Annotated in this window: 97 protein-coding genes, 1 tRNA gene and 7 pseudogenes; 58 read left to right on the top strand and 47 right to left on the bottom strand. The window is 70.1% G+C overall.

The features are described from left to right. The first annotated feature begins 58 nt into the window (after nt 1–58). The 4 genes from CGL27_RS23305 (at nt 59) to CGL27_RS23290 (ending at nt 2,777) form a co-directional block, all read left to right on the top strand. Nucleotides 59–214 carry a DUF4177 domain-containing protein gene (locus CGL27_RS23305; protein WP_014061753.1) on the top strand — a complete coding sequence of 52 codons (156 nt, stop codon included), beginning with the start codon at nt 59–61 and terminating at the stop codon, nt 212–214. After that, nucleotides 214–684, top strand: a complete 471-nt coding sequence (locus tag CGL27_RS23300) for a RidA family protein (RefSeq protein WP_119989763.1) — start codon at nt 214–216, stop codon at nt 682–684. Before CGL27_RS23305 ends, CGL27_RS23300 begins: the two co-directional genes overlap by 1 nt. Nucleotides 685–882: 198 nt before the next feature. After that, nucleotides 883–1,950, top strand: a complete 1,068-nt coding sequence (locus CGL27_RS23295; RefSeq protein WP_119989761.1) for an NUDIX hydrolase — start codon at nt 883–885, stop codon at nt 1,948–1,950. Beyond that, nucleotides 1,947–2,777 carry an MBL fold metallo-hydrolase gene (locus CGL27_RS23290; RefSeq protein ID WP_119989759.1) on the top strand — a complete coding sequence of 277 codons (831 nt, stop codon included), beginning with the start codon at nt 1,947–1,949 and terminating at the stop codon, nt 2,775–2,777. Before CGL27_RS23295 ends, CGL27_RS23290 begins: the two co-directional genes overlap by 4 nt. Before the next feature lie 170 nt (nt 2,778–2,947). Here CGL27_RS23290 and CGL27_RS23285 read toward each other — a convergent pair whose 3' ends face one another. Further along, nucleotides 2,948–3,622, bottom strand: a complete 675-nt coding sequence (locus CGL27_RS23285; protein WP_014061749.1) for a Crp/Fnr family transcriptional regulator — start codon at nt 3,620–3,622, stop codon at nt 2,948–2,950. A 224-nt stretch (nt 3,623–3,846) separates the two neighbouring features. Here CGL27_RS23285 and nth point away from each other — a divergent pair, with 224 nt between their 5' ends. The 3 genes from nth to CGL27_RS23270 are packed head-to-tail and all read left to right on the top strand — an operon-like array spanning nt 3,847 to nt 6,611. Then, on the top strand, nt 3,847–4,716 hold the full coding sequence (nth, locus tag CGL27_RS23280; protein ID WP_078642268.1) for an endonuclease III: 870 nt from the start codon (nt 3,847–3,849) through the stop codon (nt 4,714–4,716). Next, nucleotides 4,713–5,399 (top strand): CoA pyrophosphatase, encoded by a 687-nt coding sequence (locus CGL27_RS23275; protein WP_014061747.1) that lies wholly within the window; start codon nt 4,713–4,715, stop codon nt 5,397–5,399. Before nth ends, CGL27_RS23275 begins: the two co-directional genes overlap by 4 nt. Nucleotides 5,400–5,411: 12 nt before the next feature. Beyond that, nucleotides 5,412–6,611 (top strand): MarP family serine protease, encoded by a 1,200-nt coding sequence (locus CGL27_RS23270; protein ID WP_078642267.1) that lies wholly within the window; start codon nt 5,412–5,414, stop codon nt 6,609–6,611. Between the two features lie 161 nt (nt 6,612–6,772). On the opposite strand, the gene CGL27_RS52185 is transcribed toward CGL27_RS23270, so the two are convergent. From CGL27_RS52185 to CGL27_RS23240, 6 genes and pseudogenes are all read right to left on the bottom strand, one after another. Beyond that, nucleotides 6,773–6,976 (bottom strand): hypothetical protein, encoded by a 204-nt coding sequence (locus tag CGL27_RS52185; RefSeq protein ID WP_078642266.1) that lies wholly within the window; start codon nt 6,974–6,976, stop codon nt 6,773–6,775. A 143-nt stretch (nt 6,977–7,119) separates the two neighbouring features. Further along, complete coding sequence (locus tag CGL27_RS23260) at nt 7,120–8,046, bottom strand: alpha/beta hydrolase (protein ID WP_119989757.1); 927 nt, start codon at nt 8,044–8,046, stop codon at nt 7,120–7,122. Continuing rightward, nucleotides 8,043–8,504 carry a phage holin family protein gene (locus tag CGL27_RS23255; RefSeq protein WP_119989756.1) on the bottom strand — a complete coding sequence of 154 codons (462 nt, stop codon included), beginning with the start codon at nt 8,502–8,504 and terminating at the stop codon, nt 8,043–8,045. Before CGL27_RS23255 ends, CGL27_RS23260 begins: the two co-directional genes overlap by 4 nt. Nucleotides 8,505–8,619: 115 nt before the next feature. Continuing rightward, nucleotides 8,620–10,011 (bottom strand): Na+/H+ antiporter NhaA, encoded by a 1,392-nt coding sequence (gene nhaA, locus CGL27_RS23250; RefSeq protein ID WP_119989754.1) that lies wholly within the window; start codon nt 10,009–10,011, stop codon nt 8,620–8,622. A 253-nt stretch (nt 10,012–10,264) separates the two neighbouring features. After that, complete coding sequence (gene acs / locus CGL27_RS23245; RefSeq protein ID WP_078647516.1) at nt 10,265–12,226, bottom strand: acetate--CoA ligase; 1,962 nt, start codon at nt 12,224–12,226, stop codon at nt 10,265–10,267. A gap of 114 nt (nt 12,227–12,340) precedes the next feature. Beyond that, nucleotides 12,341–13,261 (bottom strand): annotated as a pseudogene (locus CGL27_RS23240) (carbonic anhydrase); the annotation flags it as partial. Between the two features lie 575 nt (nt 13,262–13,836). Here CGL27_RS23240 and CGL27_RS23235 point away from each other — a divergent pair. Beyond that, a complete protein-coding gene (locus CGL27_RS23235; protein ID WP_240450608.1) occupies nt 13,837–15,105 on the top strand; it encodes a hypothetical protein in 1,269 nt (422 codons plus the stop codon). 128 nt (nt 15,106–15,233) lie between these two features. On the opposite strand, the gene CGL27_RS23230 is transcribed toward CGL27_RS23235, so the two are convergent. Then, nucleotides 15,234–16,238 (bottom strand): ATP-binding protein, encoded by a 1,005-nt coding sequence (locus tag CGL27_RS23230; protein WP_119989751.1) that lies wholly within the window; start codon nt 16,236–16,238, stop codon nt 15,234–15,236. 102 nt (nt 16,239–16,340) lie between these two features. Here CGL27_RS23230 and CGL27_RS23225 point away from each other — a divergent pair, with 102 nt between their 5' ends. Then, the gene (locus tag CGL27_RS23225; protein WP_078642259.1) at nt 16,341–17,168 is read left to right on the top strand and encodes an oxidoreductase; all 828 of its coding nucleotides are present in this window, start codon (nt 16,341–16,343) and stop codon (nt 17,166–17,168) included. 393 nt (nt 17,169–17,561) lie between these two features. Here the strand turns inward: CGL27_RS23225 and CGL27_RS23220 are convergent, their stop codons facing one another. Then, the gene (locus tag CGL27_RS23220) at nt 17,562–18,398 is read right to left on the bottom strand and encodes an HAD family hydrolase (protein WP_119989749.1); all 837 of its coding nucleotides are present in this window, start codon (nt 18,396–18,398) and stop codon (nt 17,562–17,564) included. 452 nt (nt 18,399–18,850) lie between these two features. Here CGL27_RS23220 and ssd point away from each other — a divergent pair, with 452 nt between their 5' ends. Beyond that, nucleotides 18,851–19,960, top strand: a complete 1,110-nt coding sequence (gene ssd, locus CGL27_RS23215; protein ID WP_119989746.1) for a septum site-determining protein Ssd — start codon at nt 18,851–18,853, stop codon at nt 19,958–19,960. Next, nucleotides 19,957–20,820, top strand: a pseudogene (locus CGL27_RS23210) (TadA family conjugal transfer-associated ATPase); the annotation flags it as partial. The gene ssd and the pseudogene CGL27_RS23210, both read left to right, overlap by 4 nt. Nucleotides 20,821–20,930: 110 nt before the next feature. Here the strand turns inward: CGL27_RS23210 and CGL27_RS23205 are convergent. Together CGL27_RS23205 and CGL27_RS23190 are read right to left on the bottom strand one after the other, a co-directional pair. Next, nucleotides 20,931–21,434, bottom strand: a complete 504-nt coding sequence (locus CGL27_RS23205; RefSeq protein WP_119989744.1) for a hypothetical protein — start codon at nt 21,432–21,434, stop codon at nt 20,931–20,933. Nucleotides 21,435–22,538: 1,104 nt separating this feature from the next. Further along, nucleotides 22,539–23,780: a helix-turn-helix transcriptional regulator gene (locus CGL27_RS23190; protein WP_119989741.1), complete on the bottom strand. Its 1,242-nt coding sequence runs from the start codon at nt 23,778–23,780 to the stop codon at nt 22,539–22,541. 451 nt (nt 23,781–24,231) lie between these two features. Here CGL27_RS23190 and CGL27_RS50140 point away from each other — a divergent pair, with 451 nt between their 5' ends. Further along, nucleotides 24,232–24,558 carry a hypothetical protein gene (locus tag CGL27_RS50140; RefSeq protein ID WP_162953050.1) on the top strand — a complete coding sequence of 109 codons (327 nt, stop codon included), beginning with the start codon at nt 24,232–24,234 and terminating at the stop codon, nt 24,556–24,558. Between the two features lie 564 nt (nt 24,559–25,122). Here CGL27_RS50140 and CGL27_RS23180 read toward each other — a convergent pair. From CGL27_RS23180 to CGL27_RS23150, 5 genes are all read right to left on the bottom strand, one after another. Continuing rightward, nucleotides 25,123–25,416, bottom strand: coding sequence for a hypothetical protein (locus tag CGL27_RS23180; protein WP_119989737.1), 294 nt, complete (start codon nt 25,414–25,416; stop codon nt 25,123–25,125). A 642-nt stretch (nt 25,417–26,058) separates the two neighbouring features. After that, nucleotides 26,059–26,547: a hypothetical protein gene (locus CGL27_RS23175; RefSeq protein WP_119989735.1), complete on the bottom strand. Its 489-nt coding sequence runs from the start codon at nt 26,545–26,547 to the stop codon at nt 26,059–26,061. Between the two features lie 20 nt (nt 26,548–26,567). Then, a complete protein-coding gene (locus tag CGL27_RS23170; protein ID WP_119989733.1) occupies nt 26,568–26,819 on the bottom strand; it encodes a hypothetical protein in 252 nt (83 codons plus the stop codon). A 1,659-nt stretch (nt 26,820–28,478) separates the two neighbouring features. After that, on the bottom strand, nt 28,479–28,667 hold the full coding sequence (locus CGL27_RS23160) for a hypothetical protein (protein WP_119989729.1): 189 nt from the start codon (nt 28,665–28,667) through the stop codon (nt 28,479–28,481). 477 nt (nt 28,668–29,144) lie between these two features. Beyond that, entirely contained in the window at nt 29,145–30,707 is a 1,563-nt protein-coding gene (locus tag CGL27_RS23150) for a recombinase family protein (protein ID WP_162953049.1), read from the bottom strand. Between the two features lie 51 nt (nt 30,708–30,758). Here CGL27_RS23150 and CGL27_RS23145 point away from each other — a divergent pair. The 6 genes and pseudogenes from CGL27_RS23145 to CGL27_RS51040 all read left to right on the top strand — a co-directional run. Further along, nucleotides 30,759–31,070 (top strand): annotated as a pseudogene (locus CGL27_RS23145) (ATPase, T2SS/T4P/T4SS family); the annotation flags it as partial. Continuing rightward, the gene (locus tag CGL27_RS23140) at nt 31,067–31,993 is read left to right on the top strand and encodes a type II secretion system F family protein (RefSeq protein WP_119989725.1); all 927 of its coding nucleotides are present in this window, start codon (nt 31,067–31,069) and stop codon (nt 31,991–31,993) included. The pseudogene CGL27_RS23145 and the gene CGL27_RS23140, both read left to right, overlap by 4 nt. Next, nucleotides 31,983–32,801: a type II secretion system F family protein gene (locus CGL27_RS23135; protein WP_119994515.1), complete on the top strand. Its 819-nt coding sequence runs from the start codon at nt 31,983–31,985 to the stop codon at nt 32,799–32,801. Before CGL27_RS23140 ends, CGL27_RS23135 begins: the two co-directional genes overlap by 11 nt. A gap of 123 nt (nt 32,802–32,924) precedes the next feature. Beyond that, nucleotides 32,925–33,122: a DUF4244 domain-containing protein gene (locus CGL27_RS23130; RefSeq protein ID WP_078642255.1), complete on the top strand. Its 198-nt coding sequence runs from the start codon at nt 32,925–32,927 to the stop codon at nt 33,120–33,122. 205 nt (nt 33,123–33,327) lie between these two features. Beyond that, nucleotides 33,328–33,702 (top strand): annotated as a pseudogene (locus tag CGL27_RS23125) (TadE family type IV pilus minor pilin); the annotation flags it as partial. After that, nucleotides 33,699–34,031 (top strand): annotated as a pseudogene (locus CGL27_RS51040) (Rv3654c family TadE-like protein); the annotation flags it as partial. The pseudogenes CGL27_RS23125 and CGL27_RS51040, both read left to right, overlap by 4 nt. 45 nt (nt 34,032–34,076) lie before the next feature. Here CGL27_RS51040 and CGL27_RS51035 read toward each other — a convergent pair. Then, nucleotides 34,077–36,533, bottom strand: a complete 2,457-nt coding sequence (locus CGL27_RS51035; protein ID WP_205587738.1) for a DEAD/DEAH box helicase — start codon at nt 36,531–36,533, stop codon at nt 34,077–34,079. Between the two features lie 54 nt (nt 36,534–36,587). Here CGL27_RS51035 and bldG point away from each other — a divergent pair, with 54 nt between their 5' ends. From bldG to CGL27_RS23045, 14 genes are all read left to right on the top strand, one after another. Next, entirely contained in the window at nt 36,588–36,929 is a 342-nt protein-coding gene (bldG, locus tag CGL27_RS23115) for an anti-sigma factor antagonist BldG (protein ID WP_014061729.1), read from the top strand. Nucleotides 36,930–37,021: 92 nt separating this feature from the next. Then, on the top strand, nt 37,022–37,450 hold the full coding sequence (locus CGL27_RS23110) for an ATP-binding protein (RefSeq protein ID WP_078642254.1): 429 nt from the start codon (nt 37,022–37,024) through the stop codon (nt 37,448–37,450). 798 nt (nt 37,451–38,248) lie between these two features. Further along, nucleotides 38,249–40,687, top strand: coding sequence for a sodium-translocating pyrophosphatase (locus CGL27_RS23100; protein ID WP_078642253.1), 2,439 nt, complete (start codon nt 38,249–38,251; stop codon nt 40,685–40,687). 238 nt (nt 40,688–40,925) lie between these two features. Then, on the top strand, nt 40,926–41,498 hold the full coding sequence (locus CGL27_RS23095; RefSeq protein WP_237299025.1) for a small secreted protein: 573 nt from the start codon (nt 40,926–40,928) through the stop codon (nt 41,496–41,498). Between the two features lie 166 nt (nt 41,499–41,664). Next, entirely contained in the window at nt 41,665–43,239 is a 1,575-nt protein-coding gene (locus tag CGL27_RS23090; RefSeq protein ID WP_119989721.1) for a class I SAM-dependent methyltransferase, read from the top strand. Nucleotides 43,240–43,510: 271 nt separating this feature from the next. Next, a complete protein-coding gene (locus CGL27_RS23085; RefSeq protein ID WP_078642250.1) occupies nt 43,511–43,708 on the top strand; it encodes a hypothetical protein in 198 nt (65 codons plus the stop codon). 211 nt (nt 43,709–43,919) lie between these two features. Further along, nucleotides 43,920–46,757, top strand: coding sequence for a type I DNA topoisomerase (gene topA / locus CGL27_RS23080; protein ID WP_119989719.1), 2,838 nt, complete (start codon nt 43,920–43,922; stop codon nt 46,755–46,757). 103 nt (nt 46,758–46,860) lie between these two features. After that, nucleotides 46,861–50,193 (top strand): dTMP kinase, encoded by a 3,333-nt coding sequence (tmk, locus tag CGL27_RS23075; protein ID WP_119989717.1) that lies wholly within the window; start codon nt 46,861–46,863, stop codon nt 50,191–50,193. 219 nt (nt 50,194–50,412) lie between these two features. After that, on the top strand, nt 50,413–51,633 hold the full coding sequence (locus tag CGL27_RS23070) for a DNA polymerase III subunit delta' (RefSeq protein ID WP_119989715.1): 1,221 nt from the start codon (nt 50,413–50,415) through the stop codon (nt 51,631–51,633). A 253-nt stretch (nt 51,634–51,886) separates the two neighbouring features. Further along, the gene (locus tag CGL27_RS23065; RefSeq protein WP_119989713.1) at nt 51,887–53,431 is read left to right on the top strand and encodes an alpha/beta hydrolase; all 1,545 of its coding nucleotides are present in this window, start codon (nt 51,887–51,889) and stop codon (nt 53,429–53,431) included. A gap of 103 nt (nt 53,432–53,534) precedes the next feature. Beyond that, nucleotides 53,535–53,608 (top strand) — tRNA-Thr (locus CGL27_RS23060). Nucleotides 53,609–53,875: 267 nt separating this feature from the next. Continuing rightward, nucleotides 53,876–54,799 carry an alpha/beta hydrolase family protein gene (locus CGL27_RS23055; protein ID WP_119989711.1) on the top strand — a complete coding sequence of 308 codons (924 nt, stop codon included), beginning with the start codon at nt 53,876–53,878 and terminating at the stop codon, nt 54,797–54,799. Nucleotides 54,800–54,892: 93 nt separating this feature from the next. Beyond that, nucleotides 54,893–56,062 carry a histidine kinase gene (locus tag CGL27_RS23050; protein WP_119994512.1) on the top strand — a complete coding sequence of 390 codons (1,170 nt, stop codon included), beginning with the start codon at nt 54,893–54,895 and terminating at the stop codon, nt 56,060–56,062. Further along, entirely contained in the window at nt 56,059–56,718 is a 660-nt protein-coding gene (locus tag CGL27_RS23045; RefSeq protein WP_119989709.1) for a response regulator transcription factor, read from the top strand. The genes CGL27_RS23050 and CGL27_RS23045 overlap by 4 nt, the downstream gene beginning before the upstream one ends. A gap of 82 nt (nt 56,719–56,800) precedes the next feature. On the opposite strand, the gene CGL27_RS23040 is transcribed toward CGL27_RS23045, so the two are convergent. Next, on the bottom strand, nt 56,801–57,478 hold the full coding sequence (locus CGL27_RS23040) for a DUF4232 domain-containing protein (protein WP_205587737.1): 678 nt from the start codon (nt 57,476–57,478) through the stop codon (nt 56,801–56,803). A 123-nt stretch (nt 57,479–57,601) separates the two neighbouring features. Next, nucleotides 57,602–58,021, bottom strand: coding sequence for an ArsR family transcriptional regulator (locus CGL27_RS23035; RefSeq protein WP_205587736.1), 420 nt, complete (start codon nt 58,019–58,021; stop codon nt 57,602–57,604). 121 nt (nt 58,022–58,142) lie between these two features. On the opposite strand from CGL27_RS23035, the gene CGL27_RS23030 reads away from it, so the two are divergent. Then, nucleotides 58,143–59,375: an MFS transporter gene (locus tag CGL27_RS23030; RefSeq protein ID WP_119994509.1), complete on the top strand. Its 1,233-nt coding sequence runs from the start codon at nt 58,143–58,145 to the stop codon at nt 59,373–59,375. A gap of 170 nt (nt 59,376–59,545) precedes the next feature. Further along, entirely contained in the window at nt 59,546–60,370 is an 825-nt protein-coding gene (locus CGL27_RS23025; protein ID WP_205587735.1) for an RNA polymerase sigma factor SigF, read from the top strand. A gap of 162 nt (nt 60,371–60,532) precedes the next feature. On the opposite strand, the gene CGL27_RS23020 is transcribed toward CGL27_RS23025, so the two are convergent. Then, entirely contained in the window at nt 60,533–60,700 is a 168-nt protein-coding gene (locus CGL27_RS23020) for a hydrophobic protein (RefSeq protein ID WP_078642219.1), read from the bottom strand. A gap of 165 nt (nt 60,701–60,865) precedes the next feature. Here CGL27_RS23020 and CGL27_RS23015 point away from each other — a divergent pair, with 165 nt between their 5' ends. From CGL27_RS23015 to CGL27_RS23005, 3 genes are read left to right on the top strand one after another with little or no spacing between them, the layout of a single operon-like run. After that, nucleotides 60,866–61,222: a PRC-barrel domain-containing protein gene (locus tag CGL27_RS23015; RefSeq protein ID WP_119989707.1), complete on the top strand. Its 357-nt coding sequence runs from the start codon at nt 60,866–60,868 to the stop codon at nt 61,220–61,222. A gap of 39 nt (nt 61,223–61,261) precedes the next feature. Next, a complete protein-coding gene (locus CGL27_RS23010) occupies nt 61,262–61,432 on the top strand; it encodes a hypothetical protein (protein ID WP_162953048.1) in 171 nt (56 codons plus the stop codon). After that, nucleotides 61,429–62,634 (top strand): glycosyl hydrolase family 8, encoded by a 1,206-nt coding sequence (locus CGL27_RS23005; RefSeq protein ID WP_119989705.1) that lies wholly within the window; start codon nt 61,429–61,431, stop codon nt 62,632–62,634. Before CGL27_RS23010 ends, CGL27_RS23005 begins: the two co-directional genes overlap by 4 nt. Here the strand turns inward: CGL27_RS23005 and CGL27_RS23000 are convergent. From CGL27_RS23000 to CGL27_RS22950, 11 genes and pseudogenes are all read right to left on the bottom strand, one after another. Beyond that, entirely contained in the window at nt 62,609–63,682 is a 1,074-nt protein-coding gene (locus CGL27_RS23000) for a polyprenyl synthetase family protein (protein WP_119989703.1), read from the bottom strand. The genes CGL27_RS23005 and CGL27_RS23000 overlap by 26 nt on opposite strands. 49 nt (nt 63,683–63,731) lie before the next feature. Beyond that, nucleotides 63,732–65,609 carry a GAF domain-containing sensor histidine kinase gene (locus CGL27_RS22995; RefSeq protein WP_162953047.1) on the bottom strand — a complete coding sequence of 626 codons (1,878 nt, stop codon included), beginning with the start codon at nt 65,607–65,609 and terminating at the stop codon, nt 63,732–63,734. Continuing rightward, a complete protein-coding gene (locus CGL27_RS22990) occupies nt 65,606–66,295 on the bottom strand; it encodes a response regulator transcription factor (protein ID WP_107439095.1) in 690 nt (229 codons plus the stop codon). Before CGL27_RS22990 ends, CGL27_RS22995 begins: the two co-directional genes overlap by 4 nt. A gap of 59 nt (nt 66,296–66,354) precedes the next feature. Further along, nucleotides 66,355–66,975, bottom strand: a pseudogene (locus tag CGL27_RS22985) (phosphatase PAP2 family protein); the annotation flags it as partial. Between the two features lie 251 nt (nt 66,976–67,226). Continuing rightward, nucleotides 67,227–67,916: a response regulator transcription factor gene (locus tag CGL27_RS22980; protein ID WP_078642212.1), complete on the bottom strand. Its 690-nt coding sequence runs from the start codon at nt 67,914–67,916 to the stop codon at nt 67,227–67,229. Further along, entirely contained in the window at nt 67,913–69,817 is a 1,905-nt protein-coding gene (locus tag CGL27_RS22975) for a PAS domain S-box protein (protein WP_119989696.1), read from the bottom strand. Before CGL27_RS22975 ends, CGL27_RS22980 begins: the two co-directional genes overlap by 4 nt. A 2-nt stretch (nt 69,818–69,819) precedes the next feature. Next, nucleotides 69,820–70,164: a hypothetical protein gene (locus tag CGL27_RS22970; RefSeq protein WP_240450607.1), complete on the bottom strand. Its 345-nt coding sequence runs from the start codon at nt 70,162–70,164 to the stop codon at nt 69,820–69,822. A gap of 244 nt (nt 70,165–70,408) precedes the next feature. Next, a complete protein-coding gene (locus CGL27_RS22965; RefSeq protein ID WP_078642209.1) occupies nt 70,409–71,941 on the bottom strand; it encodes a hypothetical protein in 1,533 nt (510 codons plus the stop codon). 24 nt (nt 71,942–71,965) lie between these two features. Continuing rightward, nucleotides 71,966–73,831, bottom strand: coding sequence for a glycosyltransferase family 39 protein (locus CGL27_RS22960; RefSeq protein WP_240450606.1), 1,866 nt, complete (start codon nt 73,829–73,831; stop codon nt 71,966–71,968). After that, entirely contained in the window at nt 73,821–75,116 is a 1,296-nt protein-coding gene (locus CGL27_RS22955; RefSeq protein ID WP_119989694.1) for a glycosyltransferase, read from the bottom strand. Before CGL27_RS22955 ends, CGL27_RS22960 begins: the two co-directional genes overlap by 11 nt. Next, the gene (locus tag CGL27_RS22950; protein WP_119989692.1) at nt 75,113–75,622 is read right to left on the bottom strand and encodes a GtrA family protein; all 510 of its coding nucleotides are present in this window, start codon (nt 75,620–75,622) and stop codon (nt 75,113–75,115) included. Before CGL27_RS22950 ends, CGL27_RS22955 begins: the two co-directional genes overlap by 4 nt. A gap of 467 nt (nt 75,623–76,089) precedes the next feature. Here CGL27_RS22950 and CGL27_RS22945 point away from each other — a divergent pair, with 467 nt between their 5' ends. The 5 genes from CGL27_RS22945 to CGL27_RS52180 all read left to right on the top strand — a co-directional run bounded on the left by CGL27_RS22945 (nt 76,090) and on the right by CGL27_RS52180 (nt 81,043). Continuing rightward, nucleotides 76,090–77,079 (top strand): S8 family serine peptidase, encoded by a 990-nt coding sequence (locus CGL27_RS22945; protein WP_240450605.1) that lies wholly within the window; start codon nt 76,090–76,092, stop codon nt 77,077–77,079. 18 nt (nt 77,080–77,097) lie between these two features. Next, nucleotides 77,098–78,171 carry a glycoside hydrolase family 6 protein gene (locus tag CGL27_RS22940; protein ID WP_119989688.1) on the top strand — a complete coding sequence of 358 codons (1,074 nt, stop codon included), beginning with the start codon at nt 77,098–77,100 and terminating at the stop codon, nt 78,169–78,171. A gap of 314 nt (nt 78,172–78,485) precedes the next feature. Continuing rightward, the gene (locus CGL27_RS22935; protein ID WP_119989686.1) at nt 78,486–78,833 is read left to right on the top strand and encodes a response regulator; all 348 of its coding nucleotides are present in this window, start codon (nt 78,486–78,488) and stop codon (nt 78,831–78,833) included. Beyond that, entirely contained in the window at nt 78,830–80,104 is a 1,275-nt protein-coding gene (locus tag CGL27_RS22930; RefSeq protein WP_119989684.1) for a glycoside hydrolase family 5 protein, read from the top strand. The genes CGL27_RS22935 and CGL27_RS22930 overlap by 4 nt, the downstream gene beginning before the upstream one ends. Nucleotides 80,105–80,308: 204 nt before the next feature. After that, a complete protein-coding gene (locus tag CGL27_RS52180; RefSeq protein ID WP_162953046.1) occupies nt 80,309–81,043 on the top strand; it encodes a signal peptidase II in 735 nt (244 codons plus the stop codon). Between the two features lie 91 nt (nt 81,044–81,134). Here the strand turns inward: CGL27_RS52180 and CGL27_RS53200 are convergent. From CGL27_RS53200 to CGL27_RS22895, 6 genes and pseudogenes are all read right to left on the bottom strand, one after another. Beyond that, nucleotides 81,135–81,209, bottom strand: a pseudogene (locus tag CGL27_RS53200) (zf-HC2 domain-containing protein); the annotation flags it as partial. Nucleotides 81,210–81,301: 92 nt separating this feature from the next. Continuing rightward, a complete protein-coding gene (locus CGL27_RS22915) occupies nt 81,302–81,847 on the bottom strand; it encodes an RNA polymerase sigma factor (RefSeq protein ID WP_014061682.1) in 546 nt (181 codons plus the stop codon). Between the two features lie 164 nt (nt 81,848–82,011). Beyond that, on the bottom strand, nt 82,012–82,824 hold the full coding sequence (locus CGL27_RS22910) for a zf-HC2 domain-containing protein (RefSeq protein ID WP_119989680.1): 813 nt from the start codon (nt 82,822–82,824) through the stop codon (nt 82,012–82,014). Further along, nucleotides 82,821–83,414, bottom strand: a complete 594-nt coding sequence (locus tag CGL27_RS22905) for a sigma-70 family RNA polymerase sigma factor (protein WP_078642199.1) — start codon at nt 83,412–83,414, stop codon at nt 82,821–82,823. The genes CGL27_RS22910 and CGL27_RS22905 overlap by 4 nt, the downstream gene beginning before the upstream one ends. Before the next feature lie 188 nt (nt 83,415–83,602). After that, nucleotides 83,603–84,640, bottom strand: a complete 1,038-nt coding sequence (locus tag CGL27_RS22900; protein WP_119989678.1) for a rod shape-determining protein — start codon at nt 84,638–84,640, stop codon at nt 83,603–83,605. 288 nt (nt 84,641–84,928) lie between these two features. After that, on the bottom strand, nt 84,929–86,617 hold the full coding sequence (locus CGL27_RS22895) for a bifunctional 3'-5' exonuclease/DNA polymerase (RefSeq protein ID WP_119989677.1): 1,689 nt from the start codon (nt 86,615–86,617) through the stop codon (nt 84,929–84,931). A 303-nt stretch (nt 86,618–86,920) separates the two neighbouring features. On the opposite strand from CGL27_RS22895, the gene CGL27_RS22890 reads away from it, so the two are divergent. Both CGL27_RS22890 and CGL27_RS22885 read left to right on the top strand, forming a co-directional pair. After that, nucleotides 86,921–87,154 carry a DUF397 domain-containing protein gene (locus tag CGL27_RS22890; protein WP_228054110.1) on the top strand — a complete coding sequence of 78 codons (234 nt, stop codon included), beginning with the start codon at nt 86,921–86,923 and terminating at the stop codon, nt 87,152–87,154. A gap of 62 nt (nt 87,155–87,216) precedes the next feature. Next, nucleotides 87,217–88,368, top strand: a complete 1,152-nt coding sequence (locus tag CGL27_RS22885; RefSeq protein WP_119989675.1) for a site-2 protease family protein — start codon at nt 87,217–87,219, stop codon at nt 88,366–88,368. Nucleotides 88,369–88,415: 47 nt separating this feature from the next. Here the strand turns inward: CGL27_RS22885 and CGL27_RS22880 are convergent, their stop codons facing one another. After that, on the bottom strand, nt 88,416–88,907 hold the full coding sequence (locus CGL27_RS22880; protein ID WP_203348474.1) for an ATP-binding protein: 492 nt from the start codon (nt 88,905–88,907) through the stop codon (nt 88,416–88,418). Between the two features lie 305 nt (nt 88,908–89,212). Here CGL27_RS22880 and CGL27_RS22875 point away from each other — a divergent pair, with 305 nt between their 5' ends. The 5 genes from CGL27_RS22875 to CGL27_RS22855 all read left to right on the top strand — a co-directional run bounded on the left by CGL27_RS22875 (nt 89,213) and on the right by CGL27_RS22855 (nt 94,516). Then, a complete protein-coding gene (locus CGL27_RS22875) occupies nt 89,213–90,076 on the top strand; it encodes a helix-turn-helix transcriptional regulator (protein WP_119989674.1) in 864 nt (287 codons plus the stop codon). A gap of 90 nt (nt 90,077–90,166) precedes the next feature. Further along, entirely contained in the window at nt 90,167–91,624 is a 1,458-nt protein-coding gene (locus tag CGL27_RS22870) for an aldehyde dehydrogenase family protein (protein ID WP_078642193.1), read from the top strand. 116 nt (nt 91,625–91,740) lie between these two features. Beyond that, nucleotides 91,741–92,307: a DinB family protein gene (locus CGL27_RS22865; protein WP_078642192.1), complete on the top strand. Its 567-nt coding sequence runs from the start codon at nt 91,741–91,743 to the stop codon at nt 92,305–92,307. Nucleotides 92,308–92,435: 128 nt separating this feature from the next. Next, nucleotides 92,436–93,065: a PadR family transcriptional regulator gene (locus CGL27_RS22860; RefSeq protein ID WP_078642191.1), complete on the top strand. Its 630-nt coding sequence runs from the start codon at nt 92,436–92,438 to the stop codon at nt 93,063–93,065. Nucleotides 93,066–93,142: 77 nt separating this feature from the next. Continuing rightward, nucleotides 93,143–94,516: a hypothetical protein gene (locus CGL27_RS22855; RefSeq protein ID WP_119989672.1), complete on the top strand. Its 1,374-nt coding sequence runs from the start codon at nt 93,143–93,145 to the stop codon at nt 94,514–94,516. A 33-nt stretch (nt 94,517–94,549) separates the two neighbouring features. Here CGL27_RS22855 and CGL27_RS22850 read toward each other — a convergent pair whose 3' ends face one another. Together CGL27_RS22850 and leuE are read right to left on the bottom strand one after the other, a co-directional pair. After that, a complete protein-coding gene (locus tag CGL27_RS22850; RefSeq protein WP_119989670.1) occupies nt 94,550–95,962 on the bottom strand; it encodes a glutamate decarboxylase in 1,413 nt (470 codons plus the stop codon). 69 nt (nt 95,963–96,031) lie between these two features. Further along, complete coding sequence (gene leuE / locus CGL27_RS22845) at nt 96,032–96,733, bottom strand: leucine efflux protein LeuE (protein ID WP_119989668.1); 702 nt, start codon at nt 96,731–96,733, stop codon at nt 96,032–96,034. 124 nt (nt 96,734–96,857) lie between these two features. Between leuE and CGL27_RS22840 the strand changes: the two genes are divergently transcribed. From CGL27_RS22840 to CGL27_RS22830, 3 genes are all read left to right on the top strand, one after another. Continuing rightward, nucleotides 96,858–97,616, top strand: a complete 759-nt coding sequence (locus CGL27_RS22840) for a MerR family transcriptional regulator (protein WP_078642187.1) — start codon at nt 96,858–96,860, stop codon at nt 97,614–97,616. A 182-nt stretch (nt 97,617–97,798) separates the two neighbouring features. Then, nucleotides 97,799–98,506: a VTT domain-containing protein gene (locus CGL27_RS22835; protein WP_078642186.1), complete on the top strand. Its 708-nt coding sequence runs from the start codon at nt 97,799–97,801 to the stop codon at nt 98,504–98,506. A 231-nt stretch (nt 98,507–98,737) separates the two neighbouring features. Then, on the top strand, nt 98,738–100,444 hold the full coding sequence (locus CGL27_RS22830) for a threonine/serine exporter family protein (RefSeq protein WP_078642185.1): 1,707 nt from the start codon (nt 98,738–98,740) through the stop codon (nt 100,442–100,444). A 127-nt stretch (nt 100,445–100,571) separates the two neighbouring features. Here the strand turns inward: CGL27_RS22830 and CGL27_RS22825 are convergent, their stop codons facing one another. Next, on the bottom strand, nt 100,572–101,063 hold the full coding sequence (locus tag CGL27_RS22825) for an inorganic diphosphatase (protein ID WP_014061662.1): 492 nt from the start codon (nt 101,061–101,063) through the stop codon (nt 100,572–100,574). Nucleotides 101,064–101,149: 86 nt separating this feature from the next. Between CGL27_RS22825 and dacB the strand changes: the two genes are divergently transcribed. From dacB to folE, 6 genes are all read left to right on the top strand, one after another. After that, nucleotides 101,150–102,748 (top strand): D-alanyl-D-alanine carboxypeptidase/D-alanyl-D-alanine-endopeptidase, encoded by a 1,599-nt coding sequence (dacB, locus tag CGL27_RS22820; protein ID WP_119989667.1) that lies wholly within the window; start codon nt 101,150–101,152, stop codon nt 102,746–102,748. Nucleotides 102,749–102,894: 146 nt separating this feature from the next. After that, on the top strand, nt 102,895–104,037 hold the full coding sequence (locus CGL27_RS22815; protein WP_119994506.1) for a zinc-dependent metalloprotease: 1,143 nt from the start codon (nt 102,895–102,897) through the stop codon (nt 104,035–104,037). 203 nt (nt 104,038–104,240) lie between these two features. Further along, entirely contained in the window at nt 104,241–105,344 is a 1,104-nt protein-coding gene (gene tilS, locus CGL27_RS22810; protein ID WP_119989665.1) for a tRNA lysidine(34) synthetase TilS, read from the top strand. 61 nt (nt 105,345–105,405) lie between these two features. Then, nucleotides 105,406–105,945 (top strand): hypoxanthine phosphoribosyltransferase, encoded by a 540-nt coding sequence (gene hpt / locus CGL27_RS22805; protein ID WP_043241584.1) that lies wholly within the window; start codon nt 105,406–105,408, stop codon nt 105,943–105,945. A 246-nt stretch (nt 105,946–106,191) separates the two neighbouring features. Beyond that, the gene (gene ftsH / locus CGL27_RS22800; protein WP_078642182.1) at nt 106,192–108,234 is read left to right on the top strand and encodes an ATP-dependent zinc metalloprotease FtsH; all 2,043 of its coding nucleotides are present in this window, start codon (nt 106,192–106,194) and stop codon (nt 108,232–108,234) included. A gap of 127 nt (nt 108,235–108,361) precedes the next feature. After that, nucleotides 108,362–108,967 (top strand): GTP cyclohydrolase I FolE, encoded by a 606-nt coding sequence (gene folE / locus CGL27_RS22795; RefSeq protein WP_078642181.1) that lies wholly within the window; start codon nt 108,362–108,364, stop codon nt 108,965–108,967. A 95-nt stretch (nt 108,968–109,062) separates the two neighbouring features. On the opposite strand, the gene CGL27_RS22790 is transcribed toward folE, so the two are convergent. The 6 genes from CGL27_RS22790 to CGL27_RS22765 form a co-directional block, all read right to left on the bottom strand. Continuing rightward, entirely contained in the window at nt 109,063–109,560 is a 498-nt protein-coding gene (locus CGL27_RS22790) for a DUF3180 domain-containing protein (protein WP_119989663.1), read from the bottom strand. Between the two features lie 61 nt (nt 109,561–109,621). Further along, nucleotides 109,622–110,215, bottom strand: a complete 594-nt coding sequence (gene folK / locus CGL27_RS22785; protein ID WP_078642179.1) for a 2-amino-4-hydroxy-6-hydroxymethyldihydropteridine diphosphokinase — start codon at nt 110,213–110,215, stop codon at nt 109,622–109,624. Further along, the gene (gene folB, locus CGL27_RS22780; RefSeq protein ID WP_078647503.1) at nt 110,212–110,571 is read right to left on the bottom strand and encodes a dihydroneopterin aldolase; all 360 of its coding nucleotides are present in this window, start codon (nt 110,569–110,571) and stop codon (nt 110,212–110,214) included. The genes folK and folB overlap by 4 nt, the downstream gene beginning before the upstream one ends. A 208-nt stretch (nt 110,572–110,779) precedes the next feature. Further along, nucleotides 110,780–111,265, bottom strand: a complete 486-nt coding sequence (locus CGL27_RS22775) for a nuclear transport factor 2 family protein (protein ID WP_119989660.1) — start codon at nt 111,263–111,265, stop codon at nt 110,780–110,782. Then, nucleotides 111,262–112,140, bottom strand: a complete 879-nt coding sequence (folP, locus tag CGL27_RS22770; RefSeq protein ID WP_162953045.1) for a dihydropteroate synthase — start codon at nt 112,138–112,140, stop codon at nt 111,262–111,264. Before folP ends, CGL27_RS22775 begins: the two co-directional genes overlap by 4 nt. A gap of 34 nt (nt 112,141–112,174) precedes the next feature. Next, nucleotides 112,175–114,007: a phosphatidylglycerol lysyltransferase domain-containing protein gene (locus CGL27_RS22765; protein WP_119994505.1), complete on the bottom strand. Its 1,833-nt coding sequence runs from the start codon at nt 114,005–114,007 to the stop codon at nt 112,175–112,177. Between the last annotated feature and the right edge of the window lie 84 nt (nt 114,008–114,091).

The raw sequence follows: 114,091 nt of genomic DNA, 5'->3' as shown, positions 1-114,091 counted from the left end.
CCAGTCGCCCATCGCCCTACGCACCAGGGCCCGGCGGAGAGGCATTACAGTCGGCCCCATGACCAAGTGGGAATATGCGACCGTACCGCTGCTCGTACACGCCACGAAGCAGATTCTGGACACCTGGGGCGAGGACGGCTGGGAGCTGGTCCAGGTCGTCCCCGGGCCGAACTCCGAGCAGCTGGTGGCCTACCTGAAGCGGGAGAAGGGCTGATGGCCGGCGGCACGGTCGAGGGCAGGCTCGCCGGGCTCGGCCTGACGCTGCCCGAGGTCGCGGCGCCCCTGGCCTCCTATGTGCCCGCGCTGCGCACCGGTCCGTACGTCTACACCTCGGGCCAGCTGCCGCTGGTCGAGGGGAAGCTGGGCGTGACCGGCAAGGTCGGCGCGGAGGTGACCCCGGAGGAGGCCAAGGAGCTGGCGCGCACCTGTGCGCTGAACGCCCTGGCCGCCGTGAAGTCGGTCGTCGGTGACCTCGACCGCGTCGTGCGTGTCGTGAAGGTCGTCGGTTTCGTCGCCTCGGCATCGGACTTCACCGGCCAGCCGGGTGTCGTCAACGGTGCGAGCGAGCTGCTGGGCGAGGTCCTGGGCGACGCGGGCGTGCACGCGCGCAGCGCGGTGGGCGTGGCGGTGCTGCCGCTGGACGCGCCGGTCGAGGTCGAGATCCAGGTCGAGGTCGCCGACTAGCGAGCGTCGAGGTCGCGGACTGACGGGCCTCGAACTGACGGGCCTCGAAGTCGCGGACTGGGGAGCCGGACCCGTGGGTGGGCCGTGCCGGTGGGCCGGTGGGCGCGTACCGGTGTGACCGCCGGTACGCGGGCCGGCCCCGGCGTGGCGCCGCCGGTGCCACTCGAACATCAGCCCGTAAGCGCATAGCATCCGGCCATGTCCACTACGAATGGCCAGTGGTATCCACCCGAGTGGCCAGAGCGGATCCGCCTCTTGTCGGCGGGTGAGCTCACACCGGTGACACCGCGCCGGGCCGCCACCGTGCTGCTGCTGCGGGACGGACCGGACGGAACGGACGGGCAGGACACACCACAGGACGCACGGGACGCCCGAAACGGGGACGGGGAGCACTCACCGGACGAGCTCGGCGCACCGGAGAGGCTCGACACGGTGCCGGAGCCCGCGGAGGCCCCGGAAGGCCCTGAAACGCCCCCAGAGGGCCTGCGGAACGCGGCGGGAGCGGCCGACGGGCTCGCCGTCTACATGCTGCGCAGACGCGCCTCCATGGCCTTCGCCGGAGGCGCGTACGCCTATCCGGGCGGTTCCGTGGACCCGCGCGACGAGCGGATGGTCACCTGGGCCGGCCCCTCGCGGGCGCAGTGGGCGCGGCGGCTGGGCCTGGACCCGAGCGAGGCGACGCAGGCTCAGGCCATCGTGTGCGCGGCGGTCCGCGAGACCTTCGAGGAGGCGGGGGTCCTGCTCGCGGGCCCGACGCCGCACACCGTGGTCGCGGACACGACGGGGGACGACTGGGAGGCGGACCGCGCGGCGCTGGTCGCCCGGGATCTGTCGTTCGCGGAGTTCCTGGACCGCCGGGGGCTGGTGCTCCGCTCGGATCTGCTGGGCTGCTGGGCGCGCTGGATCACCCCGGAGTTCGAACCGCGCCGCTACGACACCTGGTTCTTCGTGGCTGCGCTGCCGCGGGGGCAGCGCACCCGTAATGCCTCCACGGAGGCGGACCGGACCGTGTGGATCCGCCCGGGCGACGCGGCCGACGGCTACGACCGGGGCGAGCTGCTGATGATGCCGCCCACGATCGCGACGCTGCGCCAGCTCGCGGCCCACGGCTCGGTCGCCGACGCACTGGCCGCGGCGGCGGACCGGGATCTGACGCCGGTCCTGGCCCAGGCGCGGGTGGAAAACGGGGAACTGGTGTTGAGCTGGCCGGGTCATGATGAGTTCACCAAGCACATCCCGGGAGCCACGGGGGGACCCTCCGCATGACGTACGCATCCGCTCTGCCCGGCCAGCCGCGTGGGGGCACCATCGGCGGCCCGGCCACCGACCGGGGCTTCTGCGTCCTGGCGCCGAACGCCTCGCCCATGACGCTGGACGGCACCAACACCTGGATCGTCGCCGAGCCGGATTCCGACCTCGCCGTCGTCATCGACCCCGGGCCGCTCGACGACGCGCACCTCAAGGACGTCATCGCGACCGCCGAGCGGGCGGGCAGACGGGTCGCGCTGACCCTGCTCACCCATGGCCACCCGGACCACGCGGAGGGCGCGGCGCGCTTCGCCGAGCTGACGCGGACGTCCGTACGGGCCCTGGATCCGGCGCTGCGGCTGGGGGACGAGGGGCTGGGGCTGGGGGACGTCATAACCACCGGCGGTCTGGAGCTACGGGTGGTGCCCACGCCCGGCCACACCGCCGACTCGCTGTCCTTCCACCTTCCGGCCGATGGCGCGGTCCTTACGGGCGACACGGTGCTCGGGCGGGGCACGACCGTCGTCGCGCATCCGGACGGGCGGCTCGGCGACTATCTGGACTCGCTGCGGCGGCTGCGCTCGCTGACGGTGGACGACGGGGTGGACACCGTCCTGCCGGGCCACGGGCCGGTGCTGAACGACGCCCGGGGCGTCGTGGAGTACTACCTCGCGCATCGCGCCAACCGGCTCGCGCAGGTGGAGACGGCCGTCGAGGACGGCCACCGGACGCCCTCGGAGGTCGTGGCGCATGTGTACGCGGACGTGGACCGGTCCCTGTGGCCGGCGGCGGAGCTGTCGGTACGGGCCCAGCTGGACTATCTGCGCGAGCACGGGCTGATCTGAGGCCGGTCTTCCTGGAGCTCGCGGGTCCGCGGCCGGTGGGTCCGCGGCCTCTGGCTCCACAGCCTGTGGTCCGCCCGCTCAGGAGCGTCGTAAGGGCCCCGCCGGAATCCCGGCGGGGCCCTTACGTTCCGTTTTCGCGTATCCGTTCCGTCCGGCGGTTCCGTCCGGCGTCAGCGGGAGCGCTTGGCCAGCCGCTCGACGTCCAGCAGGATCACCGCGCGCGCCTCCAGCCGCAGCCAGCCGCGGCCCGCGAAGTCGGCGAGCGCCTTGTTGACGGTCTCGCGGGAGGCGCCGACCAGCTGGGCCAGCTCCTCCTGGGTCAGGTCGTGGACGACGTGGATGCCCTCCTCCGACTGCACGCCGAAGCGGCGCGACAGGTCCAGCAGGGCCCTGGCGACCCGACCGGGGACGTCGGAGAAGACCAGGTCGGACATCTGGTCGTTGGTCTTGCGCAGGCGCCGGGCGACCGCGCGCAGCAGCGCGGAGGCGACCTCGGGCCGGGCGTTCAGCCACGGCTGCAGATCGCCGTGGCCGAGGCCGAGCAGCTTGACCTCGGTGAGGGCGGTGGCGGTGGCGGTACGCGGGCCGGGGTCGAAAAGCGACAGTTCGCCGATCAGCTCGCCGGGACCGAGCACGGCGAGCATGTTCTCGCGGCCGTCGGGAGAGGTGCGGTGGAGCTTCACCTTGCCCTCGGTGACCACGTACAGGCGATCGCCGGGGTCCCCTTCGTGGAAGAGCGCGTCACCCCGCGCGAGGGTGACCTCTCCCATGGAGGCGCGCAGCTCAGCGGCCTGCTCGTCATCGAGCGCCGCGAAGAGCGGGGCGCGCCGCAGAACGTCGTCCACGAGTCTCTCCTTGTCGACATGCACAGGGGACCGACGTCCCCATGATGCCGGACGGTAAAACAGTGCGATCAGTCACAAGTTTGACGCACTGGCCTCCCGAGCTGTGCGGCAGGGGTCCGATTGGGAACCTCTTCGCGGTGGCCGGGGCGGATGTCAGTGGGTGGGCTTAGGCTGGCCGGGTGTCCAATACGCCGGTGAGAGCACAGGTCAAGGGGGCCGGACGGGTGACCGCACCTCGTAATTCCGCTGTGGGCGAACAAGAGTCCGCTGAGTCGGCAGAAGCCGCGAAGCCGAATAAATCGGTCAAGGGCTCGAAGGGCGCCCGCCCCGAGTCCCGGCTCGCCCTCGTCCGCCGTGCCCGGCGCATCAATCGCGAGCTCGCCGAGGTGTATCCGTACGCCCATCCCGAGCTGGACTTCGAGAGCCCCTTCCAGCTGCTGGTGGCCACGGTCCTGTCCGCCCAGACCACCGATCTGCGGGTCAACCAGACCACCCCCGCGCTCTTCGCCGCCTATCCGGCGCCCGAGGACATGGCGGCGGCCGACCCGGAGGCCCTGGAGCAGCTGATCCGGCCGACCGGCTTCTTCCGCGCCAAGGCCAAATCGCTGCTGGGCCTGTCCGCCGCCCTCCGCGACCGCTTCGGCGGCGAGGTCCCGGGGCGGCTCGAGGATCTGGTCACCCTGCCCGGTGTCGGCCGTAAGACGGCCAATGTGGTGCTCGGCAATGCCTTCGGGGTGCCGGGCCTGACCGTGGACACCCACTTCGGGCGGCTGGTGCGGCGCTGGAAGTGGACCGCCCAGGAGGACCCCGAGAAGGTCGAGGCGGAGATCGCCGCGCTCTTCCCCAAGAGCGAGTGGACGATGCTCTCGCACCGCATCATCTTCCACGGCCGCCGCGTCTGCCACGCCCGCAAGCCCGCGTGCGGCGCCTGCCCGATCGCCCCGCTCTGCCCGGCGTACGGGGAGGGCGAGACCGACCCGGACAAGGCGAAGAAGCTGCTGAAGTACGAGATGGGCGGCCAGCCGGGCCAGCGTCTGCGCCCGCCGTCCGACTACCCTGGCCGTCCCGCCGCCCCCCTGGGAGCCGCCGAGTGACGAGCACGTACGGCGGGGACGTGGAGGTCAGCGCCCATGGGCTGCCCGAATGGCTGCTGCCGGTGGCGCGGCTGGCCGAGACGATCGAGCCGCGTCAGCTGAGCCGCTTCCTGCCGCCCCCGCAGGGCGGCGGTCGCCCCTCCGCCGTGCTGGTGCTCTTCGGCGAGGGTGCCGACGGCCCGGAGCTGCTCCTCATGGAGCGCTCCGGCTCGCTGCGCTCGCACGCCGGCCAGCCCTCCTTCCCCGGCGGCGCCCTCGACCCGGAGGACGGGGATCCGGACGAGGAGGGCCCGCTGCGCGCGGCGCTGCGCGAGGCCGAGGAGGAGACGGGGCTCGACCCCTCGGGGGTGCAGGTCTTCGCGGTGCTGCCGCGGCTCTATATCCCGGTGAGCGGTTTCGTCGTCACGCCGGTGCTCGGCTGGTGGCGCCGGCCCAGCCCGGTCGGGGCCGTGGACCCGGCCGAGACCGCCCGGGTGTTCACGGTTCCCGTGGCGGATCTCACGGACCCGGCGAACCGGGCCACGACCGTCCACCCCAGCGGCCACCGGGGGCCCGCCTTCCTGGTGGGATCCGCTCTGGTCTGGGGCTTCACCGCCGGAGTGATCGATCGCATCCTGCATTTCGCGGGGTGGGAGCGACCGTGGGACCGCGCCAAGCACGTCTCACTCGACTGGCGCGCGTGAGACGGTGTTCCGGTGAATGTGCTGGACATCCTGCTGCTGCTCGCCGCCGTATGGTTCGCGGTCGTCGGCTATCGCCAGGGCTTCGTCGTCGGCGTGCTGTCGGTGACGGGGTTCATCGGGGGTGGGCTGATCGCGGTCTATCTGCTGCCGCTCATATGGGACGGCACGACCGACAAGACATCCCCCGGCACCGTCGGTGCCGTGGTGGCGATCGTCCTGGTGATCGTGTGTGCCTCGGTCGGCCAGGCCGCCACCACTCACCTGGGGAACAAGCTGCGGCGGTACATCACCTGGTCACCGGCGCGCGCCCTGGACGCGACCGGCGGCGCGCTGGTGAACGTCCTGGCCATGCTGCTGGTGGCCTGGCTGATCGGCTCCCTGGTGGCCCAGACCTCGCTCCCCACCCTGGGCCGGGAGGTCCGTGACTCCAAGGTGCTGCTCGGGGTCTCCCGCGTCGTTCCGGACGAGGCGAACACGTGGTTCACCGACTTCTCGTCCGTGCTCGCGCAGAACGGCTTCCCGCAGGTCTTCTCGCCCTTCGCCAACGAGCCGATCACCTCGGTGCCGCAGCCCGACCCGGCGCTCGCCCAGTCCCCGGTGGCCACGCGGGCGCAGGAGAGCATCGTCAAGGTCGTCGGCACCGCCCCCAGCTGCGGCAAGGTCCTCGAGGGCAGCGGCTTCGTCTTCGCACCGAACCGGGTCATGACCAACGCCCATGTCGTCGGCGGCGTCAGCGACCCGACCGTACAGATAGGCGGCGAGGGCCGGCTGTACGACGCCAAGGTCGTGCTCTACGACTGGAAGCGCGATATCGCGGTCCTCGATGTGCCCTCGCTGCAGGCCCCGGCGCTCCAGTTCGCCCAGGACGACGCGCGCTCCGGTGATGGCGCGATCGTCGCCGGCTTCCCGGAGAACGGCGCCTTCGATGTGCGCGCCGCCCGGGTCCGCGGCCGTATCGAGGCCAACGGCCCCGACATCTACCGCCGCTCCACCGTGCAGCGCGATGTGTACTCGCTGTACGCGACGGTGCGGCAGGGCAACTCCGGCGGTCCGCTGCTCACCCCGCAGGGGCGGGTGTACGGCGTGGTCTTCGCCAAGTCCCTCGACGATGCGAACACCGGGTACGCGCTGACGGCGGACGAGGTGAGCCAGGACATCGAGAAGGGGCGTACGGCCGACCAGCCGGTGGACAGCCAGGGGTGTGCCCTCTAGCGCGGTGGCCGAGGGATATGCCCTCCGGAGCGGACGCGCCCGGCGGAGTGTGGCCCTCCAGAGCGGAGAGGCCCTCCAAAGCGGGGTGATGCCGGTGATGCCGAGCGTGCTACCAGGGGTTTCCGGTGTCGCCGGGGTCCCGGGCCGCGCCGGAGGTACTGCTAGCGGCTGCGTGGATGGCGCAACCGCGCCGAGACCCACCGGGCCCGGCGGCGGATGATGCGGGGAATCCCGAGGTTCGGGTCATGGCCTTGGGTAGGCCCGGAGCCGCCCCGCTCGGAAACACTCAGCGCGGCATTGGCAGTAGCGGCGGCCTGGGGGCCGCGGCTGTTTGGTGCGTCACGGTAGTCGTGAGTCCAGCCCATACCTCGGTGTCTGCCCCTGACCCAAGGTCCGTAATCGCCGGTGGCTGCGGCAATTGGCCTATGCTCCAGGCAATTGGCCGTTCGAAAAACAGATGTTCGCCCGCCCGTCGTGACGCGGTCGGAATGCGCACGGCCGACGCCGCTCAGCGGTCGGGTTCGGGGTCCTTCAGCCAGTCGATCAGCTCGGAGGTGAAGGCCCGTGGGTCCTCCTCGTGCGGGAAGTGGCCGAGCCCGTCGAAGAGCCGCCAGCGGTAGGGGGCCTCGACATACTCCCCGGAGCCCGCCGCGCTGCGGGTCCGCATCACCGGGTCGAGTGACCCGTGCAGATGCAGGGTCGGGACCTGTACCGGCCGCTTCATTCGCCGGTTGAACTGGAAACCGTCCGGCCGTGCCAGCGACCGCACCATCCAGCGGTACGGCTCGATCGAGCAGTGCGCGGTCGAGGGGATGCGCATCGCCCGCCGGTAGACCTCCACGGCCTCGTCCTCGGGCAGTCGCGGCCCGGACCACTCCCGGATCAGCCGCCCCACGGCCGCCGCGTCGTCCGCGACCAGCTGGCGCTCGGGCAGCCAGGGCCGCTGGAAGCCCCACACATGGGAGCTGGCCGCGCTCTGCTTGACGTCCGCCAGCATCGCCGAGCGCCAGCGGCGGGGATGCGGCATCGAGGCCACCACGAGCCGCCGCACCAGCTTCGGCCGCATCACCGCGGCCGTCCACGCCAGGTATCCGCCCAGGTCATGGCCGACGAGCGCGGCGTCCGGCTCACCCAGCGAGCGGATCACACCGGTGATGTCGAGGGCGAGGTTGGCCGGGTCATAGCCCCGGGGCGTACGGTCGCTGCCGCCCACCCCGCGCAGATCCATCGCGACCGCGCGGTAGCCGGCGTCGGCGAGCGCGGGCAGCTGGTGCCGCCAGGTCCACCAGAACTGCGGAAAGCCGTGCAGCAGCAGCACCAGCGGGCCGTCACCCAGCTCGGCGATGTGGAAGCGCGCGCCGTTGGCCGCGACATCCCGGTGGGTCCAGGGGCCGTCGAGCCGTACGACCGACGCGGAGGTATCAGGGACGGTCATGCCGACGAGCGTGTCACATCCCGCACGGAGCGACCGCCATTGCTCTCGGCACGCGGATGCGGCTTGACGCTCCCCAGTACGGCGGCGCTCTCCTTGGACGAGGCGATCGACCGCTTCGGCGCCTTGACCTTCTTGAACTTCAACAGCGCCAGCAGCCCCAGGATCCCGGCGAACAGCCAGTAGATACCGCCCACGATCAGAAAGCACCAGGCGAGGCCGAGACCGGTCCAGGCGCGCATGCCATAGGCGAGGGCGAAGCTCAGCACCGGCAGCGAGAACAGCAGCAGCACCCCGGCCGCCATCCCCGCGCCGCTGCCGACCGCGGCTTTCTTGGCTCCCACCCGGAGCTCGGCCTTGGCCAGCGCGATCTCGTCGTGCATCAGCGCCGACAGCTCGGTGGTCGCCGTCGCCACCAGCTGGCCGAGGCTGCGGTTGCCGCCGTCGTCGGCTGCACTCATCGCCATCTCCCTCTGCTCTTGTGCGTCTTCGCTCGTGCTGCGCCGTCCGCGCTTGGTACGTCGTCTGTGCTTGCTACGTCTTCTGCGCATTTCTGCGGGCGTCAAGCCTCTCAGATCATGCCGGACCATCGTCGCCGGAGTCGTTCGCGGCGGCCACTTCGGCAAGCCGCCGGTGCTCGGCGGCCTTTGCCTCGTGAATGGCGGCCATCCGCAGGTGGTAGTCGGGGCTGTCCAGCTCATAGACGTCCGGGATGCCGTCCATGTCCTCGTCCCGCTCCTCCTCCTGACACAGCCGCTGGTACCTGGTGTTGCGCAGCTTGAGGAGGACGCCGGCGAACAGGGCGGCGCTCAGCGAGCCGATGAGGACCGCCGCCTTGACCTCCCCGGCGAGCGTGGGATCGGTGGGGAAGGCGAGTTCGCCGATGAGGAGGGAGACGGTGAAGCCGATTCCGGCGAGGGCGGCCACGGCGAAGACATCGGCCCAGGCCAGATCCTCGTTCAGCTCGGCCCTGGTGAAGCGGGCGGCGCACCAGGAGCCGCCGAAGACGCCGACGGCCTTGCCCACGACGAGGCCGAGGACCACGCCGAGGGTCTCCGGGCGGGTGAAGACATCCGCCACGGCGCCGCCGGAGAGCGGCACCCCGGCCGCGAACAGGGCGAACAGCGGCACCGCCACGCCCGCCGACACAGGGCGCAGCCGGTGCTCGACGCGCTCGGCGGGGGAGCGCTCCTCGCCCTCCCGTACGGTGCAGCGCAGCATCAGGCCCATCGCGACGCCCGCGATGGTGGCATGCACACCGCTGGCATGCATCAGCGCCCAGACCACCACGGCGAGCGGGAGATGGATCCAGGCCGTCCGGACGCCCTTGCGGTGCAGCAGCCAGACGAGGACGAGCGCGGCGACGGACAGGCCCAGGGCGATGAAGTTGATGTGCTGGGTGAAGAAGATCGCGATGATCAGAATGGCGCCGAGGTCGTCGACGACCGCGAGGGTGAGCAGGAAGGCGCGCAGCGCGGCGGGCAGGGCGGTGCCGAGCACGGCGAGGACGGCGAGCGCGAAGGCGATATCGGTGGCCGTCGGCACGGCCCAGCCCCTGAGGCCGCCGTCGCCGCTCGCGCTGACGGCGACATAGACGAGCGCGGGTACGGCCATGCCGCAGACGGCGGCGATCACGGGCAGCGCGGCCGCCTTGGGGTCGCGCAGCTCGCCTGCGACCAGCTCGCGCTTGAGCTCGATACCGGCGACGAAGAAGAAGATCGTGAGCAGGCCGTCGGTGGCCCAGGAGGCGACCGAGAGGTGCAGATGCAGCCCCCGGGGGCCGAAGGAGAAGTCCTTGATGTCGCCGTAGATGCCGCTGAGCGGGGTGTTGGCGAGGATCAGCGCCACGATGGCGGCCACGAGGAGGATCACACCGCCGACGGTCTCGGTGCGCAGCGCGTCGGTGACGAACGTCCGCTCGGGCAGCGACAGGCGTCCGAGGAACTTGCGGCTGGTGGGCGCGGCCACAGGCGGGCCTCCTGGGTAGGTCGGTGGTGCGGATACACGTGTGGCGTATGCCGACCAGACTTCCCGGCGCTCCTGCCCCTCATCTTGTCGTAATTTTTATGCGACAGCCACCTGCGGCAATCACGGCGAGGGGCGCCCCCGCCCGGCGGGAGCGCCCCTCGCTCATGTGGTGCTCATGCTGCGCTTGTGGTGCCGATGTGGTGCCTGTAGTGCTTGTGGCGCTTTTGGTGTGCCGACCTTGGGGTGGGTCGGATCAGTCCTCGCTGGGTGCCGAGGGCAGCTTGCTCTGGATCAGATCCATGACGGAGGAGTCGGTGAGCGTGGTGACATCGCCCAGCGCGCGGTTCTCGGCGACATCGCGCAGCAGACGGCGCATGATCTTGCCGGAGCGGGTCTTGGGCAGCTCGGCCACCGGCAGGATCCGCTTGGGCTTGGCGATCGGGCCGAGCTGCTTGGCGACATGCGCCCGCAACTCCTCGACCAGACCATCGTCCTCGGCCGCGCCGCCGCGCAGGATGACGAACGCGCAGATGGCCTGGGTGGTCTGCGGGTCGGTGGCGCCGACGACCGCTGCCTCGGCGACCTTGGGGTGCGAGACGAGCGCCGATTCGACCTCGGTCGTCGAGATGTTGTGGCCGGACACCAGCATCACATCGTCGACCCGGCCGAGCAGCCAGATGTCGCCATCGTCGTCCTTCTTGGCGCCGTCGCCCGCGAAGTAGCGCTTGTCGAAGCGGGACCAGTAGGTGTCCAGGTAGCGCTGGTCATCGCCCCAGATGGTGCGGAGCATGGACGGCCACGGCTCGGTGAGCACCAGATAGCCGCCATGGCCGTTCGACACCTCATTGGCCTCGTCGTCCACGACGGTGGCGGCGATGCCCGGCAGCGGGACCTGGGCCGAACCGGGCTTGGTCGCGGTGACGCCCGGCAGCGGGCTGATCATGATGCCGCCGGTCTCGGTCTGCCACCAGGTGTCGACGACGGGCGTGGTGTCCGCGCCGATGTGCTTGCGGTACCAGATCCACGCCTCGGGGTTGATGGGCTCGCCGACGGAGCCGAGGATGCGCAGCGAGGAGAGGTCGAACTTGGCCGGGATGTCGTCGCCCCACTTCATGCAGGCGCGGATCGCGGTCGGGGCGGTGTACAGGAGGGTGACCCCGTACTTCTGGACGATCTCCCACCAGCGGCCCTGGTGCGGGGTGTCCGGGGTGCCCTCGTAGAGCACCTCGGTGGCGCCGTTGGAGAGCGGGCCGTAGACGATGTACGAGTGGCCGGTGACCCAGCCGACGTCCGCGGTGCACCAGAAGACGTCGGTCTCCGGCTTGAGGTCGAAGACGGCGTGGTGGGTGTACGAGACCTGGGTGAGGTAGCCGCCGGAGGTGTGCAGGATGCCCTTGGGCTTTCCGGTCGTGCCCGAGGTGTAGAGGATGAACAGCGGGTGCTCGGCGTCGAACGCCTCGGGGGTGTGCTGCTCCGGCTGGCGCGCCACGATCTCGTGCCACCAGACGTCGCGGCCCTCGTGCCAGTCCACTTCCTGGCCGGTGCGGCGGACGACCAGCACACTGCGCACGTTCTCGGTGCCGGGTCGGGTGAGCGCCTCGTCGACGGCGGGCTTGAGCGCGGAAGCCTTGCCGCGTCGGTAGCCGCCGTCCGAGGTGATGATGACGCGGGCGTCGGCGTCCTGGATACGGGTGGCGAGAGCGTCGGCCGAGAAACCGCCGAAGACCACCGAATGCGGAGCGCCGATACGGGCGCAGGCCAGCATCGCGACCACGGTCTCCGGGATCATCGGCAGGTAGATGGCGACCCGGTCGCCCGTCTGGACCCCCAACTCGGTCAGTGCGTGGGCCGCTTGGGAGACCTCCCGCTGCAGCTCGGCATAGGTGAGGGAGCGGGTGTCGCCGGGCTCGCCCTCGAAGTGGAGCGCCACCCGGTCGCCCAGACCGTTCTCGACATGCCGGTCGACGCAGTTGTACGCCACATTGAGCTTGCCGTCGGCGAACCACTTCGCGAACGGCGGGTTCGACCAGTCGAGTGTCTCGGTCGGCGCGGTCGCCCATGACAGCCGACGGGCCTGCTCGGCCCAGAAGCCCAGGCGGTCCGCCTTCGCCCGCTCGTACGCCTCGGCCGTGACATTGGCGTTCGCGGTCAGCTTGGCGGGCGGCGCGAAGCGACGCTCCTCCCGAAGAAGGTTGGCCAGGCTCTCGTTACTCACGACATCTCCCATTCCCAGGGTGTCCGTTGTGTCCCAGGCCATAGCTCATCAGCCAACGGCACACCCTGACAAGGGCTGTCGCCGAAAATTGGTTTAGACCTGTCATGGTTTATGTCACCGCCCCAGCTCCAGGGCCCCCTGGACGGGGTCCCCTCCCCGCTCCGCGACGCCGGAACGGCCGCTTCCGGCCTGGGTGGGGGCCGCCGTTGCGAGACAGGCGGGCATCGGTACGCCATGGTCCGGACGGACGGGTAGGAATCTCCCCGAGCCTGTGTCCAGGACATACGCCTGCGCCTCCGCCACGTGGAAATACATTCCATGCAGCGCCAGCCCGCCCTCCGCCACCCGCCGTGCCACACAGGCGTGCTCCATCAGATGGTCGAGTTGCTGTCTCACGTTGACCAGCGCCAGCCGCTCCACATCGTCGGCGATCGGCCGGCTCGACAGGGCGACCTCGCCGCGCCCCAGTCGACCGATCCGCTCCATCCGTGCCAGCGCCGGTCTGCCGTGGCGCAGCCAGCGCTCAAGCGGCGAGCGCTCCAGCGGCGTCGTGCCCCCGCCTGCGGACGCCCCGGCCCCGGGCTGGGACGGCGTTCGGGTCGGCGCCGATGAGCCGAGCAGCGCATGCATCGCGCCGCATCCGGAGTGCCCGCACACCGTGATGCTGCTGACCTTCAGCACCTCCACCGCATAATCGATCGCCGCGCCCACCGAGTCACAGGAGCCATCGGCGCCCAATGGTGGCACCAGATTGCCGACATTGCGCACGGTGAACAGGTCGCCGGGGCCACTGGAGGTGATCATGCTGGTGACCAGGCGGGAGTCGGCGCAGGTGAGGAACAGCTGGCTGGGTCGCTGCCCCTCCCGCGCCAGCCGGGCCAACTCGTCGCGGACCAGCGGTGCCGTATGGCGCTGGAACGCGCTCACCCCGCCGAGCAACTGACCGCCTGCGTGCCCGTCGACGCCCGCGGTCGCCGAGGCGGGACGGGTGCAGTGGTGATCACGCCAAGGCGTCCACGGCCGACAGGCCCGGGCGCCGCCCGCCTCCGCGATCCGCCGAGCCGGCCGTCCATCGGCCGCCGCCCGCCCGGAGCCCGAGGGTCGGCGGAGCGCCGTGAGCAGAGCGACCGTGAGGAGGGTGACCGCGAGGACCGCGGCGGCGACCGTGAGCCCGGTTCCGAGCGAGGCGTCGCAAGCCCATGCGATGCCCAGTGAGGCCAGGGCGACGACCAGGGGGAGAGGGGCGGCGAACGGGAAGAGGGTGGCCGAGGTGGAGAGATCTCCGCGTCTGTGGCGGGAGATCCGGTGGATCCGGTCCAAGAGCTTCAACATTCCCGTCTCCTCCGGGGCTTCGGTCGCGGATAGGGGCGCGGCCGTGGGTCACGGTGTACTGCGGTACTGAATCCCAAGCGTTGGTAAATGAATCGTAATGCCGAGTAAAGTCACTGGGAAGTCTTTTTGGGGGGAAGTGGGCTGTTATTCCATCTATGGGGTGAATAGTCATTTAAAATGCCTTGTCATCCTCTGCCTTTTCCTCAGTCCGTGCGAGGTTGGCTCCCATCCGGCCGGATCTCCTGGACACAGCACGACACGAGGGACGAGGTGGCGGTATGAAGGCCAGAAGAAACGTCACTGCACTGCTGGCCACGGTGGTGGCGCTCTCCATGCCGGTCGGCTGCTCAGGAGACTCCGCCCAGACCCATGGACCGGGCGGCACCGCGGGTCCGCGGCATGACAGGGACGGCCTGCAGAAGGGCCCTGGGGTGCCGAACCACCCTGACAAGGCCCCGAAGGCGGTACGGCTCATCGGCGACGGGTCGACCTCCGACACCGGGCCGCAGCCCCATCAGCCGAAGGCCGAGCGGCTTGAACCGGGTGAGAGACCACCGCAGTTCGTCGTCTTCTCCTGGGACGGCGCCGGGCAGGACAAACAGAAGCTGTTCTCCCACTTCCGTGCGGTCGGCAGGAAGTACGGCGCGACGATGACGTACTTCCTCAGCGGTGTGTACCTGCTGCCCGCGGAGAAGCGGTACCTCTACGATCCGCCCGGGCATCGGCGCGGCGCCTCGTCCATCGGCTTCAACGACGTCAAGGGCATTAAGGCCACGGTGGAGCAGCTCCGCGGCGCCTGGCTGGACGGCAATGAGATCGGCACCCACTTCAACGGTCACTTCTGCGGACGCAACCGCGGAGTCGGCGCCTGGTCGGCGCGGCAGTGGACCAGCGAGATCCAGCAGGCCGAGTCGTTCGTCGAGAACTGGAAGACCAACTCCGGTCTGGAGCAAGAGAAACCGCTCCCCTTCGACTACGGCAAGGAACTCATCGGCGGCCGTGCGCCCTGTCTGGAAGGGCAGAAGAACCTGATCCAGGCGGCCGCGAAGCTGGGATGGCGCTACGACGCGAGCTCGCCCGGCGGGCTGCAGATCTGGCCCAGCAAGATCCACGGGATCTGGGACTTCCCGCTGCAGCAGATCCCCGTACCGGGCCGTTCGTTCGAGACGCTCTCCATGGACTACAACTTCCTGGCCAACAAGCCGCGTAAGAAGGAGGGCAAGCGACCCAAGCGCTCCACCTGGGGCCGTCCGATGCGCGACGGCCTGCTCGCCGCCTTCGACCGGGCGTACGAGGGCAACCGGGCGCCACTGTTCATCGGCAACCACTTCGAGTCCTGGAACGGCGGAACGTATATGCGCGCCGTGGAGGACGTCATCAAGGAAGTCTGCCCGCGCAAGGGAGTGCGCTGCGTCTCCTTCAAGCAGCTGGCCGACTGGCTGGACGCGCAGAACCCCCGCGTCCTCGAGAAGATGCGAGTGCTGGACGTCGGGAGGCGGCCGCCGGGCGGCTGGAAGAGCTACCTGGCCGCGGCCGGGCGTGCCTGAGAAATACGCCTCGGAGGGGAAGCACGCCTCGGAAGGGAAGCACATGGATCAGCACGCGGGCGAGCGCAGGCGGACGTCCGACCGCGAACCTGCGCATGAACGGACGTCCGAGCGACACACGCATACGGCTAAGCGGGAGCGGGAGTAGTCGCCGAACCCTCCTCCAGCGCGAACTCCCGCAGCGCGAAGGCGGGGTCGACCTGGGCGGCCAGATCGGCACCCGTCTTCGCGTTCCCCCAGCTCTGCGCGTTCTTCAGGTGGAAGTGCACCATCTGACGGGTGTACCGCTGCCAGTCGCGCCGCTCGTACGTGGCGTCCACCGCGTCCCGCAGAGACCGCAGCGCGTCGCGGTTCGTCTCCTCAAGCTCCTCGAACCGGGGCGCATGACCCTTCTCCATCGCCCTGACCCAGTCGGAGTGGCCGAACGTGACCAGGAGGTCATCGCCCACCTCCGCGCGGAGGAAGTCCAGGTCGTCCGGGCCCTGCGCCTTGTTGCCGACCACCCGGAGCGCCACATCGAAGTCGCGGGCGTACTCCTTGTACTGGCGGTAGACGGAGACGCCCTTACGCGTGGGCTCGGCCACCAGGAACGTCATGTCGAAGCGGGTGAAGAGGCCGGAGGCGAAGGAGTCGCTGCCCGCCGTCATGTCGACGACGATGAACTCGCCGGGCCCGTCGACGAGATGGTTCAGGCACAGCTCGATCGCGCCGACCTTGGAGTGGTAGCAGGCGACGCCGAGATCGGATTCGGTGAAGGGGCCGGTCGCCATCAGCCGCACCGCCCCGTCGTCGAGCCGCACGGTGCGGGCGCATGCCTGATAGACGGGGTTGTCCTCGCCGATCCGCAGCAGCCGCGACCCCTCGCCCGGCGGAGTGGTCTTGATCATGGTCTCGGTGGAGGCGATGCGGGGGTTCGTGCCGCGCAAGTAGTCCTTGATCAGCGGGAGGTGGGCGCCCATGGCGGGCAGTGCGGCGGCCTCCGCCTCGTCGAGTCCGAGCGCCACGCCCAGATGCTGGTTGATATCGGCGTCGACGGCGACGACAGGGGCGTGGGCTGCGGCGAGATGGCGGATGAACAGCGACGACAGCGTGGTCTTGCCGCTTCCACCCTTGCCTACGAAAGCGATCTTCATGTTCACCTAGCGTAGGTGAGTGATCGTGGACCATGCGGGATTTACGTGAAGAACACCACTCCAACGAGGGGTGCCCGGTGTGGGGTGCGTAGTGTCGTACTCATGAGTACGTCAGCTGATCCGCTCGCCGCCCTGGCCGGGCTGCCCGGTGTGGCCGAGTCCGTGAACGCCGTACGGAAGGCGGTGGACCGGGTCTACGGACACCGGGTGATGCGCCGCCGCAGCAATGAGGTCACCTCCGAGGCGGCGTTGCGCGGGGCGCGGGGCTCCGCCGCGCTGGCCGGTGCGGACTGGGCGCTGGAAGAGGTGCGTCGGCGCACCGACTTCGGGACCGAGGGCGAGCCACGCACGGTGGGGGCGGCGCTGCGGCTGACCGCCGAGGCGGGGCAGTTGTTGAATATCTGGCGTCAGTCGCCGCTGCGCGTTCTGGCCCGGCTGCATCTGGTCGCGGCGGGCGGGGCGGAGGGCGACGAGGGGGTCGGACGCCCGCGGCAGTCGGGTGAGCCGGTGGACGAGCCGCTGATCGGGTCCGATCTGCCGCTGCCGGGCGCGGACGAGGTGGCGGGGCGCCTCGATGGGTTGGCTCGGCTGCTGCTCATGGGCAGCGAGGCTCCGGCGCTGGTGACGGCGGCGGTGGTGCATGGCGAACTGCTCGCCCTGCGGCCCTTTGTCTCCCGCAATGGTCTGGTGGCGCGCGCGGCCGAACGGATCGTGCTGGTCGGCAGCGGCCTCGATCCGAAGTCGATCTGCCCGGCCGAGGTGGGGTACGCGGAGCTGGGCGTCGCGCCGTACATGGCGGCGCTGGAGGGCTATGCGTCCGGAACGCCGGAGGGCATGGCGGTGTGGATCGCACACTGCGGACGGGCGGTTGAGCTCGGGGTGCGGGAGTCCACGGCGGTCTGCGAGGCCCTGCAGCGCGGGGCGGCCTGACGCCGGAAGAGCGGGCCGATGCCGGAAGGGCGGTCTGAGGTCGGAACGGCGGTCTGGGGCTGGGCAAGAGCGGAGGCTGGGCGGGAGCGGCCTGATGCCCGACAAGAGTTGCGGCGGTACCCGTGGGCACCGCCGCTGGCACAGCTACCGGGTTACCATGCGTGCAATCTCATTCGCCCATCAGGTCGGGAACTTATGCCCGTCACCTGGTGCGGCTGGCCCGTAATCGACGGGTCGACGTCGCGTGGGTGCTCAGCATCTGTGCTCGGTCCGTGGGGCCTTGGCGTCTGAGGGTTTCCTCCCGGATACCCCTGGTCTCGCGGGCCGTCGACTCCTTTGTACTCCTGCGAGAGGCCAAGCGGAACCCCTCACCGCAGATCTTTGCTATTACCCCTAAACGCGGGCATAAAGGGCGCGGCGCCGATTGGTGTACCACACCAGCCCGGCGGTGGCTGCGGCCGCGCCTACGGCCGCAGCCACAGCGAGCACCGGGCGGGGCGGCATGGAGAGCGAGGGCCTGCGCTGCTTCAGCCGGACCGGGCGGTTGAAGGAGAGCACCGGCCAGCCGCGGGCCGCCGCCTCGCGCCGCAGCGCCCGGTCCGGGTTGACCGCATGAGGGTGGCCGACCGACTCCAGCATCGGGAGATCGGTCGCCGAATCGCTGTAGGCGTAACAGCGTGACAAGTCGTAGCCCTCCGACTCCGCCAACTCGGCGATCGCCTCCGCCTTCGTCGGGCCATAGGCGTAGTACTCCACCTCTCCGGTGAAGACTCCGTCTTCGACGACCATGCGGGTGGCCACCACGCGGTCCGCGCCCAGAAGCTCGCCGATCGGCTCGACCACCTCCGCCCCGGAGGTGCTCACGATCACCACATCGCGGCCGGCGATGTGGTGCTCCTCGATGAGCGAGGCGGCCTCGTCGTAGATGATGGGGTCGATCAGATCGTGCAAGGTCTCGGCGACGATCTCCTTCACCTGCTGGACATTCCATCCGCGGCACAGCGCCGATAGGTACGCGCGCATCCGCTCCATCTGGTCGTGATCGGCGCCGCCGGCGAGGAAGACGAACTGCGCATAGGCAGTACGCAGTACAGCGCGGCGGTTGATCAGACCACCCTGGTAGAAGGACTTGCTGAAGGTGAACGCGCTTGACTTCGCAATGACCGTCTTGTCCAGGTCAAAGAAGGCGGCTGTCCGGGGCAAGGAGTGGTTTTCCACGACGCCGAGCATAGGGCCCACCATTCGGCGTAAGCTCAGGCGCGTGGGTTTGCCTGAGAAGGCTCTCGGGTACACCATGGAAGTCACGGATCGTTCGCGACCGTGCTAACCCGGCCCGACTCCTCCCCCCCGAGTCGGCCGTGGGGACGACCCCCGCTCTCCCCCCCGGCGGGGGTCGTCGCATGTCCGGACGCGTTTTCGGCGTTCTCACGAGATCTTGATCCCCTCCCTCGGGCCCGTGTGGCCCCGCCTCTCCACAGCTTGAGCGGTAACCGTACGTAATCGCTAGGCTGCTCTCCGGAAGTCACTGCTTTAGGTGACTGGGATATTCACAAGTGATGAGTTGTCCACAGTTTTGGACCAAGATCCCCAAGATTTTCTGGATCGCAGCACGGTGATTCTCCGCGGTGCTCGCACTCGCTGTTCGCGGGAGTGAGAGCGCGTAACGGATATGGGAGGGGATCGTGACTGCATCCATCACACCGGAACGCCCTTCGGCGGCCGAAGGACAACGGGGCAGACCGCTCATCGTCACCGAGGACGAGGAGCTTCTCGACGATCTGCTGCGGCTGTGCGCGGCGGCCGGAGCCGAACCGGAAGTGGCACATGGCGCGCTCACCCGCCGGGGCAGTTGGGAGGCCGCACCGCTGATTCTGGTCGGCGACGATTCGGCCGCCCGGCTGTGCGACCGGGCCCGCAGAGAAGGGGTGTTGCTCATCGGGCGCGATCTGGACGACCACGGCATCTGGCGGCGGGCGGTGGCGCTCGGCGCGGACAACGTGGCGTTCCTGCCCGATGCCGAGACCTGGCTGGTGGACCGGATCGCCGATGTCGCCGAGGGCGTGGGCCGGCAGGCCCTGACCATCGGAGTCATCGGCGGCCGCGGCGGCGCGGGCGCCTCCACCCTCGCGTGCGCCCTGGCGATCACCGCGGCCCGCTCCGGTCGGCGCACCATGCTGATCGACGGCGATCCGCTGGGCGGCGGGCTCGATGTGCTGCTCGGCGGCGAGGGCGCGCAGGGACTGAGATGGCCCGCCTTCGCCGAGTCGCGGGGGCGGGTCGCCGGAAGCGCTCTGGAGGAGTCGCTGCCCGAGCTGCACTCGCTGCGGGTGCTCAGCTGGGACCGTGGCGATTCGGTCGTCATCTCGCCCTCCGCGATGCGGGCGGTGCTGGCCGCGGCCAGGCGGCGCGGCGGGGTCGTGGTGGTGGATCTGCCGCGCCGCGTCGACGACGCGGCGGCCGAGGCCCTGGCCCAGATCGACCTCGGGCTGCTGGTCGTCCCGGCGGAGCTGCGAGCGGTCGCCGCCGCCCACCGGGTGGCGTCCACGGTGGGCATGGTGCTGCGGGACCTGCGCGCGGTGGTGCGGGGCCCGTGCGGGCCGGAGCTCGGCGACGAGGAGATCGCGGGGCTGCTCGGGCTGCCCCTGGCCGGTCAGCTGCCACCGGAGCCCGGTCTGGCCGACGCGTTCGAGGGCGGGGAGCCCCCGGGCGGCAGCCCCCGCGGACCGCTCGGCCGGTTCTGTGCCGAGTTCTGGGCGCGTGCCCTCGCCGACGAGGGAGGTGTCACCGCATGAGCGTCGTATCGCCGGATCTGCTGGACGCGGTGCGGCTGCGGCTCGCCGGAAGCGGCGCGGAGCCCACGCCCGCCCGGGTGGCGGCGGCCCTGCGTGAGGAGGGGCGGCTGCTCGGCGACACCGAGGTACTGGGTGTGGTGGAGGCGCTGCGCTCGGAACTGGTCGGCACCGGGCCCCTGGAGCCGCTGCTGGCCGCCCCCGATGTCACGGACGTCCTGGTCACCGCCCCCGATGAGGTGTGGGTGGACCGGGGTTCGGGGCTGGAGCGCACGGCCGTCACCTTCGTGGACGCGGCCGCCGTGCGCAGGCTCGCGCAGCGGCTCGCCGCGGTGGCCGGGCGGCGGCTGGATGACGCCCGGCCGTGGGTGGACGCCCGGCTGCCGGATGGGACCCGGCTGCATGCGGTGCTCCCTCCGGTCGCGGTCGGCTCGACCTGTCTGTCGCTGCGAGTCGTGCGCCCCCGGGCGTTCTCCCTCGCGGAGCTGGAGGCGGCCGGGACGGTGCCGCCGGGCGGCGCGCATCTGCTGCGGGCCATGCTGGACGCCCGGCTGTCCTACCTGATCAGCGGCGGCACCGGCTCGGGCAAGACAACGCTGCTGAGCACCCTGCTGGGGCTGGTCGGCCCGCAGGACCGAATCGTCCTCGCCGAGGACTCGGCCGAGCTCCGGCCGGACCACCCGCATGTGGTCCGGCTGGAGACCCGCCCTGCCAACCAGGAGGGCCGAGGCCAGGTCACCCTGCGGGATCTGGTGCGGCAGGCGCTGCGGATGCGCCCCGACCGGCTGGTGGTCGGGGAGGTGAGAGGCGCCGAGGTCACCGATCTGCTGGGGGCCTTGAACACCGGCCATGAGGGCGGGTGCCTGGTCTGAGCGTACATGCACGAGTAGGGCCTAGCTCAGGTGCGCGGAACACGACCTAGTCACGTGCCGGTAGGTGCACCAGTGGGCCGGAACCTGGGCGCCAACCGTGCTCAGCGTGGCTCGGGGGCGCTGTCTAGGGCTCTTGCTGCGGCAGCTAGAAACTGATCCTGGATTCGCAGCGTCTCTAGGCGCGTGTTCAGCAGTTCCCCGAAGGTCAGGTCCCCTTCCCCCATGCGCCTGGTGAGTTCGGAGTAGCTGTCTGTGAGCCTCTGTGCAGCCTGAGCGACCGGTGCCGGGCCTTCCATGCGCACGATCTTCAGACTCTGATGGAGCATGCCGGAAGCCGTGGACAGGGCTTCCCGTAGTGCGTCCACTGAGGCACTGTCGGCGGACAGATATTGGTGCTGTAGGTCATCTACCTCCTCTGCCTTGCTCAGCAGATCAAGGTAGGCGTCTCGTCGGATCTCGCGGTGACGCGCAAGCCGCTGCTCTAGTCGGTCCCGCTCCTTGTCAGCGTTCTCCTGCCGCCCCTTCAACAGCGTGAAGCCACCCGTGAGCGCCGTGCCCGCTATCACAGCACCCGCACCGATCAGAGTGCCCCAGACGTCTGCCATAGCGGCCAGCCTACGGACACAAAGAGCCCCGCCCAGCGCAACGGGGGATGCGCATGGACGGGGCAGTCAGGTGTGTTACCGGGGCTGGTGACCCTTGGCTTGGATCTTCGCTCGCATCCTGGCCACAAGGTCAGTGTGTGCCCAGTCTTGCAACGCCTTGCCGCGTCCAGTCTTCTCTATGAGCTGCGCCCCCTTCACCCGTCCCGGGCGCTTGCTCAGTCGGATCTCCTTCGCCACTGCCTTCCCCCTCTCAGATTTTCCCCGTGGCAGTGAGCGTGATGAGCGCGGAGCACGCCACGTAAACGGCCAGATGGAACGACGCGCCAGCCAGCCAGCGCGCTGCCCGCCTCATCGCTGCGTCAACCGGTCACGTACGGCTTGAGCACGGGGCACCCCTTCGGCGGTAAGCCATTCGATTTCCCGGCGCAACCGCTGTTCTACGGCCAGATCACACCGGGCGCATTCACAAGGTGGCCACGCGTCCGACAAGAGGGGGTCCAGCTCATCAGTGGCAGTGTCGTAGATCTTCGTCGGCTCAAAGGTCTGCCCGCTGTCCCGTGACACGCGAATGGTCATGCGACCACTTCTGGCGCTACTCATGCGGACGTCTCAGCGGCCGGTGTGGGGCTTACGGCACTCTCTTCGCTGTCCGGTACCGGAAGCCGCATTCCGCGCGACTCAGCGACCCTCAGAGCGTCGCTGAGGCATTCGGCCAGTCGGGTGCCGACATACCTCAGCTCTCCGTGCGATGCCTTCGTGTCCTTGAGCACTTTGAGAGCGTGCTCAAGGACGTCCGTCCCCATGCCAAGTTGTGCCGCTTCCATTTCATCGGCGAGCTTGGTCACGTACCCGCCCTCATCGGCCCCACTCAGCAAGCATGGCCTGCCGTCGTCCGTCGTCCAGGGGAGTAATCGGGGAACGTGCCCCGTCGAAATATCGGCAAGGTTCTGCCGTCGCTGTCGGTCGCCTTCCGTCCCCTGCATGGTGCGGCCCCCTTTGCCGTCAATGGGTAAAGGGACCGTACGAGCGGACAGGCAACCAATCCACGTGCGCAAAACGGTAGTTCAAAAATGTGGCCCGCTGAACTACCACGCTCCGCAGTAGCTAGCCAGCAATGCCAAGATGAGCTGCCATGCTCCGCATCTCTTCCGTCAGCGTTCGCTTACGGGCCTTGAGAATGTTTTCCATCACGCGCCGTGCCATGGGCTGATGAGTGATCCACACGTCACCGGTTTCACGAAGGTTGACAAGCTCATCCATGGCGTCTTGGTGGGACCCCAGTAGGACGTGAGCGTGGGCAACGTCGAGCCGATGACGACCCCAGTTGTTCGTGTTCAAGCGGCCGAAGTTCTTCACGGCCTTAGGGCTGAGTGGACCTTCGCCAGCCCGCCGCAGAACGCCACGCGCATCACCGACAAGGGCTAGGTCCTCAACCGCCTTCGCCTCAGCGGTCACAGGGCCGAAGGCACTCCAATGCGACGGGAATTCGGTGTGTTCCCGTTCCAGTGCGCCCCCAGCGGTAGCCGCCATTCGTCGGCCATGCTTCGCCTCATCCTGCCGGTTGTTCCTCCGGGCAGCAGCGGCAACCCTGAGCCACAGCTCACCCCACACAGCAAGCTGCGCGGGTGTCGCCTGAGACATGCGCGGTTCGATTTCGGCTGCCGTCTGCGCTGCAAGGTGCTCGCTCTCGTCAAAGCGGTCTTGCCGGAGCAACAACCAGCACAGCCCTACGACTCCCGTTGCCGCCACCTGAGTTTGCCCTGTCTCACGGGCAAGCCGGATTGCCTCAGCGAGTGCGTAATAGGCCATGTCGTATTGACGAACCTGCGTCAGGTACTTCCCCGTGAGCAACAACGCATGAGAACGCGCGATCGTCGCGTGTTGCTGATCTTCACCCTCAAGGGTGGACACAGCAGCCTCAGAGGAACGCAGCAAGTCGGGAAGCTTCTGCGCAACGGACGTGTACCGGTCAGCCTGGTAGAGCGCGTGGCCGTCCTGTACGCGCTGCCGGATGCTCGACGGCTCCTCAGCCTCACCAGGCTCTGACAAGGGCGCAGCGAGCCCAATAGGGGGCATGAGGGCGCGCCTCAGCTCAGCCAGGTAGCGCCGGTTCGCCTCATCCTGCGGACCGACAACAGGTTCAGGCGCCTCGCTGGCGAACAAGGCTGATGTGGAGACTTCCAGCGCAGCAGCAAGGGCGGCAAGCGTGTCCATGCTGACGTGCCCGCCCTGCTCAGCCTTGCGGACCGTGCTGAGTGAAAGATCAGCCTCTTCGGCCAACCCCTCTTGCGTCAGTCCGGCGGTGCGCCGGTACTTCTTGATGTTGTCTGCCAAACCTGTGGACATTGGCGTTCACCTCACGGCCAAGGGTACGCACTGGCCATAGCTGAGCAACACCGATAGGTCAAGCAAGAGTTCGCAAGATCATATGACGGACCGTCAGGTAAGGAAGGAGCCGTGTCGTGCTCCGCCGGTTGCAGGGGTACGCAGAAGTTGCCCGAAGTCGCCGCCATACTCGCTGAGTACCAGGCAGCCTAGGAAGATAAGCCCCAGGGTACCTAAGTGAAGGTCGGTGTAACGGAAGATGGTGCAACCAGGTGACTCTCCCCAGGATGCAAAAAAGCGCTCAGACATTGAGAATGACCTGTCTGGAGATGTAGGCGGAAGCGTTGTTCAAGCTGGATCGATACACGGTAGCGTCAGTACAGTTCACAATTGGAATCACGCCGTTTCTCCGAAATGGCATGCGGAGCGTCTCCAAGCATCTCAGAGACTTATCGAAAACATACAGCCTTGGATGGAACATCTGCGCAGTTGGGGGGCGCCGCCTCCCTTTGCAACTCCTGAACAGATCTACCGTGAGCGACTTGAGCTGGAGCAATTCGACTGGAAGTCTTGCTTGGATTCTATATGGAATGCGTGGACTCCGCTTTCCCTGATTGGATCAAAGGCCACGGAAGACGCCTACAAGGATTTTATAGCCCAGTCAATGGGGGCGAAGGCTACCGTGATCGGACCAATCGATCAGAAGAGCGTCGATTTCATGATCAACGCGACGAATGAACGTTACGATGCGCTGCTCCAGGCTCTCAGGAATGATCTTGGTGTAGATGATGCTAGCTAATCAGAATATGACTGCATCGAACTGCATATTACCGAATCACCGCGCAAACGCTTCCAGTTGCGGCGCTAGCTTTTTGCCTCCCTGCCGGTCAATCTCTGGAGTGGGAGGGGGTCACCCCCGAGGGGGCAGGGCTGAGCGGAGATCAGAACGGCGGAACGTCATCAGGCTTAGGCCGCTGAGACTTCGCATTCTCGGCTGCCCAACCACCAGGCTGGTTCTTCGCGGTCTCGCTGTCATGGCATGGCTTGCACAGTGGCCTCAAGTGCTTTGGTGCATCAGGATTCAGCTCTTGCCTTGCCTTCAATTGCTTCCGACTCAACGGCCAATGGTCAGCGACGGTTGCCGGTCGACTGCACAGCACACACCATGGGTTGGCATACAGGTAAGCCTTGCGCTTGCGCTGCCAGCCAACGTCATAACCGCGCTTACTCGCGTTGCCTCTCTGCTCTTCGCGCTGCGCCTTGTGCTCAGGGCATGGACCACCATTGGTCAGCTCACTACACCCCGGTTGACTGCATGGCGTTCTAGGCTTCCTTGGCATACCCGTACTCCGGGGGTAGGCACCTACGGATTTCCGGAGGTGGGGGTGTCAGTCATCGCGCGGAATAGGTCAGCATCGCTGAGCCCTTGAATGGCAGCCACGGCATCAATGACCTGTTGCGTATCGTCCAGTGCGTCTAGCTCATCTTCCGCAGTACACAGCATGTTCCGAATGCCTTGCACCAGGTCTGCCGCCTTGTCCGGATCAGCATTGCCGTCAGCGAGCATGGCTCTCAATTCATCGGCATAGGTGAGCGCATATCTCAGGGATTGGGCCAGCGACTCAGCGTGTGAAGGGGCGCAGTCATCAGCGAGCATGGGCATTCTCCTTCACGCCAGCACACACGCCAGCGAACGGATGGTCAGGGAAAAGTGCAGGTCACGAAACCTGGGGGTTTTTGCCGGCTCGGGGTGCCTGGTTGCAGTCGGGACCAGTGCGAGCGGGCAGCAAAAAAGGGCCGTGCCGCTGGTGGGTAGATTCCAACAACACGGCCCTTGATGTGTTCAGGCGTTGCGCTTCCACGCTCGGTAGCACCGTAGGCAAAGCGACTTCCTGTAGCCCGGATAATCCGGCCGAATACCACGGGCGACTAGCTGAGCACGCGTCAGCGGATGAAAGACAGATACTTCCGCTGCCACGCCTAGGCCATCTTCCGTGCACAGCTCGCAGTACGGACTGTCAGCCATAGTGATTGGCCCACATCTGCCGCAGTACGTCTAGAGGAATGGTCGGGGGAATCAGCGGGTTTCCCTCAGCGTCATAGTGCGTCAGATCAACCAGCGTATTCCGCATACGGACGATGCCCCGGGTTACCGGCGCTGCACCAGGCTGAGGAAATACCACGTCCGCCGGACTGTGTGTGTCCGTGAAGCACGGGACTCCATTCGCGTCCCGGGGCCAAACCAGGTAAGCAGGCTGGCTGTTGTAGTCCGGCCCCGGGTCGAGTAGGTCATGGGCCATTACTCAGCCTCACCGCTGATGAACCGCTCACGCTTGGCCTCAAAGGCTTCCGAGAACTCGGCAACCCGGCGGCTGGCCTCTCCCTCAACAATCCTGGTCAGCTCAGCGGCAACGTCCACCGAATAGAAACGGTCCCCCACAGGAACCGTACGCTGCGGAACCGGAATCTCTAGAGTGGACTCAGCATTCTGAGCCGCCTGCACCACGATACGGCGCTTCTCACGAGCCGCAGCGAATCGAATCAGCCCCTCAAGGAATCCCATCGTATTGGGGTCATATTCGAAAGACCCGGCACTCTCAGAGTCACGCGCGTCAGCGGCAATCTGAGTCCATCGGGAAAGAAGGTCCCGGTCATACTCACGGGCACGCTCAGCGCGCTCAGCGGCAATCTGAGCCAGTCGCGCATCCTCAGCGGCCTCAGCATCAGCCAACCTCTGGGCAGCCGCCTCAGCAGCCTTACGGGCCTTCTCAACGTCAATTGCAGACATGTGCGTTGCTCCTCTGGGAATTAGTTGGCGTCTAGCTGAGTGGCAGCCTTGCGGGCATTCGCGGAATACCCCATGGACATCCGCAGCTCAGGGGAAATCGTCACGCCCTGAGCCTCAGCGCTCCGCAGATGGGCAGCCATGGCGTCAGCCTCTTCACTGGCCCCGGCTGCAATCGATTCGATGTGCTGCCGGTTGCGCTCCGGGCTTCCCTTGTCCTCTGAAGTGGTGTCGGTAGCGTCCGCAACCATGTACCACGGGGTGTTGTCAGTCACTGATCGTTTCCTCTTTCTGGTTGATCACTTCCGAAATTTCGGAGGTGGCTACGGGCGTAGCTGGATGTTTCGGAAATGGTGCCCATGGCGGGGATAGCCTGCCTGCCGCATGATGCGGTTAAGAGCACCTTTCGGCACCACTGGCCGGTTTCGCTGAATGAGCCAGCGGCAAACGGCTTCGCCTAGCTTGTCTCGGTGCAGGTGTGCGCCCGGAGAATCCACAGTCAGCGCGCGAATTGCGTCATAGACATGCGGGATGTGCTGGCGCTCATGCTCGGGTATGCCGTTAACGTCAGTCAGATTCGGCATGGTCACCACCTAGCGCGAGGATGCGAAGCACGGCCAGCGCCGCGAACAGCTCAGCGCGTGAACGCTCATCCCCGGGCACAATCGCATGGTCTTCCAGAATGCGAAGCGCCTGCCTAGTGTCTATCGACTCCATTGGACTCCCTCCGGGCACGAAAAAGCCCCCGGCTAGCGCTGTCTCTCACTGTGTAGGCGGCAATTCCCGCAGTGAAGAGAACCGGCGCTAGCCGGGGGCTGGTCTATGTGGTGGTGCCCGGGGAAAGGATGCCGCCTACCCGAACAGTGGAGCGCGCTTAACGCTGCCCTCAGAATGTATCTAGTGAGTCGAAGGCGCGAGAAAGCGGAAATCCGTGAGATTCGAGCCGGCTCGGGGCATTCGTTATTCGACCGTTACGCTTTCTTAGCTGCCCGATAAAAAGCGGTCTTACAGCGGGAAGAGCAGAACCGGCGTGGTCGACCAGCACCTTCCCAACCCGTGTTTTCCCCGCAGTGCTCGCAAGCCTTCTCCCAGCGCTCTTCGTCCAGCGCAAGCCTGACTGCCGCTCGCTGCCTTTCCCGCTCAGCCTGCATGTCCCGACACGTGGCGCTGGTCTGCTCAGGCATCGCACAGACCCGCTGTTTGCCCCTCAGCGGCCGGAACGGGGCTCCGCACAGGTCACACGTCCTCTCGGCAGTCTTCGGCGCTCTGGCAGCCCTGTACGCGTTCATGCGGCATCGGGCAGAGCAGTACAGCCGGTCAGCGCGGGCACCTTCGGGGAGGTCAGCGCCACAGCCCAAACAGTCGTAGCGTCGCTCAGCCATGGGGGTGTTCCTTATCTCGAATGCAGGGTTACGGGTCTCCCATTTGTTGCTAGGTATATGGGAGTTGTTTAGAGGAGTGAGAACATTACATATCGGATTAGGAACAACTAACAGAGAGTAGTTAGCTGTCGAACCCTTCGCGCTGTCTAGCCCTGTCGGCTGGCCCTATGTGCTGCCTTCCGGCAACGGTCAGAGCAGAAGCGCGGGTGACGCCCTATCCCGCTGTACTCAATGGAGTTGTCACAGGCAGGCGCTTCACAGTGGGGACCAGCCGCCTGAGTCTCAGCAAGGCGGAGCGCTGCCGCAATGGCCTGGTGTACGACCGTGGCCTTATCGCTGTCAGGCTTCGCTATGGCATCCCACGCGAGCGATTCGGCGTTACGCAGTGCAGTCATAAGGTCGGTAGTCATGTGTACTTCCGTGGGACGTAATGAGACGGAACCCCAATCCGGCGGGAGGGAAGGGGGACGGAATGAATGTGGGGTGCGACGAAACGAGACGAAATGAGGCCAAGGAAAAGCCGCCCGGTCACGTAACCGGACGGCTCAACCCTCAGACGAGCGCGAGACCTTTACGGCTCTGCGCTTCCCGCTCCATGTAGACGGACAGAAGGCCAATGCGCTGAGCCTGTAGCTCCGCGCTGTTTCCAAGGTTGTCCCGGAAGGCGCGCACCAGGCGGCCCCTGTGGGATTCCTCTTCGGCCCAAGACATGATCTGTGCCCAAAACTTGTCAGCGCTCATGTGGTCTCTCCTCCGCGTTGCGCTCTCGGAATGGGTCTAGGGGGTCGAATGCCTGGCCATATTTGACGGGCCGTCAGGTTTGACCTACACGGCTCCGTGAGGGCATAGAAGAGCCCCGCCGGACCACGGGGACCAGACGGGGCTAGGAGGCGCTTAGACGGGCGCTCAGGGCTTCCGTGGGGACTACGCGCTCAGTTGCTCGGGGGAGCCGCACAGGGCTTGTTGAAGCCGCTCCAACCGGTCAACGCGCTGCCGGAGTAGGACGGAGTCCCCTTCGAGCCGCTGACGGACGTACAGGACGCTGAGCGTTCGCTCTATGCGCTTCCACTCACACTCGCGGTAGAACGCTGCCTCTTCGGCTTCCTGCGCCGCTTCCCAGTCTTCACGTGACATGCTGGTGCCTTCCCTTGAGAGGGAAGCCGGTCAGGTCTCTTCCGCCAAGTCGTGGCCTGACCGGCCCCGTTCGTTTCCGTCAGATCAGACGGCAAATTGGTCGGACAACTCCTCTTCCCTGGCAATATCGACTAGCGCCGCTTCTGCCGGGTTCATGTCTTGCCACCAGGCCGGACCTGAATAGGTCAGATTCACTCGCTCCGGGTCGAACCTCTTCGGTGCTCCGGGTGTGGCCGGGCGAATTACCAGACGTGCCCCAAGATCGGCGAGCAAACCGCGCCGCCCCTCTTCGTCCCGCTCTTCCCATTCCGTTGTAATCGTTCTGTCGGTGGTCACCCAGCGTCCTTCGGCGTGCTCGGCTTCCGCCATTAGTTCAGCCTGTCGCTTTTCCAGTGCTGTGAGCTGACCGATTACCACCCTTGCCGCACTTCCGTTCGGGTCCAGTTGGGCAAGGTTCCCGGCAAGTCGCTCAATCTGGCCGGTTACTTCGGAGAGTTGCAGCACTGCGCTTCCGTCAGGCTCAGCCCAGCGCATAAGCGCGAAGCTGCCAAAGCGCTTGAGGTAATCGGCAGTCACCAGCTCCTCAAGGTGCCGGGCAATGATGACGTTGGGCTTGTGGATTCCTCGCTTGCCCACGCCGTTGCGGCACACGTAAGTGCTGTAGTCCTTACCGTTCACGGCACGGCGCTGCCGGTACATTGGTCCGTTGCATTCCGAGCAGAGCGCTACGTGAAGGAGTAGTGCCTTACCAGTTCGTTCACTGCCACGCCCCTTCGACTTGCCGTCAATGATCGCGCGGACTGCTGACCAGGTTTCGGCGCTCAGGATCTCCGGTCCGGCCGATACAGGTTTCCCCTCAGCGTCAAGCACAGGCTGATTTGTGAGAGCGCCGCGCTTCTCCCCGGGTACGGCCTGAACCTGCCAGCCACGAAGAGCGGGGGTATAGAGCACATCCCGCAGTGTTGTGGAGTGCCAGCGCTGGTTACGCAACTTCCGCCCGTCCCGCTGGCGTGCATGGTCCGCCGGGGGCAGAATTCCGCGCTCATTCAGTTCCCGGGCAAGCCCAGTCAGAGAGCCACCGTGATTGATGAGCTTGTCAGCGCAGTCACGCAAGATGCTGGCTGCTGACTCGTCAATTACCCATCGCTTGTTGTTGATCGGTCCGCTGACTGCGTAGCCGTACGGGGCCAGTCCGCCAAGGTGGTTTCCCTTTGAGCGAAAGTGCTTCTTGCTGTCCGTGATGCGGGCCTTGATCATGTCCCGCTCGTATTCAGCGAATGCGGCAAGGACGTTGATGATGATGCTTGCGTTCTCCGGGCTGACAACTCCGTCAGCCGTGATGATCGTTGTGCTAGTCGATTTGGCAGCGTCAAGAAGCCGCTGAAATTCCAGCACGCTCCGCGCGTACCGGTCGAGCTTCGCGGCAACGACGTAGTCAACACGCGGAAGCCAGGAAAGGACTTCCCGCATTCCGGGGCGGTCTTCGAGCTTGCTTGCTCCGCTGACGTTCGTGTCAGTGGCGACGTGCACGACCTTCCACCCGCGCTGTTCGGCGTATGCCTTACAGGCGGCAATCCGGTGGTCGGGGGCTTCCTCAGCGAAGAGGCGCGACAGGCGGTCATAGATGACACAGGTGGGCTGGCTCACAGGTTCCCCTGAGTGAGTCGAACGCCTATGTAGTGCTAGGCGAGACACCCGGGCGGCTGTGGCACCGTCCACGCCAATACGGCGGCCGACGTTCCCGCGCGGCTGGAGGCGCTCGGCTCGACCGCGGGTCTGGACCGGGCCGCGCTGCACAGCCAGTTGGCGGCGGCGCTGTCGGTCCTGGTCCATCTGGTGCGGGACCGCGGCGGGCGGCGCAGGATCGCCGAGCTGCATGTGCTGGACCGGGACCGGGCGGGCTTCGTCACGACCGTCCCCGCGGCCGTCTGGGGCCCGGAGGGCTTCGGACGGGCGGCGGGCTGGCAGCGGCTCCAGCGGCTGTGCGCACGGGGCGGAGGAGCGGCATGACGGGCGCGGGAGCGGACCAGGGTGCGCTGACGCTGTGCGCCGCGATGCTGTGCGCGGGGGCGGCCGTATGGCTGCTCGCCGGGCGGGACCGGGAGCTGCGCCGGGTGAGGCTGCTGTTCGCGGGCGGCGGACCCGCCGAGCCGGTGGGGCCCGACCTGGTGCGGCGGCTGTCCGAGACGGCCGCCTGGCTGCGGGAGCGCTGGCGGGTCGGGTACGGCGGGCGGATGGGGCGTGAGTTGCTGTGTCTGCCGGTCGGATGTGTGATCGCGCTGCTGGGCGCGTCGGTTCTGCCGCTGCTCGGGGCGGTGGTGGCCACGCCGGTCGTCGGCCGGTGGCTGCGGTCCCGGCGGCGCGAGCGGGACCGTGTGCGGCGCGCCGCCGGGGTGATCGACCTCTGTGTCACCGTGGCGGGCGAGCTGCGGGCCGGGCGGCATCCCGGCGAGGCGCTGCTGGCGGTGGACCCGGGGCACCTGAGGGAGCGTTGGGGGCTGGTGACGGCCGCGGCGCGGTTCGGCGGTGAAGTGCCGGACGCGCTGCGGAGGGTGGCCCGGCTGCCGGGCGCCGAGGGGTTGAGCGGGGTCGCGGCCTGCTGGCAGGTGGCGGTCGACGAGGGAGCGGGGCTGGCGGCGGGGCTCGACCGGGTGGCGGCGGCGCTGCGCGCCGAGCGGGACCAGCGGGACAGCCTGGACGCCAAGCTGGCGGGGGCCAAGGCCACCGCCGTCGCACTGGCGGTGCTGCCCGTCGTCGGGCTGGTGCTGGGCGGGCTGCTGGGCTCCAACCCATTGCATGAGCTGCTGCACACCCCGGCCGGGCTGAGCTGCCTGCTGGTGGGCGGCCTGCTGGAGTGGGCAGGCCTGGTGTGGACCGGCCGGATGGTGCGGGCGGCGCGTGAGCCGGGGCGGCCGGTGGCCGATGAGCGCTGAGGTTGTCCACAGCCTGGGGATTTCGCTGTCCGTCTTGGCGGCGGTCCTGTGCACGGTGATGGCGATGGTCGAGGCCCATCGGGAGCGGGGCGCCCGACGACGGTCGGCGGCGCTGCTTCGGGGCACGAAAGCCCCGCGGCGGAGGCGGGCCTGGCCGTGGCGGCGCCGGCGCGCCGGGGCCACTGAGGGCGCGCTGCCCCTCTGGGCCGCGCCGTGCGGCGTTGTGACGATCGCCGTTCTCCTCGTCGGAGGGCCGCCGGGGTGGGTGCTGGGGCTCACCGCGGCCTGCGGCCTCTGGTGGTGGCAGCGGTACCGCCGGGCCACCGCTGGGCGCTCCGGTCGTGACCGGCACATCGAGGCCCTCGCCGCGCGCCAAATTCCGCTGGCCGCCGATCTGCTGACCGCCTGCCTGGCGGCCGGAGCGGGCCCGCGGAAGGCGGCGGAGGCGGTGGGAGGTTCGCTGGGTGGCCCCGTCGGTGAGCGGCTTGCCCAGACGGCGGCGGAGCTGCGGCTGGGAGGTGAACCGGCCCACGCCTGGGGGCGCATCGGGGCTCTGCCCGGAGCGCAGAGTCTGGCACGCGCCTTGGAACGCGCCGGGACAACGGGCGCTCCGGCGGTGGAGCCGGTGTCCCGGCTGGCGGCGGAATGCCGGGCCGAGCAGGGGCGGGCGGCGATGAAACGGGCCGACCGCACCGGTGTGCTGGTCAACGCACCGCTCGCGGGCTGCTTCCTTCCCGCGTTCCTGCTGGTCGGCCTGGCCCCGGTGATGATCGGGCTGGCCCGCGGCCTGATGGGCGACGGCCCCTGAACACCGACGAGACCACCAATCACACCAGCACCAATCACACCAGCGAACGACAGCGGCACGACAACAGCACGACGAACGACGAACCGCGGTCAGTGACACCGCGGACAGGGCAAGGGGGCCGACATGGTGAAGCAGTGGTGGGCACGGCGGTACGCGGCGGCACGTGCGAAGTCCGAGGCAGGCATGGCCACCGCCGAGTACGCGATGGGAACGATCGCGGCATGCGGTTTCGCCGCGGTGCTCTACAAGGTGGTGACCAGCGGGACCGTCAGCGGTGCGCTGCAGTCGGTCATCGGACGGGCGCTCGATGCGCAGTTCTGAGGCGCCGGGGATGGTCGAGCGGACGCGCCCGCGCGCCAGGAGCGGCGTGCGGGGAGTCCCGAGGGCCCGGGGCTTCGCAAGGCTCCGGGGCGTCCCGAGGGCCCAGGGCGTCCCAAGGACCCCGAGACTCCCAAGGACCCACGGCGTCCCGAGTGCCCGAGACGTTCTAGGACCCCGGAGTGTCCTAAGGACCCAGCGCACTGGGCGGGACAGCGGCTTCGTCACGGCGGAGACGGCCGTCGCGCTGCCGGTGCTGGCGCTGTTCGCCCTGATGTTGATCTGGGGGCTGATGGCCGCGGCCGCGCAGCTTCAGTGCGTGGACGCGGCGAGGGCCGGGGCGAGGGCGGCGGCGCGTTCGGAGCCGAGGGCGGACGCGATGGCCGCCGCCCGCTCGGCCGCACCCGATGGAGCGCGGGTCGAGCTGTGGCAGGAGGGAGACCTGGTGCGGGTGCGGGTCCGGACCCATGCCGTCGGTCCCGGTCCGCTGGCGGTGAATCTGCGCGGAGAGGCGGCCGCGCTCGCCGAGGACGCGGTGGGCGGGGTGGACGCGGGTGGTGCGGCCCGGGAGGCGGTCCCGTGAGCAGGGCGGACGACCGGGGGTCGGCCACCGTCTGGACCGCGCTGGCCGCGACGGCCCTGTGCGCGGTGTTCGCGGCCGTACTGGCGGCCGGGCAGGCCATGGTGGCGCGCCATCGGGCGGGCGGAGCCGCCGATCTGGCGGCGCTCGCGGCGGCGGACCACGGCCTGGAGGGGGCTCGTACGGCTTGCGGTCTCGCCCGGCGGGTGGCCTCCGCCCAGGGGGCGCGCGTGGTGCGATGCGCCCTGAGCGGTGAGATCGCGGATCTCACGGCGGAGGTGCGCACCGGCCCGTTCACCCTCCGGGCCAGGGCACGGGCGGGGCCCGCGGGCACCCCTGTCACCGCACTGCAGTCGACACCCGGTGGCAGGGAGCGCTCACTCGGCGGCCGGCGGCTGCTCCGGGGCCCCGGCGAGCAGAGTCGTCAGGAGGCGGATGGCGGCCTTCTTGTCCAGCGGGTCGTTGCCGTTGCCGCACTTGGGCGACTGGATGCAGGACGGGCATCCCGCCTCGCACTCGCAGGCGGCGATCGCCTCGCGGGTGGCCGCCAGCCAGCGGGCGGCCGTGTGGAAGGCGCGCTCGGCGAAGCCCGCGCCACCCGGATGCCCGTCGTACACGAAGACGGTCGGCAGCAGCGTGTCGGGGTGCAGCGGGACGGACACCCCGCCGATGTCCCAGCGGTCACAGGTGGCGAAGAGCGGCAGGATGCCGATCGAGGCGTGCTCGGCGGCGTGCAGGGCGCCGCCGAGGGCCTGGGGGTGCACCCGGGCCTCCTCGAGCTGGTCGTCGGTGACCGTCCACCACACGGCCCGGGTGCGCAGGGTGCGCGGCGGAAGGTCGAGCTTGGACTCGCCGAGGACCTCACCGGTGATCAGCTTGCGGCGCAGAAAGGAGACGACCTGGTTGGTGACCTCGACCGAGCCGAAGCACAGCCGCGCGTCCCCCCAGGGGATCTCGGTGGTGGTCTCCAGGATGGAGATCGCCGTGGTGTCGCGGGCCGTGGTCGAGTAGGGCGGAGCGGCCTCCTCCACCAGGGCGACCGAGTCGTCGAGGTCGAGCTGCCTGACGAGATAGCTCCGGCCCTGATGCAGGTGGACGGCGCCCTCGTGGACGGTGGTGTGGGCCGCCGCGGCGTCCACGGTGCCCAGCAGCCGCCCGGTCGCCGCCTCCACGACCTGGACCGGGCTGCCGCCCGCCCCGCGGATGTCGGTGAGGTCGGCGGCGCGCTCACGGCGGGTCCAGTGCCAGGCGGTCGCCCGGCGCCGCAGCAGCTTGCGCTGCTCCAACTGCGGCATCAGCTCCTCGGTGGCGGGGCCGAAGAGCTCCAGGTCCGGCTCGGTGAGCGGAAGCTCCGCCGCGGCCGCGCACAGGTGCGGCGCGAGGACGTAGGGGTTGTCCGGGTCCAGGACGGTGGACTCCACAGGCTGCCGGAAGAGAGCGTCCGGATGGTGGACGAGATAGGTGTCCAGCGGGTCGTCCCTGGCGACCAGGATCGCCAGGGCTCCTTCGCCGGTGCGCCCGGCCCGCCCCGCCTGCTGCCACAGGGAGGCGCGGGTGCCGGGGTAGCCCGCCACGACCACGGCGTCCAGCCCGGCGATGTCCATCCCCAGCTCCAGGGCGGTGGTGGCGGCGAGCCCCAGCAGCTCACCGGAGTGCAGGGCTCTCTCCAGGGCGCGGCGCTCCTCGGGGAGATAGCCGCCGCGATAGGCGGCGATCCGGTCCGGCAGCGAGCGGTCCACCTCGGCGAGCCGCTCCTGGGCGATGAGCGCGATGAGCTCCGCGCCCCGCCGGGAGCGCACGAAGGTGACCGTACGGACGCCCTGGACGGCCAGGTCGGTGAGCAGGTCCGCGGACTCGGCCGTGGCCGTGCGGCGCACCGGTGCGCCCTGTTCGCCGTGGAGCTCGGTCAGTGGCGGCTCCCAGAGGGCGAAGACGACCTCGCCGCGCGGCGAGCCGTCCTCGGTGATCTCCACGACGGGAACGCCGGTCAGCCGGCTGGCAGCGACCGCCGGATCGGAGGCGGTGGCCGACGCGAGCAGGAACACGGGAGAGGAGCCGTAGCGGGCGCAGACGCGTCGCAGCCTGCGCAGCACCTGGGCCACATGGGAGCCGAAGACACCCCGGTAGGTGTGGCATTCGTCGATCACCACATAGCGCAGCGCGCGCAGGAAGGAGGACCATCTGGGGTGGCCGGGCAGGATGCCGCGGTGGAGCATGTCGGGGTTGGTGAGCACGTAGTTCGCGTACTGACGCACCCATTCGCGCTCCTCCACGGGCGTGTCGCCGTCGTAGACCGCCGCCCGGACGCCGGTGCCCAGCGGGGCGGTGAAGCTGGCCACCGCGCGGCGCTGGTCGGCGGCCAGCGCCTTGGTGGGGGAGAGGTAAAGGGCGGTCGTCCCCCGGCCGCTGGGCTCCTCCGAGCCATCCAGCAGGGTGCTGAGGACGGGGGCCAGATAGGCGAGGGACTTGCCGGAGGCGGTTCCGGTGGCCACGACCACGGATTCCCCGCGCAGCGCGTGTTCGGCCGTACGCGCCTGGTGGGCCCACGGGCGCTCGATGCCGGCCGCGCGAATGGCGTTGATCACCTCCGGCCGGATCGCCGAGGGCCAGTCGGCATGGGTTCCCGGGCGCGGGGGCAAGTGCTCCGTATGAGTGATGCGCGCGCCCCGGCCCGCCCCGGTGCTCAGCCGACCGAGGACGGCCCGGGGTGAGGGGTGTATGCCCGCCTGCCGCGGGATTTGGTCGTGGGCCATCGACACCGAGTGTGTCACTGGTCTGACGGACAATGGTCTCAAGGCGTCGTGCACGCCTGCTGGTAAGTGATTGAATGCCATCGCGGCTGCCGATCCATGGGGGGCGACCGCTCGATGCAAGGTGCTGGAGGATCCGTGGACCTGTCCCTGTCGACTCGGACCGTCGATGACCGCACGGTCGTCGAGGTCGGTGGCGAGATTGATGTATACACCGCGCCCAAGCTGCGCGAGCAGCTGGTCGAGCTTGTCAACGACGGCAACTACCACCTGGTCGTCGACATGGAGGGCGTCGACTTTCTCGACTCCACCGGACTCGGCGTGCTCGTCGGCGGGCTCAAGCGAGTGCGGGCCCACGAGGGCTCGCTGCGCCTGGTTTGCAACCAGGAGCGCATTCTGAAGATCTTCCGCATCACCGGCCTGACCAAGGTGTTCCCGATTCACACCTCGGTCGAGGACGCTGTCGCGGCGACCGACTGACAAGATCGCCGAAGGAAGACACAGAAGGGGGTTCCGGGCGGCGTACGCCCGGCCCTCCCGATAAGCACGCCCATACGCCCGAGGGGGATGGCATGGCCACCGTCGAACTCCGCTTCAGCGCGCTGCCTGAGCACGTCAGGACCGCTCGTCTTGTCGCGGCCGCCGTGGCGCGTCGGGCGGGGGTGGATGAGGCCGTGCTCGACGAGGTGCGGCTCGCGGTCGGCGAGGCTTGCACGCGTGCGGTCGGGCTCCACCTGAGCAATGGGGTGGAGGCACCGGTGCGGGTGACGCTGACCGAGGAGGAGAAGAAGTTCTCCATCGAGGTCGGTGACGAATCCCCGACCTCGGCGGCCCTGGCGTCAGGCTCCCATCCGGAGATGGACGACGAGGCCGAGGGCGAGGACGAGATGGGTCTCGCCGTCATCAGCGGGCTCGTCGACGATGTCGAGGTGACGAGCAGCGAGTCCGGTGGAGTGATCCGGATGAGCTGGCCGACGTCACCCCAGCCTCTGGTGTCCTAAGCCCCCACCGCGCCGGGTCCTGCCCCACTGGGGCTGCTGGGCCCTGCCCCGCCGTGCCGAGTCCTAGCTCGCAGTGGGCTGTGTCCTGCTCCCGTTGGTGGGGTGCTGCCCGCACTGGGCTGACTCCTGCCTCCCGTTGGCTTGGGTGCTGCCCCATGTGGCTGCGCCCTGCTTCCGTTGGCTTGGGTGCTGCCCCATGTGGCTGCGCCCTGCTCTCGTCGGTTCGGGCACTGCTCACGCCGGGCTGAGTCCTGTTCGCACACGGCAGGCCCTCTCCCGGGGCCGGGAGCGGGCCTTGCTCGTCCTGATCGCCGAAGCTGGGTCCCTCGTGAGGGTCATCTGTCCGTCATCCCTCACCCGACTCGCAGGACCCGCTGGAACCCGCCACACCGGCCGTTTCATGATCGCTGGTCCGGCTGTCGGCATGCCCGCGCCCGGTCGGCCGCATGGTCCCGGCGCACCTCTCGGCGCGCGCTATTTCGATCTCTGGCCTAGGCTCTGAACAGCGATTTTCTCGGTGATGCGCGACTGCCGCTAGATCATCTATATAGATCATTCGTAGAGATCATTTTACATCCGTCAGTGAATTGTCGACCTTCCTTCTTCCGAAGGAATTCATACCGCCAAACCAATTGATCTTCGCTGGTGCGGGCGAATTCCCATTCCGGCGCCCTGTTTTGATCGTGTGACGCTCCCTACAATCCGTCCACATCTCGAGCTCAGGACGCCTGAGCGCGGCGGCTCTTCTGCGGTCGCAGAACTGCTGCGCGCCCATGTGCCAAACGTCAAGGAGGACGAATGGCGGGGCCTCTCACCCCTCATCAGCTGGATCTCACCCCAACCCTGGCCGCCGCAGAGCTGACCCACGACAACCGTGTGATCGTGCTGGTGATCGCCGCCGTCGCGATCGCGGCGCTCGCGGTCGCGGTGGTGCTGGTACGACAAGTCCTCGCGGCGGGCGAGGGCACGGACAGTATGAAGAAGATCGCCGAGGCCGTTCAGGAAGGCGCCAATGCCTATCTGGCCCGGCAGTTGCGCACTCTCGGCGGATTCGCCGTGGTGGTGTTCTTCCTGCTCATGCTGTTGCCGGCGGACGACTGGCCGCAGCGCATCGGGCGTTCGGTGTTCTTTCTGATCGGTGCGGCATTCTCGGCGGCCACCGGCTATATCGGGATGTGGCTCGCGGTGCGCAGCAATGTGCGCGTCGCCGCCGCCGCCCGTGAGGCCACCCCCGAGCCCCCCACCACACCCGTCAATGGCGATTCGGCCGCTTCCGCACCCGGTAAGCCGAGCGTGGATCTCACGGCCGTCTCGCACAAGGCGATGAAGATCGCTTTCCGTACCGGCGGTGTGGTGGGCATGTTCACCGTGGGCCTCGGACTGCTGGGCGCCTCCTGCGTGGTGCTGGTCTACGCGGCCGACGCGCCCAAGGTGCTGGAAGGCTTCGGGCTCGGCGCCGCGCTGATCGCGATGTTCATGAGGGTCGGCGGTGGCATCTTCACCAAGGCCGCCGACGTCGGCGCCGACCTTGTCGGCAAGGTCGAGAAGGGCATCCCCGAGGACGACCCGCGCAACGCCGCCACCATCGCGGACAACGTTGGCGACAACGTCGGCGACTGCGCCGGTATGGCCGCCGACCTCTTCGAGTCGTACGCCGTCACCCTGGTCGCCGCGCTGATCCTCGGCAAGGCGGCCTTCGGCGACGCCGGGCTGGCCTTCCCGCTGCTCGTTCCGGCCATCGGCGTGGTCACCGCCATGATCGGGATCTTCGCCGTGGCCCCGCGCCGCGCCGACCGCAGCGGAATGAGCGCCATCAACCGCGGCTTCTTCATTTCGGCCGTGATCTCGATGGCTCTGGTGGCGGTCGCGGTCTTCACCTACCTGCCGTCCAGCTACGCGGATCTCGACGGCGTCACCAGCCGCGAGATCCTCGGCCACAGCGGTGATCCGCGGGTCCTCGCGCTCGTCGCCGTCGCCATCGGCATCGTGCTGGCCGCGCTCATCCAGCAGCTCACGGGCTACTTCACCGAGACCACCCGGCGTCCCGTGCGGGACGTCGGCAAGACCTCGCTGACCGGCCCGGCCACGGTGGTGCTCTCCGGTATCTCGCTCGGTCTGGAGTCGGCCGTCTACTCGGCGGTGCTGATCGGGCTGAGCGTCTACGGCGCCTTCCTGCTCGGCGGCACCTCGATCATGCTGGCGCTGTTCGCCGTCGCGCTCGCCGGCACCGGCCTGCTCACCACGGTCGGTGTGATCGTCGCCATGGACACCTTCGGTCCGGTCTCCGACAACGCCCAGGGCATCGCCGAGATGTCCGGCGATGTCGAGGGCGCGGGCGCGCAGGTGCTCACCGACCTCGACGCGGTCGGCAACACCACCAAGGCGATCACCAAGGGCATCGCCATCGCGACGGCGGTGCTCGCCGCGGCCGCGCTCTTCGGCTCGTACCGCGACGCCATCGCGGAGGCCGTGAACGATGTGCACGCCTCCGTGGCCGGGGAGATGAATCTGAGCCTGGACATCTCGCAGCCCAACAACCTCGTGGGCCTCGTCCTCGGCGCCGCCGTCGTCTTCCTCTTCTCCGGGCTGGCGATCAACGCGGTGTCGCGGTCGGCCGGAGCGGTGGTCTTCGAGGTACGGCGGCAGTTCCGCGAGAAGCCCGGGATCATGAACTACAGCGAGCAGCCCGAGTACGGCCGGGTCGTCGACATCTGCACCAAGGACGCGCTGCGCGAGCTGGCCACACCGGGTCTGCTCGCCGTCCTGGCGCCGATCGCCGTCGGCTTCACCTTCGGGGTCGGCGCGCTCGGCTCGTTCCTGGCGGGCGCGATCGGCACCGGCACGCTGATGGCCGTCTTCCTCGCCAACTCCGGCGGCGCGTGGGACAACGCCAAGAAGCTGGTCGAGGACGGTCATCACGGCGGTAAGGGGAGCGAGGCGCATGCCGCGACGGTGATCGGCGACACGGTCGGCGATCCCTTCAAGGACACCGCGGGCCCCGCGATCAACCCGCTGCTGAAGGTGATGAACCTGGTGGCGCTGCTGATCGCGCCCGCGGTGGTGAAGTTCTCCTACGGGGACAACGCCAGCCCTGGGCTGCGTGCGGTCGTCGCCGGGCTCGCCGTCGTGATCATCGTCACCGCGGTCTACATCTCCAAGCGGCGCGGAATCGTCGTAGGTGACGAAGACAACTCCGAGCGCGTGGCGAAGTCGGCCGACGCGGCGGTGGTGTCCTAGCCCCGGAAGGGGCCAGGGGGCCGGGAAAGCCCCTGCGACATGCGGGCGGGCGATGTGCGGCAGCACATCGCCCGCCCGTGTCCCTGTCCGGGGTGTCCCGTCCGCTCGATGAGGCCATGTCCACAACGAGCGTGGTGCAAATGACTGCAAAAGGATCCATACGGGGCGCTCGCCGGGTGGGCTTCGCCGGATGGACGTGTATGTTCCGGGGCCGAGAGCCATGGAAGGGACCAATCCGGTGAACAAGAAGCTTGTGGCTGCACTGTCCGGCGGTGCGGCACTCGTACTGGCGCTGACCGGCTGCGGGGGCGGCGATGAGGACAAGAAGGTCAACGACTGGGCCAAGTCGGTCTGTGACGAGGTGCAGCCTCAGCTGAAGAAGATCCAGGGCGCAAACACCGCGATCCAGGGTGCGGCCGACGAGCAGGACTCCAAGAAGCTGCAGCAGACCGACTCCAAGGCGTTCCAGGAGATCTCCGAGTCCTACGGGGCACTCGCCAAGGCCGTGAACAAGGCGGGCCCCCCGCCCGTCGACAGCGGCGACAAGACCCAGCAGCAGGCGGTCAAGGAGCTCAACGCCACCTCGGGGGCGTACACGAAGCTGAAGACGTCCGTCGACAAGCTGGACACCTCGGACAAGTCCAAGTTCGCCCAGGGGCTCAAGGGCGTCGCCGACGAGCTCGACAAGCTCAGCAAGTCGGGAGACCAGGCCCTGCAGAAGCTGCAGGAAGGAAAGGTCGGCTCGGCGATGGCCAAGCAGTCCGGCTGCCAGAAGCCGAAGACGACCGGCGGCGCCACGACGCAGTCCTGACGGGCTGCCCAGGGCTGTCCAGGACGGCCCCGGTTCTCCCCCCAGGGGTCAACGGCGTCGCCTCGCGCCCCCTTTTGTCGGCTCGTCAGCCTGGCCGACGCGGGCGATGTCGTTCCGATGCCGACCGGCGTCGCCCGCTGTCGGTCATTGCCCCGACAATGGGGGCGTGAGTACGCACCAGCCTCCGTTCCGCCTTCCCGTCGCCGACCCTGAGCGCACCGCCCGCCTTCGTGAGGCGCTGTCGGCCGCCTCATTCACCGCCGATGGTCTGCTGGATCTGCTCGGCCCGTCCGCCTACGCGGCCCTGGCGCGCGGCGAGACCGTCCCGGCGCTGCGCGCCACCCGGGGCGAGAGCAGCCCGCTGGAGACCCTGGTGCGGCTCTTTCTGCTGCAGCGGCCCGTGGCGTACGGGCGGGCGGCCGCGGCCCTGCCGGCCGAGGGCTGCCTCGCCGACGGCTGGCTGGTGCGCGAGGGCGACGAGGTGCGCGCGAGCGTGGATGTGCGGCCTTACGGCGGCCCCGAGGGCCAGGACTGGTGGATCGTCTCCGACCTGGGCTGCGCGGTCGGCGGCGCCGGAGGGATCGGCGGCCCGGGCGGCGCGCGCGGCCGTGAGGACCGCTCCCGGCTCGTCCTCGGGGTCGGCGGCGCGTCCACCACGCTCGCCGGTCTCACCGTGCCCGCGCCCGTGGGCCGGGTCCTGGACCTCGGCACCGGCTCCGGTATCCAGGCGCTGCACGCGGGCCGCCACGCCACCCGCGTCACTGCCACGGACCGCAATCCGCGCGCCCTGGCGATCGCCCGGCTGACCCTCGCCCTGTCCGGGGCGCCGGAGCCGGATCTGCGGGAGGGATCGCTGTTCGAGCCGGTCCGGGACGAGACGTACGACCTGATCGTCTCCAACCCGCCCTTTGTGATCTCCCCCCGCTCCCCGGAGGGCAGCGAGCTGGTCTACCGGGAGGGCGGGATGTCCGGGGACGACCTGTGCCGCACCCTCGTCCAGGAGTCCGCCGGGCACCTCGCCGACGGCGGCTGGTGTCAGCTGCTGGCGAACTGGCAGCACATCGAGGGGGAGGACTGGCGCGAGCGGGTGGCCTCCTGGGTCCCGTCCGGCTGTGACGCGTGGATCGTGCAGCGCGAGGTGCAGGACGTCAGCCAGTACACCGAGCTGTGGCTGCGCGACGCCGGTGAGCATCTGGCCGGCCCCGAGGCGTACGCGGCGCGCTACGACGCGTGGCTGGACGAGTTCGAGGCGCGGAAGACCAAGGCCGTCGGCTTCGGCTGGATCACCCTGCGCAAGTCCGGCGCCGACCGGCCCTCGGTGACCGTGGAGGAGTGGCCCCATCCGGTCGAGCAGCCGCTGGGGGGCGAGGCCATGGCCCACTTCGACCGGCAGGACTTCCTGCGCACGCATGACGACGCGGCGCTGCTGACCACCCGCTTCCGGCTGGCGGACGAGGTCGTCCAGGAGCAGGTGGGCCCGCCCGGGGCCGAGGACCCCGAGCATGTGGTGCTCAGGCAGTACCGGGGGATGCGGCGGGCGACGACGGTGGACACGGTCGGGGCGGGCTTCGCGGGTGTGTGCGACGGCACACTGAGCGCGGGCCGGATCCTGGACGCCATCGCCCAGCTGCTCGGGGAGGACCAAGTGGTGCTGCGCGACCGCACCCCGCAGTCCATCCGGCTCCTGATCGAGCAGGGTTTTCTGCGGCCGGTCGATGACGACGGCATAGAGGCGCGATAGAGCGTGCCGGGCGGGTGCTGGGGGCGTACGCCGGTGGTACAGCACCCTCCCCCGCGCCCCCGTATGGCAGAAAGCTGCCGCCGGAGCGCAGAAGAGGCCACCCGGACAGGCGCGGACGGGCGCAGACAGGCGCGGACGGGCGGTTCGCGGCGGATACGCGGGCGTCGGGCCGGGATGGGCGCCGACGGCGTACGGACGGGCCGCACGAGGCGACCCGCGCTGTTCACCCGGGGTTCGCGCTCACGCCTCCCGTGCGTGTCACGCTCCCGTCATGGAGAGCGGACCTGCGATCTTCGCCGGAACGGCATTCGTGTTGTTCGGCGCCGCGCTGCTGCTGTGGACGGCGGCGCGCCTGAGGCTGCGCGCACCGGTGGCACATGGTGTGAGTCCTGTCGCTTCCGCGGCGCTCTCCCTTTTCTTCGGCGTCGCCGCCCTTGGCGGCGGAATCTGGTGTCTCGGTTACGCCTGACAGGGCCTTCCGCGCTGCCTCGTACCGGTCCGGGCGGCAGACAGGTCGGTTGTCGGGTTACCGTTCGAGTGGCGTTGCGGGCTTTTTCCGTTTGACACGGGGGCGGGATGTACCGTCACACTCCGCAGCGTCACCGTAGAGGGAGGCCGTGTGAGCGTTACCCACGCGGCACTGCCCGTTCACCGAGCGTCGACCGGAGAGAAGAGCCAAGTTGTCCCCGACCACCAGCGAGACCGCACAGGGCGGCCGCCGACTCGTCATCGTCGAGTCGCCTGCCAAGGCGAAGACGATTAAGGGCTACCTCGGCCCGGGCTACGTGGTCGAGGCCAGCGTCGGGCACATCCGGGACCTGCCGAACGGTGCGGCCGAGGTCCCCGACAAGTACACCGGCGAGGTCCGGCGGCTCGGCGTGGACGTCGAGCACGACTTCCAGCCCGTCTACGTGGTCAACTCCGACAAGAAGAGCCAGGTCAAGAAGCTCAAGGAGCTGCTCGCCGACTCCGACGAGCTCTTCCTGGCCACCGATGAGGACCGAGAGGGCGAGGCCATCGCCTGGCACCTCCAGGAGGTCCTCAAGCCCAAGGTCCCGGTGCGCCGGATGGTCTTCCACGAGATCACCAAGGACGCCATCCGGGCCGCCGTGGCCAACCCGCGCGAGCTGAACCAGCGCCTGGTCGATGCCCAGGAGACCCGCCGCATCCTCGACCGCCTCTACGGCTACGAGGTCTCGCCGGTCCTGTGGAAGAAGGTCATGCGCGGCCTGTCCGCGGGCCGGGTCCAGTCCGTCGCCACCCGTCTCGTCGTCGAGCGCGAGCGCGAGCGCATCGCCTTCCGCTCCGCCGAGTACTGGGACCTCACCGGCACCTTCGCCACCGGCCGGGCCGGTGACGTCAGCGACCCCGGCACCTTCGGTGCCCGCCTTACGGCCGTCGACGGCCTCCGGGTCGCCCAGGGGCGCGATTTCACCTCGCTCGGGCAGCTCAAGGACGGCGTCAACGTCCTGCAGCTGGACGAGGCCGGCGCCCGCTCCCTGGCAACGGCTCTCGCCGACACCGCCTTCACGGTGCGCTCGGTCGAGTCCAAGCCGTACCGCCGCTCGCCGTACGCGCCGTTCCGTACGACGACCCTGCAGCAGGAGGCCAGCCGCAAGCTGGGCTTCGGGGCCAAGGCCACCATGCAGGTCGCGCAGAAGCTGTATGAGAACGGCTACATCACCTATATGCGTACGGACTCCACCGTCCTGTCGGACACGGCGGTCACGGCGGCCCGGGCGCAGGTCACGCAGCTGTACGGCGCCGACTATCTGCCCGACAAGCCGCGCACCTACGCGGGCAAGGTCAAGAACGCCCAGGAGGCGCACGAGGCCATCCGCCCCTCGGGAGACCGCTTCCGCACCCCGGCGGAGACCGGCCTTACCGGCGACCAGTTCCGGCTCTACGAGCTGATCTGGAAGCGGACCGTCGCCTCCCAGATGAAGGACGCGATCGGCAACTCGGTCACCGTCAAGATCGCCGGGCAGGCGAGCGACGGCCGGGACGCCGAGTTCTCCGCCTCCGGTAAGACGATCACCTTCCACGGCTTCATGAAGGCCTACGTGGAGGGCGCCGACGACCCGAACGCCGAGCTCGACGACCGCGAGCGCCGGCTGCCGCAGGTCACCGAGGGCGACCGGCTCACCGCTCAGGAGATCACCGCCGACGGCCACGCGACCAAGCCCCCGGCCCGCTACACCGAGGCGTCGCTGGTCAAGGAGCTCGAAGAGCGCGAGATCGGCCGCCCCTCGACCTACGCCACGATCCTGGGCACCATCCTCGACCGCGGCTATGTCTTCAAGAAGGGCACCGCGCTCGTGCCCTCCTTCCTGAGCTTCGCCGTGGTCAACCTGCTGGAGAAGCACTTCGGCCGGCTGGTCGACTACGACTTCACCGCCAAGATGGAGGACGATCTCGACCGCATCGCGCGCGGCGAGGCCGAGGCCGTGCCGTGGCTGAAGCGCTTCTACTTCGGCGAGGGCGCGCAGGCCGGCGCCGCCGAGGCCGGGAACGGCGACGGCGACCACCTCGGCGGCCTCAAGGAGCTGGTCACCGACCTGGGCGCGATCGACGCCCGGGAGATCTCGTCCTTCCCCGTGGGCGACGGCATCGTGCTGCGCGTCGGCCGCTACGGGCCGTACGTCGAGCGCCCGACGGAGATCGAGGGCGGCACCGGCCGGCGCGCCGACGTCCCCGACGACATGCCGCCGGACGAGCTGACCGTGGCGTACGCGGAGGAGCTGTTCGCCAAGCCGAGCGGTGAGTTCGAGCTGGGCCCCGACCCCGAGACCGGTCGCCAGATCGTGGCCAAGGACGGCCGCTACGGCCCGTATGTCACCGAGGTGCTCCCCGAGGACACTCCCAAGACCGGTAAGAACGCCGTCAAGCCGCGCACCGCGTCCCTCCTCAAGTCGATGTCCCTGGACACGGTGACCCTGGAGGACGCGCTCAAGCTGATGTCGCTGCCGCGTGTGGTCGGCGCCGACCCCGAGGGTGTGGAGATCACCGCGCAGAACGGCCGCTACGGCCCGTACCTGAAGAAGGGCACGGACTCGCGGTCGCTGGAGAGCGAGGAGCAGCTCTTCACCATCACGCTCGAGCAGGCGCTGGCGATCTACGCCCAGCCCAAGCAGCGTGGCCGGGCCGCGGCCAAGCCGCCGCTGAAGGAGCTGGGCACCGACCCGGTCAGCGAGCGGCCCGTGGTGGTGAAGGACGGCCGCTTCGGCCCGTACGTCACGGACGGCGAGACCAACGCGACGCTGCGCCGCGACGACGACGTGGAGACCATCACGCCCGAGCGCGGCTTCGAGCTGCTCGCCGAGAAGCGCGCCAAGGGCCCGGCCAAGAAGACCGCCAAGAAGACGGCGGCGAAGAAGACCGCGGTCAAGAAGACGACGGCGACCAAGACGGCCGCCAAGAAGACCGCGGCGAAGAAGACGACTGCCAAGAAGACGACCGCGAAGACCGCCGCCAAGAAGACGGCAGCGGCCAAGAAGTCGTCGGCCAACGCCGAGTAGGAAAGCGGAGCAAGGCGGAGCAATCCCCGCGCCATCCACGGCTCACCGCCCGTTTGTTCGGCCGGGGGGCCGTGGATTCATGTGATCCGGATAGGCTGGCGGGATGACGCGAGAGCAGCCAACGGACGTGACCGCCACTTCCGGTGCCCTTGCCGCGGACTCCCGCGAGCGGGCCGTACGAGCCCTGCTGCGCTATCAGCCGCTGCGACGGCTCTGGAGCGCCCAACTCGTCGGCGGCGCGGGGGACGCGCTCGCCGTGCTGGTGCTGGTGCTGCTGACGCTGCAGGCGTCCGTGGCCGCCGACTCCTTCGGTGGCGGGTATCGCGGCGCGGCCTTCGCGGTCGCGGTGGTGCTGGGCATACGGCTCCTGGCGACCGTGCTGTTCGGCGCGGTGCTCCTCGGGCCGCTCGCCGCGCTCATCGGCCCCTCCGGTCCGCTGGACCGCCGCTGGACCATGGTCGGCGCGGACGGTCTGCGGCTGGTGCTGCTCCTCATCGCGCCGCTGTGGATCGACTGGGCCCCGGCCGACGCCGTCGCCTGGCTGCTCATCACCACCTTCGTCGTCGGCGTCGCCGAGCGCTTCTGGACCGTCGCCAAGGACGGCGCGGCGCCCTCGCTGCTCCCGGCACCGCCCGCCGAGGGCGCGGCCGTGCGCCCGCTGCCCGACCACCTGGACGCGCTGCGCCGGCTCTCGCTCCGTACGAACTTCCTGACGCTGCCCATCGCCGCCGCCGGGCTGCTCGTCGTCACCCTCATCGGCAGGCTGCTGGGTACCGGCGTGGAGTGGTTCCACACCCACCAGGCCGCCCTCGGCTCGTACGTCGGCGCCGGGCTCTTCGCCGCGTCGATCTCGATCCTCACCTTCCTCGAACTGCCCGGCGGGCAGACCAGCCGCACCCGCTCCCCCCTGGAGGGGCTGCGCCGGCCCCGCGCCGCCTCCGGTACCGGCGCCGACAAGGGCCGGACCGGTGCCGTTCCGCTGCTGGTGCTCGCCTGCGCCGGGGTGGCGAGCGCGATCGCCGCGGCCGTGGGCGTCGCCCCGCTGCAGGCCATGGACCTCGGCGGCGGGCCGGTCGCCTTCGCGCTGCTCGCCCTCGTGCTGGCCGGCGGTCCGGCCCTGGGCATCCGCTGGGCCCCGAAGGTTCTCCCCGGTTTGTCGCGGCGCAGGCTGCTGGCGCTGTCGGTCGCGCTGACCGGGCTCGCGCTGCTCACGGTGGGCCTGGTGCACGACACGACCACCGTCGTGCTGATCGCCCTGGTCGCGGGTGTGCTGGCCGGTATCGCCGCCCACACCGGCCATGCCCTCCTGGACCAGGAGTCCGAGGAGGCCCGCCGGCCCCGGATGACCGCGCATCTGCAGGCCGTCGTCCGTGTCAGCGTCGGGTTCGGCGCGGTCGTCGCGCCGCTGCTCGCCGCCGTCATCGGACCGCACCGGCTCGGCAGCGGTGATTTCGTCTTCGCCCACGGCGGCGCGGCGTTCACCCTGATGCTGGTGGGCGCGCTGCTGCTGCCCGTCGCCGCGCTGGTCCTCGGCCGGACCGACGACCGGCAGGGAGTGCCGCTGCGGCGCGATCTGCGCGAGGCGCTGCTCGGCGGCGGGGGCGCGGACGAGGGCCCGACCGCCACCGGTTTCTTCATCGCCATCGAGGGCGGCGACGGCTCGGGCAAGTCCACGCAGGTGGAGGCGCTGGCCGAGTGGATAAGGGCCAAGGGCCACGAGGTCGTGGTGACCCGTGAGCCGGGCGCGACCGCGATCGGCAAGCGGCTCCGCTCGATCCTGCTCGACGTCTCGTCCGCCGGGATCTCGCACCGCGCCGAGGCGCTGCTGTACGCGGCGGACCGCGCCGAGCACGTCGACACCGTGGTCCGCCCGGCGCTGGAGCGCGGCGCGGTCGTCATCTCCGACCGCTACATCGACTCGTCCGTGGCCTACCAGGGCGCGGGGCGCGACCTCGCCGCGACCGAGATCGCCCGTATCTCGCGCTGGGCGACGAACGGCCTGGTGCCGCATCTGACGGTGCTGCTGGACGTCTCGCCGGAGACCGCGCGCGAGCGCTTCACCGAGGCCCCGGACCGGCTCGAGTCCGAGCCCGCCGAGTTCCACCAGCGCGTACGGTCCGGATTCCTGGCCCTCGCCGCCGCCGACCCGGCCCGCTACCTCGTCGTCGACGCCGGGCAGCTTCCGGAGGCGGTCACCTCCGTGGTGCGCCACCGCCTGGACCAGATGCTGCCGCTGTCCGAGGCGGAGGTGAAGGCCCAGGAGGAGGCCCGTAAGGCCGCCGAGGAGGAGGCCCGCCGCCGGGCCGAGGAAGAGGCCGCCCGTAAGGCCGAGGAGGAGCGGCTGGAGCGCGAGCGCCAGGAGGCGCTCGCCAAGGCGCGCGCCGAGGAGGAGGAGCGCAAGCGCCGCGAGCTGGAGGAGGCCCGCCAGCGCGAGGCCGAGCGGCAGGCCGAGGCGGCCCGTCAGCGGGCCGAGGACGCGCGCCGCAGGGCCGAGGAGGACCGCAAGCGCATCGAGGCCGAGGACCGCGCCCGCGCCGCCGACGAGGAGCGGCGCCGCCTGGAGGCGGAGGCGGAGGCCCTGCGGCGGGCCGAGGCCGACGCGCGCCGCCAGGAGGAGCAGCGCAAGGCCGAGGAGGCGCTGCTGCGGGCGGAGCAGGCGCGGCTGGCAGCGGACGCGGCGGATGCGGCGGCCTCCTCCGGGGCCGAGGCGCCGACCGTGGAGACCGAGACCCCGGCCCCGCCGCCGCACGACGCGGAGGGCTCGCGGGGCGCGGGCGGTTCCCAGGACACCGGCGGAGCCCGGGACGCGGCGGGCCGCGCCTCCGACGACCCGGACTCGACGAAGACGGTCCAGACGCCGCGGTTCGACCCGTGGGCGGAGTACGTCGGCGACGGCGGCTCCGGCCGTCCCGCCGCCGGGCCGGACGCGGACGAGACCACGGTGCTGCCGCCCGTGCCTCCCCAGAACGGCCCGGACGCCGGCGACACCGCTGTGCTGCCGCCCGTACGGCCCCAGGACGGCCCGGAGCGCCGGGGCGGCCCTGACGCCGAGGAGACGGCCGTCCTGCCCCAGCCGCCCGCCGAGCCGCCCATGAGCGCGGCCGAGGAGACGGCCGTGCTGCCGCCCGTACGGGACGAGCGATCCGCCGACCCGGCGGACCGGGTCCCGCCGTGGCTGTTCCGGCCGGACGAGGGCCAGGAGCAGGCGCAGAGCCAGGGCGAGGGGAACGAGCGCACGCGCGAGATGCCCCTGTACGGCCACGGTCCCGGTCAGGGCCAGGGGCATGATCAGGGCCAGGCGCAGGGCGGTGCGGAGTCGCCGCGTCCGCGCCGCCGCCGTCCCGAGTGGGCGGAGGAGACCCCGCTGGACGACCTCCCGTCGCTGGCCGACGAGCTGCTCGGCCCGCGCGACGACGAGGACGGCCGGCGCCGCTGACGGCAGGCGCCGACGAGGCCCGCTGGCGGGTAGCCGCAGACGGCGGGGCACCGACGGTAGGGCGCTGACGGAGAGCCGCTGACGGCGGGGCACCGACGGAGGCCCGTTGGCGGGGCCCCCGCTGACGATCCCGCCGGGCGCCGTCGTCGACGGTCGTGCTCGGCTGTCGGTGGGGTGGCCCACAATGGGTTGCCGTAAGCACGAACGGCGGAGGCAGCCATGGCGGTGTGGGACGACCTGGTCGGGCAGGACCGAGTAGCGGCCCAGCTGACGGCTGCCGCGGGGGATGCGGACGCCCTGGTCACGGCGGCGGGCGAGGCGACCCCGGCCCAGGAGCCCATGGCGTCGTCCAAGATGACCCACGCCTGGCTGTTCACCGGCCCGCCCGGCTCCGGCCGGGCCACCGCGGCCCGCGCCTTCGCCGCCGCGCTGCAGTGCGTCAGCCCGGACCGGGCGCTCGGCGGCGCCCCCGGCTGCGGCTTCTGCGACGGCTGTCACACCGCCCTCGTCGGCACCCACGCCGATGTGGAGGTGGTCCGTACGGACATGCTCACCATCGGCGTCAAGGAGACCCGGGAACTCGTCCGCCGTGCCCAGCTCTCGCCCGCCGGCGGCCGGTGGCAGGTGATCGTCATGGAGGACGCCGACCGCCTTACCGAGGGCGCGGGCAATGTTCTCCTCAAGGCCGTCGAGGAGCCCGCGCCGCGCACCGTATGGCTGCTGTGCACGCCCTCGCTGGAGGATGTGCTGCCCACGATCCGCTCCCGCTGCCGTCTCCTCACCCTCCGCACGCCCCCGGTGGAGGCGGTCGCGGACCTCCTCGTCCGGCGCGACGGCATCGAGCCCGAGCTCGCCGCCTCCGCCGCCCGCGCCACCCAGGGCCATATCGACCGCGCCCGCCGACTGGCCACCGACGAGCGGGCCCGCGCCCGCCGCGCCGCCGTCCTGAAGCTCCCGCTGCGCGTCGACGACGTGGGCGGCTGCCTCAAGGCGGCCCAGGAGCTGATCGACGCGGCGGCCGAGGACGCCAAGCAGGTGGCGGAGGAGGTCGATGTCAAGGAGACCGAGGAGCTGCGCGCCGCCCTGGGCGCCGCCGCCGGTACGGGCGGACGGCTGCCGCGCGGCACGGCCGGGGCCATGAAGGATCTCCAGGACCGCCAGAAGCGCCGTGCCACCCGCACCCAGCGCGACACCCTCGACCTCGCGCTCACCGATCTGATCGCCTTCTACCGCGATGTGCTGGCCCTCCAGCTCGGCTCCCAGGTCGCGCTCGCCAACACCGACGTACGGGACGCGCTGGACCGGATCGCCTCGGGCTCGAAGCCCGAGCGGACGTTGCGCCGGATCGAGGCGATCACGGCGTGCCGTCAGGCGCTGGACAGCAATGTGGCGCCGCTGCTGGCGGTCGAGGCGATGACCATGGCGCTGCGGGCCGGCTGAGTCACCCGTACGGGTTCGCTCCCGGGCGCATGAAGCGTGTTCGGGCGGATACCCTCCGTAAGGGGGCAAACCGGCCGTAGCTCCAGGACGCGATCTCCAGGGCCCGATCTCCAGGGTCCGATCTCCAGGATCCGAGCGATCAGGGTGATCACCCTGGCGACCCTGACCACCCGGATCACCTTGTTCGACGTGATCCGGATGATCCGACCGGTGCGATCCCGCGACTCGACCGCGCGAACCGAGGGATCAGCCCATGCACACCCCGCACAGCAGCCGCCCGCTCCGGACCCTCGGCGCCGCCCTCGCCTCCGCCGCCCTGCTGTCCACCGGCTGCTCCGCCGGCGCCTCCTCGCCGCCCGCCGCGTCGATGTCGAAGAAGGCCGTCCCCGCCGCTCTCAGGCCGTACTACGAGCAGTCGCTGAGCTGGCGCCCATGCGGCGGTGCGGACTTCGAATGCGCCACGCTCAAGGCTCCACTCGACTACGCGAGACCCGGCACCGGCCGGGATCTGAGACTCGCCGTCTCCCGTAAGAAGGCGACCGGCACCGGCCGCCCCCTCGGCTCGCTCCTGGTGAATCCCGGCGGCCCCGGCGGCTCCGCGGTCGGCTATCTGCAGAGCTTCGCGGCCGTGGGCTACCCGACCCGGGTGCGCGCCCGCTACGACATGGTGGCGATGGACCCGCGCGGCGTGGCCGACAGCGAGCCCGTCACCTGTCTGAGCAACAGGCAGATGGACGCCTTCACCCAGACCGACCAGACGCCCGACGGCCGTGGCGAGACCACTCGTCTCGTCGCCGCCTACAAGAAGTTCGCCCATGGCTGCGCGGCCCGCTCCGGTCGGATCCTCCGCCATGTCTCGACGGTCGAGGCGGCCCGCGACATGGATGTGCTGCGCGCCGCGCTGGGCGACCGGAAGCTCCATTACGTCGGCGCCTCCTACGGCACCTTCCTCGGCGCGACCTACGCCGACCTCTACCCCCACCGCGTCGGCCGTCTCGTCCTCGACGGCGCCCTCGATCCGACGCTGTCCTCCCGGCGCATCAACCGCGACCAGACCGCCGGTTTCGAAACCGCCTTCACCGCCTTCGCCAAGGACTGCGTACGCCGCACCGGCTGCCCCCTCGGCACCGGCTCTGTGGCCGCCGCCCGCGACCGGCTCAGCGCCTTCTTCACCCGCCTCGACTCCCACCCGGTCCCCACCGGCGAGTTCCGCGCCCTGGGCGAGCCCCTCGCCACCATGGGCGTGATCTCCGCCATGTACGACGAGACCGCCTGGCCCCAGCTGCGCACCGCCCTCCGCTCCGCGATGCGCGGCCACGGCGCCGGTCTGCTCAGCCTGGCCGACCTCTACTACGAGCGCGACGCCGACGGCTCGTACGCCAACCTCATGTATGCCAACCCCGCCGTCAACTGCCTCGACCTCCCACCCGCCTTCCGCACCCCCGCCGAGGTCAAGAAGTCCCTCCCCGCCTTCCGGAAGGCATCCCCCGTCTTCGGCGGTGCCCTCGCCTGGGCGGCCCTGAACTGCGCCTACTGGCCCGTCCGCCCGACCGGCACCCCCCGCGCCCTGCACGCCAAGGGCGCCGCCCCCATCGTCGTCGTCGGCACCACCCGAGACCCCGCCACCCCCTACCCCTGGGCCCGCGCCCTGGCCGCCCAGCTCTCCTCCGCAACCCTCCTCACCTACGACGGTGACGGCCATACGGCCTACGGCCGCGGCAGCAGCTGCATCGACGGCGCGATCAACACCTACCTCCTCACCGGCCGCCCACCCGCCGCCCACACCCGCTGCCGCTGACCAGCCCCGGCCCCGTCTGGGCCCCACCCGGCCCCGTACGGAGCACCCCTCGAAACTGTGTAGACTTGGCGACGCTGCTGCTGCCAATCTGGCACCGCAGCATGCCGCCTTAGCTCAGTCGGCCAGAGCGACGCACTCGTAATGCGTAGGTCAAGGGTTCGATTCCCTTAGGCGGCTCACTTGAGGCCCGGGTCACATTTTCTGTGACCCGGGCCTTTTTCCGTTTGGCTCAGATGCCGTGACCTGGCTCGCGTCGGGCCTTGTGGGGGCTGTCCCCCGTGCGAGCTACGTGTGGGTGTCCACCGTGTGGTGACGATTCCGGGGGGCCGGATCCGTAGCGTTCGAGATCGCCGCGGTGCTTCGGCCGCGGATGTGGCGGCGCATTGCGTCGACCGCCACTAAAAGTGGCCTTTTCGGCGTCAATTCTCTTACTGGGGAGCAAACATGGTCCGCAATGGTCGGCTGTCCGCAGTGCTCGCGCTGTCGTGTGCCGTGGCAGGTGCGGGGCTTGTCGGCTGTGAGGACTCCACGAAGGCGGATGCGGACGCATCCGCGGGTGGGAGGTCCACTGCCGCTCCGGGGAAGGCGGCTGATGAGGGCTTGCTCACCGGTACCAAGAAGATCGAGGTCGGTGGCCGGTTGGTGAACGTGTCCTGTTCGGGGACTTCGGCGGACGGCAGGCCGGTCATCGTGCTGCTGGCCGGGGGTGGCGACGGGCTGGAGAAGGTGGCCGGGATCCAGAAGACCCTGAGTGGGAAGAACCGGGTCTGTGCCTACGACCGGCTCGGCGAAGGGGCCAGTGACGAGCCGGATGGGCCGCAGACGCTCGACAGCACGGGGAAGGTTCTGACCGCGGTGCTCGATCGTGTCGCCGGTGACGGTCCGGTCGTGCTGGCGGGGCATTCGCTGGGCGGGCTGATCGCCGCCCGGTATGCCCCCGGCCATCAGGACAGGGTCAAGGGGCTGGTCTTGATGGACGCCACCTCACCGACCCAGACCGCCGATCTCAACAAGGGAATTCCCGAATCCGCCACCGGCCCGGCGGTCGCATTGCGTGATCAGACCCTCGCGATCCTGCACGGAGGGGAGCCGGAGATGCTCACGGTGCCGGACGGGAAGGTCCGTTCCGCCGGGGACATCCCGGTGGAGGTGATCCACCACGGGAAGCAATACCTCGCGGCGGTGCCCGAATACGGGCCGGGCCTGGAGCGGGCGTGGTCCAAGGGTCAGCGCAAGTGGCTCGCGGTCTCCAGCCGCAGCAGGCTGAGCACCGCCAAGAACAGCGAGCACTACATCTACGTCGACCAGCCTGACGTTGCCGTCCAGGCGATCGAGCGCGTCACCTCGCAGGCCGCGGACCGCGCGTAGGACGCGCGTTGGAGATCTCCCTGCGTAGCGTTCCCTTCGCCGCGGTGATGTGGCTGTGGAGGGACGAAGGAGTCGATGATGAGACCGGTGCCGGTGATCGCTGTTCGGCGGGTGCCGGAGCTGTGGCGCCGGTTCGATGTCACGGTCCGGGATCTGCCGCTCGGGCTGCTGATCCTCGCCGGGTCGCTCGTACCGGCGTTCCACAACCACGGGACGCAGCTCGGCGGGCTGCCGGGCCGTCCCTTCGACGCACTGGCCGTCGTGGCGGTCGCCCTCCAGTGCCTTCCGCTCGCCGTGCGGCGGCGGTGGCCGGTCGTCTGTCTCGCCCTGGTGTCGGTCGGCTTCGCCGTCGACCAGCTCCGCGGCTACCACTCGTTCGCGGGTACCGCGGTGCCCGTCGCGCTGCTGAGCGTGGCGTCCCATCTGGAACGGCACCGGCGCGCCACCGCGCTCCTCTTCTCCGCGGCGTATGTGCCGCTGGCGGTCGCGCTCTACCGGCTCGGTTCGGGCGCCGAATCGCCGGGTGAGTTCGTGCTGTACTACCTGGCGCTGGCCCTCCCGTGGGGCATGGGGTCGTGGCTGCGCTCCACCCGGGCCGCGGAGGCCGAACGCCGCCGCCTCGTCGCCGAGCACACCCGCACCGCCGAACGTGCCCGCATCGCCCGCGAGCTCCACGACGTCGTGACGCATCACGTGACCGCGATGGTCGTGCAGGCCGAGGCGGCACGCTATCTGACCGCCGCGCCCGACCGGCTCGACCAGGCCCTGACCGCCGTCACCGACACCGGCCGACGGGCCATCACCGACCTGCGGCACCTGCTCGATCTGCTCAACCCGGACTACGGCACCGAGGCCAGGATGCCGGCCGTCAGCAGGCTTCTCACGCTCGTGGAGCAGACCCGCCGGGCCGGGCAGCCGGTGGAGTTCACCGAGGAGGGCACGCCGGCGGAGTCGACCGGCAGCGGCGACCTCGTGGCCTACCGGATCGTGCAGGAGGCCCTGACGAACGCCCTCAAGTACGCTCACGGCAGCCGCACCTCGGTCCAGGTGCACCACGGCGCAAGGGAGATCACCGTGGAGGTCAGCACGGACGGTTCCGGCTCGCGGGCCGGGTCCCCCGCCGGGTCTCCCGGCGGGAGCGGGCGGGGCCTGGCCGGGCTGCGGGAACGGGTCGACGTCCTGGGCGGCGACTTCAGCGCGGGCGCGCGGACGGGCGGCGGCTTCGTCGTACGGGCACGGATACCCGCGAGGAGCCCGTCGTGACCGAGCCGATCCGGGTCCTGGTCTGCGATGACCAGGTGCTGGTCCGCACCGGGCTGGTGACGATCATCGACGCTCAGCCCGACCTCGAAGTGGTGGGTGAGTGCGGGGACGGGCGGACCGCGGTCGAGCTCGCCGGCCGGCTGCGCCCGGAGGTCGTGGTGATGGACGTACGCATGCCGGTGCTCGACGGCATCGAGGCCACCCGCCTGCTGGCCGGTGCCGGGGTGCCGCATCCCGTCAAGGTGCTCGTGGTGACCACGTTCAACCTGGACGAGTACGTCTACGAGGCGTTGCGCGCGGGAGCGAGCGGGTTTCTGCTCAAGGACGCGCCGCCGTCCCAACTGCTCCACGGCATCCGGACCGTGGCCAGCGGGGCGGCACTGCTGGACCCCGAGGTGACGCGACAGCTCGTGGGCACGTACGCCGCCCGCATCCGGCCCGCCGAGGGTCCCCCGCGCGACATCCCGCTGACCCCGCGCGAACTGGAAGTCCTCCGCCTCATCGCGAACGGCCTCTCCAACAGCGAAATCGCCGTGACCCTCGTGATAAGCCAGGAGACCGTCAAGACCTTCGTGTCACGCATCCTCGCCAAGCTCGGACTTCGCGACCGCGTCCAGGCGGTCGTCTACGCCTACCGCCAGGGTCTGGTGACCTGACGCGCCGCGCGTGGCCGGGACGCGCGGAACCCCAGCTCGGACCGGGTCCGAGCTGGGGTTCTTCATGCCGTCAGCCGTGTTGTCAGCTGTTGATGGGGGGCTTGGAGGACCAGGCCGTCAGCGACAGGGTGCCGTTGTCGAGGTCCTCGCCGAAGGCGACGGTGCTGTGGGAGTTGCTGCCCGTAGGGGAGATCTGCAGGTACTTCGCGTGGGCGGTCGAGGCGCCGGTGGTGGTCCACACCAGGTCGGCCCAGGCGCTCTTGCCCGGTCCGAGGGTGATCGGGTGGGAGCCCGGGTCGGTGGCGAAGTAGGTGTTGCCACGGCGGGCGGTGGTCTCGATGGCGGTGTGCCCGGCGCCCTCCAGGGCCAGTCCGGCGTAGCCACTGATCACGCAGGTCTCGTCGCCGGTGTTCTTCACCCGCAGGAACGTGCCCCGGTGGTTCATCCCCGCCTGGGAGGTACCGGCCGAGTCCAGGGTCGCCCGCAGCGTCCCCGGCTGGCATTCGGCGGTCGCCTGCGACTTGTCGGACCCCGAGCCCAGGGCTGTTGCCTGCTTGCCGGTCCGGCCCGCCTGGTTGTGGACCGAGGTGTCCGACTGCGACGACTTCGCGGAGGATGACGCGTGGGAGGAGGAGTCCCCCTTGGCGTCGGACGACGAGTCGTTGCTCCCGCAGGCGGTGAGGGCGACGGCCGAGGCGGCGGCGATCAGCGCGGCCACACCGGCCTTGCGGACTCGGCGGTTGAGAATGTGGTGCGACATGACGACCCCCATGGGCTTTCGGTTTGTGCGGCTCCTGCTCACGCACCATCCATGGTGTCGGCCGCCGCTGGCGTTCTCTTAACGACCGCTGCCGATTCGCTAACGTCCGGCTAACGCCCGCCGTCACCCCTTGGTCGGGGTCCAGTCGGCCGGGGTCCAGTCGGCCACGAGGTCCAGGAGACCGGGGAAGCGGGCGTTGAGGTCGGCTATCCGGACGTGGCTGCGGCGCTCCAGGCCGTATTGGCGCTGGCGGGTGATGCCTGCCTCGCGGAGGGCCTTGAAGTGGTGGGTGAGCGAGGACTTGGGGCGGTCCAGACCGAACCAGCCGCAGGTGTGATCGAACCGCTCCGATTCGAGGAGCAGTTTGCGCACGATGCGGAGGCGGAGGGGGTCGCTCAGGGCGCCCAGGACCGTCTCCAGGCGGATCTCCTCCACGGCCGGTTCCGGGAGCGGGGGCGGGAGGTCGGGGGGTTCGGGGAGCGCCTTGATGGCGGGGCGGGCGCTTTGGGGTGATTGTGCCGTGTGGGCTGTCCGGGTGGTCATCGGTGGGGTCCTCGTCGCGCGGCTCGCTGTACGAGTCCAATCGTACTGCATGCTAAGTTCGACTTTAGTCGTACTGAGGTCGTCGGGAGGAGCTGTCGTGACGGGGAGTCGGCCCGTGGCGGTGCCGGGTGCGCGGGAGGCGCATGAGGAGAGGGAGGAAGGAGCGGCCGCGACCCGGTGGGTGTGGACGGCCGCATGGCCGGTCACCGCCGTGTTCGTCCTCTCGAACGCGGCGACGCCGCTGTATGTGCGGTGGCAGCGCGAAATCGGGTTCTCCAAGGGCACCCTGACGGTGATCTTCGCCTGCTACATCGTCGGGCTGCTCGGTTCGCTGCTGGTCTCGGGCGTGGTGTCGGACCGGGTGGGACGGAAGCCCGTGCTGCTGCCCGCACTCGGGCTCGCGATGGCGGCATGCGCGATCTTCGCGAGCGCGTCGGCCGTGGCGGCGCTGATCGTGGCGCGGCTGTTCAGCGGGATCGCGGTGGGCGCCGTCGTCTCCGCCGGGATGGCGGCGGTGACCGATGTGGCCGGGCCGGGGCGACGGCGGCTGGCGGCGCTGCTGGCCTCGTGCGCGATGGTGTTCGGGGCCGGGCTGGGGCCGTTGCTCGCCGGGGTGCTGGGCAAGGGGGTGTTCGTCCTGGAGGCGGTGCTGCTGGCGGCGGCCGTCCTGGTCGTGGCGCGGATGCCGGTGCGGCGTCCCGTCGCGCCCGCGAAGGGGGCGTGGGTGCGGACAGTCGCGCCCGCGAAGGATGCGTGGGTGCGGATACCCGGGGTGCCGCGGGGGAGCGGTGGGCAACTCCTCATGGGCATCGCCGTCTTCGCGCCCGGCATCACCGCCACCTCCTTCGTGCTGTCCCTCGGGCCGTCGCTGCTCTCGGGGTTGCTGGACACCACCAGCCCGGTGGCCGCGGGGGCCATGGCCTTCGTGATGTTCCTCACCGCGACCGGTGCGCAGTTCGCGGTCCAGCGGCTGGACCGGCGGACGATCCTCATCGCCGGTGCCGTCAGTACGACGATCGGCATGGGCGCGCTCATCGCCGCCGTCCGCGCCTCGTCCGTACCGCTGCTCGTCGCCGCCGCGCTGCTGGCCGGGGCGGGGCAGGGGATGGGGCAGCTCGGTGGGTTGTCGCTGCTCAACTCCACTGTTCCGGCGAGCCGTCTGGCGGAGGCCAACGCGGCGCTCAACGTCGGGGGCTATGTGCCCGCGGGCGTGTTGCCGGTAACGGCGGGTTACCTCAGCGATGCGGCGGGGCTGACGACGGGGGCGACCGTCTTCGGAGCCGTGCTCATGGCGTTGGCCCTCGTCGGGGGGCTGGTGGTCCTCGTCGGCCCGCCATCTTCCCGCAGGAAGTAGGCATGGAGGCATCGAGGGTGGGTAGGCGGGTCCCCAATCAGCCTATGCATGCAGCCGATACAGGGAGTGCGACGGTGAACGACACGGCACCTGCGACAATGTCGACACTGACGGCAGCCGAAGCTGAGCAGGCACATGGCGTTCAGGTACGTGACATTGCACTGGATGGAATGGAGAACGCCGGGCTGTCCGATCTGCCCACGGTGGACGATCCTGCAAAGGTGGCGCCCAAGGACGCGCGGGCGCTGACCAAGACGTTCCTGGACCGGCTGACGGAGCTGGAGGAGGGGACGCACGAGTACCAGTACGTGCGGAACACCCTTATCGAGCTCAACCTGTCGCTGGTCCGGTACGCCGCCCGGCGGTTCCACAACCGCTCGGTGGAGATGGAGGACATCGTCCAGGTCGGCACCATCGGGCTGATCAAGGCGATCGACCGGTTCGACCTGAGCCGCGAGGTCGAGTTCACCACCTTCGCCGTTCCGTACATCGTCGGCGAGATCAAGCGGTTCTTCCGCGACACCAGCTGGGCGGTGCATGTTCCCCGCCGACTGCAGGAGTTGCGGATCGACCTCGCCAAGGCGAACGAGGAGCTGTTCCAGCGGCTGGACCGGTCGCCCACCACGGCCGAGCTCGCGGAGCATCTGCAGCTGAGCGAGGACGAGGTCGTCGACGGACTGGTGGCCAGCAACGGCTATCTCACCACCTCGCTGGACGCGCCCGCCGAGCAGGAGAGCGGGGCCGCGCGGGTGACCACGTACGCGGACCGGTTCGGCGACGTCGACCCGGCCATGGAGACCGTGGAGAATCTGCACGCGCTCAAGCCGCTGGTGGAAGAGCTCGGTGAGCGGGACCGCCGCATCTTGCAGCTACGGTTCGGCGAGGAGCTGACCCAGTCGGAGATCGGCGCCGAGCTCGGCGTCTCCCAGATGCATGTCTCCCGGCTCCTCAGCCGCGCGCTGGGCCGGTTGCGGCGAGGAATGCTCGCCGACTAGGCACGCGATGCCCGTCGCGTACGCGTAGCGGATTCCGCTCACCGCCGCATCGGCCTTCACAGCAGAACGCGGGAACGCAGACCGAAGGGGCCCGGCCGGAGATTTCTCCGGCCGGGCCCCTTCGGTCTGCGCTGTGTCGGGTTTATCCGCACGGTCTTCGGGCTACCAGCGGTACCACCGTCCACGTCGCCCGCCGACCGTCGGCCGGGCGACGAAGCCGATCAGCCAGACGGCGAGCACGATGACCGCGATCCACCACAGAGCCTTCAAGGCGAATCCGGCGCCGAAGAGAAGCAGTGCGAGAAGAAGAACGACAAGCAGGGGAACCATGATTACCAACCTCCTAGACGCCGCGAGTACCCCATCGGGAATCCGGCACACCTGATTAATTCATGCTGTTTCGAACACTCCCGTTACCCCTGGTGGATGGATGGCGTGGCGTCTCACGGTCTGCGGAGGCAGGCTGGAGGGGCAGAGGTCAGAGGGTGATACGTCATGATCCAGCCAGCCGATATCCGTGAGTGGCGTGACCAGGATGTCGTCGATGAGCAGGGCCGCAAGATCGGGGTGCTCGAGGCGATCTACGTGGCCACCGCCACCGATGAACCCGCCATGGCCACCGTCCGCACCGGACTGCCCACCCGCCACCGGCTGGTGTTCGTCCCGGTGGACGACGCGGTGGTCGGGCCGGGCTATGTGAAGGTCTCCTACACACGCTCGCTGGTGAAGAAGGCCCCCTGGGTCGGCATCGACGATGTGCTGCCCGCGGAACAGGAGGGGGCGATCTTCCAGCACTACGGGAAGACGTACCAGTCGGGTCCGGGCGGCGGGCGGCAGCTCGCACGCCGCTGATGGCCGTGGACGCTTGACGATCGAGGAGAGGTGTCGGCCGTGGCGCTCTTCCTGTTCCTGGTGATCGTTGCCATCGTGCTCGGCCTCATCGGCTGGGTGGTGCACGGGCTGGGCTATCTGCTGGTCATCGGTGTGGTGGTGCTGGTGATCGACATCGTCCTCGGGCTGGTGCGGCTGGCGCGGAGGTCCCGGCGGCATCGGGTCCGATGAGGGGACGCGATGCGGCGTGCGTCCCGTTCGGGGCGCACTCGGTCCCGTACGTCCCCGGCACGCTCCGGCCCTCCGGCGACCCGGCGGCGGCCGACCGGCAGGTCCTGGAGCACTACCGGCGGTGGAAGGCATTCTTCCTCCGGTCGGGTGACGAGGTGGGCGGCCGGGGCCGGTGCGCGGTGTTCACCCCCGACGCGGCGCACCCTTTCGTCGCCGAGGCCCAGGGCTACGGACTGGTGATCACCGCGCTGATGGCGGGCGCCGACCACGACGCCCACGCCCTCTTCGACGGCATCCTCCGGCATGTGCTGGCCCACCCCTCCGTCAACCACCCCGAGCTGCACGCCGCCCAGCAGGACGCCGGTGGCCGGGACGTCGGGGGACGGGACTCCGCGACCGACGGCGACCTCGACATCGCGTACGGGCTGCTGCTCGCGGACCGGCAGTGGGGCGGCGGCCACGGCGACTACAAGGCGCTCGCACTGCGGCGGATCGACGCCGTCATGGAGCGCGAGGTGCACCCCGGCACCCGGCTGACCAAGCTCGGCGACTGGTCCTCGGGCCGCTTCGACGAGGTCTCCCGCACGTCGGACTGGATGCCGGACCACTTCCGGGCGTTCCGCGCGGCGACCGGCGATCCGCGGTGGGACGAGGTGCTGGACGCGCATCTGTCGCTGGCCGGTGCGCTGCGCACCCGCCATGCCCCGGCCACCGGGCTGCTCCCCGACTTCGTCGTGGACACCACGTCCGGCGATCCGAGGCCCGCGCCGGGGAAGGTGCTGGAGAGCCCGCATGACGGCGACTACCACTGGAACGCCTGCCGCGTCCCCTGGCGGCTCGGCGCCGACGCGGTGACCAGCGGCGACACACGGACCCGGGCCGCCGCGCGCGGGCTCAGCCGCTGGGCGAGGACGGCGACGGGCGGTGACCCCGGGGGAATCCGGAGCGGATACCGGCTCGACGGCACGGCCTATGGGGATGCCGGCTCGCCCGCCTTCTTCGCGCCCTTCGCGGTTGCCGCGATGACGGAGGGCGAGATGGGTGACGAAGGGGGCGAAGGGGAGGGCGAGGGGGCGCAGAGTTGGCTGGACGCGCTGTGGGCGCGGATGTGCGGCTCCCCGCCCGATCCGGCCCGCGCCTACGCGGCGGGGGTGCAGCTCCAGTCGATGCTGGTGGTCAGCCAGAACTACTGGGTGCCGTAGGGGCGCCCGGCCCGGGCGGCGGAACGGCGCCGGCCCGCCGCACCACCGCCTCGCAGAGCGATTCCAGGGCGGCCCTCGCCGGGCGGTCGGGGAGCGCCGACAGGGCCGCGCGGGCGGCGTCGGCCTGACGGGCGGTCTCCTCGCGGGCCCGGTCCAGGACCGGGTGGGTGCGCAGCCGCGCCACCGCCTCCGCGTACCCCGGCCGATCGGCGGGCCCGGTGAGCAGCTCGTACAGCTCCCGGTCCGCGAGATCCGCATGGTCCGCATGGTCCGCACGGTCCGCACGATCCGCACGGTCCGCACGGTCCGTGCGGTTCGCCGGGCCGGCGGGCTCCTCCGCCTCCACCCGCTCCGCCAGCAGCAGCACAGGCAGAGTGGGGCGGCGGGCGGTCGGGGCCGCCACCTCGTCGGCGAGATGGCTCGCCACGCCCAGCCGTTCGCCGTATCGCTCGAGGGCGTCGACGGCGCTCGGGTCCGCACCCGAGACCAGCGCGCCGAGCCGTCCGGAGACGGAGGTCAGCGAGCCGGTCCGGCTCGCCAGCACCTCCAGATGGTGCTCGACGGGGTCGCGGCCGTCGCGCGGTCCGGCCGTCTCCAGGATCTGGCCGGTGACCTGCCGCCGGAACGCCTCGGCCTGGAGCCGTACGGCCTGTGTCCCCAGGTCGGCGAGGATGTGCGAGGCGCGGGCGAAGAGGAAGTCACCGATGAGCACGGCCACCGTGTTGTCCCAGTTGGCGTCCGGGCGCGGGGCGCCGCGCCGTACGGCCGCCTGGTCCCGTACGCCGTCGTGGTAGTGCGTGGCCAGATGGGTCAGCTCGACGACGACGGCGGTGGGCACCACGCCCGGTGCGCCGGGGTCGCCGAACCGCGCCGCCAGCAGTACCAGCAGTGGCCGGAGCCGCCGCCCGGCCGTGCGGGTCAGCTCCCGCGCGGCCTCGTTGATGAACGGCACATCGCTCTTGGTGGCCTTCAACAGGCCCTCGTCGACCGCCGCTTGGCCGGCCCGGAGGCCGTCCGCCAGCGCGCGGTCCCGCACGGTCGGCTGCATGGACAGAAATGTCTCATATGTCGTCGGTGACCGGTCTCAGGGCGGCGGCTCAGGAATCCGGCGTGGCCGGAACCCTGGCCCGGATGCGGCTTCCCTGTCCGGGACGGCTGTCCACGTTCAGCGTGCCGCCCACCTCACGGGCCCGCTCCCGCATGGAGAGCAGCCCGAGATGGCCGGGGAAGGAGCCCTTGCAGTCGAAGCCCACGCCGTCGTCGGCGACCGTCAAGGTGACGGCGCCCGGTTCGTTGAGCAGATGGAGCCGTACGTTCCGGGCCTGCGAATGCTTGGCGATGTTGTGCAGCGACTCCTGGGCGATCCGGTACAGGGCGTGCTTGGCCTCCGGTGTGGTCTCCGGTTCGGCGTCCAGCTTCGCCTCGGTGGCGATCCCGTACCGGGCCCGGAGCGCCTCGATATGCTGGGTGAGCGCGGTGACCAGGCCCTCGGTCTCCAGCGATTCGGGCCGCAGTCGGCACAGCAGGGTCCGGGTCTCGGCGATCGCGGCGTCCGCGAGCCGCCGTATGTACTCGATGGGCTCGGCGAGTTCGGCCAGCTCGGCGAGGCCCACCACCTCCCCGACGGCCTCGTGGCCGCCCGCCGGATCGACCCATACCGCCCCTTCCAGTGGGCTCGGCGTCTCGACCCGTCCCACCGGCTCCGCGCTGTCGATGTCGCGTTCCAGCATCTCGCGGGCGGTACGGGCACCCAGTGCGATGCCGTAGAGCGCCTGCGAGACCGAGTCGTGCAGCTCGCGCGAGATGCGCTGCCGCTCCTCCCGGACGGACCTCTCCTGGGTGGCCCCCTGCTGCCGGTCGTTCTCCACCGCGCAGGACGCATGCCCCGCGATCACCTCCAGTAGGGTGATATCCGCCTCGCCGGGGTCGCGGCCGGGCGGGAAGTGGCAGCACATCGCGCCGATCGCGGTGGATTCGCGCAGCAGTGGCCAGGCGGCCACCGCGCCCCGCGCCGGGCCCTCACCGTCCGCGCCGGTACGGCCGCCGCCGTGGATGACGGGCGCGGCCCCGGCGATCGCCTCCAGCGCCGGTTTCCGGGACGGCGGGGTGTGGCCGTGGCCGCCGCCGACCAGGCGCAGGTTCGCCGACGGTCCGGGCTCCAGCAGATAGACCGTGCAGCTCGCGGCCCCGGTACGGGCCACCGCGCCCGCGGCCAGGGAGTCCAGGGTCCGCCGTACGCAGGGGCCGGAGGAACGGGTGAACCCCGGGGAACCGGTCGAGCCCCAAGGGGAACCCGAAGGTCCCGACGCTCCCGCGAGCCCCGACGCCCCCGCGAATCCCGAAGGCCCCGAGGACCCGGAAGCGAACCCCGAAGGGTCCGGCAGGCCCGATGACCCCGAAGAGCCCGCGGAACCGCCGGAGCCCGGTCCGGCGGCCGCGGACGCCAGCCGCCGCAGATGTTCCCGGTGCCGGATCTGGGCGACCGCATGGGCCGCGGGGGCCGCGAAGCGTCCCACGGTGCTCACATCGGCATGGCTGAGCCGTCGCCCGCTGCCGCGGTTCGCCACCTCGATCACCCCCACGGGGTGGCCGCGCACCAGCAGCGGCGCGTCCAGCACCGAGGCCGGGACCGCGTGCCGGGGGTCCCGGCCGAGCCGGCGAGGCCGCCGGTCGTGGCTGGAGACCGTGGGCCGTCCGGCGCGGATCGCCTGGCGGGCGGGGGAGGAGCCGCCGGGCGTCAGGGGGCCGCTCGGCGCGGTCCATGGGGCGCCGTCGGTGGCTCGTATCGTCAGGACGTCGCCCGGCTCCAGCACCATCACCCGGGCCATATCGGCGCCCAGGAGCTCACGCACCCGGCGGGCGATCAGCCGGAGCGTGTCGTCGGCGGTCTCGCCCGCCAGGATGTGTTGGGTGACCTCGGCGAGCGCGGTGGCGCTCCGTCGCCGCCGGATCGGGGTCCATCGTGTATTGATCACGCCGACCACCACTGCTCCCTCGTCGTGGACTCCAGTGCTTCCGGAGGGGTGAGTTCACCCGCCGGTACCAGGCCGGACTGCACCGCGTAGACCGCCGCCTGGGTCCGGCTGTGCACCCCCAGCTTGGTCAGGATGTGGCTGACATACGTCTTCACCGTCTGCTGGCCGATCCGCAGATCGTGGGCGATCTCCTTGTTGGCCTTGCCGCGCGCGAGCATGGTGAGGACCTCGGTCTCCCGCTCGGTGAGCTGCTCCGGGCCGCTCGGCTCCCTGACCTGGCCCATCAGCCGGGAGATCGCGGCCGGGGAGACATGGATCTGGCCCGCGGCGGCGGCCTTCACCGCGTTACGGAGGTCGTCGGCCTCGGCGTTCTTCAGCAGGAAGCCGATGGCCCCCGCCCGGACCGCGCCCATGACCATGGCGTCGTCGAGGGAGCTGGTCAGCGCCACCACCTCGATCTCGGGGAGGTCCTGGCGGATCTCCGCCGTGGCGGATACGCCGTCCATCACCGGCATCAGCAGGTCCATGAGGACGACGTCGGGGCACAGTTCCCGGGCCAGCCGCACGGCTTCCCGGCCGTTGGTCGTCTCGCCCACCACCTTGATTTCGTTGTCGAGCCCAAGGATCATGCGTAGGCCCTGCCGGACCACCGCATGGTCGTCTGCGATCAGCACGCGAAGCGCCACTTGGTTCACCTGCCCATGGAGTACATCGCCGCACGAGCGGAGACGGACGCGGAAACGGTCGCGATCAGCGGTTCGAAGAGGGGGAGGACCAGCAGGACGAGGACGCCCGCCACCCACCCGCTCAGGACGTCACTCACCCAGTGGGTGCCCAGATAGACGGTGGTCAGACCGATGCCGAGCGCCATCACACAGGCGATCAGCGCGCCCGTCCGCCGGTGGCGACCGGCGAGATAGGCGACGGTGCCCCAGACGACGACGGCGTTGGCGGTGTGACCGGAGGGGAAGACCATTCCGCCGTGGAAGAGCTCGGCGGACCCGGGGGTCTGGGCGTAGTGCGGGCCCACCCGCCCGGTGAGGATCTTGACGGCGCCGACGCTCACATTGAGCAGCAGCAGCGCCACGCCCAGGACCAGCGGCGGACGAGGGCTTCTGGTCCGCCAACCGCGCCAGCAGGCCCAGGCCAGGGCGGCCAGGGTGGTGGGGCCGCGCTGGCCCGCGATGACGAAGGCGTCCAGGACCGGCTGGAGCTGCGGCCACTGTTTGTACGGCTTGAACAGGGCCACCTGCCAGTCGAGCCGGACGAGCTGCGAGCCGGTGAGGACGGCCGCGAGGACCGCCGCGTAACAGGCGGCGGCCACCAGGAAGGCGATCGTGTGTCCGCGACTGAGCGGGCATCGGATCCGTCCATGGACTCGCATGGGGAGGAAACCCGTCTCGGTATGCCCGTGATTCCATCCTAAGGGGGACTTTCTGCCCCATTCGGCCCTCGGTGGCCCCGCCCCGGTTGGTCCCGCCCCATTCGTACGGGCCCATACGGGGGAGGAGAGCCCGTATGACCCCGTAGACCCCGTACGGCCAAAGCGAACGGCCCCCGCGCCGGAGGGGGCCATGGTCATACCCGAAGCCGGAGGCGGGCTCCGGGGTCAGCCCGTCACTCCTCCGGCCCCTCCGGCTGCGCGGGCTTGAAGCCGAATTCGGCGGCCCTCGCGACCGCCTCCAGCTGTGAGCGCGCGTCGAGCTTCTCCAGGATCCTGCGCACATGCGTACGCACGGTGGCGTAGCTGATGCTCAGCCGCTCCGCGACGGCCCGGTTGTCCAGGCCCTGGCTCATCAGCGTGAGGATCTCCTGCTCACGCGGGGTCATGCTGTCCAGGCGCTCGGTCTGCTCGGCGGTCGACCGCGCGTCCTCGCGGTGCCGTGCCAGCACCTCCACCAGGGTGCTGGCCGGGATGAGGGTCTCGCCCTCGGCGGCCGAGCGGATGGCGGACGCGATCTCGTCGCCGCTCGCCGACTTCAGCAGATAGCCGCAGGCGCCCGCCTCCACCGCGGCCAGCAGCGCCGAGTCGCTGGCGTCGGCACTGAGGATCACGATGGCGACGGAGGGGTCATGGGCCCGCATGCCGGCCGCCGCGTCGGCCCCGGTGCCGTCGGGCAGCCGGAAGTCGACCAGGGCCACATCGGGCTTCAGCTCCTTGGCCATGGGCACGGTCTCGGCGACCGAGTCGGCCCAGCCGACCACCGTCAGATCGGCGTACTCGGCCAGCAGGGCCCACAGCCCCTCGGCCACCACCCGGTGGTCCTCGACGATCAGCACCTTCGTCAGTTCGGGAGGTGCTGTCACGGCTGTGGGTCCCCTTCGGGGGAGTCGGGGTCGAGCGACGCGCCCGGGGGAGCGCCGAGCGGCACCCAGAACTCCACGGTGGTGCCGGAGCCGGGTTCGCTCTCGATGCGGCACCAGCCGCCCGCGATCTGGGCCCGCTCCTGGATCAGGGAGAGCCCGAGATGGCCGGGGCGGGACTCCACCTCGAGCGGGTTGTAGCCCTCGCCGTCGTCGACGATCCGCACCAGGCAGCCGTCGTCGAGCCCGAGGAGCTGCACATGGACCGTCTTGGCGTGGGCGTGCTTGCGCACGTTCACCAGCGCCTCCTGGGCGGTCCGGTAGATCAGCGCCATCGTCTCGGCCGGGGGACGGGCCGTGAGCCGGTCCTCCAGCCGGTAGGTGATACCGGTCTCGGTGCGTATCTGCTCCAGCAGTCCGCGCAGCGCCCCGGCCAGGCAGCCGTGTTCCAGGCTGGACGGCCGCAGGTCGAAGATCAGCTGCCGCAGCCGGCTGAGCGAGAGCTTCAGGGTCTCGTCCAGCTTGTCCATCACCCGCTGCTCGTCCGGGTCCCGCAGCCGCCGGCGGAGCTGCTGGAGGCGGAGGCTGGCCGCGGTGATCACCTGGATGGTGTCGTCGTGGATGTCGGCGGCGATCCGCCCCCGCTCGGCCTCCTGGGCGTGGACCAGATGGCTGAGCAGCGCCTGGCGGTCGCGGTCGGTGACCTCCAGCAGCTCCAGGCTGCGCTCCAGGACGAACTGGGCCCGCTGCACCTCGGTGATGTCCCGGATGGTCAGGACGGTGAGCAGGCCCTCCTCCGTACGCAGTGGGCTGATGCTGACGTCGGCGGGGAACTGCTTGGCGTCACTGCGCCGGCCGACCAGCTCCACGCTGTGGCCCACCGGCTCCTCCAGGCTGTCGTCCCATTCGCGCAGCGAGACGGTGAGCGGCTGGTCGGGCAGGAGGGCCTCCACGGCCCGGCCGATCAGATGGTCGCGGTCGTAGCCGAAGAGCGCCTCGGTGCGGTTGTTCGCCGCCTGGATCCGGCCGTTGGTGTCCACGATCAGCATCGCGTCCGGGGAGGACTCGATGAGCTGGCGGAACCGGCTCTCGGCCGCCCGAAGCTGGCTCAGGTCGGCGATGAAGACCACTCCTCGGGGCTGCCGGCCCTGCAGATGGCCACCGCTGAACTGGGCGGGGAACTCGGTGCCGTCGCGGCGGCGCCCGCTCATCGCCGACGGCGAGGTGAAGACCCGGCCGATCAGCTGCTCGGAGGCGGTGCGGTAGCGCTCGGGGACGAGGTCCCGCAGCCGCTTGTCGCGCAGCTCCGCCGAGCTGTAGCCGAACATGTGCCGGCTGTGTTCGTTGGCGTACTCGATCCGGCCGCGGGGGCCGACGATCAGGACGCCGCACGGTGCGTGGCCGAGCAGCTCCAGGAACGAGTCCTCCAGGCGGTTGCCGACCAGGTCCTCGAACCGCCAGGAGGCGCGCTCGGCGCGGCGCAGCGGCTCGGCGCAGTCCGCGAGGAGCTCCGCGGACATGCTGAACTGATCGCGGGCGGCCCGGATGATCGCCTCGAGGATCTCTTCGGCGGGGGTGCCCTTGACCAGATAGCCGCTGGCCCCGACGGCGAGCATGTTCAGCACGGTCTCGCGTTCGCCGTGGGCGGACAGCGCCACCACCCGGGCGTCGGGGACCTGGTCGCGGATGGCCCGGACACTGCTGGGGGCGTCGCCCCGGGGCATGTGCACGTCCATGATCACGACCCGGGGGTGGTGATCGACCGCCGCGCGCACGGCCTGCTCATGGTTGATGGCCAGGCCCACCAGTTCCAGGTCGGGGTGGGAGTCGATGAGGTCGGCGAGCGCCTCCCGGACGGCCGGGTCGTCATCGGCCACCACAACATCGATCCGGTTGTCGCCCATCACTACCCACCTCCCTTGAGGACGGCACCCTGCAGTTCGCGGATGCTGAATTCATCGCGCCGGCAGTGCGCCAGCGAGGGCATGACCGCGGCCAGCGGCGCGACCAGCACGTTGTAGTGGCTTCCGATGCGGTCGCATACGGCGACCGCCGTCGCGGCGTCCCATACCGCGGCCCAGAAGGCCCAGTCGTGTCTCTGGTGGTTCTGCGCGGCGTCCAGGGCGGCCCGGCGCGCCACCGAGGCGGCGACCAGGATCCGGTACCGCTCTTCGGGCGTGGTGGTGCGATGGACCACTGCCCAGCCCTCGGCGCGGGTCTGGCTGGACGTCTGCTTCCACAGATCGGCCACCCGGTCGATTTCCTCTGGGGTGAGGTCCTCGATATGGGTCAGGAATTGTAGGACTCTTCGTGAGTTAGGGCCGAAAACTACGCTCATAGGACACTCCAGGACGCATGTTACATCTACGGAACTGGTGAGCCGCCCTACGGCCGCCGGCGGCCGGCCGCTCCCTGGAACGTGGGCCTGCCTTTCGGCCGTAGTCGCCGTCCGGCACGGTCCGGCCCACGTTCTTCCTCGGTGCCGCTCGCCGGCCCTAATCTCCGCGTCCCTGGGACATGTTGATGCTCGCCTTCGCGATGCCACCGCTCTTCTGGCCGATGAGCTGGAAGGCCACACCGCTCTCGTCCGCCGTGGTGATCTTGTACGAGCCCACGGCCGACGCCTTGCCCCGGCTGTCCACCTGGAAGGTCCCGATCTTGCGCTGGCCCTTCGAGCCCGACCCGGCGTACGCGGTCACCGTCTCGCCCGGGGCGAACCCCGCGACGTAGAAGCTCAGCGTGGTGCCCGCCCTGCCGCCGAAGGCGCTGGGCTCGGCGGACGGGGAGTACGGCAGCACGGTGAAGCCCGAGCGGACCACGGCCCGGCTCTGGTCGCCGATCGCCATCAGTGTCTGCCGCCCCTTGAGGCCGAACGGCACGTTGAACGCCACGTCGCGGATCTGCCCCATGCCGTTCGCCTGGGCGGTGAAGGCCGGCAGACCGCCGGTGGAGTTGATGTAGACCAGCACCCGCTCGCCGGGCGCGAACTTGTTGGCGGACAGCGTGATCCGCTGGCCGGCCTTGAGCGCGTACGGCTTGGACTTCATCGAGGGGTACATGGCCAGCATCTGGAAGGGCGCGGTGGCCGTGGTCTTGCTGCGCTTGCCCACCAGGACCAGGGTGCTGGAGCCGGTCGGGGCCACGCCCACCTTGATCGCCGCCTGGCCGACGCCGCCGCTGCTGTCGGTGTGCAGCGTGGTGACGGGGATACCGGTGGTCCGGCCCCAGAAGACGTCGATCGTCTCACCCGGGCGGAAGCCGCGGGCGGTGACCGTCACCACGTCGCCGGGGCGGCCGACCAGCTTGTTGATCTTCGCGGTGCCGACCGCGCCACCGGTGATCACCTTGGCCTCCGCCGCCTTGGTGCTGCCGCGCTGCTGGGCGACCAGGGTCGCGGGCCGGTTGCCCGCGCTCTCGGGCATGGTGAACCGGGCGTAGATCGACCCGAACTTGTCCGAGCGCACGCTGCCGATGGCGCGGCCCTTGGTGTCCGACTTCCGGACCTTGAGCAGGATGTCCACCGTGGCCTTCTTGTCGAAGCCACCGCCCTCGACCGCGGCGCTGCCGCCGGGGTTCACCAGACCGGGGTTGATCACGATGATCGGCCCTGATGCCTGGGGGACCCGCTGGTTGCCCAGCTTGATGGTCTTGGGCTGCTTGGGCGGGCGTATCTCCTGCTCCTGCCGGGAGTGCTCCTTCTTCGGAGCGCTCCCGCCCCCGCCGCCGGTGGTGTTCAGGGCGCCTCCGAAGCCGCCGCGCGCGACCACCTGGACGAGCGATCCGACGATCGCGAAGACCACGAGAGCCAGCAGGACGGTTTTCCAGGTGAGCTTTTTCTTCTTGTCACCGTCGGGGGTGTCCTCCTCGCCGAGGGTGTTCTCCTCGTCGGGGATTTCCTCCTCCTCGAGGATGTCCTCCTCGTCGGGGACGTCCTCGTCGGGGACGTCCTCGTCCTCGAGGATATCCTCCTCGTTCTCGGGATCATCCCTGTCCTCCGGAACATCCCAGTCGTCGTCGTACTCAGGCATGGCCTTCACCTCCTCTTCCCATGGCTACTGCACACGGTAGATTTCCAGCTTGATATTGCCCCGGGTCTCCGACCAGACGCGGGTGGAATTTCGCAGCGCCTTGAGAATCCAGTTCTCTCGGCCGTCGCCATTGTTGAGCATCATGGATCTGCGCATCTTGTTCGACATGATGATGTAGTCCACGTACTGCCATTTCTTCTTGAACAGTTTGTCGCGGACATCCGGGTCGGACGAGGCGTTCCAGTGGGAATGCGCGTACGGGTAGAACGGGCGCACATCGTGCAGTTCACCCCACAGGTCGTCGTCCATGATGATGCGCGAATTCGGTGGTACGTGCTTGCGTACCCAGGCGATCTGGGCATGCTGCATTCCAGTGAGATTGATCTTCGGCTGGTACTGGTCGGCGATCTGCGTATGGCCCTCGGTATTGGTGTGGACGAGATATCCGGAGGCCGGTGACGCCAGCAGCAGAATGGCCACAAACGACGGCACGGCGACCCGGGTCACAGAATGCGCGCCGCGCATGAACCGATTGGCGAATGTGCCCTTGAGCAGCCGGTCCGTCACCATGCCGAGGTTCAGCGCGAGCATGGGGATCAGCGGGGTGACATAGAAGTCCAGCACCACGCTGCCGCGCACCAGATAGAAGGCGTATCCGAGGGCCAGTGTCCCGGCGATCAGAAAGCCCAGATTGCGCCTGCGGTCCCGCACGCCGATCCACAGGCAGATCGCCATCGCGCACACCCCGGCGATCAGCAGGAACTTGTCCCGGACCAGCCAGCTCGTCTGCAACAGCCCGGAGTGGCTGAAGAGGATGCCCTGGCTGCGGTTGAGCTGCCACCACAGGGTGTAGAGCAGCGAGACGTGGTCCGCTGGTGGATTGTTCAGATCGAAGTCGAAACCGCTCGGCAGCAGCTCGTTCTTGAGCAGTGCGTAGGTCACATAGGCGCCGATCGGGGCCGCCGCGGCGAATGGCCACAGGGTGCTGGTGAACCGGCTGCTGGCCGACCCCTTGACCCTCCGGTAGAGCAGGTACATGAAGCTGGGCAAGAAGAAGATCGCGTTCTCCTTGGTGATCAAGGCGATCCCCAGCGCCATACCGCCGCCGAACACCGATCTGATCGTGACTTCTCGCCTGAGCAGCATGAACAGGCTCAGCAGCAGCCAGAGCATCATCAAGTTGTCCAGCAGGACCTGCCGCTGGAAGTAGACCGCGATCGGCGAGACGTTGAAGAGGAACGCGGTGACGGTGGCGGCCAGCACACTGCCGGACAGCCGCCGGGCGATCTCGAACAGCAGATAGACGCTGCCGACATGCACCAGCAGCATCAGGAACCGTCCGGTGTTGATCGCGTTCCCGAACGTCTCGAACTGCTTCGGCAGCGGGAGGACCCATCCGGCCAGGGTGATCCACCCCAGCGGGGCGTGGTCGTAGTCGTAGGTGTACGGGGACAGGCTGGTCTCCCGCACCAGCGACCACGCCCGCTGCATGTAGATGCCCTCGTCGGTGAGGTAGAGGGGGTAGCGGAACAGGTGGTAGCCGTGGGTGAGCAGCCCGGTCAGCAGGGAGGCGACCAGGGCGATTCTGCCCTTGGTCCCAAGCGGCGGGAACCAGCCGCGCTCCACGGAGAACCGCGGGCGGCGGCGCGGGCCTCGCGCGGGGGCCTCGGTGGTCTTGGCTGTTGTGGTGTTCTTGCTTGTCGCGGCTTTCTTGTTCGCTGCGGTCTTCTTGCTTGTCGCGGTGGTCTTGGCTGTTGTGGTGTTCTTGCTTGTCGCGGCTTTCTTGTTCGCCGTGGTCTTCCTGCCCGCCGCGGTGCTCTTCCTCGCCGCGGTCTTCCGGTCTTCCGCGTCGGCGGCCGTCGGCCGCGAGGGCGTGGGGTTATCCGACACGCGACTCCGCCTCCTCGGTGGTGGCCCGGTGGGCGCCTACGTGCTGTGTCTTCTCCCAGTCGTGGCGGCCGAGCATCTCGCGCCGCATGGCCCGCAGCGCGGCGTACGCGAGGACCATCTGGAAGGGGAACCAAGCGATGGCCATGCGCAGGACGGCCTTTGGTGAGGCTTCTAGGCCGTGGGCGCTGGTGAACTCGTACAGACCGACCGCCTGGACCAGAAAGTGCGCGGCCAGCAGCAGGACGGGCAGATAGGAGACGAGCGCGATCAGCACCGGCACCTTGAGGATCAGAATCATGCCGAGCGAGATCGGGAGATAGAGGCCGAGCAGCGCCTGTCCGCGCGGGAACGCCAGGACGTAGACGGCGAGCCAGCGCTGTTTGCGCGTCGGCATCTTCTTCCAGGTGCCCTTCTTCAGGGTCTGCATGAAGCCCTGGCTCCAGCGGGTGCGCTGCCGGATGAAGTGGCCGAGGGTCGGCGGGGTTTCCTCCTTGGTCACATACCGGTCGTCGTAGACGACGCGCACCCGCTCGCCCATGGCGGATATCCGCAGGCCCATATCGGCGTCCTCGGTGAGGTTGCGGTCGTCCCAGCCGCCGAGCCGCAACAGCAGCTCACGGGCGAAGAAGACGGTGTTGCCGCCGAGCGGGATCGAGCCGTAGTGGGCGTGATAGTGCAGCCGGCTCTTGAACCAGAAGAAGTACTCCAGGACGTTGAGCGTCGAGTACCAGTTGGACTCGTAGTTCATCAGCTGCACACCGGCCTGGACCACCCTGACCTTCTCCTGCACCATCACGGTGTTCACCAGGCTGAAGATCTCCGGGTGGATATCGTCTTCCGCGTCGAAGATCGTCACTACCTCGTTGGCGGTGTGCGGAAGGGCCGTGTTGAGGCCGTGCGGCTTGTTGATCGGCTCGTCGTCGAACACCACGACCCGCACGTTGCGCAGCCCTTTCCGCTTCAGCTCGTCGATCTTCTCCTCGGCCTTTTTGATCGTGCCGTCGTCGTCCTGTGAGCAGATCACGAAGACCTCCAGCAGTTCGGCCGGATAGTTGGCCCGCACCACGCGCTCGATGGTGCTCTGGATGACGTCTTCCTCATGCCGGGCGGGCAGTAGGACACTGAAGGAGATCTGGGGCGGCAGGAATTTATCCGGCGCCCTGGCCTTCCGTTCGGCATCTGCCCGGTCCCAGGTGTAGAGCATGAGGTAGAGGACGTGGGCCGACTGCACGGTGAGCAGAATCGAGACCACGATCAGCACCAGGTAGATGATGGCGACAATCATCGGCTCCGCCTCCCCCAGACCCAGCCGGTACTCGACGCGAAGTTGAGCGCGAAAGCCGCCGCGATGCCGAGGCAATTCGCCAGCAGCAGATGCGTTCCGCCGCGCACCAGTGACCAGACGATGAGCACATTGACCCCGAGTCCGCCCAGGACCGAGACGTTGAACTTGATGAATCGCCGCAGGGACGGAGTGGCGACCGCGAAGGTCCACCGGTCGTTCAGCAGATAGTTGTGAACCACGGCGAGTTCCACCGCTATCGCCGACGCCGCCAGGAGCGGAAGTCCGGCCCAGTGATAAAGAACGAAGAGGACCACCGTGTTCACGAGCACACCGCCCCCGCCGACGACCGCGAACCGAAGGGCCAGCCCGGACATACCGGCCATCGGGTTCCGGACCGGGAGGGCTCGCCGGAGCATTCCGGTCCGCTTACGGGCCTTGCCGGCGGAGGTATCCGCCTCTTCGCCCGGCTCTCCGGTGCGCTCGCTGAACGTTCGGAAACGCTGCATCGCGACTCCCTCTACAGGAGGCTCTTATCGCCGTTGACCCAAGAGTGCGTCACCCGAAAAGGAGGTAGTACCCGCGACTGGGGGAGCGGGTGGTACACCTTCGGCGGACTCCTCCGCTCCCCCGTATTGGGGAGAGCGGGGTGCGGGGTATCCCGAGCGGTCCCCCAAAGATGGGACGGGTCGCTCACCCTCTCGCGGGTGTCAGTACCTGCGGGGGATGCCCAAGATGAAATGGGCCCGACGGCCTTGCGTCCCGTGCGAAGAGAGTAGGTGACGTAATGTCAGGTCACGTGATGTCACGCCATCCATGCGCCGGCCGGGCCGGAGCGGTCATCGCAGCGATGACGCTCGCACTGGCCACGCCGGCTGCGGCAAGTGATTCCCATTCCGGGGGGCTGCACGATTCCGAATGGGCGCTGACCGCGCTCAAAGCGGAACGCGCCTGGAAAATCAGCAAAGGTGCCGGGGTGACCGTGGCGGTCATCGGCACCGGGGTCGACGCGACCCATCCGGATCTGCGCGGGCGCGTGGTCCGCGGAAAGGATTTCGCGGGCGGCACCGGCGGCTTCGGCACCCGGGACGGCGGCAAGGCGGCCGAGCAGTCCACCCATGCCGCCGGAATCATCGCCGGCACCGGCCGCAATTACCGCGGTGACGGGGTGTACGGCCTCGCGCCCCAGGCCAAGGTGATGCCGCTCGGCGTCTACCGCGACGGAAAGGCCCTCGCCGACCCCACCGCGAAGGCCATACGCCACGCGGTCGGCCAGGGCGCCCGCGTCATCGATCTGGCCGTCTCCTTCAAGCGCCCGACCCCCGCGCTGCGGTCCGCGGTGAAGTACGCCGTCGCCAAGGACGCCGTGATCGTGGCCGGCGCGGGCGACAACGGCAAGGAAGACAACAAGCCCACCTACCCGGCCGCCCTCCCCGGAGTGGTCGCCGTGGTGGCCACCGACAAGAAGGGCGCCGTCTGGACCTCCTCCCACCACGGTGGGAAGACCCTCCTGGCCGCCCCCGGCGTCTCCATCCTCACCACCTCCGGCAACGACGACTACTGGACCGGCGACGGCACCGGCTTCGCGGCGCCCTGGGTCGCGGCGGGCGCCGCGCTGCTGCGCTCGGAGCACCCCCGCTGGAACGCCAACCAGGTCGTCCAGAAGCTGATCGACACCGCCGACCGCAAGGGCTCCGCGGGCCACGACCCGCGCTATGGATACGGGGTGATCGCCCCGGCCAAGGCGCTGGCGGACCGGGCCGCGCCACCGGCCTCCGCCGAGCTCTCCGCTCCCCGCCGCCATGCGGCCGCCACCCCGGCCGCCTCCGCCGCCAAAACCGGCGGGGATAAATCCGCCCTGGTCACGATAGGGGTGGTGGCCGGAGTCCTGGTGGTGCTCGCGGTCCTGGCGGTGGTGCTCATCAGCCGGCGCAAGCCCCCGCCCGACAACTCCCACAACGGCTGAGGCCGGGCTGGACTCGCCATGATCACGAAACTGTGCGGACGCGTCCGCCGCCTCCGCTCGCCGGCCGGCGGACGTAAGCCCAGGTGGGCGGGGCGGGGCATCGCCCAGCTGATCGTGATGGTGCTGGTGGTCGAGGTGGTGATGGCGGCGACCACCGTGCAGGCCCTGTTCATGGGCCCGGTGCGGCAGCCGAACGGCAGGCCGTCACTCCCCGTGGCCAAGCCGTTCTTCCCGGCGACGACCCGCTTCTACACCGACCCCCACAACCCGGCCGCGACCTGGGCGCGGGACCATCCGCACGACCGGCGGGCGGCGGCCATCGGCGAGCGGATCGCCGCCGAGCCCCAGGCCGCCTGGCTCACCGAGACCAATGAGTCCCTGGTCGAGGAGCGGACCCGCGCCCTGGTCCGCACCGCCGCCGCCCAGCGACGGCTGCCGGTGCTGGTCCCGTACACCATCCCGCAGCGCGACTGCCAGCAGCTGAGCTCCGGCGGCGCCGGGGACACGGCCGCCTACGGGCGCTGGAGCGAGGCCCTCACCCGGGGGATAGGGGACGGGCGCGCCATCGTCATCCTGGAACCGGACGCGCTCGCCCATATGAGCTGTCTCAAGCGGCGGCAGCAGGCGGAGCGGTTCGCGGCGCTGTCGTACGCGGCGCGGGCGCTCCAGCGGGGGGCGCCACGGGCCCGGGTCTACTACGACGCCGGGAACTCCGGATGGCAGCCCGCGCGCACCATGGCCGATCGGCTGCGGCGCGCCGGAATAGAGCGGTACGGGGACGGGATAGCGGTCAACGTCTCCAACTTCAACGCCACCGCCGACGAGGTGCGCTACGGACTCTCCGTGATCAGGGAGCTGCGCCGGCCCCGGCTGGGGGTCGTGGTCGACACCAGCCGCAATGGGGCGGGGCCCACGCGGAAGCACAGCTTCTGTGATCCGCCGGGCCGCAAGCTGGGCAGGCCCCCCACCGCCGCCACGGGCATCCCCGGCATCGACGCCTTCCTGTGGGTCAAGCAGCCGGGGCAGGCGGACGGCTGTGCCGCCGGTGCGGGCATGTTCCTGCCCGGCTACGCGTACCGGCTGACGCGCTGAACCCCTGACTCTCTGCCCCCTCTGCCCCTCTCGCCCCTGCCCCTCTGACCTCCTCCAAGGCGCCGGTCACCCCGTGACCGGCGCCTTTCGCATGCCCTGAGCGCCTCGGAGCGGTACCCCATATCGGACATAACCCCCATAAAACGGCCGAATTCTTCTACCTCAATTGAGGTAGGCGGAATTCGGTCGTTTGGCGTGCCCGGAATTCCTGCAATTGAGGTACGCAGATTTCAGCCAGCCGTACGGCGATTCGGACCGCGGTCAGTCCCTAATGTCGGTGAGCGAAAGGGCAAGCCACGAAGGAGCTCCGATCGATGCACAGAGTTCTCGTCGTGGAGCACCACCCACTGGTGTTGAGTGCTCTCGCCGATCTCGTAGTCGAGGAGCCCGGACTGGAGCTATCCGGAATTGCAGGGTCGGCCCGAGAAGCAATTTCTCTGGCCAACCACATGCAGCCGGATGTGGTGCTGATCGACGTGGATGGGCCCAGCTGGCAAACGCAGCGGCTGGTCCGCCTGATCGGCGAACTCCTGCCGTCCGCGCGGATTGTCCGGCTGACCGCAGTCTCCGACCCGCAGATGGAATGTCTGGAATCTCCGACGAACAACCCCAGCATCCTCAAGACCGCAGTACCCGAATTCCTCAGGAGTATCACCGAATGAATTCCCCCATGGACCAGAACAACGCCCCGACCACCGAGACCAAGCGCACGCCGCGCTCGCAGCGTCTCCGCTTCGGTATCGCCGCGGCCGTCGTCGCTGCTGCTGCCGTGGGTGGCACTGTCACCGCTTTCGCTGTGAACAACACCGATGGCCAGTCGGCCACCACCACCTCCGCCGCCGAGGCCAAGGCCTCCGGTGCGGGCGCCGATGGTCCGCTGTCCACCAAGAAGAGCGAGATCGTGGACGCCAACGGCAAGAAGGTCGTCCTGACCGGTGTGAACTGGTTCGGTTTCGAGACCGGCACCTACGCGCCGCACGGCCTGTGGACCCGTAACTGGGAGTCCATGCTGGACCAGATGGCCAAGCAGGGCTTCAACACCATGCGCCTGCCGTACGCGAACGAGATGTTCAAGTCGTCTGCCAAGCCCAACGGCATCGACTGGCACAAGAACCCCGATCTGAAGGGTCTCACCCCCCAGCAGATCATGGACAAGATCGTGAAGGGTGCCACCGACCGCGGCATCCGCGTGATCCTGGACCAGCACCGTCCTGACCAGTACGGCCAGAGTGAGCTGTGGTACTCGCAGAGCCTCAGCGAGAAGCAGTGGATGGACGACTGGGTCAAGCTGGCCAAGCGCTACAAGAACAACGACCGGGTGATCGGCGCCGACCTCCACAATGAGCCGCGTGGCCAGGCCACGTGGGGCGACGGCAACCCGAAGACCGACTGGCAGCTTGCCGCCACCAAGGCCGGTAACGCCATCCACAAGGTCAACAAGAACTGGCTGATCTTCGTCGAGGGTACGGACCGCCACAAGAACGAGCAGTTCTGGTGGGGCGGTGACCTCCAGGGTGTGAAGAAGCACCCGGTGAAGCTCAAGGAGCCGAACAAGGTCGTCTACTCGGCCCACGACTACGGTCCGGGCGTCTACAACCAGAACTGGTTCATGGCGAAGGACTTCCCGAAGAACATGCCGGCCATCTGGGAGAAGCACTGGGCGTACATCAAGAAGCAGAACATCGCCCCGCTGCTGCTCGGCGAGTTCGGTGGTAAGAAGACCGCCGGTAAGAGCTCCGAGGCCGTGTGGCAGAACGCCCTGATGGACTACCTCAAGAAGCACCAGATCAGCTACACCTACTGGACCTGGAACCCGGACTCGGGTGACACCGGCGGTGTGCTGAAGAACGACTGGAAGACCATCGACCAGAACAAGATGAAGATGCTGGCCAAGTACCAGACGCCGCTTCTGGAGGCGAAGAAGGGGAAGTAACGTCGGAGTGACCCCTTCGGTACACCGCCGATGACCACCTGGAGGTCATAGGCAGTGGGCAGCAGCGAGGGCCCGCAGGCAGCCGCCTGCGGGCCCTCGTCTTTTTCCCGGCCGGAAGGGAAGCGGGGCGGACCCCCGGCGGGTTTCCCTCCCGGGCCGCGGACCGCGCCCGCGGACCGGCCCCCACCCCCAGGGAGGCCGATGATGAAGCCCCATCCGGCGACCGGCCGGCTCTTCTTCCCCTTGGTCGCGCTCGTCGTGATCGTGGCCGATCAGCTCAGCAAGGCCATGGCGCTGGCCGCCTGGAGCGGCACCGTGGGGCCACAGGCCCGGTTCGGGCCGTTCTGCGCGCTGCTGGTGCGCAACACCGGGGTGGCCTTCGGCCTGGGCCACAGCAGGCCCGCGCTGATCGTCGTGATCACGCTCGCGGGCGCGGTGGCCACGCTGGGTGCGGCCGGTGCGGGGCTGCGGGTTCGCGGCCGGGGCGCGGCGCTGGGTCTGGGGCTGATCGCCGGGGGAGCGATGGGGAACGGCGCCGACCGGATGATCCGGTCGCCGGGCCCGCTGCGCGGGGCCGTCATCGACTGGATCACGCTGGACGCCCGCGGGCCGGTGTTCAACCTCGCCGATGTGGCCCTGATCACCGGGACCCTGCTCACCGCGGCCCTGCTGCTGCGCAGAACCTCGCGTGAACGGGCGGTCGCGCTGCCCGGCGGGGGCGTGGGGCCCGACCCGATCGTCAGCCTCCGGCCTTGTGCACCGCGCCCTGATCCGCGTCCCGATCCGACCCCGGCACCCTCCCTGGGACCGGCTCCGGCTCCGCCTCCGTCGGCGCCGCCCCGGGCACCGTCTCCGTCCCCGGGACCGGCTCGGTCGGCGCCGCCTCCGTCCCCGACGCATGACCCTCCCGATCCGCGAGGACTGCCGCGAAGTCCCTGAGCCGGTCCAGCACGATCTCGTCGGTCGTCCCGCGGGCGGCCAGCGCCTCGCTGATGCGCTGGTAGACGGCGAGCTCCCGGGCGCAGCGGTGGCACTCGGCCACATGGGTCCGCACCCGGGCCGCGGCCGGCGCCTCCAGCTCCCCGTCCAGATACGACTGGAGCATCGGCGCGCCCAGGGGACACCGTGCGCTCCGGAGATCTCCGGTGGTCTGCCTGGTTCGAGTGGTGCGTGTGGTCCGCCACCATGTCCATCTGCTCATGCGCCACCTCGCTCCGATTCCACTCCCGCGGCCAGCAGCTGGTTCCGGATCCGCTTACGCGCCCGGTGCAGCCTGCTCATCACCGTTCCCTTGGGGACGTCCAGCACCTGTGCGGCCTCCGCGTACGACAGCCCGTCCACATGCACCAGCCGTACCACCTGCTGGTCCCGCAGCGGAAGCGCCGTGAACGCGGCGTCCACGGCCTCGTCGAACGTCGTGTCGACCACCAGTTCCTCCGGTGTCGCGTCCCGGGCGGGGACCAGCCGCTCCAGTTCCGTATCCGGATCGTCGAGCAGCCGGGGCCGGCGCTGGCGGCGTCGGCTGACCTCCGCGTGCCGCATGATCGTCAGCAGCCAGGCCCGTGGATGTCTCCCGTCAAAACGGCCGACTGCCCGGTACGCCCGTAGTAACGTGTCCTGCACGAGATCCTCGGCGTCGGCTCGCTGGGTGGTCAGTGACATGGCCACGCGCAGCAGCACCTCGACCTCGGGCAGCACATACTCAGCGAACATGCGCTGCTGATGGGCGTCCCGGTCAGCCACGGAGTGCCTCCTCGGATCCGGACCCCCCGGGGACGCGAAGCACGACATATCACACTCTGTGTAACATCTCGCTCACCGCGCCGCACGGGATGATCGGCGATCCGAGTGGCAGACCGGACGTTGAGGTAGGTCAGACGTAGCGGTGGCTCAGGCGTTGACGCCGCTCAGACGTTCAGGGAGACCAGGCGCTTTCCCTCGGCCGTACGGACCTCGAAGCGTTCGATGTCGGCACGCTTCATGCCCGCGCCGCCATGCGCCCACAGCGGATCTCTCGCCTCCGCCTTGGGGCTGTCCTCGATCCCGTATCCCCACTCGGGCACGGACCAGGTCATCATCGTCTGCTCGTGGCCGTCCTTGGAGATCGCGATCAGGCTGCAGTCCAGGGGACCCTTGAGGTTCTTCAGCCGCAGGACGGCGTCGGTGCCCCACATCTTGTTCTCCAGCGCGACCGCCGCGTTCACCTTGGTGTCCGGGTCGGTGCCCTGCACCTTGTCGGGCATCCCGGAGAAGAGGGCGCTCTCGTTGGGGGCGGCCGTCACGGAGCTGTCCGAGCCGCCGGAGGTGACCGCGATGGTGCCGACCGGACCACCGACGATCAGCACGGCCGCCGCCGCGACCAGGTACAGCCCGCGCCGCCGCCGCTTGGCGCGGAAGGTGGCGACCTCGCCGACCATGCGCTGGAGCAGCGCCGGACCGGGGCGCGCGGTGAGGGTCTCGATGGCGTTGGGAGTGGCGCTGAAGGCATGCGGCGTGTGGCCCGTGAGCTGGGTCCGCCCGGGGCTGCCGTGGATCCCGGGGATGTCGGCCGCCAGATCGGCCAGCAGGGGTTCCAGTCCGGTCAGCTCGTCGAGCTGCCGTCCGCACTGGTCGCAGCCGGCCAGATGCTCCTCGAAGTAGCTGGCCTCCGCCTCGTCGAGCACGCCGAGCACATACGCGCCAACGGCGTCGTGTCCCGAGTGGTGCGTCTGCGCTGTCATGCCGTTACTCCTCTCTCCTCGAGCGCGAGCTTCATCGAGCGCAGCGCGTAGAAGACCCGGGACCGTACCGTCCCGCTGGGTATGCCGAGGGTCTGGGCCGCCTCGTTGACGGTCCGGCCCTTGAAGTAGGTCTCGACCAGCACCTCGCGATGGGCGTCGCTGAGGTCCTGCATCGCGTCGGTCAGGGTCATGAGCCGCAGTGCACGGTCGATCTCGTCCTCCGCGGGCATGAGTTCCAACGGGGAGGGGTCGACCTCCTGCGGCCGGGCCTGCCGGCTGCGGTGTCCGTCGATCACGATCCGGCGGGCGACCGTGACCAGCCAGGGCCGGATGGAGCCGGTGGCCCGGGAGAGCTGGTCGGCGTTCCGCCAGGCCCGCACCAGGGTCTCCTGGACGACGTCCTCCGCGCGGTGACGGTCGCCCGCGACCAGCCGCAGGACGAACGCGAGCAATGGCCCGGCGTGCTCCTGGTAGAGCGCGCGCATGAGGTGTTCGTCCGGCGTACCACGCTGGGATCTTGACGGACGCTCATCGGCCACGGCGGCGTCGTCGTGCACCTGAACCTCCAGGACCTGACCTGAGTTGGACATCTACGGACGCTCCCGGTCTGAGCCCCGGGGGGGATCGGCGGCCATGTCGGCCTCTTCCCCCTTCACTACGCACGGGGGGAGGCAGCCGCTCAACGCGTCGCGAAGAAATTCCGATCAGGTGTCAGGGGCCCGGCGGGCCGGGGGTGGGTCCGGACGCGGGCGGGGTGGTCCGGATGCGGCCGGGGCGGTCAGGAGACCATCGCGTCCAGCAGCAGGGGCTGCACCTTGCCGTCGAGCATCGCGCCGAGCCCCTCGACCGCGCAGACGTCGGGGTGGTCGGCGATGTTCAGCGGCATACCGGTGGCCTCCCGCAGCATCGTGTCGAACCCGGGCAGCACCGCGCTTCCGCCGGCCAGCATGATGCCGCGGTCGGCGAGGTCGGCCACCAGATCGGGCGGACAGCGGCGCAGCACCGTGCCGATGGCGTCCAGCACTCCGGTGAGGGGAGTGCGGATGGCGCTCCGGACGCTCCCGACGTCGATCCGTACGGTCCGGGCGAGCCCCGTGGCCACGTCCCGGCCGTGCACCTCGGTGCTGGGCGCCGCCGGTGCGCCGTCCGCGCTGTTCTTGAGCAGCAACTGCAGCGGGCGGACGGCCTGGCTGGGCAGCATCAGCGCGTGCTCATTGCGCAGATACTGGACGACCGCGTGGTCCACGGTCTCCCCGCCCACCGGCACCCGCTCGGCGGCCACGATCGAGCCCAGCGACAGGACCGCGACCTGGGTGGTGGCCGCGCCGCACACCACGATCATCGTCGCCTCGGGCCGTTCCACCGGCAGACCGCAGCCCACGGCGGCGGCGATCAGGGTGTCCACCAGCTCGACCCGCTTGGCTCCGATACCGGTGAGCGTCTCCACGGCGGCGCGCCGGGCGAGCGGGTCGGCGTCGTGCTGCACGCAGACGGCCGCGCTCACCAGCGGGCGGCGCCGCCAGGCGCGCCGCAGCTTGTTGCCCAGCAGCAGCCGCAGCATCCGCTGGGCCATGTCGATGTCGACGACGGTGCCGCCCGAGACCGGCCGTACGACGCGGATGTGCTCGGGCGTCCGCCCGGTCATCCGCTCGGCCAGCGCGCCGACCGCGATCAGCCCGCCGGTGTGGGTGTTCACGGCGGCGACGGTCGGCTCGTCGACGATGAGCCCGGTACGCCTGAGGTAGACACGCGTCCTGGCCGCGCCGAGGTCGACGGCGATGGAGCAGCGGCGCAGTGCCTCGAGGCTGATGGTCATGGCAGGTCTCCCCTGTGGGCGGCGTGGCGGGCCGCCGCCCGGCGGCCCTCCGCTCTCATCGTGTGGGGACGATCACGGCCGCTGCCTGCGGGGCTGAGCCGGTCGGGGGAGCGACTGCCCCCTGGGCTCTGCGCGGTGGATCTTCGCGGGCCCGCGACGCCTCGCACGGCGCGCCCCCGGTTACGGCTGGACCACTGGGGCTGCACCCTGCATCGGATGCCGGACGCCCCGGGGCGTCAGCCGCTGATGCCGCAGGCGCGACGATTCACCGGACAGGACCTGGGCCGCCTACTTCGCGTCCGCGTAGCACTCCACCGCCGCCATCGTGAGGGGGAACCGCACCGGTGTCGGTCCGAAGGCGATCCGCCCGGCCGTCTCGCCCGCCTCGGCGATGGCCTCCCGGACCGTGTCGGCCTCCTCCTGGGGGCAGTGCACGATCACCTCGTCGTGCTGGAAGAAGACGATCTCCGCGCGCAGCCCCGCCCCGGTCAGCGACCGCCGCAGCGCGGCGAGCATCAGCAGGGCCCAGTCGGCGGCGCTGCCCTGCACCACGAAGTTCCGGGTGAACCGGCCCCGGGCGCGGGCGCTGGCCGTGCTGCCGTACGACGGCTCCTCCTGCTCCCGGGGCAGCCCCGCCTCGTCGGCCGGCTCCCCGGCGGCACCGCCCACGGGCGGGCAGGTGCGGCCGAGCCAGGTGCGCACCAGCCGGCCCTCCTCGCCCGCGCGGGCCGCATCGTCCACATACGCCACCGCCGCCGGGAAGCGCCGCCGCAGGGCGGCGAGATGCTTCAGGCCGTCGCCGGAGGTCTGGCCGTACACCGCGCCCAGCAGCGCCAGCTTGGCCAGCTCGCGGCGGCCGGAGAAGGCGCGGTCGGACAGCGTGGCGTACAGATCCCGGCCGCTGCCCGCGACCTCCATCAGCCCGGGGTCGCGGGAGATCGCGGCGAGCACCCGGGGCTCCATCTGGTCGGCGTCGGCCACCACCAGCCGCCACCCCGGATCGGCCACCACCGCGCGCCGCACCACCTTGGGGATCTGCAGCGCCCCGCCGCCGTTGGTGGTCCAGCGGCCGGAGACGGTGCCGCCGGGCAGGTACTCCGGGCGGAAGCGGCCGTCGCGCACCCAGGACTGGAGCCAGGCCCAGCCGTGGGCGGTATGAAGCCGGTACAGCTTCTTGTAGCGCAGCAGCGGCTCGACGGCGGGGTGGTCGATCCGCTCGAGCTCCCAGGCGCGGGTCGAGCCGAGCGCGATGCCCGCGCGGGTGAACGCCTTGACGACCTCGGCGGGCAGATCGGGCCGGACCCGGGCGCCGAAGGCGCGCGAGACCTCGTCGGCCAGCTCGACCAGGCGCTGCGGCTCCAGACCGCCCGGATAGCGCTCGCCGAGCAGCTCGTCCAGCAGCTCCCGGTGGCGGTCGGCGCTCCAGGGCACCCCGGCGCGCCGCATCTCGGCGGCGATCAGCATCCCCGCCGACTCGGCGGTGGTCAGCAGCCGCATCCGGTCCGGGTGCTCGGCCGCCTCCGTACGGACCAACTGCTCCGCGTACACCGCGAGCAGCGCTTCCAGCGGGTCGGCGCCCGGCGGCAGCGGCGGCGGACCGGGCTCGAACAGCGACGGCTGGCCGCCGGCCGCCCGGGGCGGCGGATCCTCGGGGACGGGCAGCCCGCGCAGCCGCGCCCAGGCGGCGGCGAGCGAACGCGGTGCGCCCGAGCGCCCCTCATGGCCGAGGAGCAGCGCCTCGGCCGCCTCGATGTCATAGGCCCGCTCGACCCGGACCCCGGTGGCCAGCAGCCGCGGATAGACCTCGGCGGTGGACCGCCACACCCACCGGTCGGCCTCAGGGCGGGATCGCACGGCCTCCGCGATCCCGCCCTGGGCCGCCGTGACCTCGACTACCGGCCCGGCGGCCTTTCCCTGGGGGTCGAGCGGGCAGAGACGAACACCCCCGTCGTCCGTCTCCGCCGCCGCCCACCTCATGCCCGTGAGTCTCGCAGGGGGGTCTGACAACGCTCCGGCACGAGGCCCGCTCAACCCGGAGGGGGACCCGCACGTCATACATGACGACTGCTCTTCTTCACTCCGGGCAGGAGATGCCGGGTGTCGGGTGATCATGTAGATACGCATGGTGCACGTGCATCTGCCGGTGCATCTACCTGCGCATACGCAGATGCATTTGCCCATGCGTTTGCAAAGGAACGCAGCTATGATCCGAGACAGTTGACAGCTGCACGCATGCACGAACAGTGGAGAAGCCCTGTGCGCGACCACCCCTACAACGGCATGGCGGCCGCGGACCTCCAGGGGGTCGTCTGGCAGAAGAGCAGACACAGCAACTCCCAGGGTTCCTGTGTCGAGTTCGCCAAACTGCCCGGTGGGAACGTGGCCGTCCGCAATTCCCGGTTCCCCGACGGACCGGCGCTGATCTACACCCCGGCCGAGGTCGAGGCGATGCTGCTCGGCGCCAAGGACGGCGAGTTCGACCACCTTGCGCGCGATTCGGCCGGTATGGGCTGATCGCCGCGGACGCGCGACACTGGTAGTGGCGAGCGGGGGCACCCGACTGATGTGAGACGGCGATGAACGGCTCGGTCCGGGTCGGACATGTACTCGGGGTTCCACTGCGGATGCACTGGAGCGTCCCGGTGCTGATCGTCCTGCTCGCTTACGGGCTCGGCCACCAGACGCTGCCCGCGTGGACCCCCGGCCGCACCGGCACCGTCTACGCCCTCGCCAGCATCGTCGGCGCCGTGCTGCTGATGGGCAGCCTGCTGCTGCACGAGGCCGCGCACGCGGTCGCCGCCCGCCGTAAGGGCGTCTCGGTGGAGGACGTGACGCTGTGGGCGCTTGGCGGCATGACCAAGATGGGACGGCCCCGCACCGCCGGGGTCGCGTTCTGGGTGGCCGTCATCGGGCCGCTCACCAGCCTGGTCATCGGCGGTGTCACCCTCGGCGCGGGGATCGGGTTGCACACGCTCACCGGATGGGGGGTGCCGACCGCCGTTCTGATCTGGCTGGGCTGGGCCAATCTGCTGCTGGGCGTCTTCAATCTGCTGCCGGCCGCGCCGCTGGACGGCGGCCGGGTGGTGCAGGCGGCGATCTGGTGGCGCACCGGGGACCGGGAGCGCGCCGACCGGGCGGCGGGGCGCGGCGGCCAGATCCTCGGCATGGCGCTCATCGCCATCGGCTGGATCTCCTTCCTGCGCGGGAACACCGGCGGGCTGTGGCTCTCGCTCATCGGCCTCTTCATGGTGATCATCGCCAACGCGGAGCGGCAGCGGGCCGGAGTCAATACGGCGCTGCGCGGGGTGCGGGTGGCGGACGCGATGTCGGCGCCGGTCGCCGCCGGGGCCGACTGGCTGACCGTGGGGCGGTTCATCGACGACGTGGCGGCCCACTCCCGGCATTCGGTGATGCCGCTGCTGGACTTCGAGGGACAGCTCAGCGGGGCCGTCCGGCTGCGCGCGCTCGCGGCGGTGCCGACCGAGGCCCGGGAGACCCAGCGGGTGCGCGATGTGGCGACGCCGCTGTCGCGGTGCACCGTGGCCGAGCCCGGTGAGCTGCTGAGCGAGGTGCTGGAGCGGGCGCGGCCGGGTGGCGGCGGTATGCCGGTGCTGGTGGTGGACCACGGGCAGCTCGAGGGGATCATCACGATGCACGATGTGAACCGGCTCTTCCAGCTTCACGGCCTGGGCATCACCACGGCCCCGCCGGAGTCCACCCGCCCCTGACCGCCTCTGCGGAGGAGGGGGCGCGTGCGCTCAGGTGTGGGGGAGGCTTACGCAGGGGGGAGATGGAAGACGGCCCAGACGATCTTGCCGCGCGGGGTGCCCGGCAGCGGCTGCCAGCCCCAGCCGTCCGTGAAGGACTCCACGAGATGGAGCCCGCGCCCGGATTCCTCGCCGCAGCCCGCCTCGCCGGCCACCGGGCCCGCCTCACTGGGGTCGCGTACGGCGCACACCAGCCGTGAGGGGCCGCGCATCAGATGGAGCCGCACCGACCGCTCCGGCTCACCGGCCGTCGCCGCGGTGCCGGGCAGGGCGTGCCGCAGCGCGTTGGTGACCAGTTCGGAGACGACGAGCGCCACTTCGTCGAGAAGTTCGGGGATGTTCCACTGCCGCAAGGTGGAGCCGGTGAACTGCCGGGCCCCCTTGACCGCCTCGAAGCGGGCGGGAAGTACGCAGGAGACGGATCCGGAGACGGCGGAGGGATCGATCGCGGTAAGCCCTTGCCACAAGGGTTCCAGCAGGGCCGAACCTTCGCTCCCCATGCGAGCACTCCTGCATCCGTGGCCGTGACGAACTCTGGCCAGATTTCGTACCAGCTAGCACGTGCGCACAGCCTATGGTTCCGAATGCGCACGTCAGATGCAAGGGCAAATGCACGTGCACGCACATCAGTTGGTCCGAAACGCTCGGTTTTAGTCGGATATCTGACTCCGTACACTGACGTACAACCTCGGGCTGAGTAACGACACGCCTACGGCGCGGAGCCCGAACAGTGGCAGACTTCACCCTCAGAGGCTGCGGGGGCGCCGTTCGCAAGGATGCTTTCCGTACAGGGAGGATCGCGGAAATGGCCGCAGGCGAGTCGAGTGGATCGGTCGTGCGCCGTATCCTCCTGGGCTCTCAGCTCAGACGGTTGCGCGAGGCTCGCGGCATCACCCGCGAGGCGGCGGGCTATTCGATCCGGGCCTCCGAATCCAAGATCAGCCGCATGGAGTTGGGCCGGGTGGGCTTCAAGGCGCGGGATATCGAGGATCTGCTCACGCTGTACGGAGTCACCGACGACGCGGAGCGCGCGGCACTGCTCGGGCTCGTCCGCGAGGCCAATGTCGCCGGGTGGTGGCACAGTTACGGCGATGTGCTGCCCGGCTGGTTCCAGACCTATGTCGGCCTGGAGGGCGCCGCCTCCCATATCGCCTGCTACGAGGTCCAGTTCGTGCACGGTCTGCTGCAGACCGAGGGCTACGCCCACGCCGTGGTCACCCGCGGCCAGCCCCAGGCGTGCACCGAGGAGGTCGAGCGGCGGGTGGCGCTGCGCCTCGAGCGGCAGAAACTGCTGGTCTCCGAGCGCGCCCCGGCGTTCCATGCGGTGCTGGACGAGGCCGCGCTGCACCGCCCCTACGGCGGGCGCGGCGTGATGTCCGCCCAGCTGCGCCATCTGATCACGGTCTCCGAGTATCGACACGTGACGCTCCAGGTGATGCCGTTCGCCTTCGGCGGGCACGCGGGGGAGAGCGGGGCGTTCACCCGGCTGCGCTTCCCGGAGTCCGACCTCCCCGACATCGTCTATCTGGAACAGCTCACCAGCGCGCTCTATCTGGACAAGCGCGATGAGGTCTCCCAGTACGAGCGGGTGCTGGAGCGGCTCAGCGCGGACAGCCTCTCTCCGGAGAAGAGCCGGGATTTGCTCCGAGGGCTCCTTCACGACGCCTGACCCGTCAGTAGGATGACGTTCAGTCAGGAATACCCCCCACCCGTGCGCGGCTGTCGGAGCGCGGCACCGCGTCCTGCAGATAGGGATGGCATGTCCTACTTCTCCGAGTTGGCCCTTCAGTTCATCGACGGCGAGTGGCGCGGCGGAAGCGGTTCCTGGGACATCGTCGACTTCAACCCCTACAACGGGGAGAAGCTGGCCTCCATCACCGTGGCGACCGTCGAGGAGGTGGACCTGGCCTACCGGGCGGCCGAGCGGGCGCAGCCGGGGTGGGGCGGCACCAACCCCTATGCCCGGCGGGCGGTCTTCGAGCGGGCACTGCGGATCATCGAGGACCGTGAGAAGGAGCTCACTGAGACGATCATCGCGGAGTGCGGCGGCACCCATGTGAAGGCGGGCTTCGAGCTGCATCTCGCCAAGGAGTTCCTGCGGGAGGCGGTCCAATTGGCACTGCGGCCCGAGGGCCGCATCCTGCCGTCGCCGGTCGACGGCAAGGAGAACCGCCTCTACCGGCTGCCGGTGGGCGTGGTCGGCGTCATCAGCCCCTTCAACTTCCCCTTCCTGCTGTCGCTGAAGTCGGTCGCCCCCGCGCTGGCGCTCGGCAACGCCGTCGTCCTCAAGCCGCACCAGAACACCCCGGTCTGCGGCGGTGGCCTGGTCGCCAAGATCTTCGAGGAGGCCGGGCTGCCCGCCGGGCTGCTCAATGTCGTGGTCACCGACATAGCGGAGATCGGCGACGCCCTGATCGAGCACCCCGTACCGAAGGTGATCTCCTTCACCGGCTCCGACAAGGTCGGCCGGCATGTCGCCACCGTGGCCGCCTCCCACTTCAAGCGCACCGTCCTGGAGCTGGGCGGTAACAGCGCGCTGGTCGTGCTCGACGACGCCGACCTGGACTACGCGGTCGACGCGGCCGTCTTCAGCCGCTTCGTCCACCAGGGGCAGGTCTGCATGGCGGCCAACCGGGTGCTGGTGGACCGGGCGGTGGAGCGGGAGTTCACCGAGAAGTTCGTGGCCAAGGTGGAGACGCTGAAGGTGGGCGACCCGGGCGATCCCACCACCCACATCGGCCCGCTGATCAACGAGGGCCAGGCCGAGGCGATCGCCTCGCTCGTCGAGCAGACGATCGCCGATGGCGCCACCGCGCTGGTGCGGGGGCGCACCGAGGGCACCCTGATGGGGCCGACCGTGCTCAGCGGGGTCCCGGAGGGCGCGGCGATCCTCGGGCAGGAGATCTTCGGCCCGGTGGTGACGCTGATTCCGTTCGACGGCGACGAGGAGGCCGTCCGGATCGCCAACGACACGGACTACGGGCTCAGCGGGGCCGTGCACACCGGGGACATCGAGCGCGGGGTGCGGTTCGCCCAGCAGGTCCACACCGGCATGATCCATGTGAACGACAGCACGGTCCACGACGAGCCGATCGTGCCGTTCGGCGGGGAGAAGCACTCCGGTCTCGGACGGCTCAACGGGGAATCGATGATCGAGGACTTCACCACCACCAAGTGGATCTCCATCCAGCACGGCCGGAGCCAGTTCCCGTTCTGAGCCGGGGACGAAAACGCGCGCCGACACGCGGACAGAAGCTGACCGCAAGCCTTCCTAACGTGGGGTTCATCGAAGGGCGCCGGACCCGGGCGCCCTCCAGATGAGAGGCGGCAGCCATGCCCGTGATCGTGAACCCCGAGGCATGTAACGACGAGCGCGGTGCGCTGCTCGCGTACCTGGACGCGCAGCGCGGCGGCATCCGGCGCTCGGTGCACGGCCTGACCGAGGAGCAGGCCCGCAGCACCCCCAGCGCGAGCGCGCTCTCGCTGGCCGGGGTGCTCAAGCACGCGGCCACGGGCGAACGCGGCTGGCTGCGCGTCCTCCAGGGCAAGGTGGGGGACCCCAAGGACATGATGGGCGAGTGGGAGCACACCTTCGAGCCCACCGAGGACGAGACGGTGGAGGCGATGCTCGCCCTGTACGACGAGGTGGCGCGCGAGACCGACGAGGCGGTGCGGGCCCTGCCGTCGCTGGACACGACCTTCGAGGCTCTCCGGCTCCCCTGGGACGAGGGCGGCACCCGCACTTGGCGCTGGGCCATCCTCCATCTGATCGAGGAGCTCGCCCGGCACGCCGGTCACGCCGACATCATCCGCGAGACGATCGACGGCAAGGGCGCCTTCGACCTGGTCTTCGAGACCGGGGCGATGCCGGAGCCGGACTGGTCGATCCTGGAGGGGTGATCCGCCGGACCCGGCGATGGCCAGGGGCGCCCCGGATCATGCCGGGCCCCGCGAGCGCGGCATGATCCGGGAGACACCCTCTAGCCTGGTCACGGCGGGGCCGGGACCAGGATGGAGAAGAGCGGGCGATGTCAGCGATCCGGTTGCTGGTGCTGGGGGCCGTGCGCCAGCACGGGCGGGCGCACGGCTATCAGGTCCGTAACGACCTGGAGTTCTGGGGTGCGCATGAGTGGTCCAACGCCAAACCCGGCTCGATTTACCACGCCCTCAAACAGATGGCCAAACAGGGCCTGATGCGCGCGCACGACGTCGCGCCGAGCACGGTCGGCGGGCCGCCGCGGACCGAGTACGAGCTGACCGAGGTGGGCGAGGAGGAGTACTTCCGGCTGCTGCGGGATGCGTTGCTGCGCCATGACCAGAAGATCGACGAGCTGACGGCCGGGGTGGGTTTCATCGTCGATCTGCCCCGAGCCGAGGCGATCGCCCTGCTGAAGCAGCGGGTGGCGGCGCTGGAGGAGTGGCGGGCCGAGGTGACCCGGCACTGGACGCCGCCGGACGGCACCCCCGACGAGTGGGGCCATATCGGCGAGATCATGAAGTTCTGGGTGCACTCCGCGGACAGCGGCGCGGAGTGGACCCGTGGGCTGATCGAGCGGCTCGAGGGCGGGGCGTATGTGATGGCGGGCGAGGGGGAGCGCTCGGTGGAGGTGCTGCCGGACGGCGTCCCCAACCCGTTCGCCGTGCCCGACGCGGACTGAGAAAGGCCACGCCGCTGCCGGGTGCCCGGCGGGTCACACCCCCACCGGTCGTCGCCGGTTGCGGATACGGTGCATGTATGGGGAACGACAGGTCGGGCACGGGGGCGGAGACGGTGAGCGGGCCCGGATACGCCCTGCTGCTCGCCGCCGGTCCGGCCGGCAGACAGCGACTGATGGACGCGGCCGCCGCGCTGCCTCAGCTGGCCGCCGTATCGCCGGCGGCGCTGCTTGGCACGCCCGGCGGCGCCAGCGTCGTCCAACTCGTGGACCCGGCCGATCCGCAGACCGTGCTGACGCATCTGCGCACCGCCGCCGCGCATCCCGGTCCGGTGCTGGTCCATCTCGCGGGCCAGCTCACCCTCGACGCCAAACAGCGGCTGCCGCATCTGGCGTTGGCCCGTACGACGCCGAGGACCGCCCGCTATACGGCGCTGCCCTGGCACTGGCTGGCGGCCGAGCTCGGCCGGAGGCCCCCGGGCAGCACCGTCGTGGTCGCCGATCTGGTGGCCGACGAGACGGCGTGGCCGCCGCTGAGGGCCGCCGGGCCGTCCGGACTCGCGGCGGGGCTGACGCTGTACGGCACGGTGGCGCCCGCCCCGCCCAAGCGGGGAGCCCCGCCCAAGCGGGGGATGGCGACGCCGGACTACAGCCGGGCGTTCGCCGGGCTGCTGCGGGGCGCCGCGGAGCGCCCGCCGCTCGCGCTGCTGCACCAGCGGGCCGCGATGGAGGCCGGGTTGGGCAGCGGCCCCGAACTGCTGCTGGACGGCGCCGGGCCGGGTGAGGCGTACGCGGTCCCGGATGCCGCTCCTGGCCCGGAGGTCGCCGGATGGGCCGGGCAGACCGGGTCGGCTGGGGCAGCCGGGCCGGTGGCGGTCACGCCGCCGCGCATGCCGCCGGGCCCTCCCGAATCGTTCCTCTCCGCCGATCCCCGACCGGCGCCACCATCACTGCGCCCGCCCCAGCCGACGCACGCCCCCCTGCCCCCGCCGCCCAGGCGGGCGCCTGTGGCCGATCCGCTCGCCGCCACGCACGCGGCGATATTCGAGGCGGCCAATTCGGGCCGGCACAGCGAGGCGGCCTCGATGGCGGCCTTCTGGGAACAGGAGGCCCTCCGGGCGGCCGGTCCCCGTTCGGATGAGGCGATCCACTGGCTGGAGGTCCGCGCCGATCTCTCCCGTATCGCCGGGGACCCGGCCCGCGCCTGTGAGCTGTGGCTCGCGGTGGCCGACGCGCGGCTGGGCAATGGGGAGCCGGTCGGCCACCCCGAGGTCGAGGGGGCCGTGGACCGGGCGCACCACCAGTGGCAGTTCGTCCAGGACCGGGCCAGGGCCGGCGCCCTCGCCCTGCCGCTGATGGAGCTGCGGAGCAGGGTGCCCGGCCGCAAGCCCGGCGCGCTGGAGGCGGTCCGGCGCCGGGCCGAGCTGCTCCGGGCCCCGGCCCGCACGCGCTGACCGCCGTCGTTCCCAGGACCGGAGACACCGGGCTCAGTGGTGGAACGCCTTGGCGGTCTTCCCCGTGGGCGCGGGCTGCGACCGCAGCTCCGGCAGCAGTGACTCCAGGTCGTTCAGGAAGAGATCGGCGAGGTCCTCCGAGAAGCCGTTGCGGCACACCACTCGCAGCACGGACAGGTCCTCCCGGTTGGGCGGGAAGGCGTACGCGGGCACCAGCCAGCCGCGTTCGCGCAGCCGCCGCGAGACGTCGTAGACATCGAAGGTGCCGACCCCCTCCGCCGTGGTGAACGCGAACACCGGGAGCTGATCGCCGCGGCTCAGCATGGTGAAGTCCCCGAACGCCTCGATCCGCTCGGCGAGCGAGCGCGCCACATCGCGGGTGTTCTGCTGGACGGCGCGGAAGCCCTCCCGGCCCAGGCGGACAAAGGTGTAGTACTGGGCGGCCACCTGGGCGCCGGGGCGGGAGAAGTTGAGCGAGAACGTCGGCATGTCGCCGCCCAGGTAGTCGACGCGGAAGACCAGGTCCTCGGGCAGCGCGTCCGACGTTCGCCACAGCGCCCACCCCACCCCGGGGTAGACCAGGCCGTACTTGTGCCCCGAGGTGTTGATGGAGGCGACCCGCGGCAACTGGAAGTCCCACACCAGGTCCTGGTCGAGAAACGGCGCGACCATCGCGCCCGAGGCGCCGTCCACATGCACCGGGATGTCCAGGCCCGTGCGCTCCTGGAGGTCGTCCAGCGCCCGGCACACCTCGGCGACGGGTTCGTAGGAGCCGTCGAAGGTGGACCCCAGGATCGTCACGACCCCGATGGTGTTCTCGTCGCACAGATCGGCGGCGGCCTGGGGGTCGAGGTGGAACCGGTCGCCCTCCATGGGCACCTGGCGCGCCTCCACCTCCCAGAAGTTGCAGAACTTCTCCCAGCACACCTGGACATTGGTTCCCATGATCAGGTTGGGGCGGGCGGTCGCCGGATAGCTCACCGGGTTCCGCTGGGCCCAGCGCCGCTTGAAGGCCATTCCGGCCAGCATGCACGCCTCGCTCGACCCCGTGGTGGAGCAGCCCACGACCGTGTCCGGGTCGGGTGCGTGCCACAGATGGGCGAGCATCACCACGCACCGCCGCTCCAGTTCGGCGGTGCGTGGGTACTCATCCTTGTCGATCATGTTCTTGTCGCGGCAGTCGGACATCAGCCTGCCCGCCTGCGGCTCCATCCACGTGGTGACGAAGGTGGCGAGATTCTGGCGGGCGTTGCCGTCCAGCATCAGCTCGTCATGGACGAACTGATACGCGGTCGTGGCCGCCATCGGCTCGTCCGGGAGGCGGCGGCGTGGGGGTTTGCCGGTCATGCCGCTGACCGGATTGGCCTCGCCGTAGAGCGGATTGATGGAGAATCCGGGGCGTTCTTCCCTGTCGCGTCGGTCGCGAGTGCCTTTATGAAGAGCCATCTTCGTTAAATTAGGGGCATACCAGGCATAAGTCCTGATCCCGCGCCGCGCCCCCGCGCCCCGCCCTCGCTACCCCGCGCTGCTGAGCGACAGCTTCGCCGCGAAGCCCAGGAACGCCGCGCCCGCGGCTGCCGAGAGCCCCGCCCTCAGCCGTCGGCGCCGCCGGAAGGTGGCCGCCAGATACGTACCGCTGAAGATCAGCACCGACAGATAGGTGATGCTGAATAGCTGTGCCCAGGCGCCCAGCGTCAGGAAGGACAGCGCGGGATGGGCGTAGTCCGGATCCACGAATTGCACGAAGAAAGAGATGAAGAAGAGGATCGCCTTCGGGTTCAGCAGGCTGATGACCAGGGCCCTGCGGTACGGGCGCTCGCCCTCGGCGGACCCCTTGGCCGCGTCCGCCGACTCCGTGGAAGCATCCGCCGACTCCATGGCCGCGTCCGCGGCCCCGTCCGCGCTCCCCGTCCGGCGGCGCCACAGTGCCCGCGCCCCGCGCAGCATGCCCACCGCCAGCCAGGTCAGATAGCCCGCGCCCGCGAACTTGACCACCGCGAAGAGCACCGGGCTGGCGTTCAGCAGCGAGGCCACCCCGCCCGCCGACAGCGCCATCAGCACGGTGTCGCCGCACAGCACCCCGGCTGCCGCCCGATAGCCGGTACGGGGGCCGCGGCGGGCCGCGACCGACACCACATACAGCGAATTGGGGCCCGGCAGCAGGATGATCAGCGCCAGACCGGCCAGATAGGTCGAAAGATCGGTTATCCCCAGCACAGTCGGCAGGATGACAGCCGCCCGCCGCGCCGCCCAGCGGGTTTCGCCATCCGGACTTGCACCTCACGCGACGTAAGGGCGCACCGTGGAACCCGTACCGAACTGAAGGAGAGCGGACCAGGCCATGAGCTACTCCGTGGGACAGGTCGCGGGCTTCGCCGGCGTCACGGTGCGCACGCTGCACCACTACGACGAGATCGGGCTGCTGCGCCCCGGCGCCCGCAGCACGGCCGGGCACCGGCGTTACGACGACGCCGACCTCGACCGGCTGCAGCGGATCCTGTTCTACCGGGAGCTGGGCTTTCCGCTCGAAGAGGTGGCGGTGCTGCTCGACGACCCGGATGTCGATCCGCAGGCCCACCTGCGGCGTCAGCACCGGCTGCTGACCGACCGGATCGAGCGGCTGCGGAAGATGGCCGCCGCCGTCGAACAGGCCATGGAGGCGCGGAAGATGGGCATCAACCTGACCCCCGAGGAGAAGTTCGAGGTCTTCGGGGACTTCGACCCGGACGAGCACCAGGAGGAGGTCGAGCAGCGCTGGGGGAACACTGAGGCGTACCGGGAGTCCCAGCGCAGGGCCGCCTCGTACACCAAGGAGGACTGGAAGCGGATCCAGGAGGAGGCGGACGAACTCAGCAACCGCTTCCTCGCGCTGATGGGCGCGGGCACCCCGCCGACGTCCGAGGCGGCGATGGACCTCGCCGAGGAGCACCGGCAGGGGATCAGCCGGAACCACTACGAATGCGGCCATGAGATGCACGCCTGTCTGGGCCGGATGTACGTCTCGGATCACCGCTTCACGGAGAACATCGACAAGGCCGGGCCGGGGCTGGCCGGCTACCTCCGGGACGCGATCCTCGCCAACGCGGAGCGGCACCACTAGGGCCTGGGGGCATCCCGGAGGGTGGGGCCGAGGGCGGGCGTCCTGGGCGGTGGGAACCAAGGGCAGGCACACGGCGTTGATAGCTTTGGGCGGCACACTGCGAAGAACGCTTCGGCTCCGCCCCGACCCTGCGGCCGGGCCTCGCACGAGCCTGCTTCCCTCGACCCAGGAGCCTCCCACCCGTGAACACCCTCGCGCTCGGCCCTCAGTGGCTGGACCCGGACTATCTGATCGAAACCTTCGGTCTGCTCGGCGTTCTGGCCATCGTTTTCGCGGAGTCCGGTCTGCTCATCGGCTTCTTCCTGCCGGGCGACTCGCTGCTCTTCACCACCGGCCTGCTGGTCACCACCGATGTGATCAAGCAGGATCTGTGGCTGGTGTGCGTGGCGGTCGCGGTCGCGGCGATCGTCGGTGACCAGGTCGGCTATCTCTTCGGCCGGAAGGTGGGGCCGTCGCTGTTCCGGCGCCCCGACTCCAAGCTCTTCAAACAGGAGAACGTGGAGAAGGCGCATGAGTTCTTCGAGAAGCACGGGCCGAAGTCGCTGATCCTCGCCCGCTTCGTGCCCATCGTGCGGACGTTCACGCCGATCATCGCGGGCGTGAGCCGGATGAACTACCGCTCGTTCATCATCTTCAACATCATCGGCGGCGTGCTGTGGGGCACCGGCGTCACCCTGCTGGGCGCGGCGCTCGGGAAGGTCGACTTCGTCCATGAGCACATCGAGCTGATGCTGATCGCGATCGTGCTGCTGTCGATCATCCCGATCGTGATCGAGTTCCTCCGGGCCCGCGGCAAGGCGAAGAAGGAGGCCGCCGCGGAGCCGGATCCGCAGGGCCCGGCCTCGGGTGCCCCCTCCCAGGGGCCGCGCGGGCGCCACGCCAAGCGCTGACGCCGAGCGCCGGGGCCGCCCCGGCGTCGCCCGCCGCCGTGGCGCTCCCCGTCACCCGGCGTCTCCCGTCTCGCCTGTACCTCGTTCACCTGCGTTCACGTCCGTCACAGACACCCGCCCCCACTCCCCATCGGCGGTCACCGCCCCGCACAATGGGCTCCGGTGGCCGCCGATGCTGCATCCTTGGCTGCTGGGAACCGTACGGGGAGGGCTGGTGAGGAGCGAGGAGACGTGAGGTCGGACCGTCAGCAGACGCCGCGCGGTGCGAGCGCGGTGGACACGGACACGGGGGAGAACCAGAAGCCCCAGTCCGACGAGGCGCACAGCGCCTTCACCCCTCCCCTCGGCATACCCCTGCCGCCTCCGCCCGAGGACGAGCACCCGACATCGGAGTTCGCCGTCCCCGGCGGGCTGACGGCGGAAGCCCCCGTTGAACCCGAGGGCTCGGCCTTCGTGCCGCCCCCCGGGGTGAAAACCCCGCAGAACAACCAGACCACCGGCGGCTTCCCCGCCATCACCCCGCCGAACGGCTTCCCCGTCGTCCGGCTGACCAAGGACGCCCCCTGGCAGGACCGGATGCGCACGATGCTGCGCATGCCGGTCAGCGAGCGCCCGACGCCCGAGCGCGTCGAGCAGCAGGACGAGACCGGGCCGGCCGTGCCGCGTGTGCTCGATCTCACCCTCCGCATCGCCGAGCTGCTGCTCGCGGGCGGCGAGGGGGCCGAGGACGTCGAGGCGGCGATGCTCGGCGTGGCGCACGCGTACGGGCTCGACCGCTGCGAGCCGACCGTCACCTTCACCCTGCTGTCGGTCAGCTACCAGCCCTCGCTGGTGGACGACCCGGTCACCGCCAGCCGGACCGTGCGGCGCCGCGGCACCGACTACACCCGGCTGTCCGCGGTCTTCCGGCTGGTGGACGACATCACCTCGCAGGAGGAGTTCACGCTGGAGGAGGCGTACCGGCGGCTCGCCGAGATACGCCGTAACCGCCACCCCTACCCCGGCTGGGCGCTCACCGTGGCGGGCGGAGGACTGGCCGGCGCGGCGAGCATGCTGGTCGGCGGTGACTGGCCGGTCTTCTTCGCGGCGGCCATCGGCGCGATGCTCGGTGACCGGCTGGCGTGGCTGGCCTCGGGGCGCGGGCTTCCGGAGTTCTACCAGTTCGTGGCCGCGGCGATGCCGCCCGCCGCGATGGGCGTGGCGCTCAGCCTCATGAACTCCGGACTCCAGGCGTCCGCCGTGATCACCGGTGGGCTGTTCGCACTGATCCCGGGGCGGGCGCTGGTCGCGGGCGTCCAGGACGGTCTGACCGGCTACTACATCACCGCGGCGGCCCGCCTGCTGGAGGTCGGCTATCTGATCGTGGGCATCGTGTGCGGGGTGCTCACGGTGCTCTACGGGGGCGTCCAGCTCGACGCCAAGCTGAACCCGGAGGCGGCGCTGCGCCATGTGGAGCGGCCGGTGATCCAGATCCTGGCGGCGATGCTGCTCGCGCTGACCTTCTGCATCCTGCTCCAGCAGGAACGTCACACCGTGCTGTTCGCCACGCTCAACGGTGGGGTCGCCTGGGTGGTCTACGGCGCGCTGGCCGACACCGCCGACATCCCGCCGGTGGCCGCCACGACCGTGGCCGCCGGGTTGGTCGGCCTCTTCGGCCAGTTGCTCTCGCGCTATCGGTACGCCTCGGCGCTGCCGTACGTCACGGCGGCGATTGGGCCCCTGCTGCCCGGTAGCGCGACCTACTTCGGGCTGCTCGCCCTGGCCCAGGGCAACCTGGACCGCGGCATTCCGTTCCTCACCCAGGCGGCGGCGCTGGCCCTCGCGATCGCCATAGGGGTGAACCTGGGAGGCGAGGCCGCGCGCCTCTTCCTGAAGACCCCCGGCGCCACCGCCGACCCCTCCGACCGCCGCGCCGCCAAGCGCACGAGGGGCTTCTGACGGGGGCCGCGCTCGCCTGGGCCCGCGCCCGTCCTGGCCGCGCCCGCTTGGGGCCGCCGCCCGGGGCCCGGAAACGCCGGAGGGCGGGACACCCACAGGGTGTCCCGCCCTCTCGCGTGGTCAGGGCTCAGTGGCCGCCGGCGGCCTCGAGGCGCTTGATGGACGCCTCCACCTCGGCCTCGGCCTCGGCGCGGCCCACCCAGTTGGCCCCTTCGACCGACTTGCCCGGCTCAAGGTCCTTGTAGACCTCGAAGAAGTGCTGGATTTCCAGGCGGTCGAACTCCGAAACGTGGTGAATATCACGCAGGTGCTCCACCCGGGGGTCGGAGGCCGGTACGCAAAGCAGCTTGTCATCGCCGCCCGCCTCGTCCGTCATCCTGAACATGCCGATGGCACGGCACTTGATCAGGCAGCCGGGGAACGTCGGCTCGTCGAGAATGACCAGTGCGTCCAGCGGATCGCCGTCCTCGCCGAGGGTGTTCTCGACGAAGCCGTAGTCCGCGGGGTAGCTGGTCGACGTGAAGAGTCGCCGGTCAAGACGGATGCGACCCGTCTCGTGGTCCACCTCGTACTTGTTCCGCGAACCCTTCGGGATCTCGATGGTGACGTCGAACTCCACGGGTGGCTCCTCCATGATCAACACATACGTCTGGTGATTAAGTGTCCCCCACGCAGGTGTGTGGTGGCGAAAGGGGCTGGTCGGTCGTGCCTGAAGCCCGATCGTGGCAGGTCAGGGAGTGGCTGAGTCACCGGCTGAGCCGTGGGCGACGCGAGTTCGACCGCGCGCGCGGTCGTGGGCTGCGCGAATGGGACCGCGTGCGCGCCCGTATCCGGCGCGAATGGCGGCGCACGCCCCGGGAGCAGCAGCGGACCTGGCAGTTGGTGACGGTCTCCGCCGCGACCGGTCTGGTGGTCGCCGTGGTGTCGGTGCTCGTGGCCGGGCCCTGGGACGGCGGACAGCGGACGGCCGAACGCGCCCGCGCCACCGAGGACCGGGCCCCGGGCGATGGGCGTGACGGCGGTCCGGGGCGGCCCGCGCCCAGCGCCTCGCCCGTGCTGGCCGCGCTCGGCGCGCGCCCCGCGCCCCGGTCGCCGGACAGCGGTGGGGACGCCGTGCCGCCGCCCACCGGGGCGGGGCTCGCCGACACGCTCGAACCGCTGCTGGAGGATTCCGCGTTGGGCGATGAGCGCTCGGTGGCGGTGATGGACGTGACCACCGGTCAGCAGGTGTTCGGCAGCAAGGCGGGTACGGCCACGGTCCCCGCCTCGACGATCAAGCTCGCGACCGGTGCCGCGGCCCTCTCCGCCCTCGGCCCGGACCACCGCATCAGGACCAGCGTCGTGGCGGGCGCGGGCAAGAACGACCTCGTGCTGGTCGGCGGCGGCGACCCCACACTCACCGCGCGGGCCATCAAGGGGGACGACCACCCCGCCGCACTCCGCCAGTTGGCCGACGCCACCGCCCGCGCCCTCAAGAAGCGCGGCACGGGCCCCTACCGGCTCGGCTACGACACGTCGCTCTACTCCGGGTCGAAGCTCCACCCGATCGGCCCCAACGAGAACCTCTCGCCCGTCGTCCCCCTGATGGCCGACGAGGGCCGTAAGGACGACAGCGACCATGGCCCGGCCCCGCGCGCCGAGGATCCGGCCGCCGACGCGGCCGGCACCTTCGCGTCGATGCTGCGCGACCGCGGTGTCGAGGTGAAGGGCGAGCCCGGCTCGCGCAAGGCCGCCAAGGGCGCCCGTACGGTGGCCTCCGTCCGCTCCCAGCCGCTGTCCTCGCTCGTCGAGCGGATGCTGACCAACAGCGACAACGACATCGCGGAGGCCCTGTCCCGGCAGACCGCCCTCGCGGCCGGCAAGCCCGCCAGCTTCGCGGGCGGGGCGAAGGCCGTGACCCAGCGGCTGCGCAAGCTCGGGCTGCCGCTGAGCGGTGCCCGGATCGCGGACGGCAGCGGGCTCGACCGCGCCGACCATGTGTCCGCCGGGCTGCTCGCCCAGGTGCTGGTGCGCGCCGCCGACCGCGACCATCCCCAACTGCGGTCGCTGCTCACCGGGCTGCCGGTGGCCGGTTTCAGCGGCACCCTGCGCACCCGCTACGCCCAGGACGGGGTCGGCCGGGGCGTGGTCCGCGCCAAGACCGGCACCCTCACCGGGGTCAACAGCCTCGCGGGCTCGGTCGTGGACGCGGACGGCCGGCTGCTGGTCTTCGCGTTCATGACCAACGGCACCACCGACGCCGACGGCGCCCAGCGCGCCCTGGACCGGATGGCCTCGGCCCTCGCCAACTGCGGCTGCCGCTGAGCGCGAGGGCGACCCGACCCGCACGCGGGGGCGGCCGTGCCACCGTGGCCGCCGTAAGGCCACGAGGGTGACCCGGACGCGGGGTGGCCGCCTGTGCGGACCCCGGTGTCCTCCCGGATGGGGCGCGGGCCACGTACCGTGAAGCCATGACGAGCATCGGTGGTGTGGAGATGGTCGACTGGAATCTCGCGGTCGCGACCGCGACCCGGCTGGTACGCCCCGGGCCCGAGGTGAGTCGCGACGAGGCGCGTGCCGTCGTCGCGGAGCTGCGGCGGCACGCCAAGTCCTCGGAGGAGCACGTCCGCGCGTTCACCCGGATGGCCGTCTCCGGCGGCCCGGCCTCGGACACCCCCGTCCTCGTCGTGGACCGCGCGGGCTGGATCAAGGCCAATGTGGCGGGCTTCCGGCAGATCCTCAAACCGCTGCTCGGCAAGATGCAGGACCGGCGCGGCGGACTGCCCGGCGGGGCCGTGCTGGGCGCGGTCGGCGGCAAGGTGACCGGGGTCGAGCTGGGGATGCTGCTGTCCTTCCTCGCCTCCCGGGTGCTCGGCCAGTACGAGACCTTCGCGCCCGCGACCCGCGAGTTGCCCGGCTCCCCGGGCGGCGGCCGACTGCTGCTGGTGGCGCCCAACATCGTCCACGTGGAGCGCGAACTCGACGTGGCCCCGCACGACTTCCGGCTGTGGGTCTCGCTGCACGAGGAGACCCACCGCACCCAGTTCACCGCCGTGCCGTGGCTGCGCGACCACATCGAGTCCGAGATCCAGGCGTTCCTCGGCGAGACCGACGTGGACCCGGCCACCCTGCTGGAGCGGGTCCGCGAGGCATTCCAGTCGCTGAGCGGCGGCGGCCGTCCCGGTGACGACGGGGACGAGGAGGACGGGCGCGGCGCGCCCAGCATCATCGAGCTGGTCCAGACCCCCTCCCAGCGGGAGATCCTGGCCCGGCTGACCGCGGTGATGTCGCTGCTGGAGGGCCACGCCGACTACGTCATGGACGGGGTGGGGCCGGAGGTCGTGCCGTCCGTCGCGGAGATCCGGGAGAAGTTCCAGAAGCGCCGGGCGAGCGGCGCGGGCCGGCTCGACCAGGCGCTGCGCAAGCTGCTGGGGCTCGACGCCAAGCTGCGGCAGTACCGTGACGGTGAGCGATTCGTCCGGGCCGTGGCGAACGAGGTCGGCATGGACGGTTTCAACCGTGTCTGGACCTCGCCCAACACCCTTCCGACCAAGGCGGAGATCAGCAAACCCGCCGAGTGGGTCGCGCGGGTGCACCGCAAGGCGGAGTCCTAGAACCGGCACACTCCCGGCACACGCGGAAACGGACGAACGCCCCCTTTAATCACTCGTCCGAGGGACCGTTGGCGACGGGTAGGCGTGCGATGCTCGGGGAACAGCTCGCTTCTGTCACCATCGACATACGCAGCGTGACGAAAAGCTGCGTAACTCCTCGCACCCCCCGAGGCACTCCCTCGAATGACAGATGGGAAACGGACATGGGTCCCCATCCAGCGGTCGCCGCGATACGCCTCGCGGTCCGCCGCGTCCTCCACGACGTCCTCGTCGCCCACTCGGCCTCGTCCTCCTGCTCGCCCTCCGCCGCCTCTTCGCCTTCGACGCGTTCGGCCCCCGCCCCCCGCGGTTCCGCCCCGCGCGACGACGCCCCCCTCGTACTCGCCGCCTGCTCGGGCGGCGCCGACTCCATGGCGCTCGCCTCCGCCCTCGCCTTCGAGGCCCCGCGGGCCGGCCTGCGGGCCGGCGGGGTCACCGTCGACCACGGCCTGCAGCAGGGCTCCGACGCCCGCGCCGTCGAGGTCGCCGACCGGATGCGGGCGCTGGGCCTGGCGCCGGTCGAGGCGATCGCCGTGTCCGTCGGCCGCGGCGGCGGCCCCGAGGCCGCCGCCCGGGACGCCCGCTACGCCGCGCTGGACGGCGCCGCCGAGCGCCACGGCGCCACCGCCGTGCTGCTCGGCCACACCCGTGACGACCAGGCCGAGACGGTTCTGCTGGGCCTCGCCCGCGGCTCCGGCACCCGCTCGCTGTCCGGCATGGCCTGGGTCTCCGGGGCCGACGGCCGCTACCGCCGCCCCTTCCTCCAACTGGACCGGCATACGGTCCGCGAGGCGTGCCTGGCCCAGTCGCTGCCCGTCTGGGACGACCCGCACAACGTGGACCCGTCCTACACCCGCTCCCGGGTCCGCCACGAGGCACTGCCCATCCTGGAGAAGGCGCTGGGCAAGGGCGTCGTCGAGGCGCTCGCCCGCACCGCCCAGCTCTCCCGTGACGACGCCGACGCCCTCGATGCCTGGGCCGCCCGCGCCGAGGCCGATGTGATGACCACCGCACCGGCGGCGGCCGGTGGCGCGCAGGCCGTGCATCTCGACACCGTCGGCCTGCACGGACTGCCCACCGCCGTCCGCCGCCGGGTGCTGCGCCGCGCCGCCATCGCCGCGGGCGCGCCGGCCGGTTCGCTCTTCGCCCGCCACATCGAAGAAGTGGACCGGCTGATCACCGGCTGGCGGGGGCAGCGGGCCATCAACCTCCCCGGCCGCGTCGAGGTCCGCCGTGAGGGTGGCAGACTGGTCATCCGGCAGGGCTGATCCGCCCGAGCCAGATGAGCCGGTACGTCGAGCGAAAGTGGCGCGGGTGGACGACAAGGACATGGGCACCGACCTCAAGTCGGTCCTCATCACCGAGGAAGAGATCAACGCGAAGCTGGCGGAGCTGGCGGCCACCATCGACGAGGAGTACGCGGGCAAGGATCTGCTGATCGTCGGCGTGCTCAAGGGCGCGGTCATGGTGATGGCGGATCTGGCACGTGCCCTGTCCACGCCCGTCACCATGGACTGGATGGCCGTGTCGTCCTACGGCGCGGGCACCCAGTCCTCCGGGGTGGTGCGTATCCTGAAGGACTTGGACACCGACATCAAGGGCAAACACGTCCTTATCGTCGAGGACATCATCGACTCCGGACTGACGCTGTCGTGGCTGCTGTCGAACCTGGGCTCGCGTGAGCCGGCCTCGCTGAACGTCTGCACCCTGCTGCGCAAGCCGGAGGCGGCCAAGGTCGCCATCAAGGTGAAGTGGGTCGGCTTCGACATCCCCAACGAGTTCGTCGTCGGCTACGGGCTGGACTACGCCGAGAAGTACCGGAACCTGCGGTTCGTCGGCACTCTGGCCCCCCACGTCTACGGCGGCTGACGGCGCCGCTGACCCCTGGGAACCTGGCGGGGTTTTCCGCCGTTGGAGCAGGGGAAGGCGGTTTTGTTAACAGTCCACGGCGGCGTCGGGTGACAATGCTGGGGTACCGTCCGAAGGTCAGTCTTTTTTTGAGACTGAGGATTACACAGCTCATACACCGCAAATACACCGCACGCACAGGCGGCCCCTCCAGGGCTGCCGTGCCTCACTGTGGCAGGAGGGACGGGGCGGCTTCGCCCCGTATGGATGGACGTGAAGCGCTACTTCCGTGGGCCGGTCATGTGGATCGTGCTGGCCGTCCTCGCCGTGGTCGTGTTGATGCAGGTCGTCGGCTCGTCCGGCGGCTACAAGTCGGTGGACACCAGTCAGGTCGTCAAGGCGATCAACCAGAACCAGGTCCAGTCCGCCGAACTGACGACCGGCGACGAGCACAAGGTAAAGATCAACCTCAAGGACAACGTCGCCAAGATCTCGGGCAGCGACAAGCTCCAGGCCACCTACATCGGTGACCAGGGCGTCGATCTCGCCAAGACTCTGCAGGCCAATGCCCAGAAGCCCAACGGGATCCCCGACGGGTACAACGTCTCGACGTCGAAGCAGAACCCCTTCGTCGGGATTCTGCTCTCGCTGCTCCCGTTCGTGCTGATCGTCGTGGTCTTCCTGTTCCTGATGAATCAGATGCAGGGCGGCGGCTCCCGGGTGATGAACTTCGGGAAGTCGAAGGCCAAGCTGATCACCAAGGACACGCCGAAGACGACGTTCACCGATGTGGCGGGCGCCGACGAGGCGGTCGAGGAGCTCCAGGAGATCAAGGAGTTCCTGCAGGAGCCGGCGAAGTTCCAGGCCGTGGGCGCCAAGATCCCCAAGGGTGTGCTGCTCTACGGCCCGCCCGGTACGGGTAAGACGCTGCTCGCGCGTGCCGTCGCGGGCGAGGCGGGTGTTCCCTTCTATTCGATCTCCGGCTCCGACTTCGTCGAGATGTTCGTGGGTGTGGGTGCCTCCCGTGTCCGCGACCTGTTCGAGCAGGCCAAGACCAACGCCCCGGCCATCGTCTTCGTCGACGAGATCGACGCCGTCGGCCGGCACCGCGGTGCGGGCATGGGCGGCGGCCATGACGAGCGCGAGCAGACGCTGAACCAGCTGCTCGTCGAGATGGACGGCTTCGATGTGAAGGGCGGGGTCATCCTGATCGCCGCCACCAACCGGCCCGACATCCTCGACCCGGCGCTGCTGCGCCCGGGCCGCTTCGACCGGCAGATCGCCGTCGACCGCCCGGACATGCAGGGCCGGCTGGAGATCCTCAAGGTCCACCAGAAGGGCAAGCCGGTCGCTCCGGACGTCGACCTGTCGGCCGTCGCCCGCCGCACCCCCGGCTTCACCGGTGCCGATCTGTCGAATGTGCTGAACGAGGCCGCCCTGCTGACGGCCCGCAGCGACAAGAAGCTGATCGACAACCACTTCCTGGACGAGGCGATCGACCGAGTCGTGGCCGGCCCGCAGAAGCGGACCCGGATCATGAGCGACAAGGAGAAGAAGATCACCGCGTACCACGAGGGCGGTCACGCCCTGGTCGCGGCGGCTTCTCCGAACAGCGACCCGGTGCACAAGGTCACGATCCTCTCCAGAGGCCGGGCCCTGGGCTACACCATGGTCCTGCCCGACGAGGACAAGTACTCGACCACGCGCAACGAGATGCTGGACCAGCTCGCCTACATGATGGGCGGCCGGGCGGCGGAGGAGCTCGTCTTCCACGACCCGACCACGGGCGCGTCCAACGACATCGAGAAGGCGACCACCACCGCCCGCGCGATGGTCACGCAGTACGGCATGACCGAGCGACTCGGCGCGATCAAGTTCGGCTCCGACAACTCCGAGCCGTTCCTCGGCCGTGAGATGGCTCACCAGCGCGACTACTCGGAAGAGGTCGCCGCGCTGGTGGACGAGGAGGTCAAGAAGCTCATCGAGGCCGCGCACAACGAGGCCTGGGAGATTCTTGTCGAGAACCGGGACGTCCTGGACAACCTGGTGCTGGCGCTGCTGGAGAAGGAGACGCTGAACAAGGAGGAGATCGCCGAGATCTTCACCCCGGTCATCAAGCGCCCGGCCCGCCCGGCGTGGACCGGCTCCTCGCGGCGTACGCCCTCGACCCGTCCGCCGGTGCTCTCCCCCAAGGAGCTGGCCCCGGCCAACGGTGCCCAGCCCACCTCGGCGGCTTCGCTGACCAAGAGCACCACTCCGGAGGACGCCGCCGAGCGTCCTGAGGGTTCGGGCTCCGGTTCGGAGAGCTGATCCCCACCACCGGGGGCGGTTTCCGTCCCCGGTGGCCCCGGAATGAATGCCGCGTCCACCAGGTTCTAGCCTGGTGAACGCGGCATTTACGCGTTCGTTGTGTGTATGTGAGGAACGAGGCAGCTCCATGACCGACCCGGTGACGCTGGACGGCGAGAGCCCCATTGGCGTGTTCGACGAGAAGCGCGCCGAGCACGCGATCCGCGAGCTGCTGATCGCCGTTGGCGAGGACCCGGACCGGGAGGGGCTGCGCGAGACGCCGGGCCGGGTGGCCCGTGCGTACAAGGAGATCTTCGCGGGGCTGCGCCAGGAGCCCGAGGACGTCCTGACCACCACCTTCGACCTGGGCCACGACGAGATGGTGCTGGTCAAGGACATCGAGGTGATGTCCTCCTGCGAGCACCACCTGGTGCCCTTCGTGGGCGTCGCCCATGTGGGCTATATCCCGTCCCACGACGGCAAGATCACCGGGCTGTCCAAGCTGGCCCGGCTGGTCGATGTCTTCGCCCGCCGCCCCCAGGTCCAGGAGCGGCTGACCACCCAGATCGCCGAATCCCTGATGCGGATACTGGAGCCGCGCGGGGTGATCGTGGTGGTCGAGTGCGAGCACATGTGCATGACCATGCGCGGGGTGCGCAAGCCCGGCGCCAAGACGCTCACCTCGGCCGTCCGCGGCCAGCTGCGCGATCCGGCCACCCGGGCCGAGGCCATGAGCCTCATCATGGCCCGCTGAGCGGCTCCGGGCGCCTCGGGCCGGGCAATGACCTCGGCCCTGCTTGACGGGCCTGTACGGGTCGGCTCGTGGCCGTTGGGCGTCTGTGCTGTGCCTCAGGCGCGGGCCGTGGCGCTCGGGCCGTTGCCGTCGTTGTCGTCGTCCTCCGGGAGCTTGAGGACCCGCTCCAGGAAGAACGCGGCCGCCACCACCCCCGCGGCCGCCAGCACCGAGGCCCCGGCGTAGATGGCCTGATCCCGTCGGGCGGGCACATCGAGCTGCTCCATGGCCAGGAAGACGCCCGCCCCGCCGTACATCCCCGCGACCAGCGCCGCCACCAGCGCGCTGGCCTGCCCGAAGACCACCGCACGGGCGGCCACCATCGGGTCCACGCCCTTGGCGCCTGGCTGCCGTTCCCGCTGGGCGCGCAGCCGGGACCGCAGCGACAGCGCGGTGGCGGCCAGCACGACCGCGATCAGGGCCAGCACGATCGGCGCGGCCACCGGGACGCTCGGCAGTGACCCGAACGTGTCCCACAGCCGGGCGCCCGCCCACGACACCACACCGGCCACGGCGAACAGCCCGACCAGCACCCCGATCCGAAGTTGCTTCACCGAGCGGTCGCCCCTCAATTCAGTACGTGCCAACGTGTCCGGAACCTATCCGGATCAACGTCTACTCGGGCAGTCGCAGTTCCAGATCGGTGCGGACTCGGACACCTTCGTGGCCCATCGCGGCCAGCAGCCCCGCGACCGCCCCGCGCCCGGGGACCTCGGCCTGCGGATCCACGTCGTTCCACGGCACCAGCACGAAGGCGCGCTCATGGGCGCGCGGATGCGGCAGGGTCAGCCGGGGGTCGTCGGACACCACGTCCTGATACGCCACGATGTCCACGTCGATGGTGCGCGGGCCCCAGCGCTCGTCCCGCACCCGCTCGAACGCCTCCTCGATCGCGTGGCCGCGCTCCAGCAGCGAGGACGGCGGCAGCGTCGTCTTGATCAGCACCACGGCGTTGAAGTACGTGGCCTGGGTGCCGGGCTCCACGCCCCACGGGTCCGTCTCGTACACCGGCGACACGGCCTTGACCCGCAGGCCCGGGGTGTCCTCCAGCGCGTCGATGGCGCCCTGGAGGGTCTCCAGGCGGTTGCCCAGATTGCTGCCGAGCGAGATCACCGCTCGTTTGGGGTTGCTCAACGTCACATCGGCGGCGTCCACCTGCTCCACCACGGAGATGGGAACGGGCTGCACGGTCGGGTCGCTGCTGCTCATACTCGGCTCCGGGTGATGGTGATGGTCACGTCGTCGAAGGGCACGGTGATCGGGGCCTGGGGCTTGTGCACCACGACCTCGACCTCCCGCACCACGTCGTACTTGAGGCACCGGTCGGCGATCCGTTCGGCCAGCGTCTCGATCAGATCGACCGGCTCACCCCGCACCACGGCCACGACCTCTTCCGCCACCACGCCGTAGTGGACGGTCTTGCCGAGGTCGTCGTCGGCCGCGGCGGGCCGAGTGTCCAGGCCGAGCACGAGGTCCACGACGAAGTCCTGGCCCTCCTCGCGCTCATGGGGTAGCACGCCGTGGTGCCCGCGAGCCTTCAGGCCGCGCAGCGCGACACGATCCACCTGAATCACTCCTGCTGGTCGTCGGTACGCGGGCACGCCCTCCTGGCCGGAGCGCACCACCCGTCCCCCTGCCGTCTGCGGGGGTACCTGCCTCGCAATCTACCTGCGGGCCCCGGCGGCATTCGCCCATGGGGTGGGCGGTGCCCGCTGCCGACGCTCCGCGCCACAGCCTTCTACCCCCACCTCGCGGGGCTCGAACGGGGTCGGGTCAGCCCGGCAACAACCCGTCACCGGCGGGGCCTTCGGGACCGCCCGGCTCCTCGTCGTCACTCTCCGCGAGCACCGGGGAGCCGTGGTGCGACCAGACCTTCCAGCCGTCCTCCGTGCGGCGGAACACATTCGTGGCCACGACCAGCTGGCCCACCAGCGGGCCGAGCTGGCCCTCCTCCTCCGCGGGGGCGCCGCTGAGGATGTTCTCGGTGCAGGTCACCAGGGCGGTGTCGGCCATCACCGACACCTCGACATCCGTCAGGAAGAACTGGATGTAGTCCGTGTTGGCCATGATCAGCGCATAGGAGCGGAGCACCTCGCCCCGGCCGCGCAGCACCGGCCAGCCCGGGTGGACACAGGACACCTCGGTGTCGGGGGAGTCCAGCCACAGCCGCTGCAGCGTGGTGTGATCGCCCTGCTCCATGGCGTCGTACAGCGCGGTGTTCACCTGCGCCACACGTTCGTTGTCCGTAAGGGAAGTCACAGCGCTCCCGCCGCGGTTTCGGCCGCTTCGATGGCCCGCGCCACGCGCACCGCGTCCGCGCTGGCCCGTACCTCGTGTACCCGGACGGCCCAGGCGCCTTCGCGTGCCGCGAGCGCGGTGACCGCCGCCGTGGCGGCGTCCCGCTCCCTGGCCGGCGGCGGGCTGCCCCCGTCGCCGGCCAGGACGCGCCCCAGGAACCGCTTGCGGGAGGCCGCCACCAGCAGCGGGCGGCCCAGCTCCCGCAGCGCGGACAGATGGGCGACCAGGGTGAGGTCGTGCCCGGCGTCCTTGGCGAAGCCCAGGCCCGGGTCGATCACGATCCGCTCCGGGTCGATACCGCCCGCGACGGCCTGCTCCAGGCCGGCGCGCAGCTCGGCGACGACCTCGCCGACCACGTCCGCGTACACCGCCCGGTTGTTCATGTCGATCGACTGGCCGCGCCAGTGCATCACCACGAACGGCACCCCCGCCGCGGCCACCGTGGGCACCATCGCGGGGTCGGCGCCGCCGCCGCTGACGTCGTTGACCAGCCGGGCCCCGGCCGCCACGGCCCGCTCGGCCACCGTGGCCCGCATGGTGTCCACGCTGATCACGGCACCGGTCGCGGCCAGCTCCCGGACGACGGGGATCACCCGGCGCAGCTCCTCGGCCTCGTCGACGCGCGCCGCGCCGGGCCGGGTCGACTCACCGCCGACGTCCACCAGGTCGGCCCCGGCGGCGACCAGATCGAGACCGTGCTTGACGGCCAGTTCGGTGTCGAACCACCGGCCGCCGTCGGAGAAGGAGTCCGGCGTGACGTTCACCACGCCCATCACCGCGCACCGGTCCCACTCCGGCAGCCCGGCCACCCGGCCCCGCCCATGCAACGTGCTCATGTGCCCAGCCTAGGCGTAGGGGGTGCCTTCTGGATCAGGCCGCCTGCTGCAGCCCCCGCCCGTCGGCCAGCTGCCGATGGGCGCAGGGCCGGGGCTCGGGGCGCGGTCCGCGGCGCAGCAGCCGGGGCAGGGCGAGCGAGACGAAGCCCTCGGCCTGCATGGCGGCCAGGCCGATCCGGGGCAGGTCGCGGGTGTTGCGGAAGACGACGAAGCGCGGCTCCCAGCGCGGCTGGAACTTGGCGTTGAACTTGTACAGCGACTCGATCTGGAACCAGCGGGAGAGGAAGACCAGCAGCGCCCGCCAGCCGCGCAGCACCGGGCCCGCGCCCAGCTTCTCGCCGCGCGCCAGCGCCGAGCGGAACATCGCGAAGTTCAGCGACACCCGCTCCACGCCCAGCTCGGGGGCGGCCTGCAGGGCGGCCACGATCAGCAGCTCGTTCATGCCCGGGTCGGCGCTCCGGTCGCGCCGCATCAGCTCCAGGGACATTCCGTCCGGGCCCCACGGCACGAAGTGCAGTACGGCCTTGAGGTCCCCGTACGGGCCCTCCTCACCGCCCTCGCCCGCGGCCTTGTGGGCGGTGGCGATGACCGCGTCCCCGTCCGCCGGGTCGCCGATCCGGCCCAGCGCCATCGAGAAGCCGCGCTCGGTGTCGGTGCCCCGCCAGTCGGCGGCGGCGCGCCGGATGGCCTCCAGCTCCTCGGGGCTTAGGTCGGCGGCGCGCCGCACCCGGGTCTGGTAGCCGGCCCGCTCGATCCGCTTGACCATCTGGCGTACGTTGCGCATGGCGCGCCCGGACAGGGTGAAGTCCGCCACATCGACGATGGCCTCGTCGCCGAGTTCGAGCGCGTCCAGGCCGGTCTCCCGGGTCCACACCTCGCCGCCGGTCTCGCTGCAGCCCATCACCGCCGGGGTCCAGGAGTGGGCCCGGGCCTCCTCCATGAAGCAGGCGATCGCGCCGGGCCACGCCTCCACGTCGCCGACCGGGTCGCCGCTGGCGAGCATCACCCCGGAGACCACGCGGTAGCAGACCGCGGCCTTGCCGCTGGGGGAGAAGACCACGGCCTTGTCGCGGCGGAGCGCGAAGTGGCCGAGCGAGTCGCGGCGCCCGTGGGCGTCGAGCAGCTCCCGCAGCCGCTCCTCGTCCCCGGGGGTGAGGCGGGCGGCGGGGTGTTCGGGGCGGAAGGCGAGATAGGCGGTGGTGGCGACGGTCAGCAGGCCGAGCGCGCCGAGCGAGTAGCCGACGGTGTAGTCCGCGCCGTGGCGGTAGGCCACCGGCCCCTCGAAGCCGAACAGGCCCCACAGGACGTGCTCGAGCTGCTCGCTGAGCGACGGGCTTCCCTCGATGGCGTCCGGATGCGAACGGACGATGAGCAGTCCCACGGTGACGCTGACCGCGCCCATGACCACGAAGTTGGCCAGTGCCATCCAGCGGCTGCGCGGATCGGGCAGCGCCGCGAACTCGGCGCGGTAGCGGATCAGCACCCCCATCAGGACGAGGGAGAGAACCATGCCGATGACCGAGTGCCGGTAGAGGAGCTGGGCGGCCGCGCCGACGGGCAGCAGCGCCACGGCCGCGACCCAGGCCCGCCGCTTACGCCGTTTGAGGCCGTGGGCCAGCATCAGCAGCAGCAGACCGACCACAATCGAGGCGGCGGCGGCCAGGGAGCTCACGGCGCCCGGCAGCAGCTCGGCCAGCGCGTGCACCCTGCTGTGGCGCAGCCGGGGGAAGACGATGTCCATCAGCCCGATGAGCGTGCAGGCGGTGCCGACGACCGTGGGCATCGCCTCCGGCCTGGGGCCGCGCAGCAGGCGCCGTATCCGGTTGGGAACCTCTCCGGACGTTTCGGCATCTTGACTGTCAGGCATCTGCATTCCCGTCGCTTCGGTCAAGAGGATCTTTGGTTCTGTTGCGTGGCATCCGCACGATTTGCGCCCTGGAAGACGCCGTTT

This window comes from Streptomyces sp. 11-1-2 (assembly GCF_003595545.1).
Lineage (GTDB): Bacteria > Actinomycetota > Actinomycetes > Streptomycetales > Streptomycetaceae > Streptomyces > Streptomyces hygroscopicus_B.
The sequence above is the reverse complement of the archived record's forward strand: the minus strand, read 5'-3'. Positions and strand labels throughout refer to the sequence as shown.

Excerpts from the sequence above, each read along its gene's own strand:
- CGL27_RS23305 (WP_014061753.1), top strand. The coding sequence starts at position 59 with ATGACCAAGTGGGAATATGCGACCGTACCGCTGCTCGTACACGCCACG.
- CGL27_RS23300 (WP_119989763.1), top strand. The coding sequence starts at position 214 with ATGGCCGGCGGCACGGTCGAGGGCAGGCTCGCCGGGCTCGGCCTGACG.
- CGL27_RS23295 (WP_119989761.1), top strand. The coding sequence starts at position 883 with ATGTCCACTACGAATGGCCAGTGGTATCCACCCGAGTGGCCAGAGCGG.
- CGL27_RS23290 (WP_119989759.1), top strand. The coding sequence starts at position 1,947 with ATGACGTACGCATCCGCTCTGCCCGGCCAGCCGCGTGGGGGCACCATC.
- CGL27_RS52185 (WP_078642266.1), bottom strand. The coding sequence starts at position 6,976 with ATGGGCTGGACTCACGACTACCGTGACGCACCAAACAGCCGCGGCCCC.
- CGL27_RS23260 (WP_119989757.1), bottom strand. The coding sequence starts at position 8,046 with ATGACCGTCCCTGATACCTCCGCGTCGGTCGTACGGCTCGACGGCCCC.
- CGL27_RS23255 (WP_119989756.1), bottom strand. The coding sequence starts at position 8,504 with ATGAGTGCAGCCGACGACGGCGGCAACCGCAGCCTCGGCCAGCTGGTG.
- CGL27_RS23235 (WP_240450608.1), top strand. The coding sequence starts at position 13,837 with ATGAAGGCCAGAAGAAACGTCACTGCACTGCTGGCCACGGTGGTGGCG.
- CGL27_RS23230 (WP_119989751.1), bottom strand. The coding sequence starts at position 16,238 with ATGAAGATCGCTTTCGTAGGCAAGGGTGGAAGCGGCAAGACCACGCTG.
- CGL27_RS23225 (WP_078642259.1), top strand. The coding sequence starts at position 16,341 with ATGAGTACGTCAGCTGATCCGCTCGCCGCCCTGGCCGGGCTGCCCGGT.
- CGL27_RS23220 (WP_119989749.1), bottom strand. The coding sequence starts at position 18,398 with ATGCTCGGCGTCGTGGAAAACCACTCCTTGCCCCGGACAGCCGCCTTC.
- CGL27_RS23205 (WP_119989744.1), bottom strand. The coding sequence starts at position 21,434 with ATGGCAGACGTCTGGGGCACTCTGATCGGTGCGGGTGCTGTGATAGCG.
- CGL27_RS23190 (WP_119989741.1), bottom strand. The coding sequence starts at position 23,780 with ATGTCCACAGGTTTGGCAGACAACATCAAGAAGTACCGGCGCACCGCC.
- CGL27_RS50140 (WP_162953050.1), top strand. The coding sequence starts at position 24,232 with ATGGAACATCTGCGCAGTTGGGGGGCGCCGCCTCCCTTTGCAACTCCT.
- CGL27_RS23180 (WP_119989737.1), bottom strand. The coding sequence starts at position 25,416 with ATGCTCGCTGATGACTGCGCCCCTTCACACGCTGAGTCGCTGGCCCAA.
- CGL27_RS23175 (WP_119989735.1), bottom strand. The coding sequence starts at position 26,547 with ATGTCTGCAATTGACGTTGAGAAGGCCCGTAAGGCTGCTGAGGCGGCT.
- CGL27_RS23160 (WP_119989729.1), bottom strand. The coding sequence starts at position 28,667 with ATGAGCGCTGACAAGTTTTGGGCACAGATCATGTCTTGGGCCGAAGAG.
- CGL27_RS23140 (WP_119989725.1), top strand. The coding sequence starts at position 31,067 with ATGACGGGCGCGGGAGCGGACCAGGGTGCGCTGACGCTGTGCGCCGCG.
- CGL27_RS23135 (WP_119994515.1), top strand. The coding sequence starts at position 31,983 with ATGAGCGCTGAGGTTGTCCACAGCCTGGGGATTTCGCTGTCCGTCTTG.
- CGL27_RS23130 (WP_078642255.1), top strand. The coding sequence starts at position 32,925 with ATGGTGAAGCAGTGGTGGGCACGGCGGTACGCGGCGGCACGTGCGAAG.
- CGL27_RS51035 (WP_205587738.1), bottom strand. The coding sequence starts at position 36,533 with ATGGCATTCAATCACTTACCAGCAGGCGTGCACGACGCCTTGAGACCA.
- CGL27_RS23110 (WP_078642254.1), top strand. The coding sequence starts at position 37,022 with ATGGCCACCGTCGAACTCCGCTTCAGCGCGCTGCCTGAGCACGTCAGG.
- CGL27_RS23100 (WP_078642253.1), top strand. The coding sequence starts at position 38,249 with ATGGCGGGGCCTCTCACCCCTCATCAGCTGGATCTCACCCCAACCCTG.
- CGL27_RS23085 (WP_078642250.1), top strand. The coding sequence starts at position 43,511 with ATGGAGAGCGGACCTGCGATCTTCGCCGGAACGGCATTCGTGTTGTTC.
- tmk (WP_119989717.1), top strand. The coding sequence starts at position 46,861 with ATGACGCGAGAGCAGCCAACGGACGTGACCGCCACTTCCGGTGCCCTT.
- CGL27_RS23070 (WP_119989715.1), top strand. The coding sequence starts at position 50,413 with ATGGCGGTGTGGGACGACCTGGTCGGGCAGGACCGAGTAGCGGCCCAG.
- CGL27_RS23065 (WP_119989713.1), top strand. The coding sequence starts at position 51,887 with ATGCACACCCCGCACAGCAGCCGCCCGCTCCGGACCCTCGGCGCCGCC.
- CGL27_RS23055 (WP_119989711.1), top strand. The coding sequence starts at position 53,876 with ATGGTCCGCAATGGTCGGCTGTCCGCAGTGCTCGCGCTGTCGTGTGCC.
- CGL27_RS23040 (WP_205587737.1), bottom strand. The coding sequence starts at position 57,478 with ATGTCGCACCACATTCTCAACCGCCGAGTCCGCAAGGCCGGTGTGGCC.
- CGL27_RS23035 (WP_205587736.1), bottom strand. The coding sequence starts at position 58,021 with ATGACCACCCGGACAGCCCACACGGCACAATCACCCCAAAGCGCCCGC.
- CGL27_RS23025 (WP_205587735.1), top strand. The coding sequence starts at position 59,546 with ATGGAGAACGCCGGGCTGTCCGATCTGCCCACGGTGGACGATCCTGCA.
- CGL27_RS23020 (WP_078642219.1), bottom strand. The coding sequence starts at position 60,700 with ATGGTTCCCCTGCTTGTCGTTCTTCTTCTCGCACTGCTTCTCTTCGGC.
- CGL27_RS23015 (WP_119989707.1), top strand. The coding sequence starts at position 60,866 with ATGATCCAGCCAGCCGATATCCGTGAGTGGCGTGACCAGGATGTCGTC.
- CGL27_RS23005 (WP_119989705.1), top strand. The coding sequence starts at position 61,429 with ATGAGGGGACGCGATGCGGCGTGCGTCCCGTTCGGGGCGCACTCGGTC.
- CGL27_RS23000 (WP_119989703.1), bottom strand. The coding sequence starts at position 63,682 with ATGCAGCCGACCGTGCGGGACCGCGCGCTGGCGGACGGCCTCCGGGCC.
- CGL27_RS22975 (WP_119989696.1), bottom strand. The coding sequence starts at position 69,817 with ATGGGCGACAACCGGATCGATGTTGTGGTGGCCGATGACGACCCGGCC.
- CGL27_RS22965 (WP_078642209.1), bottom strand. The coding sequence starts at position 71,941 with ATGCCTGAGTACGACGACGACTGGGATGTTCCGGAGGACAGGGATGAT.
- CGL27_RS22955 (WP_119989694.1), bottom strand. The coding sequence starts at position 75,116 with ATGATTGTCGCCATCATCTACCTGGTGCTGATCGTGGTCTCGATTCTG.
- CGL27_RS22950 (WP_119989692.1), bottom strand. The coding sequence starts at position 75,622 with ATGCAGCGTTTCCGAACGTTCAGCGAGCGCACCGGAGAGCCGGGCGAA.
- CGL27_RS22940 (WP_119989688.1), top strand. The coding sequence starts at position 77,098 with ATGATCACGAAACTGTGCGGACGCGTCCGCCGCCTCCGCTCGCCGGCC.
- CGL27_RS22935 (WP_119989686.1), top strand. The coding sequence starts at position 78,486 with ATGCACAGAGTTCTCGTCGTGGAGCACCACCCACTGGTGTTGAGTGCT.
- CGL27_RS22930 (WP_119989684.1), top strand. The coding sequence starts at position 78,830 with ATGAATTCCCCCATGGACCAGAACAACGCCCCGACCACCGAGACCAAG.
- CGL27_RS52180 (WP_162953046.1), top strand. The coding sequence starts at position 80,309 with ATGAAGCCCCATCCGGCGACCGGCCGGCTCTTCTTCCCCTTGGTCGCG.
- CGL27_RS22910 (WP_119989680.1), bottom strand. The coding sequence starts at position 82,824 with ATGACAGCGCAGACGCACCACTCGGGACACGACGCCGTTGGCGCGTAT.
- CGL27_RS22905 (WP_078642199.1), bottom strand. The coding sequence starts at position 83,414 with ATGTCCAACTCAGGTCAGGTCCTGGAGGTTCAGGTGCACGACGACGCC.
- CGL27_RS22900 (WP_119989678.1), bottom strand. The coding sequence starts at position 84,640 with ATGACCATCAGCCTCGAGGCACTGCGCCGCTGCTCCATCGCCGTCGAC.
- CGL27_RS22895 (WP_119989677.1), bottom strand. The coding sequence starts at position 86,617 with ATGAGGTGGGCGGCGGCGGAGACGGACGACGGGGGTGTTCGTCTCTGC.
- CGL27_RS22890 (WP_228054110.1), top strand. The coding sequence starts at position 86,921 with ATGGCGGCCGCGGACCTCCAGGGGGTCGTCTGGCAGAAGAGCAGACAC.
- CGL27_RS22885 (WP_119989675.1), top strand. The coding sequence starts at position 87,217 with ATGAACGGCTCGGTCCGGGTCGGACATGTACTCGGGGTTCCACTGCGG.
- CGL27_RS22880 (WP_203348474.1), bottom strand. The coding sequence starts at position 88,907 with ATGGGGAGCGAAGGTTCGGCCCTGCTGGAACCCTTGTGGCAAGGGCTT.
- CGL27_RS22875 (WP_119989674.1), top strand. The coding sequence starts at position 89,213 with ATGGCCGCAGGCGAGTCGAGTGGATCGGTCGTGCGCCGTATCCTCCTG.
- CGL27_RS22870 (WP_078642193.1), top strand. The coding sequence starts at position 90,167 with ATGTCCTACTTCTCCGAGTTGGCCCTTCAGTTCATCGACGGCGAGTGG.
- CGL27_RS22865 (WP_078642192.1), top strand. The coding sequence starts at position 91,741 with ATGCCCGTGATCGTGAACCCCGAGGCATGTAACGACGAGCGCGGTGCG.
- CGL27_RS22860 (WP_078642191.1), top strand. The coding sequence starts at position 92,436 with ATGTCAGCGATCCGGTTGCTGGTGCTGGGGGCCGTGCGCCAGCACGGG.
- CGL27_RS22855 (WP_119989672.1), top strand. The coding sequence starts at position 93,143 with ATGGGGAACGACAGGTCGGGCACGGGGGCGGAGACGGTGAGCGGGCCC.
- CGL27_RS22850 (WP_119989670.1), bottom strand. The coding sequence starts at position 95,962 with ATGGCTCTTCATAAAGGCACTCGCGACCGACGCGACAGGGAAGAACGC.
- CGL27_RS22840 (WP_078642187.1), top strand. The coding sequence starts at position 96,858 with ATGAGCTACTCCGTGGGACAGGTCGCGGGCTTCGCCGGCGTCACGGTG.
- CGL27_RS22815 (WP_119994506.1), top strand. The coding sequence starts at position 102,895 with ATGACGAGCATCGGTGGTGTGGAGATGGTCGACTGGAATCTCGCGGTC.
- tilS (WP_119989665.1), top strand. The coding sequence starts at position 104,241 with ATGGGTCCCCATCCAGCGGTCGCCGCGATACGCCTCGCGGTCCGCCGC.
- hpt (WP_043241584.1), top strand. The coding sequence starts at position 105,406 with ATGGGCACCGACCTCAAGTCGGTCCTCATCACCGAGGAAGAGATCAAC.
- ftsH (WP_078642182.1), top strand. The coding sequence starts at position 106,192 with ATGGACGTGAAGCGCTACTTCCGTGGGCCGGTCATGTGGATCGTGCTG.
- folE (WP_078642181.1), top strand. The coding sequence starts at position 108,362 with ATGACCGACCCGGTGACGCTGGACGGCGAGAGCCCCATTGGCGTGTTC.
- folK (WP_078642179.1), bottom strand. The coding sequence starts at position 110,215 with ATGAGCAGCAGCGACCCGACCGTGCAGCCCGTTCCCATCTCCGTGGTG.
- folP (WP_162953045.1), bottom strand. The coding sequence starts at position 112,140 with ATGAGCACGTTGCATGGGCGGGGCCGGGTGGCCGGGCTGCCGGAGTGG.
- CGL27_RS22765 (WP_119994505.1), bottom strand. The coding sequence starts at position 114,007 with ATGCCTGACAGTCAAGATGCCGAAACGTCCGGAGAGGTTCCCAACCGG.